This window comes from Paenibacillus sp. Y301 (assembly GCF_059445505.1).
Window position 1 is genome coordinate 115,344 of sequence record NZ_JCAIUL010000007.1, and the last position, 115,343, is coordinate 230,686.

The 115,343-nt window shown below is 41.9% G+C and carries 97 protein-coding genes and 2 pseudogenes (2 of these 99 cut by a window edge); 35 read left to right on the forward strand and 64 right to left on the reverse strand.

Going from position 1 to position 115,343, the window contains the following annotated elements; translation table 11 throughout:
• The 13 genes from AC1D69_RS13860 to AC1D69_RS13920 all read right to left on the reverse strand — a co-directional run.
• On the reverse strand, positions 1-296 hold the 5' portion of the coding sequence (locus AC1D69_RS13860) for a hypothetical protein (protein WP_495456750.1). The gene continues 88 nt to the left of window position 1, outside the view; 296 of the gene's 384 nt are visible here — the first part of the coding sequence; its start codon is at positions 294-296; its stop codon lies beyond the left edge, outside the window.
• On the reverse strand, positions 293-706 hold the full coding sequence (locus tag AC1D69_RS13865; RefSeq protein ID WP_495456751.1) for a hypothetical protein: 414 nt from the start codon (positions 704-706) through the stop codon (positions 293-295). The genes AC1D69_RS13860 and AC1D69_RS13865 overlap by 4 nt, the downstream gene beginning before the upstream one ends.
• Before the next feature lie 27 nt (positions 707-733).
• The gene (locus AC1D69_RS13870; RefSeq protein WP_495456752.1) at positions 734-1,042 is read right to left on the reverse strand and encodes a hypothetical protein; all 309 of its coding nucleotides are present in this window, start codon (positions 1,040-1,042) and stop codon (positions 734-736) included.
• Positions 1,029-1,628 (reverse strand): RNA polymerase sigma factor, encoded by a 600-nt coding sequence (locus AC1D69_RS13875; protein WP_495456753.1) that lies wholly within the window; start codon positions 1,626-1,628, stop codon positions 1,029-1,031. Before AC1D69_RS13875 ends, AC1D69_RS13870 begins: the two co-directional genes overlap by 14 nt.
• Before the next feature lie 153 nt (positions 1,629-1,781).
• The gene (spoIIR, locus tag AC1D69_RS13880; protein WP_495456754.1) at positions 1,782-2,501 is read right to left on the reverse strand and encodes a stage II sporulation protein R; all 720 of its coding nucleotides are present in this window, start codon (positions 2,499-2,501) and stop codon (positions 1,782-1,784) included.
• 164 nt (positions 2,502-2,665) lie between these two features.
• Positions 2,666-3,871 carry an FtsW/RodA/SpoVE family cell cycle protein gene (locus tag AC1D69_RS13885; protein WP_495456755.1) on the reverse strand — a complete coding sequence of 402 codons (1,206 nt, stop codon included), beginning with the start codon at positions 3,869-3,871 and terminating at the stop codon, positions 2,666-2,668.
• 94 nt (positions 3,872-3,965) lie between these two features.
• Entirely contained in the window at positions 3,966-4,853 is an 888-nt protein-coding gene (gene prmC, locus AC1D69_RS13890) for a peptide chain release factor N(5)-glutamine methyltransferase (protein ID WP_495456895.1), read from the reverse strand.
• Between the two features lie 25 nt (positions 4,854-4,878).
• Complete coding sequence (prfA, locus tag AC1D69_RS13895) at positions 4,879-5,946, reverse strand: peptide chain release factor 1 (protein WP_495456756.1); 1,068 nt, start codon at positions 5,944-5,946, stop codon at positions 4,879-4,881.
• A gap of 545 nt (positions 5,947-6,491) precedes the next feature.
• Positions 6,492-7,592 carry a redox-regulated ATPase YchF gene (gene ychF / locus AC1D69_RS13900; RefSeq protein WP_495456757.1) on the reverse strand — a complete coding sequence of 367 codons (1,101 nt, stop codon included), beginning with the start codon at positions 7,590-7,592 and terminating at the stop codon, positions 6,492-6,494.
• A 175-nt stretch (positions 7,593-7,767) separates the two neighbouring features.
• Positions 7,768-7,998, reverse strand: coding sequence for a hypothetical protein (locus AC1D69_RS13905; protein WP_495456758.1), 231 nt, complete (start codon positions 7,996-7,998; stop codon positions 7,768-7,770).
• Positions 7,999-8,222: 224 nt separating this feature from the next.
• Positions 8,223-8,693, reverse strand: a complete 471-nt coding sequence (locus AC1D69_RS13910) for a GNAT family N-acetyltransferase (protein ID WP_495456759.1) — start codon at positions 8,691-8,693, stop codon at positions 8,223-8,225.
• Between the two features lie 126 nt (positions 8,694-8,819).
• Positions 8,820-9,854, reverse strand: a complete 1,035-nt coding sequence (fni, locus tag AC1D69_RS13915; protein WP_495456896.1) for a type 2 isopentenyl-diphosphate Delta-isomerase — start codon at positions 9,852-9,854, stop codon at positions 8,820-8,822.
• Positions 9,855-10,128: 274 nt separating this feature from the next.
• On the reverse strand, positions 10,129-11,607 hold the full coding sequence (locus AC1D69_RS13920) for a phytoene desaturase family protein (protein ID WP_495456760.1): 1,479 nt from the start codon (positions 11,605-11,607) through the stop codon (positions 10,129-10,131).
• 116 nt (positions 11,608-11,723) lie between these two features.
• On the opposite strand from AC1D69_RS13920, the gene AC1D69_RS13925 reads away from it, so the two are divergent.
• On the forward strand, positions 11,724-12,128 hold the full coding sequence (locus AC1D69_RS13925; RefSeq protein ID WP_495456761.1) for a hypothetical protein: 405 nt from the start codon (positions 11,724-11,726) through the stop codon (positions 12,126-12,128).
• Here AC1D69_RS13925 and cls read toward each other — a convergent pair.
• Complete coding sequence (gene cls, locus AC1D69_RS13930; RefSeq protein ID WP_495456762.1) at positions 12,056-13,564, reverse strand: cardiolipin synthase; 1,509 nt, start codon at positions 13,562-13,564, stop codon at positions 12,056-12,058. The genes AC1D69_RS13925 and cls overlap by 73 nt on opposite strands.
• Positions 13,565-13,799: 235 nt before the next feature.
• Between cls and AC1D69_RS13935 the strand changes: the two genes are divergently transcribed.
• The 5 genes from AC1D69_RS13935 to AC1D69_RS13955 all read left to right on the forward strand — a co-directional run bounded on the left by AC1D69_RS13935 (position 13,800) and on the right by AC1D69_RS13955 (position 19,765).
• Positions 13,800-14,147, forward strand: coding sequence for a DMT family transporter (locus tag AC1D69_RS13935; protein ID WP_495456763.1), 348 nt, complete (start codon positions 13,800-13,802; stop codon positions 14,145-14,147).
• Entirely contained in the window at positions 14,147-14,461 is a 315-nt protein-coding gene (locus tag AC1D69_RS13940; protein WP_495456764.1) for a DMT family transporter, read from the forward strand. The genes AC1D69_RS13935 and AC1D69_RS13940 overlap by 1 nt, the downstream gene beginning before the upstream one ends.
• A gap of 121 nt (positions 14,462-14,582) precedes the next feature.
• The gene (locus AC1D69_RS13945) at positions 14,583-15,482 is read left to right on the forward strand and encodes a TetR/AcrR family transcriptional regulator (protein ID WP_495456765.1); all 900 of its coding nucleotides are present in this window, start codon (positions 14,583-14,585) and stop codon (positions 15,480-15,482) included.
• 58 nt (positions 15,483-15,540) lie between these two features.
• Positions 15,541-18,663, forward strand: a complete 3,123-nt coding sequence (locus AC1D69_RS13950) for an efflux RND transporter permease subunit (protein WP_495456766.1) — start codon at positions 15,541-15,543, stop codon at positions 18,661-18,663.
• A gap of 169 nt (positions 18,664-18,832) precedes the next feature.
• Positions 18,833-19,765, forward strand: a complete 933-nt coding sequence (locus tag AC1D69_RS13955; protein ID WP_495456767.1) for a 1-phosphofructokinase family hexose kinase — start codon at positions 18,833-18,835, stop codon at positions 19,763-19,765.
• An 89-nt stretch (positions 19,766-19,854) separates the two neighbouring features.
• Here the strand turns inward: AC1D69_RS13955 and AC1D69_RS13960 are convergent, their stop codons facing one another.
• Positions 19,855-20,538, reverse strand: coding sequence for a TorD/DmsD family molecular chaperone (locus AC1D69_RS13960; protein ID WP_495456768.1), 684 nt, complete (start codon positions 20,536-20,538; stop codon positions 19,855-19,857).
• A 430-nt stretch (positions 20,539-20,968) separates the two neighbouring features.
• On the opposite strand from AC1D69_RS13960, the gene AC1D69_RS13965 reads away from it, so the two are divergent.
• Positions 20,969-22,207: an MFS transporter gene (locus AC1D69_RS13965; protein WP_495456769.1), complete on the forward strand. Its 1,239-nt coding sequence runs from the start codon at positions 20,969-20,971 to the stop codon at positions 22,205-22,207.
• Positions 22,208-22,262: 55 nt separating this feature from the next.
• On the opposite strand, the gene AC1D69_RS13970 is transcribed toward AC1D69_RS13965, so the two are convergent.
• Both AC1D69_RS13970 and AC1D69_RS13975 read right to left on the reverse strand, forming a co-directional pair.
• Positions 22,263-23,933, reverse strand: coding sequence for a glutamine--tRNA ligase/YqeY domain fusion protein (locus AC1D69_RS13970; protein WP_495456770.1), 1,671 nt, complete (start codon positions 23,931-23,933; stop codon positions 22,263-22,265).
• Between the two features lie 160 nt (positions 23,934-24,093).
• Positions 24,094-24,744 (reverse strand): MOSC domain-containing protein, encoded by a 651-nt coding sequence (locus AC1D69_RS13975; protein ID WP_495456771.1) that lies wholly within the window; start codon positions 24,742-24,744, stop codon positions 24,094-24,096.
• 342 nt (positions 24,745-25,086) lie between these two features.
• Here AC1D69_RS13975 and AC1D69_RS13980 point away from each other — a divergent pair, with 342 nt between their 5' ends.
• Complete coding sequence (locus AC1D69_RS13980) at positions 25,087-26,391, forward strand: aminoacetone oxidase family FAD-binding enzyme (RefSeq protein ID WP_495456772.1); 1,305 nt, start codon at positions 25,087-25,089, stop codon at positions 26,389-26,391.
• Positions 26,391-27,746, forward strand: a complete 1,356-nt coding sequence (locus AC1D69_RS13985; RefSeq protein WP_495456773.1) for a BaiN/RdsA family NAD(P)/FAD-dependent oxidoreductase — start codon at positions 26,391-26,393, stop codon at positions 27,744-27,746. Before AC1D69_RS13980 ends, AC1D69_RS13985 begins: the two co-directional genes overlap by 1 nt.
• 89 nt (positions 27,747-27,835) lie before the next feature.
• Here the strand turns inward: AC1D69_RS13985 and AC1D69_RS13990 are convergent, their stop codons facing one another.
• Positions 27,836-28,093: a hypothetical protein gene (locus AC1D69_RS13990; RefSeq protein WP_495456774.1), complete on the reverse strand. Its 258-nt coding sequence runs from the start codon at positions 28,091-28,093 to the stop codon at positions 27,836-27,838.
• Positions 28,094-28,174: 81 nt separating this feature from the next.
• Here AC1D69_RS13990 and AC1D69_RS13995 point away from each other — a divergent pair, with 81 nt between their 5' ends.
• A complete protein-coding gene (locus AC1D69_RS13995; protein WP_495456775.1) occupies positions 28,175-31,852 on the forward strand; it encodes a cadherin-like beta sandwich domain-containing protein in 3,678 nt (1,225 codons plus the stop codon).
• A 264-nt stretch (positions 31,853-32,116) separates the two neighbouring features.
• Here the strand turns inward: AC1D69_RS13995 and AC1D69_RS14000 are convergent, their stop codons facing one another.
• From AC1D69_RS14000 to AC1D69_RS14060, 13 genes are all read right to left on the reverse strand, one after another.
• Positions 32,117-32,449 carry a hypothetical protein gene (locus AC1D69_RS14000; protein WP_495456776.1) on the reverse strand — a complete coding sequence of 111 codons (333 nt, stop codon included), beginning with the start codon at positions 32,447-32,449 and terminating at the stop codon, positions 32,117-32,119.
• Positions 32,450-32,498: 49 nt separating this feature from the next.
• Positions 32,499-32,996: a GNAT family N-acetyltransferase gene (locus AC1D69_RS14005; protein WP_495456777.1), complete on the reverse strand. Its 498-nt coding sequence runs from the start codon at positions 32,994-32,996 to the stop codon at positions 32,499-32,501.
• Positions 32,997-33,034: 38 nt separating this feature from the next.
• Positions 33,035-34,255, reverse strand: a complete 1,221-nt coding sequence (locus AC1D69_RS14010) for an MFS transporter (protein ID WP_495456778.1) — start codon at positions 34,253-34,255, stop codon at positions 33,035-33,037.
• Between the two features lie 41 nt (positions 34,256-34,296).
• Positions 34,297-36,363, reverse strand: coding sequence for a molybdopterin-containing oxidoreductase family protein (locus AC1D69_RS14015; RefSeq protein ID WP_495456779.1), 2,067 nt, complete (start codon positions 36,361-36,363; stop codon positions 34,297-34,299).
• A 376-nt stretch (positions 36,364-36,739) separates the two neighbouring features.
• Complete coding sequence (locus tag AC1D69_RS14020) at positions 36,740-37,576, reverse strand: formate/nitrite transporter family protein (protein ID WP_495456780.1); 837 nt, start codon at positions 37,574-37,576, stop codon at positions 36,740-36,742.
• A 258-nt stretch (positions 37,577-37,834) separates the two neighbouring features.
• Positions 37,835-39,196 carry an FAD-dependent oxidoreductase gene (locus AC1D69_RS14025; protein WP_495456781.1) on the reverse strand — a complete coding sequence of 454 codons (1,362 nt, stop codon included), beginning with the start codon at positions 39,194-39,196 and terminating at the stop codon, positions 37,835-37,837.
• 362 nt (positions 39,197-39,558) lie between these two features.
• Positions 39,559-40,779 (reverse strand): GNAT family N-acetyltransferase, encoded by a 1,221-nt coding sequence (locus tag AC1D69_RS14030; protein WP_495456782.1) that lies wholly within the window; start codon positions 40,777-40,779, stop codon positions 39,559-39,561.
• A gap of 371 nt (positions 40,780-41,150) precedes the next feature.
• Entirely contained in the window at positions 41,151-42,782 is a 1,632-nt protein-coding gene (locus AC1D69_RS14035) for a formate--tetrahydrofolate ligase (RefSeq protein WP_495456783.1), read from the reverse strand.
• A gap of 235 nt (positions 42,783-43,017) precedes the next feature.
• Entirely contained in the window at positions 43,018-43,494 is a 477-nt protein-coding gene (locus AC1D69_RS14040; protein ID WP_495456784.1) for a glutathione peroxidase, read from the reverse strand.
• A 139-nt stretch (positions 43,495-43,633) separates the two neighbouring features.
• Positions 43,634-44,425, reverse strand: coding sequence for a hypothetical protein (locus AC1D69_RS14045; RefSeq protein ID WP_495456785.1), 792 nt, complete (start codon positions 44,423-44,425; stop codon positions 43,634-43,636).
• 92 nt (positions 44,426-44,517) lie between these two features.
• Positions 44,518-45,405 carry an ABC transporter ATP-binding protein gene (locus AC1D69_RS14050; protein WP_495456786.1) on the reverse strand — a complete coding sequence of 296 codons (888 nt, stop codon included), beginning with the start codon at positions 45,403-45,405 and terminating at the stop codon, positions 44,518-44,520.
• A 158-nt stretch (positions 45,406-45,563) separates the two neighbouring features.
• Complete coding sequence (locus AC1D69_RS14055; protein ID WP_495456787.1) at positions 45,564-46,586, reverse strand: LLM class flavin-dependent oxidoreductase; 1,023 nt, start codon at positions 46,584-46,586, stop codon at positions 45,564-45,566.
• A gap of 254 nt (positions 46,587-46,840) precedes the next feature.
• Positions 46,841-47,185, reverse strand: coding sequence for a DUF3243 domain-containing protein (locus AC1D69_RS14060; protein WP_495456788.1), 345 nt, complete (start codon positions 47,183-47,185; stop codon positions 46,841-46,843).
• 221 nt (positions 47,186-47,406) lie between these two features.
• Between AC1D69_RS14060 and AC1D69_RS14065 the strand changes: the two genes are divergently transcribed.
• Positions 47,407-47,769 carry a response regulator gene (locus tag AC1D69_RS14065; RefSeq protein ID WP_495456789.1) on the forward strand — a complete coding sequence of 121 codons (363 nt, stop codon included), beginning with the start codon at positions 47,407-47,409 and terminating at the stop codon, positions 47,767-47,769.
• A 214-nt stretch (positions 47,770-47,983) separates the two neighbouring features.
• Here the strand turns inward: AC1D69_RS14065 and AC1D69_RS14070 are convergent, their stop codons facing one another.
• From AC1D69_RS14070 to AC1D69_RS14135, 14 genes and pseudogenes are all read right to left on the reverse strand, one after another.
• Positions 47,984-48,136 carry a hypothetical protein gene (locus tag AC1D69_RS14070; protein ID WP_495456790.1) on the reverse strand — a complete coding sequence of 51 codons (153 nt, stop codon included), beginning with the start codon at positions 48,134-48,136 and terminating at the stop codon, positions 47,984-47,986.
• A gap of 405 nt (positions 48,137-48,541) precedes the next feature.
• Entirely contained in the window at positions 48,542-50,206 is a 1,665-nt protein-coding gene (locus AC1D69_RS14075; RefSeq protein WP_495456791.1) for a DEAD/DEAH box helicase, read from the reverse strand.
• A gap of 527 nt (positions 50,207-50,733) precedes the next feature.
• Positions 50,734-52,404 (reverse strand): annotated as a pseudogene (locus AC1D69_RS14080) (ABC1 kinase family protein).
• On the reverse strand, positions 52,404-52,721 hold the full coding sequence (locus tag AC1D69_RS14085; RefSeq protein ID WP_495456792.1) for a phasin family protein: 318 nt from the start codon (positions 52,719-52,721) through the stop codon (positions 52,404-52,406). Before AC1D69_RS14085 ends, AC1D69_RS14080 begins: the two are co-directional and overlap by 1 nt.
• Before the next feature lie 81 nt (positions 52,722-52,802).
• A complete protein-coding gene (locus AC1D69_RS14090; RefSeq protein ID WP_495456793.1) occupies positions 52,803-53,435 on the reverse strand; it encodes a ThuA domain-containing protein in 633 nt (210 codons plus the stop codon).
• Between the two features lie 297 nt (positions 53,436-53,732).
• Positions 53,733-54,575 carry a uroporphyrinogen-III synthase gene (locus AC1D69_RS14095; protein ID WP_495456794.1) on the reverse strand — a complete coding sequence of 281 codons (843 nt, stop codon included), beginning with the start codon at positions 54,573-54,575 and terminating at the stop codon, positions 53,733-53,735.
• A 92-nt stretch (positions 54,576-54,667) separates the two neighbouring features.
• Positions 54,668-55,732, reverse strand: coding sequence for a GerAB/ArcD/ProY family transporter (locus tag AC1D69_RS14100; RefSeq protein WP_495456795.1), 1,065 nt, complete (start codon positions 55,730-55,732; stop codon positions 54,668-54,670).
• Between the two features lie 19 nt (positions 55,733-55,751).
• A complete protein-coding gene (locus AC1D69_RS14105) occupies positions 55,752-55,967 on the reverse strand; it encodes a hypothetical protein (RefSeq protein ID WP_495456796.1) in 216 nt (71 codons plus the stop codon).
• Entirely contained in the window at positions 55,960-57,141 is a 1,182-nt protein-coding gene (locus AC1D69_RS14110; RefSeq protein WP_495456797.1) for a Ger(x)C family spore germination protein, read from the reverse strand. Before AC1D69_RS14110 ends, AC1D69_RS14105 begins: the two co-directional genes overlap by 8 nt.
• A gap of 9 nt (positions 57,142-57,150) precedes the next feature.
• Entirely contained in the window at positions 57,151-58,677 is a 1,527-nt protein-coding gene (locus tag AC1D69_RS14115) for a spore germination protein (protein WP_495456897.1), read from the reverse strand.
• Positions 58,678-58,966: 289 nt separating this feature from the next.
• Positions 58,967-59,920 (reverse strand): DUF2167 domain-containing protein, encoded by a 954-nt coding sequence (locus tag AC1D69_RS14120; protein ID WP_495456798.1) that lies wholly within the window; start codon positions 59,918-59,920, stop codon positions 58,967-58,969.
• Between the two features lie 112 nt (positions 59,921-60,032).
• The gene (locus tag AC1D69_RS14125) at positions 60,033-61,481 is read right to left on the reverse strand and encodes a DHA2 family efflux MFS transporter permease subunit (RefSeq protein ID WP_495456799.1); all 1,449 of its coding nucleotides are present in this window, start codon (positions 61,479-61,481) and stop codon (positions 60,033-60,035) included.
• A 35-nt stretch (positions 61,482-61,516) separates the two neighbouring features.
• Positions 61,517-61,933 carry a MerR family transcriptional regulator gene (locus tag AC1D69_RS14130; RefSeq protein ID WP_495456800.1) on the reverse strand — a complete coding sequence of 139 codons (417 nt, stop codon included), beginning with the start codon at positions 61,931-61,933 and terminating at the stop codon, positions 61,517-61,519.
• Between the two features lie 222 nt (positions 61,934-62,155).
• On the reverse strand, positions 62,156-63,094 hold the full coding sequence (locus AC1D69_RS14135) for an aldo/keto reductase family protein (protein ID WP_495456801.1): 939 nt from the start codon (positions 63,092-63,094) through the stop codon (positions 62,156-62,158).
• A gap of 198 nt (positions 63,095-63,292) precedes the next feature.
• On the opposite strand from AC1D69_RS14135, the gene AC1D69_RS14140 reads away from it, so the two are divergent.
• Positions 63,293-64,828 (forward strand): FAD-dependent oxidoreductase, encoded by a 1,536-nt coding sequence (locus AC1D69_RS14140; protein ID WP_495456898.1) that lies wholly within the window; start codon positions 63,293-63,295, stop codon positions 64,826-64,828.
• 114 nt (positions 64,829-64,942) lie between these two features.
• On the opposite strand, the gene AC1D69_RS14145 is transcribed toward AC1D69_RS14140, so the two are convergent.
• Positions 64,943-65,878: a substrate-binding domain-containing protein gene (locus AC1D69_RS14145; protein ID WP_495456802.1), complete on the reverse strand. Its 936-nt coding sequence runs from the start codon at positions 65,876-65,878 to the stop codon at positions 64,943-64,945.
• 165 nt (positions 65,879-66,043) lie between these two features.
• Here AC1D69_RS14145 and modA point away from each other — a divergent pair, with 165 nt between their 5' ends.
• Together modA and modB are read left to right on the forward strand one after the other, a co-directional pair.
• A complete protein-coding gene (modA, locus tag AC1D69_RS14150) occupies positions 66,044-66,859 on the forward strand; it encodes a molybdate ABC transporter substrate-binding protein (protein WP_495456803.1) in 816 nt (271 codons plus the stop codon).
• Complete coding sequence (gene modB, locus AC1D69_RS14155) at positions 66,856-67,533, forward strand: molybdate ABC transporter permease subunit (protein ID WP_495456804.1); 678 nt, start codon at positions 66,856-66,858, stop codon at positions 67,531-67,533. The genes modA and modB overlap by 4 nt, the downstream gene beginning before the upstream one ends.
• 65 nt (positions 67,534-67,598) lie before the next feature.
• Here modB and AC1D69_RS14160 read toward each other — a convergent pair whose 3' ends face one another.
• The 7 genes from AC1D69_RS14160 to AC1D69_RS14190 all read right to left on the reverse strand — a co-directional run bounded on the left by AC1D69_RS14160 (position 67,599) and on the right by AC1D69_RS14190 (position 74,649).
• The gene (locus AC1D69_RS14160; RefSeq protein WP_495456805.1) at positions 67,599-69,317 is read right to left on the reverse strand and encodes an adenine deaminase C-terminal domain-containing protein; all 1,719 of its coding nucleotides are present in this window, start codon (positions 69,315-69,317) and stop codon (positions 67,599-67,601) included.
• 22 nt (positions 69,318-69,339) lie between these two features.
• Positions 69,340-70,398, reverse strand: a complete 1,059-nt coding sequence (locus tag AC1D69_RS14165; protein ID WP_495456806.1) for an ABC transporter ATP-binding protein — start codon at positions 70,396-70,398, stop codon at positions 69,340-69,342.
• 30 nt (positions 70,399-70,428) lie between these two features.
• Positions 70,429-71,214, reverse strand: coding sequence for an ABC transporter permease (locus AC1D69_RS14170; RefSeq protein WP_495456807.1), 786 nt, complete (start codon positions 71,212-71,214; stop codon positions 70,429-70,431).
• Positions 71,215-71,220: 6 nt separating this feature from the next.
• Positions 71,221-72,042 carry an ABC transporter permease gene (locus AC1D69_RS14175; RefSeq protein ID WP_495456808.1) on the reverse strand — a complete coding sequence of 274 codons (822 nt, stop codon included), beginning with the start codon at positions 72,040-72,042 and terminating at the stop codon, positions 71,221-71,223.
• Between the two features lie 27 nt (positions 72,043-72,069).
• Positions 72,070-72,999 carry a nucleoside hydrolase gene (locus AC1D69_RS14180; RefSeq protein ID WP_495456809.1) on the reverse strand — a complete coding sequence of 310 codons (930 nt, stop codon included), beginning with the start codon at positions 72,997-72,999 and terminating at the stop codon, positions 72,070-72,072.
• Between the two features lie 33 nt (positions 73,000-73,032).
• Positions 73,033-74,118 (reverse strand): ABC transporter substrate-binding protein, encoded by a 1,086-nt coding sequence (locus AC1D69_RS14185; protein ID WP_495456810.1) that lies wholly within the window; start codon positions 74,116-74,118, stop codon positions 73,033-73,035.
• A 189-nt stretch (positions 74,119-74,307) separates the two neighbouring features.
• The gene (locus AC1D69_RS14190) at positions 74,308-74,649 is read right to left on the reverse strand and encodes a DUF2294 domain-containing protein (protein ID WP_495456811.1); all 342 of its coding nucleotides are present in this window, start codon (positions 74,647-74,649) and stop codon (positions 74,308-74,310) included.
• 339 nt (positions 74,650-74,988) lie between these two features.
• On the opposite strand from AC1D69_RS14190, the gene AC1D69_RS14195 reads away from it, so the two are divergent.
• Complete coding sequence (locus tag AC1D69_RS14195) at positions 74,989-75,153, forward strand: hypothetical protein (protein ID WP_495456812.1); 165 nt, start codon at positions 74,989-74,991, stop codon at positions 75,151-75,153.
• Positions 75,154-75,274: 121 nt separating this feature from the next.
• Here the strand turns inward: AC1D69_RS14195 and AC1D69_RS14200 are convergent, their stop codons facing one another.
• Positions 75,275-77,494, reverse strand: coding sequence for an MMPL family transporter (locus AC1D69_RS14200; protein WP_495456813.1), 2,220 nt, complete (start codon positions 77,492-77,494; stop codon positions 75,275-75,277).
• A 169-nt stretch (positions 77,495-77,663) separates the two neighbouring features.
• Between AC1D69_RS14200 and AC1D69_RS14205 the strand changes: the two genes are divergently transcribed.
• Positions 77,664-78,293: a TetR/AcrR family transcriptional regulator gene (locus tag AC1D69_RS14205; protein WP_495456814.1), complete on the forward strand. Its 630-nt coding sequence runs from the start codon at positions 77,664-77,666 to the stop codon at positions 78,291-78,293.
• Positions 78,294-78,375: 82 nt separating this feature from the next.
• Here AC1D69_RS14205 and AC1D69_RS14210 read toward each other — a convergent pair whose 3' ends face one another.
• The 4 genes from AC1D69_RS14210 to cidR form a co-directional block, all read right to left on the reverse strand.
• Complete coding sequence (locus tag AC1D69_RS14210; RefSeq protein WP_495456815.1) at positions 78,376-80,253, reverse strand: ABC transporter ATP-binding protein; 1,878 nt, start codon at positions 80,251-80,253, stop codon at positions 78,376-78,378.
• A complete protein-coding gene (locus tag AC1D69_RS14215; protein WP_495456816.1) occupies positions 80,250-81,977 on the reverse strand; it encodes an ABC transporter ATP-binding protein in 1,728 nt (575 codons plus the stop codon). Before AC1D69_RS14215 ends, AC1D69_RS14210 begins: the two co-directional genes overlap by 4 nt.
• A 3-nt stretch (positions 81,978-81,980) precedes the next feature.
• Positions 81,981-82,445 carry a MarR family winged helix-turn-helix transcriptional regulator gene (locus AC1D69_RS14220; RefSeq protein WP_495456817.1) on the reverse strand — a complete coding sequence of 155 codons (465 nt, stop codon included), beginning with the start codon at positions 82,443-82,445 and terminating at the stop codon, positions 81,981-81,983.
• A 142-nt stretch (positions 82,446-82,587) separates the two neighbouring features.
• Complete coding sequence (gene cidR, locus AC1D69_RS14225; protein WP_495456818.1) at positions 82,588-83,487, reverse strand: cidABC operon transcriptional activator CidR; 900 nt, start codon at positions 83,485-83,487, stop codon at positions 82,588-82,590.
• 125 nt (positions 83,488-83,612) lie between these two features.
• Here cidR and AC1D69_RS14230 point away from each other — a divergent pair, with 125 nt between their 5' ends.
• On the forward strand, positions 83,613-83,984 hold the full coding sequence (locus AC1D69_RS14230; RefSeq protein ID WP_495456819.1) for a CidA/LrgA family holin-like protein: 372 nt from the start codon (positions 83,613-83,615) through the stop codon (positions 83,982-83,984).
• On the forward strand, positions 83,984-84,667 hold the full coding sequence (locus AC1D69_RS14235; protein WP_495456899.1) for a CidB/LrgB family autolysis modulator: 684 nt from the start codon (positions 83,984-83,986) through the stop codon (positions 84,665-84,667). The genes AC1D69_RS14230 and AC1D69_RS14235 overlap by 1 nt, the downstream gene beginning before the upstream one ends.
• Positions 84,668-84,743: 76 nt before the next feature.
• Here AC1D69_RS14235 and AC1D69_RS14240 read toward each other — a convergent pair whose 3' ends face one another.
• A complete protein-coding gene (locus AC1D69_RS14240) occupies positions 84,744-85,724 on the reverse strand; it encodes a Gfo/Idh/MocA family protein (protein WP_495456820.1) in 981 nt (326 codons plus the stop codon).
• A gap of 129 nt (positions 85,725-85,853) precedes the next feature.
• Positions 85,854-88,181 carry an ATP-dependent DNA helicase gene (locus AC1D69_RS14245; RefSeq protein WP_495456821.1) on the reverse strand — a complete coding sequence of 776 codons (2,328 nt, stop codon included), beginning with the start codon at positions 88,179-88,181 and terminating at the stop codon, positions 85,854-85,856.
• Between the two features lie 160 nt (positions 88,182-88,341).
• Here AC1D69_RS14245 and gdhA point away from each other — a divergent pair, with 160 nt between their 5' ends.
• From gdhA to AC1D69_RS14265, 4 genes are all read left to right on the forward strand, one after another.
• A complete protein-coding gene (gene gdhA, locus AC1D69_RS14250) occupies positions 88,342-89,721 on the forward strand; it encodes an NADP-specific glutamate dehydrogenase (protein ID WP_495456822.1) in 1,380 nt (459 codons plus the stop codon).
• Positions 89,722-89,943: 222 nt separating this feature from the next.
• A complete protein-coding gene (locus tag AC1D69_RS14255) occupies positions 89,944-91,809 on the forward strand; it encodes an LTA synthase family protein (RefSeq protein WP_495456823.1) in 1,866 nt (621 codons plus the stop codon).
• Positions 91,810-92,106: 297 nt separating this feature from the next.
• Positions 92,107-94,569, forward strand: coding sequence for a beta-mannosidase (locus AC1D69_RS14260; protein WP_495456824.1), 2,463 nt, complete (start codon positions 92,107-92,109; stop codon positions 94,567-94,569).
• Between the two features lie 39 nt (positions 94,570-94,608).
• Positions 94,609-95,610: a glycoside hydrolase family 113 gene (locus AC1D69_RS14265; RefSeq protein ID WP_495456825.1), complete on the forward strand. Its 1,002-nt coding sequence runs from the start codon at positions 94,609-94,611 to the stop codon at positions 95,608-95,610.
• A gap of 35 nt (positions 95,611-95,645) precedes the next feature.
• Here AC1D69_RS14265 and tnpB read toward each other — a convergent pair.
• Positions 95,646-96,805 (reverse strand): annotated as a pseudogene (tnpB, locus tag AC1D69_RS14270) (IS200/IS605 family element RNA-guided endonuclease TnpB).
• 144 nt (positions 96,806-96,949) lie between these two features.
• Between tnpB and AC1D69_RS14275 the strand changes: the two are divergent.
• From AC1D69_RS14275 to AC1D69_RS14315, 9 genes are all read left to right on the forward strand, one after another.
• Positions 96,950-98,149 (forward strand): AGE family epimerase/isomerase, encoded by a 1,200-nt coding sequence (locus tag AC1D69_RS14275; protein ID WP_495456826.1) that lies wholly within the window; start codon positions 96,950-96,952, stop codon positions 98,147-98,149.
• 56 nt (positions 98,150-98,205) lie between these two features.
• The gene (locus AC1D69_RS14280) at positions 98,206-99,378 is read left to right on the forward strand and encodes a glycoside hydrolase family 130 protein (RefSeq protein WP_495456827.1); all 1,173 of its coding nucleotides are present in this window, start codon (positions 98,206-98,208) and stop codon (positions 99,376-99,378) included.
• A gap of 206 nt (positions 99,379-99,584) precedes the next feature.
• The gene (locus AC1D69_RS14285; RefSeq protein ID WP_495456828.1) at positions 99,585-100,427 is read left to right on the forward strand and encodes a GNAT family N-acetyltransferase; all 843 of its coding nucleotides are present in this window, start codon (positions 99,585-99,587) and stop codon (positions 100,425-100,427) included.
• Positions 100,424-100,861 carry a GNAT family N-acetyltransferase gene (locus AC1D69_RS14290; protein WP_495456829.1) on the forward strand — a complete coding sequence of 146 codons (438 nt, stop codon included), beginning with the start codon at positions 100,424-100,426 and terminating at the stop codon, positions 100,859-100,861. Before AC1D69_RS14285 ends, AC1D69_RS14290 begins: the two co-directional genes overlap by 4 nt.
• Before the next feature lie 496 nt (positions 100,862-101,357).
• Entirely contained in the window at positions 101,358-101,918 is a 561-nt protein-coding gene (locus tag AC1D69_RS14295) for a pyridoxamine 5'-phosphate oxidase family protein (RefSeq protein WP_495456830.1), read from the forward strand.
• A gap of 66 nt (positions 101,919-101,984) precedes the next feature.
• A complete protein-coding gene (locus AC1D69_RS14300) occupies positions 101,985-102,245 on the forward strand; it encodes a DUF3953 domain-containing protein (protein WP_495456831.1) in 261 nt (86 codons plus the stop codon).
• A gap of 122 nt (positions 102,246-102,367) precedes the next feature.
• Positions 102,368-103,306, forward strand: coding sequence for an acetamidase/formamidase family protein (locus tag AC1D69_RS14305; protein ID WP_495456832.1), 939 nt, complete (start codon positions 102,368-102,370; stop codon positions 103,304-103,306).
• A 644-nt stretch (positions 103,307-103,950) separates the two neighbouring features.
• Entirely contained in the window at positions 103,951-104,784 is an 834-nt protein-coding gene (locus AC1D69_RS14310) for a YitT family protein (protein WP_495456833.1), read from the forward strand.
• A 344-nt stretch (positions 104,785-105,128) separates the two neighbouring features.
• Positions 105,129-105,479 carry a YmaF family protein gene (locus AC1D69_RS14315; protein WP_495456834.1) on the forward strand — a complete coding sequence of 117 codons (351 nt, stop codon included), beginning with the start codon at positions 105,129-105,131 and terminating at the stop codon, positions 105,477-105,479.
• Positions 105,480-105,631: 152 nt separating this feature from the next.
• Here AC1D69_RS14315 and AC1D69_RS14320 read toward each other — a convergent pair whose 3' ends face one another.
• The gene (locus AC1D69_RS14320) at positions 105,632-106,690 is read right to left on the reverse strand and encodes a LacI family DNA-binding transcriptional regulator (RefSeq protein ID WP_495456835.1); all 1,059 of its coding nucleotides are present in this window, start codon (positions 106,688-106,690) and stop codon (positions 105,632-105,634) included.
• Positions 106,691-106,910: 220 nt separating this feature from the next.
• Between AC1D69_RS14320 and AC1D69_RS14325 the strand changes: the two genes are divergently transcribed.
• From AC1D69_RS14325 to AC1D69_RS14335, 3 genes are read left to right on the forward strand one after another with little or no spacing between them, the layout of a single operon-like run.
• Positions 106,911-107,411, forward strand: a complete 501-nt coding sequence (locus AC1D69_RS14325) for a hypothetical protein (protein WP_495456836.1) — start codon at positions 106,911-106,913, stop codon at positions 107,409-107,411.
• Positions 107,412-107,422: 11 nt separating this feature from the next.
• Positions 107,423-109,204, forward strand: coding sequence for an ABC transporter ATP-binding protein (locus AC1D69_RS14330; protein WP_495456837.1), 1,782 nt, complete (start codon positions 107,423-107,425; stop codon positions 109,202-109,204).
• A gap of 40 nt (positions 109,205-109,244) precedes the next feature.
• Positions 109,245-111,053 carry an ABC transporter ATP-binding protein gene (locus AC1D69_RS14335; RefSeq protein WP_495456900.1) on the forward strand — a complete coding sequence of 603 codons (1,809 nt, stop codon included), beginning with the start codon at positions 109,245-109,247 and terminating at the stop codon, positions 111,051-111,053.
• A gap of 203 nt (positions 111,054-111,256) precedes the next feature.
• Here AC1D69_RS14335 and AC1D69_RS14340 read toward each other — a convergent pair whose 3' ends face one another.
• Positions 111,257-112,189 carry an alpha/beta hydrolase gene (locus tag AC1D69_RS14340; protein ID WP_495456838.1) on the reverse strand — a complete coding sequence of 311 codons (933 nt, stop codon included), beginning with the start codon at positions 112,187-112,189 and terminating at the stop codon, positions 111,257-111,259.
• Between the two features lie 223 nt (positions 112,190-112,412).
• Between AC1D69_RS14340 and fumC the strand changes: the two genes are divergently transcribed.
• A complete protein-coding gene (gene fumC, locus AC1D69_RS14345) occupies positions 112,413-113,804 on the forward strand; it encodes a class II fumarate hydratase (RefSeq protein ID WP_495456839.1) in 1,392 nt (463 codons plus the stop codon).
• 107 nt (positions 113,805-113,911) lie between these two features.
• Here fumC and cydC read toward each other — a convergent pair whose 3' ends face one another.
• Positions 113,912-115,343, reverse strand: partial view of a thiol reductant ABC exporter subunit CydC gene (cydC, locus tag AC1D69_RS14350; protein WP_495456840.1) — the 3' portion only. Its footprint extends 362 nt past the window's final position; only the last 1,432 of its 1,794 coding nucleotides appear in the window; its start codon lies beyond the right edge, outside the window; the stop codon is at positions 113,912-113,914.

Sequence of the window (115,343 nt, forward strand, 5' to 3'; positions counted from 1 at the left end):
ATTTCTGCCACCCCTGCCTCGTTCGTTGCGAACTCATTAATTAATGTGTCGTCGGGATCATACAACTTAATAGATAGATCGCCTTTTTTTACTTTTGATTGATAGTCGATGAGTATCGTCTCTCCGCTCTGTGCCTTGATCTGCTTCACTTCATTTCCCGTAAACAATTTATAAGAAGCTTGCATATTACTTCCCATGTTGGACCCAACCCACAATATACTTCTATCACAAGCAGTTAACATTAATATAAACGTGACTACTAGCGCCAAGATTCCTATCCTTGTTCTTATTCTCATATTCTCACTCCCGATTGATTAATGATTTGACCGCAGTATGGGCAATATTCAAAATCTCTTCCAATACTCCTATTACAATTCGCACACATCTTTTGGTGTTGTTTTCTTACAATAAAATAGAGAAGTAGACCAATTAGGTTAGGGATGTACATAACAGCAGTCATCCAGAGCCAGACGTTCATTTTTTTCCTAGATGCATCCTTGTATATAACGATAGCTAGAATAATATACATGGAAGGTAGAAGCACCATTAGGATGCATACCATAACATACCAGACTAGATCATCACTCGTAACTTCGTTCATATATTGAAACATCATGTACCCCATTCCAGCAAAACACGCTAGAAACAAAGATGTAAGAGCCCAAAATAATATTTTTTCAAAAGAAATTCGCGAATTCATACTCATACTCATTCTCCTCAACTCACCTTCGGCTTATAGGGATATTCCATCCTGTAAATAGGAGTTGCGATGCACAACCCATATGGCAACAGTACCCTGAGTCAAACAGTACATAATGAATAGACCTAACTTATATATCAAAGGGAACGGTCCTATGAGCAAGCAGATGAATATCCCGATCAATATAATGGAACAAGATAAGGCTGTCATCATCATTAACAGTTTATACGTGTCCCTTTTCTTAATCTTAAGAACCGTATTCTGCACAAGGTACGATGGCGCAACCATATCCTGATTAAAATATTCTTTCAGTAACGTCTCATCCATCTCACGATGTCTCATAATACCCGTACCCCTCCTTCATTAATTCACCTAACATTTTCTTCCCCTGATTTAGCCGTGATTTCACGGTACCCATTGGAATTCCCATTAATTCCGCAATACCCTCATAATTATAGTCTTCGTAGTAATACAGAATCAGCGGCGTTAGGTATCGCTTGGGTAACTGACGAAGACAATGCTCCAATTGACCGTAACGCTCATCACTTAACAAACGATCCTCCACCGGTGGATTTGTATCCTTAACCTGTAACATGTGTGAGGTAACATAAGATACCTCGGTTGATAAAAGACTATATACCTTCCTCCACTTCCGATAACGATCACGATACAAGTTGATGGTTACTTTAAAAAGCCAAGTTTTAAACGGTTTATCCGAATCATATTTCTCTAATTTACGAATAATACGTAACCACACCTCCTGAAATAGATCCTCAGCATCATATGGGTTCAATGTGAGATGTCTACAAAATCTGTATAGTTCATTTCTGTACACTTCAATCAAACAAGTTAGCGATTCTTGATGGCCGGAACGATATAACTCGACGAGCTGTTTATCACTAAGCATCCCTCTTCCGCCGCCCTTCATAGAACATTACGAATAAAGCCAGATGATTGTTCGAAAATTCACAAAATAAATGTTGATTGTTGTTAAAACCATCATAACTGTCGATATTCAACAACAAAAAAATCATTGTTGAGTAATCACAATGATTTTAGCTAATATATGTAACTAAATGATTTAGAATAATCCTTTTACCCAGTCCATTATTCCAGAAATCAAATCCCACAGGAAGAATCGTACTTCAGGTGTTTCATTGGAATCCGTAGAAACCTGCTGAATTGTTGATTCCTTTGTATCATCTGTTCCCGCTGCTTGGACCGTTGTTACTGCCTGCTGAGCTACCGCATCACCACTACCTGCATCTATGAAACATAACGGTGGAAATAATACACACCACCAATTCTGACCATTCCCATTGCCAAGCGTAACACGAAGGGCTTCATAATCACCTGCAGGATATACCGTACCGCCATATAATTTCGTTGGAAAAGGGACTACCTTAAGCTCCACATGATAGGAATAGCTGATTCCTCGATTAGTTAACTCTCTTCCCACCAATTGATTTAATTCATCCATATGATTACGAATGGTTTCTCTAGCTTGATCCAGATTCTGAGGATCTTCTAATTCACTTACCCATCCATTCATTTCTGATACAATGGCATCTCTAATCTCTCTTTTGACAAGTTGATCATCTATACTATCGGAATTCGCTAGAATACGTAATCGGATCGACTCCTCAGGAATAGGCCCACTCACAACAGATGCATCTGTACGCTGAGTATCCCAAGACATTACTAGCATGAATAATAAACTAAATATAATAGCTGCTTTCTTTACTACTACGCGTAACACGTCTGTTCTATCATCATTCCACTTCGTATTGTTCCATTTCATATGAATCACTCCTATAATATCGAATCATACTAGTAAGCATGTCCGTTATTAAGAGAGTCTAAACCTATCAATCTAGTAAAATATGAATTTATTAAATAGCCTCAGCACAAAAAAACCTCTTACCAACCATATAAAGGTTGATAAGAGGAGTCAATTATTTAAATTTATGCTTTCGGCTTGCTTGTATTGGCATAACCTGCAGGCTGAACTGCAAAATCTTCTTCAACATCCTGGCTATGAACTTTTACGCTCATAACGATCCCTATACTAGCCATATTAATAAGTAACGACGTTCCGCCGTAACTAATAAAGGGCAGTGTAATACCTGTTAAAGGCATAATTCCGATAAACGCACCGATGTTCTCAAAAATCTGATACAACATCATAGCAACCACACCCACAATCAGATAGGGGCCCGCGCGATCTCTACACTCTAAGGAGATTAGAATCATCCGATGGATCAATATAAAATAAAGTAAGAGTAATACCGAGGCACCAATAAACCCAAACTCCTCGGCAATCGCCACAAAGATGGAGTCAGAATACGTATAAGGTACACGTTCAGACTGGACTGAAGTTCCCTTCATAAACCCTTCTCCACTCATACCTCCAGAAGCTATAGCTAGCTTAGCGTTCTCGGTATGATAACTAGCTTTGGCGGTCGCCTTCTCAGGAATTAGCCAAGGGTCGAGTCTTTCGATCCAGTGATCTTTACCAATAGACTCTAGAGATGCTTTGATATTGTCATGGTAATGAATATACCCTTGGATTCCTCCAAAAAGCGATCCAATCATGATAGTCAGAGCAATCATGGCATGAGAAAATTTAACGTTCCCTATCCATAACAAACCAATCAAAATGATAACGTAACTGAACGAATTCCCAAGGTCATTCTGTGAAATAACTATTACAAAAGGAAGAATGGCGATCACACACACCGGAACAACGTCGCGCCAAAAGGATAACTGATTCTTATTCTTACGAACAAGAACATAGGTTAGAAAGAGAATTAGGCACAACTTAAATAGTTCCGCAGGTTGTAATTGTAGTCCTCCACCTAACTTCAACCACCCTTCTGCGCCGTTTGTGGATTCTCCTACAAAACTCACGACTCCTAGCAAAGCTATCCCAAATAAATAAATGTACAAGGCGTATTTCACCAATAGTCGATAGTCAATCAGAATTAATGCAAAGAAGGCTACAAAAGATACAACATAAAATTTCAACATCTTCATGTGATGTCCATCTAGGTATAATCCAGTGCTAACTCTCCCTTTGGTCACGCTGTATATAGTAAATATACTAATCACCATAAGAGCAACTAGGACTAGCACGATAACATAATCGACTTTTTTTAACTTTTGAAGCATGTGCCGCCCTCCAGTGCTGAGGCTTCCTGCCTCTTGTGCCCCATAGAACACTTAGCTCTATTGTATAGGAATTACCGTCCATAATTCAAATAAACTAATAGGAATAATCGATCCCCATAACATGGCGATCTATTCCCGCTAAATCAGGAACAATTATAACTTCATTCCAATGCCCTGCGCAACGCAACATTTCCGCTATGTCCTCGGCTTGACCCATGCCGAGTTCAAAAGCAATGATACGCGGCGGAGCTAGAAGCAGGTCTATCTGTTCAAGCATAACACGGTAAGGCAAGAGTCCATCCCGGCCACCATCTAGCGCTAATCGCGGCTCGAAGTCGCGCACCTCCGGTTGTAGACCGGCAATATCCTCAGCCGGTATATACGGTGGGTTGGACACAAGAATGTCCAACTTCATTCCAGCAAACGGCTCCAGCAGATTGCCTTCGTGGAAGTTAACGGCGGCCTTATGGTAGGCCGCATTATGCTTAGCGACATGAAGCGCCTCCGGCGAAATGTCGCTAGCGTATACGCGGAGGCCGGGAGCCTCCACCGCCAGCGTCACGGCAATGGCGCCGCTGCCAGTGCCAATGTCGGCTACCGCGAGCGGCTGAACTGAGGCGGAGCAGCCGCCAGGCCATAGCCGCTCGACCTGCTGCAGGACGGCCTCGACCAGCAGCTCGGTCTCTGGCCGTGGGATTAACACGGCCGGATTTACCGTAAAGAGCAGGCCGTAAAACTCCTGCTCTCCTATGATGTACTGCGCGGGTTCACCCGCCGCTTTGCGGGTGACCGCGTCTTCCCAAGCAGCAATCCTTGCTGCAGGGAAGGGTTCTGGCAACGCCATATAATAGGCGGTGCTAGTTAAGCCCAGCACATGCTCCAACAGCAGCTGGGCATTCCTTTGCGGCTCCATTACGCCGCAAAGCATTAAAAAAGAGGAAGCCTCCGCAAAGGCTTCCCGTATACTTTGCTTTGGTGTCATGACAAAAGCGTCGTTATTCAAAGCGTTATTCCCCTTTATCCATCAAATCTGTTTGCTCAGCAATACTTAAAGCAGAAATAATATCTTCCATATCACCGTTCATAATCTGCTCCAACTTGTGTACAGTCAGACCGATACGATGATCGGTTACGCGGCTCTGTGGAAAGTTATACGTACGAATGCGTTCACTTCGATCGCCTGTACCCACTTTACTTTTACGTTCACCAGCGTATTTAGCTTCTTCCTCTAAACGCGTCATATCTGAGATACGCGTACGAAGAACTTTAAGCGCTGAATCTTTATTCTTGTTCTGTGATTTACCATCTTGGCAAGTTGCCACAATACCTGTAGGAATATGAGTTACTCGCACAGCAGATTTCGTCGTATTAACGGATTGTCCACCAGCACCACTAGAACAGAACGTATCTACACGAATATCCTTGTCATGAATTTCAATCTCGAATTCTTCCGCTTCTGGCATAACCGCTACGGTTGATGTCGACGTATGAATCCGGCCACCCGATTCAGTGGTTGGGATGCGTTGCACACGGTGTGCACCACTTTCATATTTCATTTTGCTATAGGCACCACGACCATTAATGGAGAAGATTACTTCTTTAAATCCACCAAGGTCATTGCTATTGATGTCCATGATTTCTACTTTCCATCCCTGTGCATCGGCATAACGAGTGTACATACGATAAAGATCAGCGGCAAATAAAGCTGCTTCATCTCCACCTGCTGCCCCACGGATTTCAACAATAACGTTCTTGTCATCGTTAGGATCCTTCGGTAATAGAAGTAAACGAATCTTACTATCTAACTCTTCCTGACGAGATGTAAGTTCATCGATCTCCATCTTTACCATCTCGCGCATCTCATCATCTAGCTTCTCCGCTTGCATCACTTTAGCGGCGTTTAGTTCCTGTATAACTGTTCTATATTCAGTAAAAGCCTCGAAAGCAGGCTGCAAATCTGATTGTTCTTTAGAATACTCCCGTAACTTCGTGTTATCACTCGCAACGTTAGGGTCACAGAGTAGTTCACTCAGTTTTTCATAGCGGTCCGCCAAGGATTGTAATCTGTCCAACATTGGGGGTCACCTCTCCTATTCAAGATCATACCAATTCGTCGTATTTCGACTCTTTATTATATCATATTGAGGAATAATTATATATATGGGATCTTATTTTTTCAATATTATCCATATCCTTATCCACTCGTAAGAGTCTCAATTGGCATCTCTTATCATGATATGTTCAATCATCTTAGTACCTACAGTATGCCAAGCTTCATTTAATCTACACATACATATACCTAATTCGTTCCTATTAGAAATAATATAGGGTCATTCTATTCTAGCATTGGAGAGGGAACAAAGATGAAATTCATGACGTGATGACCCTCTTCGGTAGCAGTAAACAGTCCAGCAACACTCCATTTATCAAGCATAAACGGCTTCGCCGTCCTTTAGCGGCGATGAAACGTTTAGCGTTGAAATATAATCCTATTTATAAGCAGAAATACTTATAAATTCTTATATTTTTAAAAAGGGAATTTCCTGATCCCTATGAATAAAAATCACATGAATAAGCCTGCCGCGTTGGCAAGCTTATTCATGTGTCATGGAATTGGTAGCTAAACGTTGAAACGGAAATGCATAACGTCTCCGTCTTTCACGATATATTCTTTACCTTCTAAGCGCACTTGTCCACGTTCCTTAGCAACACCCATCGTGCCAGCTGCTACTAGGTCATCGTAAGACACGACTTCAGCACGAATAAATCCACGTTCGAAATCTGTATGAATAACACCTGCCGCCTGTGGTGCTTTCATTCCTTTACGAATCGTCCATGCACGAACTTCTTGTACACCCGCTGTGAAGTATGTGTATAAACCTAGAAGACTATATGCTGCTTTGATCAGACGGTTAAGACCCGACTCTTCAAGCCCTAGTTCTTCTAAGAACATCGCTTTATCTTCGCCTTCAAGTTCAGCAATCTCTGCTTCTACCTTAGCGCTGATCGGTACAACTGCGGAATTCTCTGCTGCAGCGAAATCCTTCACTTGTTGTACAAAAGGATTGCTATCTGCACCCGCAACACCATCTTCACTCACGTTAGCTGCATATAATACAGGCTTAAGTGTAAGCAGATGAAGATCACGAACAATCGCCTTATCATCTTCACTTAGTTCCAAGCTACGTGCAGGCATATCGTTATAAAGAGCTTCCTTAACACGTTCAAGAACTTCCACTTCTATCGCGATTTTCTTGTCACCATTCTTTAAGTTCTTACGTGAACGGTCAATACGTTTCTCTACACTTTCAATATCCGCCAAAATAAGCTCCAGATTAATCGTCTGGATATCACTTACTGGATTCACTTTCCCATCCACATGTGTCACGTTCTCATCTTCAAAACATCTCACAACGTGAACAATGGCATCTACTTCACGGATGTGTGCTAGAAATTTGTTACCTAGACCTTCACCCTTACTCGCACCACGAACAATTCCGGCAATGTCTATAAATTCAAATGCGGTAGGAACTGTTTTATCAGGGATAACCAATTCAGTCAATTTATCTAAACGCTCATCTGGTACCTCAACAACCCCTACGTTCGGATCGATGGTACAGAAAGGATAGTTCGCAGCTTCTGCTCCTGCTTGTGTAATTGCGTTAAACAACGTGGACTTACCAACGTTCGGTAATCCGACAATACCTGCTTTTAAAGCCATTTATATGACAACTCCCATTTTAGGTAATAGATTTTACTATTATATATTAGAACATATAAGCCAGCAAGGACTATACCTAATTACCCAGAGATTAGAATTTATTTTTTCAACTTCATAACTAACGCCCTCCTCGCTTGAATCCGCAAATTCCGCAGTGGAGGGCGTCGCTATTCTGTTATGTGTTTGTGCCGTCTTTCTTGGGAACCAGACGCTCATCCGTCCGACCTTCTGAATGATCTTCTAGGGCGAACTCTGTTAGCTGCCATTCCGTTTTACCAAGCACGATATCAGAAGGGAACTCTTCTCCTTTTTGCAGATACAGCTCCCGTCCCTCTTCGTTCTCGTATACCCCTTCCACTTCGACTGTTTCTTTCGATATTGGAAGCATATCTTTGTTCTCGCTCATGTATGGATGCCTCCTGACGTCTTCATTCCTATAATAACTCGGCTCTATTATTCTCCACAGATGCGCATATTATCCCAGATACACCCATAACCTTTTCCAAAAAAATTCTTCCTTACTTCGTTTCCAATTCGATTCGTAATACGTCTTATTACAACGTTATGGGGTGATGCACGCAAAAAAAACCACAAGGTATGTTTCACCTCATGGCTTCAGACGTCACCGTCTTATATTTTTTTGGACATACTTATATCCGTAATCTCATACCCCATCTTCTGATACAATCCGAACGCAGTCTTGTTATGACCGAATACATGGAGCGAGATTTTATTGATTTGAAGGCGTTTTGCTTCTTCTTCCAAGGCAGTCATCGTCTGTGTACCATAACCTTTTCCTTGGTATGTCTCATAGATCACAATATCATATATAAAAGCCGATCTCCCTAGGGGCCCATCGGAAATATGTATCCATAGATGTCCAACTTTGACCTCCAATAATGGATCGATAACAGCATATAAGTAAGAGTTCGGTGTATTCAACCCCTCAGGAAGAAACCGTTCAAATTCTTGACTAGATAACTTTTGTGCTTCACTTGGTGCCCAAGTTCCAGCTTTGACCTTATCTTCTGCATAATCGATGATACTTTGAGAATAAAATTCCCCGTAGTCCTGATCAGTCATACTTCTCAATATCGCCATTTGAAATAACCTGCCTAATCATAAATATTTTCTCGAATGATTCGAATGAACCCATTAGGCCATAGGATTTGTTTCCGTTTTCCGGTTCACCATAGCCCGTGCCGGTTGTACGATTATGACGCATATCTACTTCACTTGAACCAATCGACGCGTCGTTCGCAGCGCTTCTATATCCGCAGCACCAATGCCGAACATCGCTGTGCGCAGCTCCAGCTCTACCCTTGCGAGGGCGTCGTCCAACGCCTCCTCGGATTGAACGGCCGGCCCGAGCAAGCTGCGGCCGAACCCTGCAAGATCGGCGCCGAGCGCCATTGCTTTAGCGGCGTCTACGCCGCTATTCAGCCCGCCGCTGCCGATCAGACCTCCGTGCGGGGATATCTCCCGCACCTCGGTAATGCACTCCGCGGTGGGGATCCCCCACCCAGCGAAGGCCTCCGCTGCCGCGCGACGAACCTCGTCGCGGCTGCGGAATTTCTCGACTTGGCTCCAAGAGGTGCCCCCGGCACCTGCCACGTCGATGAAGGAGACACCCGCGTCATATAACCTCGACGCGGTCTCTCCATCAATACCCCAGCCCACTTCCTTGATGCCTACAGGGACATCAAGTTCACGACATACGGATTCAATTCGCGATAACAATCCGCTGAAGTTCGTATTTCCTTCCGGTTGGAACACTTCCTGAATACCGTTCAGATGTAATACCAACATGCTCGCACCCGCGATCTCAACGGCACGTAAGCAATCCTCCGATGTGAAGCCATAATTAAGCTGAATGGCCCCCAGATTAGCAATGATGGGGATGTTCGGCGCCTTATCTCTAACATAGAAGGTTGATGCCAGTTCGTCCCTCTCCACTGCTGCACGAACAGAACCCACCCCAAGCGCCCAACCACGTCGCTCTGCGGCCTCTGCCAACCGTGAATTAATAGCCCCCGTTGCCTCACTTCCACCCGTCATGGAGCTGATCAACAAAGGTGTCCGTACGGGTATACCTAAGAAACGAGTCTCGATACGAATATCATCAAAATTCGTCTCAGGTAACGCACAATGCCGGAATCGATAACGTTCAAAGCCAGCCGTTATACCAATACCTCCTACTTCTTCTTCTAAACAAAGCCGTACATGTTCTATTTTACGTTCACCTGTTGGTACTCCAGGCATAAGTGACTCTCTCAACACGCCAGCGGTATCCGTCGTCTGTGCCGATAAGTCCCCTATCGCACCACGGAATTCCGTTTCTTTCATTTATAGTTCCTCCTCAAAGTTTTGTTCCAACTGCTCCGTAAGCATTTACTTAAATTTTTGGAACAAAACTGTCTTCGTAAGCATCCGCTTAAGTTTTGGAACAAAACTCGAATCACAAGCTATCTCCCAGTTTTGCACCAAAACGATAACGAATGGTCTCCTAGATGTACATGACTAAACGTGATCATTATTATACCATATGGCCCGTGATATACTCGCCTACCAATCTTCCAGACAAAGTTACCATGGACGTTCCCCCTCCAGGATGCGTTGTACCACCCACATACCACAACCCTTCGATATCCTTGCTACGATTGCTAGGACGCAAGAAAGTCTGTCCGACCGAATTCGATGAAATACCATAGATTGATCCTTTATAAGCTAGCGTGTCACTTGCTATATCCTCGGGTGTGTAATATTTAAGAACGTCTCCCTTGTCTATCCCCGTTAGACCATGCTGACTCAATATGGACAATACCTGATTCCCATATATTCGTTTTTCCTTACCCCAGTCTAAATTAGCACTTAAAGATGGAGCATTAGCAAGAATAAACAAGTTACTTCCACCTTCTGGAGCCATCCCTTGCTCTGAATAACCTGAATAACAGACATATATCGTCGGATGTGCTGGAGTTAATTTTCGTTCAAATATATTTCGAAACTCTGGTTCATATTTATCAGGGTAAAATACCGTATGATGCAATAACTTCGAATATTGTTGAGCTACACCAGCTAAAGTAACAAATCCAGAAAGAGAAGGCTCGTACTTTGCAATTTTATCATTACGCATAGAGGGTCGATCTTTCTCATGAATTAGCATGCGATTCACACTAAGTACATCTCCATTAGCCACAATCGTCGGGGCCTCATAGAATCCGTTATGGGTCTCCACGCCAGTTGTTCTGCCATGAGTTACTCTTATTTGGATGACTTCCGTATTGGTCACGATCTTCACACCAAGTTCTCTAGCTAAACGGGCCATTCCCTCTACAAGTTGATAAGTTCCACCACGGACACCATATACACCATTCTTCGCCTCCACATGCCCTAACATTGCAAAAATCGATGGGGTTAGGTAGGGAGATGAACCGACATATGTCGCATACCTTCCAAACATAGCCAACGTATTGGGATGAGTGAAGTACCGCTTAAGCAAACTATGTAGTGTTGTAAATGGTCGTACTCGCATCAGACTCCGTAACATCACTGAACTCGCTTTATCCTTCCATGAAAGAAGAAGCTTGTTCATGAATTGATCCTCTGCATGCTGATATAATTCTCCTGCTTCTCTTATATATGATGCATACCTCAGAGCATCTGAAGGACAGTAAGTAGCTATCTGATCTTCCATCCTAGTGATATCACGAGATAAGTCGACCCTTGATCCATCTGCAAATACATTACGAATGCGAGGTTCTATTTCGTAGAATTCTACATAATCCTCCATCCGAACTCCTACCTGGTCAAATACATCACGAAACACATTTGGCATTGTAATGGTGGTAGGACCGCAATCGAACGTATATCCCTCTACTTGGAACTGTTGCAGTTTGCCACCAATGGTTGATTGGCGTTCTAATACCGTAACATCCCAGCCTTTCGCTGCCATTGTAATAGCACAAGAAAGACCACCGAACCCTGCCCCTATAATAACCACTTTCTGCTTCATCCAGACCATCTACCTTTCCATAGGTATCCTTTACCTGTCTCCAAAAACTCTCCATCCAGAACTAAAAAAATAAACCACATCCTGCTGGGATCTCCTATGAAAGTCCTTTGTATCATGTGAATGACGTTCAGTTCTGGAATGACCTTACATACGTTAAAGACGATGATCAAGTGATCCATGAGCAGGAGATTCTAAAAAGAATACTACAGATCGTAGAAGATTCAAGAAAATTCTTAGTCATTGACCTATTTCTTTTTAATCATTACACCCATGAAGGGGACACTTTTTCTCAAGTTGGCCGTACACTTGCTGATAAACTTATCACGCAGCAGGGAATACAACTGAACACCAAGCAGGATGCCGCTACGATGACGGATTGTCCCTCCGAACGCTGTTACCCAGAACCTAAAGAAACAAGAGCATCTGCCAATAGCAGACGCTCTTGTTTTTATAATAAAGGTGCTACTAACCTTGCTAACGATTCTAAGAGGCGTTCCCATAGCTTTCTTTTCTTAACTTGATCTGAACTCATCAGGCTAGTAGACAATAGATCCCGTTCGAAGTCTGCGACCATTCGATCCACGCTATCCGTATGAACAAGAAGCGCATTGACTTCAAAATTAAGGTTCAAGCTACGCATATCCATATTCGCAGTGCCTATCGTTGCTACTTCACCATCTACAATCAATAATTTCGAGTGAATAAATCCCTTTTCATACTCGTATATTTTCACACCTGCGCTAAGTAAAGATGGAAAATACGAATGTGACGCATAGAAAGGAAGCCATTTATCCGGTTTAGCTGGGAACAAAATACGCACGTCTAGTCCCGATAGTGCAGCCACTCGAATAGCCGTTAAAATATCATCATCAGGAATAAAATATGGCGTTGCGAGCCATACTGTTTTTTCCGCTGAAGTAATCATGGAGAAGAATATATTTCTCAGTACACGTCGATCATTGTCTGGACCACTCGCAATCATTTGAACAACACCATCGCCTGCACTACTAAGCGTAGGGGACAAATACTCTTGATCGAGGATTCGCTCTCCCGTCATATACAGCCAGTCCTGCAAGAAAATAATCTGTAACGTTCGAACAGCTTCACCTTTAACTAACATATGGGTATCCCGCCAGTAACCATACGTCTTACTACGACTCAGATACTCGTCACCAACATTCAGTCCACCCATAAACCCTATATCCCCATCAATAACTACAATTTTACGATGGTTACGGAAATTGACACGACTAGAGAAGAAATTCGTCTTAACACTACCAAAAGCAACCAGCTTTACACCTGCATCGCTCATTTCTTTTAGGAACACTTTGGGGATCTGCATACTCCCCACCGCATCGAACATAAATCTTACCTTAACACCAGATTTAGCCTTGTTGATTAGAATTTGTTGAATTCTTGTTCCAATCTCATCGGCTCTAAAGATGTAATACTCCATATGTATATGGTGATTAGCTTTCTCAAGTTCCGTAATCAGATTGGAGAAAGTCTGTTCTCCGTTTGTAAGAATCGTTGTTTCCGTTGAAAAAGAAATATGCGTACGTGCCAACCTCTGAGATAATTTCAACAATTGTTGTTGACGAGTTGAGAACTTAGAGAGATCTTGATGTACTCTTAACTCTTTTTTCTCTAATCTTTCGTATATTTTCAAGTCTAGGAGTGCTTTTTTATCGTATTTCCGTCGATTGAAATAGTTCTGTCCGAATAAGAAGTAAAAAATTAGCCCTACAACAGGAACTAATGCCAGCAACAATATCCAAGATATCGTTGTAGAAGGATTTCGATTCTCCATAAAAATAATGAAGATTAATGAAATAATCGTTAGGGTAGAAAATAAACTTACAATCGTTCCCGCTGTTTTCCCTACAACACCGAAACCAAAATAATAAAATGCAAACACGATGGCTGAAATCAATATTACCTGCAATCCCCGTCTCATATTTTCCCTCACTTTTAATCTGCTCTATACTTCCATAAGCATTGTATCATTGTTGTATAACAGTACTATTGTACATGATTTACTCTAATCCTCCCATTCAATTTCAAAATATGACTTCTAAAATGCTATACTGATTCTTTCAATCGTTTTAAATTAGTGTTAAAAAAAATGCCGTAACGCTGATCCAGTCATCGTATGGATCATCTTACAATTCAAAGGCTAAAGGAGTGTCATCATGAATAGACAATGGCTGTATGTATTCATTGGGGGAATCATTGAAGTCGTCTGGGTTTCAGGATTAAAGCATTCAAATAACATGTGGGAATGGATAGGAACTGCTCTTGCTATTATGTTCAGCTTCATTCTTATTATTATGGCATCGACAAAATTACCCGTAGGAACAGTCTACGCCGTCTTCACAGGATTAGGGACTGGAGGAACAGTCTTAGCAGAAATGATTCTATTTGACGAACTCTTCCGATTGTCGAAAGTACTGCTTATTCTGTTATTACTATCTGGGGTTATCGGTCTAAAGCTAATTACAGATAAAGATATAACTTCTTCGAAGGAGGCGAATATCTAATGGCTTGGATTGCAATTATTATAGCTGGATTATGTGAAGTACTAGGCGTTATAGGAATCAAGGGCGTCACAGAACGTAAAGGACTTAAGGCATATTTGCTAATGGCCATTTCCTTTATAGGCAGCTTCTCCATGTTATCCTATGCTATGGCCTCTCTTTCTATGGGAACGGCTTATGCCGTATGGACAGGTATCGGAACCGTGGGCAGCACCATCGTGGGTATGACTCTATACAAAGAACCCAAGGAATTCAAAAGAATTCTATTTATTTCGATGATTCTAATTGCTGCCATAGGATTGAAACTGATATCTTAATTCACCAATCGTGTGGGTATAAATCCCAGAGGTAAAGTTGTAACCCATTATAATTTATAATATAATCTGACTAACGAGTCACAATTAGAACTTGCAAGTTCTAGAAAGGAGTGAGTGTACATTGGCTGAGAAATCAGCGGACAAGAAAACCTACATTTTGAAGACTGCCTTACAACTATTCTCGACGCAAGGTATATCTTCAACCTCCATGCAAGAAATTGCGGAAGTATGTGAAATGTCTAAGGGAAGTCTATACCTACACTTCAAATCGAAAGACGAGTTGGAAGAGAGCATTTACTTATACTGTTTCCAACTCATTCGAGACAGTATTATACAGGTAGAACAGGATGGCCTTCTTTCTCCTAAAGAGCAACTACATAAACAAGTGGAAGTCCTCCTAAGTCATCTGATCGAGTTGCGTGAATTTGTGAAGAACCAGTTGATTGACGGTTCTGGTCCAAGTAAGAAACATCACTGTATGCAAGATGAGCAATTTAGAATGCTTCATTGGTTCAAAGTCAAACTTGAAACCATCTATGGTTCTGATGTAGAACCTTATACGGTCGACCTCATCTTATTCTTTGGTGGCATACTGGCATCCTATTTACGAATGTTGTTCATTCCTGGTCTTCCTATGAACATTCATAGAATGGCAAACCATATCGTTACTTTACTTGACGATATCACTCACAGCATGATCTCCAATCAATCTGCCCCCATGATTACTCCCGATGTATTAACACAATGGATCAATGAATTCAAAGACCAATCCATGATTCAACGGCATCCTCTTCAGATCTTCAAGGAAATGAAGGGTTACCTCAAGGCGAGTACACTGGATGAGAGTTCGTACAAAGACGCTCTGGAGTCTATACATATTCTAGAGAAAGAAATTGTGGATGTTCACCCTCGGAGGGCTATTCTATTGGGTATGATAAGTAATTTAAATCAAATACCTGAGCTAAAAGTGCTAAATGACGAGCTTAAGGAGATTATTTCATTATATTCCGTAACGACGTGAAATCTCATGTTTATTCAAAATTACTAAGAAGTATAGAGAGAGGAGCAGAACCATACTTATGAAAAGTATTATAAATTTCTCATTGAATAACAAATTTGCGATCTGGATTCTAACCATTATTGTTACTGCTGCGGGACTATTTGCTGGAGTCTCTATGAAGCAAGAAACGATTCCTAATATTAGTATTCCATTCCTTAACGTTATTGCCGTGTATCCAGGCGCAGCTCCTGAAGGTGTCGTTGAAGATATCACCCTTCCCCTTGAGCAACGTCTAAGCAATATAGATGGCGTCAAGATGGTCACTTCTACTTCCATGGAGAACGCAGCCTCTATTGCGATGGAGTTCGATTATGGTACGGACTTAGATCAAGCAACTGCCGCTGTCCGTGAGGCCCTAAATGAGGTCAATTTACCAGAAGACGCACAAAAACCTACGATTTCCAAATTCAGTTTAAACTCTTTTCCAGTTATTTCACTAAGTGCTTCAAACAATCAAGCTAAAGATTTAGAAGAACTAACCAAGGTTATTGAGAATCAGCTTAAACCTGAGTTAGAGAAGCTTGAAGGTGTAGCTTCCGTTAGTATATCTGGGCAATATGTTAAAGAAGTTCAATTGAAATTTAATGAGTCCAAAATGGCAGAATTGGGCCTAAGCCAAGATACGGTACAAGGTATCGTACAAGGTTCCTCCCTTCGTGTACCTCTGGGATTGTTTAATTTAGATAAATCCGAGAAAGCTGTTGTGGTGGATGGAAATATTATTTCACTGGATGATCTGAAGAGACTAGCTATTCCCGTTATTCCGAGTGCAACGAATGTAGCGCCAACTCCCCCTACAGGTGCTGGTGTCGAGATGCTACAACCGGGTACACCTATGGGTATTCCGACGATAAGACTTGGCGAGATTGCGGATATTCAAGTCATTGGTAAGGCAGAATCGATCTCACGTACTGATGGTGCTGAATCGATCGGTATTTCAATTGTAAAAGACAACGACGCGAATACAGTCGATGTCGTAAACGTTGTAAAGGATAAAATTAACGATCTAGAAAAAAGCTATACTGGTTTGGAACTAACGACTCTACTCGATCAGGGTCAACCTATCGAAGATTCCGTAAATACCATGCTAAGCAAAGCTGTCTTTGGTGCCTTGTTCGCAGTCATCATTATTCTGATCTTTCTTCGTAATATTCGTTCAACCATTATATCCATTATCTCGATCCCGCTTTCTCTGTTAGCAGCTGTTCTTATCCTGTGGCGGTTAGATATTACGCTAAATATGATGACTCTAGGTGCTATGACCGTTGCTATCGGTCGGGTTATTGATGACTCCATTGTCGTCATTGAGAATATTTACAGAAGACTAACTGACAGTGATGAGCTATTAAGTGGTCGTGAACTCGTCCGTGAAGCAACTCGGGAGATGTTCGTTCCGATCATGTCTTCTACGATCGTAACGATTGCCGTGTTCCTTCCTCTTGCTTTTGTAAGTGGTATGGTTGGTGAGCTATTCTTACCTTTCGCTCTGACGATGGTATTCGCTCTCCTTGCTTCACTCGTTATTGCCATTACGATTGTTCCTATGCTTGCACATACGCTATTCAAAAAAGGAATCAATAAAAAACGGCACACTAGCAAAGAGGAAATCGGTAAGCTATCTAAAGGATACCAACGTATTCTGAACTGGTGTCTATCCCATAAAGCCATTACTTTCGGATCAGCTGTTATCCTTCTTGTGGGAAGCCTATTGTTATATCCATTGATCGGCACTAGCTTCATGCCAGAACAAAAGGATAAGTTCACCTTGCTGACCTATACACCTGAACCAGGAGATCAATTAGAAGTTGTTGAGAAACGTGCCCTTGACGCTGAGAAATTCCTCCTTAAACAAAACGGGTTAGAGAAAATGCAGTATTCCATTGGTGGCGCTAACCCAATGGGTGGCGCAAGTTCGTCGAACTCAGGTCTCTTCTACATTGAATATAATACGGATACTGAAAACTTCGAAGATATCCAAAAACAACTTGTCGAAGATCTGCAGAAACAAATTCCTGAAGGTAAGTGGGCCTCTATGGACATGACTGGTGGATTGGGTGGAAGCGGATTAAGTGTTAGTGTCTTTGGTGACAGCCTAGAAGATATCAAACCTATATCTGATGAAATTCTTAAGCTTGTGAATGAAGATACGACAAACTTCGAAAAAGGGAAGACAAGTCTATCTACTTCCTATGATCAATACACCATTGTTGCTGATCAAGAGAAATTAAGTTCACTTGGTCTTACCGCTGGGCAGATTGCCATGAAGCTAAGTCCAGTTCGTGAACGTCCAGTTCTAACTGAAATTGAAGTCGATAACAAAACCTATAAAGTTTATATCGAAACGGACAGTTCCACCTATAAGAGTATTAATGAGATCGCAGATGAGAAAATCATGTCTCCTCTGGGTATGGAAGTTGCCATTAAAGATGTAGCTAAGGTGGAAAGGGGAACTTCTCCAAACTCCATTACACGCACTGACGGTAAGATGGTCGTATCCGTTACAGCTAACATCGTGGCCACGAATGTTGGTGAAGCTTCTACAGACTTAGAAGCTAAAATCAACAAGATCGAGAAGCCGGATGGAATTGAAATTAAATTCGGTGGTACGACAGAACAAATTAACGATACGTTTACGCAACTAGGTCTTGCAATGGCTGCTGCAATTGCTGTTGTATACTTTGTACTCGTGGTTACCTTTGGTGGAGGCCTTGCACCGTTTGCAATCCTCTTCTCATTACCATTCACAATCATTGGTGCCCTTGTCGGACTACTGCTTGCGAAAGAAACACTGAACGTATCCTCATTAATGGGTGCATTGATGCTAATCGGGATCGTTGTAACCAATGCAATTGTCCTTATTCACCGCGTTATTCATAATGAACAGGAAGGTTTATCTACACGTGATGCATTGCTTGAAGCAGGTGCAACTCGCCTTCGTCCAATTCTAATGACCGCACTTGCTACCATTGGTGCATTGCTTCCACTGGTGACTGGACTAGAGGACAGTGCTGGGATCATTTCACGCGGTCTCGGAATTACCGTGATTGGCGGTCTGATCAGCTCCACATTACTAACACTAGTTATCGTACCGGTTGTGTATGAGTTTCTAATGAAATTTAGAAAATCGAAATTACAGGACTAAGTCAGTTGATTTCACAACTCTAGCATTATAAAAGGACATATCCCCTTTCCTTATGGAATGGAGGATATGTCCTTTTGGGTATGTAAACAATTCAGTGTGCTTCTGCTTTGGCAATATGCGATAATTCATGACAATTAGACAATTCATTTATTAGAAGGAGCCTTAACCTATGATTACTACGGTAACTTTAAATACAGCGTTAGATATTACGTATACCATCCCTCAGTTCCAGGTCAATCAGTTACATCACATGAGTGCATACCTAACCTTTCCTGGAGGCAAAGGCGTGAATGTTGCTCGTGTATTGAAGACCTTAGGCGAATCCGTTATAGCAACTGGTTACGTGGCAGGATTCCAAGGAGGAGCCCTGCTTGCAGGTCTGAAGGAAGAAGCCATCCCATCCGATTTCATCATGCTTCAGAATGGAGAATCCAGACGGGCCATCACCATTCTTGATCCCTCTCAAGGTACAAGTACCGAACTTGTAGAGGAGGGTCCTACCACTACAGAGACCGAGATCCAGGAGCTTCGCCTCAAGGTGGAATCATTAGCTAAAGACTCCGATTGGATGTTATTCTGCGGTAGCTTGCCCCTAGGTTGTCCAGCTTGGATCTATGCAGAGCTTACCGAAATTGCTCATCATCAAGGCGCAAAGGTAGGGTTAGATACTCGTGGAGATGCTCTACGAGAAGGACTTCTTGGTAAACCTGATCTAGTTAAGCCTAATGAGCATGAATTAGCAGATCTTGCAGGGATCCGATCCGACGATGATGAGGCAACGCTTAAGGCAATATCATCTTTAGTGGACGACAATACCCAGCTTGTAGTCGTATCCCAAGGTGAGCGTGGGGCCCTCGCATGCCACACTGGTAACCTCTACCGAATTCGCATTCCTCAAGTTGCGGCTATTAATCCTGTGGGTAGTGGAGACTCTATGATGGCAGGGCTTATAACTGCACTTCATAGAGGGCATGACATCATAGATGCCCTTAGGCTAGGCGCGGCTTGCGGAACAGTCAACACGTTACACAAAGCTGCGGGAAAAGTAACCTTAACGGAAATAGACACCATTCTTAAAGAGATTCAAATCATCCCCATCTAACAAGTTACCTAAACAAAAAAAGCCAACTCCTGACAACTCTTAAAGGGAATCAGCTCAAGGGCTATTATGAAAATAATAATCATTACTTATTAATCAAGAGTAGCTCGCCATGAACGTAACATTTCAATATCGTAGGGGAGAAACTCTTTTAAAACACACCCTATAGCTCTATACATAGGCGTTCTTGATTGGGTATATAACTCATCAGCTAAGCTTGGAATCCATTGTGTTAAATGTTGCTCTAAGAACTGAATCTGAGAGTCAATGAGCGCCTGTTGGAAAGTACGTAACCGTCTGTCATCTAACATACGATCAGCCAGAACAGCCATATATTCAAGCTCAATGGAGATATGATCATCTTGTTCAAGCTGTAATTTATTAAAGACAATACCTGATTGTGCATACATATTACGAATATCCGTTGTACAATCAACGCTATTCTTATTTAACTTACATCGATAATCGCTCTCACAAAGCGAAGGAAGAACCGGCCGAACACTATCGAATAGACGATGATATTCTTCTTTTTCCATTTCACAAATCTCTGTGTATTGTTCAGGCGTGATACTCGACATATAGTTCTTAAGAACTCTTCCGCCTGCTGTTAATATAGCTTCCTCTCTTATAACCATGTGTTGACGCCACTGAGCAATCATCGATAGGCTTGGTGGATTTCCTAGAAAATCAATAAGTAACTGGTACACCAAGCCCCTTCCTTGCTTCCAACGTATACATTCTTCTGAATCTCTAACCATTTCGAGAGACGTTACCATACGTTTATCCTCCTTTTATGTCATGTTATTAAGAAGAACCAAATGATTGGTCCGTAAAGATAGCGCTTTCTTGTATACAAGATTACATTAAAAATTAAATAATTCATGTGATGTAATTCATAAAGATAAGCAAAATACAAAACAATTTGTGTTAAAAATAAAAGTGTTTATGATTCTAATGAAAGCGCTTATTATAATGATGAGTACTATTACTCCTCTGTTGTCCTATGGGGTTCTTCTCTGGTATATTGTCATAACGAGGTCCACCAAGATAGTAGTAATATTTCCCTATATTGAACATGCTATGCAGATAACATATATGGAAATTTGCTGGTTTGAATCCCTTTTCAACACATGATAAAGTGAAATAGTTAGCGTGATTAGCCACACAGTAATGATCATTGGCGATTTACATTCAAGTCAGAGAGGAGTGTCGATATTGCGTGAATCTTTAAAGATCAATTCTTCTTTAACATCTCTTAAATTATTTAATTTCCTCATATATGGCACCATGGTCATTTTCACAAGTTTTTTTCAACTATACCTACAAGATGCAGGTATGCAGAAGTTTGAGATCGGAACTCTGATGGCTATTGGACCCTTCATCTCCTTATTTGCCAATCCGTTTTGGAGACACTGGAGTGACCGTTTACTCAATATGCGACGTATTCTCATCATCATGATGAGTGGAGCGCTAATCTTCGTACAGTTCGTCTTTCATGCCGATACATATGCAATGGTCTATTTCGTAATGATATGTTTCTTTTTCTTTCAAGCACCTATCTTTTCTCAAAGTAACAGTCTTATTATTGGCTATATTCAAGATACACCCTACAAATTTGGCTCCTTTCGCTTATGGGGCTCTATTGGTTGGGGGATTACAGCCATTGCTGCCGGGCAAGTTCTTGATTGGACAGGTATATCCAATGTATCGACATTACTTACGACTCTTCTGATCTTAACCATAGGAGCGGTCGTCATTCTCCCTCCTCTGAAACGTTCTTCTGAAACACCCATTTTGTATTTCAGAGGGTTTTCCGGTATTCTGACCAATCGATACTTCCTTACCTTTATTCTCATGGGTCTTCTGGTATCTATTCCTAACGCAATGAATAACACATTTATGTCATTGTATATAACGGAACTTGGAGGATCTAGAAGAATGATTGGGCTAGCCGTATTCCTCTCATCTTTCTTAGAAGTAGTCGTGTTCTCCTTGTTTAGTCGGTACATGAAACGTAAAATTTCATGGATGATGGGCTGTCTCGCCCTAGTGAGTCTGCTATTCGGTTTTCGTTGGCTTCTGATGGCTAATGCTACACTTCCACTGGAAGTCGCGGCTATTCAGGTATTACACTGCATTACCTTTGGAGGATTCTTCTACGTTGGGACCCAGCTAACGTCATTATTGTTACCTCGTCCATATCGTGCAACAGGCCAAGCCGTATACACACTTACCTGGAGTGGCCTCTCTGGCGTCATTGGTGCATTTATTGGGGGCTGGCTCTTCCAAAGCTTTGGTGCAGATTTGATGTATAGCACAGGGATGTTATTTTCCTTAATAGGGGCTGCTGGGTTTGGATGGATGTGGTATCTCATTCTTAAGCAGGGTTATAAACTTCCGCTCCCAAAAAGTGAAAAGGAGCCTGAAGTATATCTGGATGAATAAAATAAGGAGGGTGTCCCAAAAGTCATGAAAATGGCTAGGGACACCCTCTTTGTATTTACAATTTAAATGAACTTTTAAGTGACACGATCCGGTTAAATACTGGATGCCCCGGTGTAGAATATTTGGAGTCTACATTAAAATACCCGTGACGGAAAAATTGGAACTTATCCTGTGGAGCTACATCTTTCATCCCCGGTTCTATATATCCATGCAAAATCTCCAAGGAATTCGGATTGATCTGATCAAGGAACGTCTTCTCTTCTGCTCCTTCAACCTCTCCATCAGACTCTTCAGGCATAATAAGAGGCTCATACAGTCGGAATTCAGCCGGAACGGCTTGGCTTGCATCAATCCAATGGATTGTACCCTTCACTTTACGACCGGTAAAACCACTACCACTCTTCGTCTCAGGATCATAAGTACAATGAATCTCCACAACGTGACCTTCTTCATCCTTGATAACATCATTACATTTAATGAAATAAGCATTCTTCAAACGCACTTCATTACCAGGGAATAGTCGGAAATATTTATTTGGAGGATTCTCCATGAAATCATCTTGCTCAATATATATTTCACGAGAGAATGGCACTTGGCGAGTACCCATCTCTGGATTCTCAATATTATTCTCGACATCAAACCATTCATTCTGGCCCTCTGGATAATTGGTAATGACCACTTTAAGTGGATTCAATACCGCCATCGTACGAAGAGCCTTCAACTTCAGATCTTCACGGATAAAGTGCTCCAGCATTTGTCGATCTACGACACCTTGGCTCTTAGAAATACCCGTCTCATAGATGAAGTTCCGAATAGACTCTGGTGTATAACCCAGTCGACGAAGACCCGAGATTGTTGGCATACGTGGATCATCCCATCCATCAACATGCTTCTCATCAACAAGCAACTTCAATTTTCTCTTACTTGTTAACGTCTGGTCAAGATTTAGACGACCGAACTCATATTGGTGAGGAACATTCGGCATTTCGCATTCCGCTACCACCCAATCATAGAAAGGACGTTGATCTTCAAATTCTAATGAACATAACGAATGTGTTATACCCTCAATTGCATCCTCTATTGGATGAGCAAAGGCATACATAGGGTAGATACACCATTTATCGCCCGTATTATGATGATGCGTGTGAGATATACGATAAATAACAGGATCACGTAAGTTAATATTAGGAGAAGCCATGTCAATCTTCGCACGCAATACTTTAGCTCCATCGCTATATTTACCAGCACGCATAGCTTCAAACATCTCCAGGTTCTCTTCCACGCTGCGTTCACGATATGGACTGTTACTGCCTGGTTCCTTCAAAGTACCTCGAGTCTCACGAATCTGATCCGCACTGAGATCATCGATATAGGCTTGACCTTTCTTAATTAACAATACTGCCCGGTTATACATTTCATCGAAATAATCCGAAGCGAAACGAAGTTCTTCCCATTCGAATCCGAGCCACTTCACATCTTCTTGAATGGACTTCACATACTCTGTATCTTCCTTAATCGGGTTGGTATCATCGAATCGTAGATTCGTCTTCCCGCCGAATTCATCTGCTAAAGTAAAGTTAATCCAGATGGCTCTAGCATGTCCGATATGTAAATAACCGTTAGGTTCTGGTGGAAAACGTGTCACGATTTCCTTTACTTTACCGGAATTCAGATCTTCCGTAATGACATTCTTAATAAAATTGGAGGGAGTGCTTGGGTTCTCCATTGCAATCAACCTTTCATTCTTGAGATATCTGTCTCATCTTTTATATTAATATCATGTGAATTAATTTCATAAATCTAACTGCATTATGAAACTGATTCATGTATGTTTACTTTATTACTTCATACAAATATACCTGTAAAATGCGGATAGTTCAATAACATCACATTTCTTCCAACCACCCTTGGAACCTTTCTCTAATGACAGTTGCCAGAACATCCAATTCTACCATGCGTTGCAACGTCTCTGAATTAATATCTTTATGACCCTTCGCGAGCATCTGTAATATTTCGACTACCCTTACTTGTGCAGGATGGGACTCAAGCTTGCGAATTGTTGAAGTCGAGTTCATATACCCTGTCTGTAACACTCTGAAATAAAATCCACTGAAACCCGTCTCCAGAACTTGAGCAGGAAGATCGGCTGCCCCATGCTTCTGTGAAAGTTTGAAACAAGGATATCTAGGCTGACTCACTTGTAGAATGGCCTCCCCTATTTGAAAGACATCCCCAATACACACTTCGGTTTCCAACATCCCTGTGACCGTTAGATTCTCTCCGAATGCTGCGTAATCTAAAGACTTTCCAAGATGGGACTCCCAATAAGGATAGTGTTCGAAGGGATATACGCAGACCGCTTTGTCACATCCTCCATGATTCACTAAATCGGCCTGTCCATCCCCGTCTATGTAATCTTTCCCTATAAAGACATTACCTTGTATAGGATGTTTATAAATACCTGTCTCTAGCTCTTTTCCTTTATAATCCACTGATATAGGCTTCCCTACATTAAGTGATTTCAACTGTTGCTCCACTCTAGGAACCCCCTCTTCCTCTGATAACAACCTATTTATTTATAACATACCCCCCTCTCCATCCGATAACAAGCTATTTATGTATAACATCCCCCCGACTCAAAGCTGTGACTACCTGTAGAAACTTATGTTGCGTTGCCTTCGGACAGGGACTCATCTCCCCTCACCTCCATTAGTCAAATTCACTACCGAATGAGGTTGGCGCGGTAGAGGGTTATTAGTGTAATGGGACGAAATCAGGAATTCTAACCAGATTTCAGCGATGCTTACACTTATGCTATAATTTAATAAAGAACTTCTGTACTTTTACGAAAAATTGGATAAAGGGTGTATTGATCAACCATGTATGAGAATCAGAATGCTATGCACCACAAGCTGTTTATTATCGGCGCAGGTGCTGCAGGACTAATGGCTGCTGTTACTGCGCAGGATCAGGGTATCGATACTGCCATTCTGGAGAGCAACGACCGGATTGGAAAGAAGATATTAATGACAGGTGATGGCCGCTGTAACATTACGAATGAATCCACTGCGACGGGTACGGATGAAGCGGTCGTTCTATCACGCAAGTATCACAGCAATCAGACTGGATTTCCAATTACGGTACTGCAGCAATTTGGCATCCGTCAAACCATCGATTACTTCTCTATGCTTGGGCTTCCGCTTACAAGATTGAAGGATGGATTCATGTATCCAATGTCTCTGCAAGCTGCATCAGTGCTGGATATTTTTGAACTTGCGCTGGAGGAACGGAATGTTCCGGTATACCTCAAGAACAAAGTGTTGGATGTTACTGTTTCGAAGAATCATCCGCGCTTCACAATAAAGTGCCAAACGGAGACAGAGGAGCAGGTTGTTTATACTAGTGAATACCTGTTTCTGTGTACCGGTGGACTTGCTGGTCCGAACGCGGACAAAAATAGTCCTGGTTATATGCTTGTCGAACGTCTGGGGCACACCTTGGTTGAGCCTGTGCCAGCTATTGTGCAATTGAAGCTGCACTATCCGCATATGAAGGCGCTGTCCAATATCAAGCTTCAGGGACAAGCCCATATCATTGTAAACGGTAAAGTCATCCGTAGCGAAAAGGGTGAAATTGCATTCACGGATTATGGCATAGCAGGCCCGCTCATTCTCCAGCTAAGCAGGAAGGCTGCGTATCATCTCGCAAGAGGGGACGCTGTGAGCGTATCGGTTGATTTAATGCCGGGCCGCACAGAGGAAGAGTTAGTTGAGTTTTTGGAAATGCACTGGGGGACCTTCGGACATCGGACGGTTACAGATTCTCTACTTGGCATCTTCCATAAGAAGTTGGTTCCTGTCTTGCTGAAGGAGGCTGGCATCGATCAGCAGCCTGACTTGCTTTGCCAGGATCTTTCGAAGAAAACCAAAACAATATTTTGTCGAGTATTGAAGCGTTGGGAATTTAAAGTAACCGATACCAAAGGCTTCGAGAACGCGCAAGTAACAGCCGGCGGCATTGATACGACGGAGCTAATCGAGGGGACGCTGGAATCCAAGCTAGTACCTGGGCTTTATTTGGCTGGCGAGGTGATGGATGTAGACGGGGATTTCGGCGGCTATAACCTACAATGGGCATGGAGTTCCGGTTATGCGGCCGCGATAGCGCTTGCTAAGAAAATGTAATGAATTCAATAGGAAAAGGGATGCATCGATCAACCATGTATGAGAATCAGAATTCTAAGCACCACGAGTTGTTAATTATCGGTGCAGGCGCTGCAGGTATGATGGCTGCTCTTACTGCACGGGACCAAGGTATTGATACCGCAATTATTGAAAGCAATGACCGGATGGGGAAGAAGATATTAACGACGGGTAATGGGCGTTGTAACATTACGAACGAATCTACTGCGACGGGTACGGATGAAGCGGTCGCTTTATCGCACAAGTATCACAGCAATCAGGCTGGATTTCCATTGCCTGTTCTACAGCAATTTGGTGTGCGCCAGACGATTGAATTTTTCTCATCGCTCGGGCTTCCTCTTATACCCTTAGAGGATGGTCGGATGTATCCCATGTCGTTGCAAGCCGCATCCGTGCCGGGTGTTTTTCGCCTTGCTCTGGAGGATCGGAATGTTCCGATATATTTCAAGAATAAAGTGTTGGATGTTATCGTTTCGACGGAACATCCGCGCTTCACAGTTAAATGCCAAACAGAGACAGAGGAGCAAGTCGTTTATACCAGTGAATACCTGTTTTTATGTGCGGGTGGGCTTACTGCTCCGAAAACGGGAACGGATGGTTCCGGCTATACGCTTGTCCAACGTCTGGGACACACGCTTATCGATCCTGTGCCGGGCATTGTGCAATTGAAGTTAGATTATCCTCACTTGAAGGAACTGTCCGGTATTAAATTCGAGGGACATGCCCATATTATCGTAAACAATGAAGTCATCCGCACTGAATATGGCGAAATTCTCTTTACGGACTATGGCATCTCTGGCCCGCCAATACTCCAGCTAAGCAGGAAGGCTGCGTATAATCTTGGTAGAGGAGAATCTGTGACATTATCGGTTGAATTAATGCCGGGCCGCACGGAGGAAGAGATAGTTGAGTTTCTAGAAACGCACTGGGGGATCTTCGGACACAGGACTGTTGCGGATTCCTTTATCGGAATCATAAACAAGAAACTGATTCCTGTCCTGCTGAAAGAGGCAGGAATTGATCAACAGCTTCACCTGCTTTGTCAGGATCTATCGTGGAAAACCAAGAAAATATTGTATAGAATCATGAAGTCTTGGGAATTTAAAGTGACCGATACCAATAGCTTCACGAATGCGCAAACAACAGCTGGTGGCATCGATACAACTGAGCTAGTCGAAGGAACGTTGGAATCTAAGTTAGTACCTGGGCTCTATTTGGCAGGTGAGGTGATGGATGTAGATGGAGATTGCGGTGGTTATAACTTGCAATGGGCCTGGAGCTCCGGCTATGTCGCCGCGATGGCGCTTGGTGATCGACGACGTGCAGGCACCACGTAAGTAGATAGATGGTTGCTGACTCCTGGCACGTTTCGGTGGAATACTTGCATGCTTTGAACACACACGGTGGAGAATTGTGTTTTGAACAGTCACGCCTCACCTCCATATGTTAAATCCACAACATGGAGCTTAAAGATAACTTCTACGTGCTTTTCATAGATGATTACCTTTTCCACATAGCTGCTGATGAGCTTCTTGATTTCAGGAAGATCACGGTTTGCGACTTGGGTTCCGAACTGAGAAAGCAGTTGTCGCAGAGATTCCTCTGTGATGGCTGCTTTTTCTGTTGTTGCCTCTGTTTGAAGTAAGCTGTACCTCTTCGCCTCCACAATTACATAAATTGGCATTTTGTCATATGACAAAACTAATGACAACACTCACTACTTGGCCGTCCTTGTCTATAGTATAGTAGTCCCGAAGGATTCTCTATGCGAAAGGACGAAAGAACATTGACAAGAATAAGTAGAAAATTAACGCTTATGGTTTTAATTATTCTTTTTACAACGGGTATAGTTCCGGGCAAGTTCGGCGCAGGCATGGGCGGCATATCGACCGTTGCAGCAGCTACAACTATCTCCAGTCAGGACGGGGTCGGATATAGCGGCTCCATTGCTGCGAATGAAGTGGTGGGGAACGCTTTTACGGGATACCAGGCTTGGCCTAGCGGAATTCCAAAGGGATCCAGTGCCTTTGTCGGCGGTGTCTATGATGGCACCAGTATATGGATGATACCTTACAATGCCAACGAAATACTCAAGGTTAATCCGTCCACCGGGGAAATGACAGGATATAGAAATTGGCCCACCGGCTTTACTAAGGGGAGCAATGCATTTGCTGGAGGCGTTTATGACGGAACGAACATATGGCTCATTCCATATAGTGCAAATCAGGTCATCAAAGTTAACGCGACTACTGGTGTAATGACAGGGTATAGCAGTTGGCCAGGTGGATCGAAAGGAAGCGATCAATTTGTTGGTGGTGCTTTTGACGGTACCAACATATGGCTTTCCCCCTATTCTGGCAGTCGCTTAATCAAGGTTGATTCAACGACTGGAGCAATGACCAGTTACAATAGTTGGCCTAGTGGGACAATCCTTGGCAGTTATCCGTTTTATGGTTCAATTTTTGATGGTACTAGTATTTGGCTCATTCCGAATAATGCCGATCGTATTATCAAGGTTGATCCGATAACAGGGAATATGACGGGATACAGCAATTGGCCGAGTAGCTTTACTAAAAGTGCAGGTGCATTTTCGGGAGGCGTCTTCGATGGAACTAATATATGGATGATACCTTTTAATGCAACTCACTTAGTTAAAATTGACACGATAACTGGAGATATGACTGGATATAATGGATGGCCTAGTGGCTTTACAAAAGGGAGCGGCAGCTTTGCAGGTGGCGTGTATGATGGTACTAGTATTTGGCTCATTCCGAACAATGCCGATCGACTAATCAAGGTTGACTCGGCAACAGGTGAAATGAAGGGATACAACAATTGGCCAAGTGGGTTTGCGAAACAAAATAGTGCGTTTCTTGGCGGCGTGTATGATGGGGAAAATGTTTGGATGATTCCGTTTATGGCTGACCGTCTTATGAAGTTTGGGTATAGTGCCGAATTGAGTGGACTTACGCTGAGTAGCGGTACATTATCACCAGCATTTAGCTCGGCAACAACAAGCTACACGGCAAGTGTTGGTAATGAAGTGACGAGCATAGATATAACGCCAACGACAGCGGATGCCTCGGCTACGGTGACTGTGAACGGAGCGGCCGGTACGAGCGGGCAAGCCCGAGCGCTCGCGCTGAACGTTGGGGACAATACGATTACGGTAATCGTTACATCAGGTGATGGCAATACGCGAACGTATACCGTCACGGTAACCCGGGCGGCGTCATCCAACGCCGATTTGAGCGGACTGACGCTCGATGCAGGAACGTTATCACCAGCATTCAGTGCGGCGACAACGAGCTACACGGTAAGCGTCGGCAATGAAGTTATGAGCGTCGACGTCACGCCGACGGCGGCGGATGCCACGGCAACGGTGACGGTGAACGGAGCGGCCGTCACGAGCGGGCACGCGAAGGCAACGGCATTGAACGTAGGGGACAACGCGCTCACGGTTCAGGTCACCGCGAAGGACGGCACCACGAATAAAAGCTACGCCGTCACGGTAACGCGGGCGACATATGGTAGTGCTGACTTGAGCGGACTGACGGTTAGCACCGGTACATTATCGCCAGCATTCAGCGCGTCGACAACGAGCTACACGGCGAGTGTCGCCAATGAAGTGACGAGTATAGATGTAACGCCAACGACAGCGGATGTCGATGCTACGATGACGGTGAACGGTTCGGCCTTCGCGAGCGGACAAGCGAAAGCAACGGCGCTGAGCGTTGGGGACAACGCGCTCACGGTTCAGGTCACCGCGAAAGACGGCACCACGAAGAAAAGCTACGCCGTCACGGTAACGCGGGCGACATACGCTAGCGCCAACTTGAGCGGACTGACGCTGAGTGCGGGCATACTATCGCCGACATTCAATGCGGCGACGACGAGCTACACGGCAAGCGTCGGTAGCGAAGTGGCGAGTCTCGACGTCACGCCGACGGTGGAGGACGCCGATGCCACGATGACGGTGAATGGTTCGGCCTTCGCGAGTGGGCAAGCGAAAGCAACGGCGCTGAACGTTGGGGACAATACGATCACGGTTCAGGTCACCGCGAAAGACGGCACCACGAAGAAAAGCTACGCGGTCACGGTAACACGGGCGAATAACGCCGATAACGGCAATAACGGCAATAATAGTGATAACAGCAACAGCGGCGGGACTCAAAGTACAATCAACACGGACACGTATACGGCAATCTTAATCAACGGCAAAGTGATGAACGCTGGAACGTTAACAACTTCACGAAGGAATGAGCAAACGGTCACTACCATAACCGTCGATTCGAGCAAGCTCGTTGAGATGCTGAAACTGGGTGGTGAACGCTCCGTTGTGACGATCCCATTCAACAACCCTGCCGATGTTTTGATAGGTGAGGTAAACGGCCTTATGATTAAAATGATGGAAGAAATCCATGCGGATCTGGAAATCAAGTCGGAAAAAGCCAGCTACAAGATTCCAGCTCAGCAAATCAATATCGATGCCATTTTGCGACAAGCTGGAACGTCTGTGGCGCTTAGAGACATTACAATTCAGGTGGAAATAGCCTCACCTACTACGGAGAACGTCAAGTTCGTTGAAGATTCGGCGAGAAATTCGAACATTACCCTTATCGTTCCGCCGCTTAATTTTACCGTGAGAGCCCTCTATGGCAGTCAACAGGTGGAAGTAGCGAAGTTTAACACTTTCATCGAACGTACGATTGCTCTACCGGATAACTTCGATCCGAGTCGAATTACGACAGGTGTAGTTATCGATGCGAATGGTACGATTCATCATATGCCTACAAAGGTTATTCAACAAGAGGGTAAATATTTCGCAATCATCAATAGCTTATCCAACAGTACTTATTCGGTAATATGGAGCCAAGTGGAATTTAGCGATGTCGCCCATCATTGGGGCAAACAAGCGATTAACGACATGGGCTCGCGGTTGGTCGTGCAAGGTACGGCAGAGGGTTTCTTCAGCCCTGACAAACCGATTACTCGTGCCGAATTTGCGGCAATTGTCGTACGCGGACTGGGATTAAAGCCAAAAAGCGACGCCACAGGCTTTGTGGATGTGAAAGCCTCGGATTGGTATAGCGACGCAGTTTGGACTGCGAAACAGTATCAATTAATCAGCGGATTTGAAGACAGCAGCTTCCGACCGATGGAGATGGTTACACGCGAGCAAGCAATGACGATAATCTCTAAGGCGATGACGCTTACCGGATTAAAGGATCGGCTTCCGGTTCAAGACGCGATCGTAACGCTTCGCCCATTCGCGGATGGTGGACAGGTAGCCTCGTGGGCGCAAAGCGACGTAGCGGCTTGCATCTTGGCGGGGATCATCACAGGTAGAAGCGATGCTACCATTACGGCGAAGGTAAGCGTCACAAGAGCGGAAGTTACGATCATGTTACAACAATTATTGAAGAAGTCTAACCTGATTTAAAGGGAGAATTAACGAATATAGAGAATTATTCAATTTGATTCTAATCACTTAAGCTACCTCCCTAAACATCCTAAAGTGATGCGGTGGCGAATTGTAGATTTGCTAAGCCACGGTTCGCCTCCATATGTAAGACAAAAAAGGTCGCTCATATCCTTTAACCGATAAGCGACCTTTTTTTGTTGTGGACTCATATTTTTCGAAAAAGTAGACCTCTTTAACCATACGACTTATTTTATATCATGACGGTATGACCCTTTAGTCATTCTATGATGATAAATTCCTCTCATACACGAGCCAAGACCACACTCTAATAAGAACCACGTATACTAAATATAGAATAAGTACCAACTTCATGATTTCAGGAATATTTAAAAAGAATGCAACAATCGTTAGGATCGCGGTAAAAATAAGAGATAACTTATTCGTTTTGGAGTTAATAGGTCCACTTATAAGTAATCCTGATAGCCCTTTAGCATTTGCCTCGTAACACTTGGTATGATGCGGCTCAATTCCCACTATACCTTTAAGTACCACGACTAGCTCGTCACGATCCTCAACAGGTTTAGCACAACGTTGACAGTGTACTTCTTTACTCATATCCAACCTCCCCTCCTAAAGTATTATATAGGCTTCACATGAGCACTCTTCAATTTAAAAAGTATCCCATCAAAACATCATCTATATATCGTCCATTAACAAAGAATTCATTAACAAGACGACCTTCGATAACAAATCCACATCTCTCGTAGAATCTTATAGCCGTGGGATTAGTAGAAAGAACGCGTAAGCTCAACTTCTCCTTGCCTTGTTCCGTTGCCCACGCCTTCATCGTCTCCATCAGTCTTGTTCCGATTCCCTCATGCTGATATTGTGGATGAACGGCAATATTGATCTCATACACATGGTGATTGGTTCTGATCATCGTGGGATATCGAAACCCAACATACCCACATATTTGTTCATCAATGAGAGCTACTAACTGCGAACCTGGTTGACAATGCCGTAGGAAATCTTCTCGAGAAGTCCAATTTAAAGGTTCAGGAGCACTATGATCATCCCATACAATCGCGTCTAAATCCATGATCTGTTGGGCATCTTTCATTTCAGATAGACGGATGGTAAGTGTTCGTTGATTTATCTTCATTTCCTGCACCCCTTTTTCAAGAATTCTGTGTTATATGGTTAGGCTACAGATGACTCCATCTCTGACTTGTCCTTGTTCTTCACTGCATGTACTATAAAGAACGCGATACCAATTACAGCTGTACCCGTTGCTAGCCACGCGACGGGTATGAGTCCACCTCCATCATATAAGAGACCCATGGTATAAGGCCCTATGACCCTTCCAACAGCTCCAACCCCACCACTCAGTCCAATGTAGAAAGGGGCAGCTCGTCCCGCATGATCTGAGATAAATGCCGGCATAGCAGGAGATATTAGCATCTCCCCTAACGTTGCTAACACCATAGCCAACACCATTCCAGTGTAATTATGTGTTATTAAGATCACCATGTAGGATAATAGATAGAATACAGCACTCATTGTCATTTGTGATGAAGATGATTTCGCTAGCCATCTTTTCAACAGACTGATCATCGGTTGAGCTGCAAATATTAGCACACCATTTAAAGTCCATAGGAATCCATACATTTTCTTCGGAATACCTTCAGAGATAATAAATGGGGATACCCCCGAATTCCATATCGAATTACCTAACAATATGAATAATGATCCTATACCCATGTATAGATAAATACGTGTGTTTCCAAGTAATCGCCATATACTTTCATTTGCGTTCGCTGTATTTCTTTTATCTAGATGTACTTCACCTTCTTCATGATCAAGACGGTTCAAGTACGTAAGAAAAAATACAGCAAATACAGCTGAAGTCAGACCATTCGCAATAAATGTTAGCTTGTACGAAATGTCGGCTAGAAATCCACTCAGAGCAGTCCCTAAGGCTACTCCAATATTGTTAGCTACGTAAATAATATTAAACAACTCTCCACGTTGGTCGGCAAATCGAAAGCCGATAAAGGCTTGAATAGCTGGTAGAGATAAAGCATTACAGAAACCGATAAACCCCATTAGTGCCATATAGAAATACCAGTATTGACTGGTCACTGGCAGTGCAAATAGTCCTAACGCATTCAGAACTAATGATCCTACAATAAGCTTCTTCACGCCTACTCGATGATACAGTGATCCTCCTAGCAATTGTCCTATAATTCCACCTAATGCCTGAATTAAAATAACAAGGCCAGCATCTGCCATATTATGTCCCAATTCATCGAATACAAACATCGTTGTTAAAGGCCACATCAGTGAACTTCCCGTGGAATTAACTAGACTTGCTATTAGAAACACTTTTACTTCTTTCGGGTAGCCTTGTAACATTTTCATATTTTGTTTTCTCCCAGATGATTATTCATTAATTCACTATTTCACTGCCGTTTCACTTCAACCGTTGTTGAGAAAAAGGTAGCTCCCTCTCCCATATCTGCTAGTCGATCTGGTGTTAACACGTTAGCACGTTGTCTCCGTCCATTCTTCTCCCACCATAATCCTTGACTAATCACAGTGCCTGGAAGCATTTTGTCTGTAATAGCAGCCTTCAATTCGTAACATCCACGGGCATTGAATACAACCACATCCTCTTGATCTTCAATCCCTCTTTCAGCAGCATCTTCTGGATGTATTTGCAATGTCGGAGCTTTTTCAATGTTCTGAAGTTTCTCCACATTGGCGAAAGTAGAATTAAGGAAGTTATGATTCGGTGGTGAGATAAACATCAATGGGTACCGGTCAGTCACTCCTGGACGTCGTTCTCCGTCATACCCTTCTTGAAGGGGTACGTAATCAGGAAGTGGGGGCAACCCCGCTTCTCTCATTGTGATTGAGTATAGCTCTATTTTACCTGATTCTGTAGGTAGATGTTCAAGGAAGGATCGTTGCTGCGTCATATCCAGCTTCACGAATTGATGCTCTTTCAGAGCTTCAAGTGTCACAGCGTTCAGATACGGGTTAGATGGATAGTGTAAAGCCTCGGTAATCATATCCTCTTCGGACTGGCTAAATGCCTTTTCATCCAGACCCATAGCCTGACCTAATAACGAGAATAGCTCCATATTGCTCTTACTCTCACCTTCGCTAGGAATAATCGGTTGTTGCAAATGAATATACTGGTGCCAGTATGAACTAAAGAGATCCGTACTTTCAAATGATGATGTCGCTGGTAACACAATATCTGCATACTTCGCCGTATCTGTAAGGAATAAGTCATGTACGACGGTGAATACATCCTCACGAGCGAATCCACGCTTCACTCGATCTGCATCAGGAGCGACAACCACAGGGTTACTACAATATACAAACAACGCCTTAATGGGGTTCTCCTCCCATTCCAGTGCCTCAGCAATACGATTCATATTGATAGTACGAGCCTTAGGATTAGGACGTAGATTAGGTCGCTGGAGCTTAGCACTGTTCATCTGTGCATACCCTCCATTAGATCTCGCTGCTCCTCCACCCTGTCTTAACCATTGTCCTGTCAGTGCAGGCAGGCATGAAATGCTCCGTACGTTCATCCCCCCATTATCGTGATGCTGAAGACCATTTCCAATATGAATGTAAGAAGTACCTGCTCGTCCATACATATCAGCAAGTCTCTCAATATCTTCGATAGATACACCTGTTATACGGGATACCCGTTCGGGGGTATACGATTGGACATGCACTCGAAGTTCCTCATGCCCGATGGTATATTGCTTCATAAATTCCTCATTCACAAGATCATCACGGAACTTGACATGCATCATCCCCATGGCTAATGCCGTATCCGTGCCCGGATAGAGAGGAATAAACCAATCCGCCCATTGTGCTGTTCGATTACGATGTACATCAATCACAATCACCTTAGCGCCTCGTTTGCGAGCTTGCTCAGCTAATACTACTTGATGCATATTGGTACTAATAATGTTACCACCCCAGACGATAATTACATCGGCATTCACCGTATCCTCTGGGCTCGTCCCTCCATTAAAACCCATCGTATATCTCCAACCTGCTGTTCCTGCAGAGTTACAGATGGACTGTTTCAATCGGCTTGCTCCAATGGCATTAAAGAAACGACGGTCCATTCCCTCTACACTTAGAATCCCCATGTTTCCATAGAAACTGTAAGGCAGGATCGACTCTGATCCATAATCACGAATGCACTGTTGCAAGCGGCTTGTAATCTCACTAACGGCTTCCTCCCAAGAGATACGCTCGAATTGGCCTTCACCCTTACTACCAGTCCGTCTCATTGGATGTAATATCCGTTCGGGATGATACACGCGTTCTGTCATGTTTCTTACTTTATTACAGATCGATCCCTTCGTGATCGGATGATCTGGGTTACCTGTAACCTTAATAATCTTGCCCTTCTCCTTATGCAGTAGCAGACCACATGTATCCGGACAATCGAGCGGACATACCGCTGGAAACACACCATTCTCTTGCTCGACCATTTCTGCTGAACTCCTTTAGCGTTTCTTCTCATATACGTCCATCTCATATTTCAATATAATCTATCATAAATCTACAACTTCATTTCCGCAAAGAATAACCTCTATATTTCATAAAAATGTAGATAATCTTGTTTCAACTCCTATTGAACAGGGTAAAAATAATTCACAACAGCATATGAACATGATTCATCATGCTATTATTCAAAGGCATGAACAATCACATCAAATTAGCCATGCTTAAAAGTTTCGTCCCCCGGACTTTTAACATGGCTAATTTGTTATGTGCTATTCATGAACGTAAAAAGGCCGATCCATCCTAATATGATAGGACAAGATCGACCATTGTCTTACTATATAACATGAGGGCAGTGGACACCTAAGCATGTTTCCGTGATACATTCGCTTTAGGGATATCATTCTTTAATGTGGTATTATAAGATGCATTTGGCTCACGTAGATAGGCTACCCAATAGGCCGCAGCGACAAAGATAACTCCCCCAACTAAATTACCCAGCCAGACCGGGATGAAATTCATTACGTATTCTCCCCACGAATAATAACCTGCAAAGATAGCTGCTGGAATAAGGAACATATTTGCCACAACGTGCTGAAATCCAATAGCTACGAAGGCCATGGTAGGGAACCAGATCCCTAATATTTTGCCACTTATATTATCTGCTCCATAAGATAACCATACTGCTAGAGCAACCAACCAGTTACAACCAATCCCAGAGACGAAGGCTTGTAGAAAAGTAACATCTAATTTGTGTCCCGCCATATCCACTACTTTCTCTAAGTACACACCCGTTTCTGTTAGTCCAACGATATGTCCGAAGAAGTAAGCGACGAATACAGCTCCTACGAAATTGCTCAATGTAATTAAAACAAGATTCTTTACTGTCTCCCATGTTGAGATCTTCTTCGCCATACGAGCGAGTGGCACCGCCATCATATTACCTGTTAACAGTTCACCACCAGCCAATAATACAAGAATAAGTCCTACAGGAAACACCGATGCTCCTATAAAATTAGTAATGGAACTCCATTCTTTCGGCGCTCCAGAAATAACTCGAATATCAAGTAGGAATCCCAGTGCAATAAACGCTCCACCTAAGAAACCAAGAACCAGCATCGTAGCAAGCCGATTATGAGCTTTTTTTGTCCCGTTCTCAACTGTCACTTCAGCAATTTGCTGAGGTTTATAATAGGCCATAATCCTTTCACCTCTATCCAATATAGTTAAAATCTAATCTATTTATTATAATTGTAACGCATACGTTTCAATTCTAAACGTAATAATTGTCACAATAAATGAACATAAGTGAAAGTTTTCACAAAATAGTTATAGATTCATGAGAGTGATTAGGATCACTTTCGTTTTTCCATACAATAACACCCCTTGGATCTGTAATCCAAGGGGTGTTATTTGCTCATATAAGAATTCTATCGCTAGTTCGATGAATCCGTCATTCTAGACCAACGCAGGTTCTTCCTTCGCTATAGCAGGCAATGCCTGTAGTCCAACTGTGTTCAAGAAATTCCATGGTTTATTATAATGAGGTTGGAAGAAGAAGTCGATGAATCCAAGCTGATCGACTGTCATCCGATTCTGAATACATACCGAGATCGTATTGATCGATTGGGTTAAATCCACCTTCGACATCAACTGGGCACCCACAATACGGCGTGAGTCTTTTTCAAATACAACCTTTATCGTTACACTTTCTGATGTTGGCATAAATTCAGGGCGGTAATGGTCAGTCATACTCACGGTCTCAACCTGTAGTCCTTCATCTGATGCGGCTAATTCAGTCAGCCCTGTAGCTGCGATATTATCTTCATATATTTTGATACCTGAAGTTCCCTGTGTTCCCATGTAAGGAATCGTCGGAGCCATTAAGTTACGAGCAACAAGCGTTCCCATACGTACAGCATTGGTTGCTAAGGGGATGTAAGCATGCTTTCCTGTCGGATTGTAGTGGATCGCACAACTATCACCTGCAGCATATACATCTTTCTTACTTGTCTGCATATAGTCATCCACGATAATCGCACCATTCGGTAACATATCCACTTGTCCTTTGAGAAGTTCCGTATTTGGACGGAAGCCGATACAGAGAATGACTAGATCCGTTTCATATTCACCTTGTGTTGTAATGACTTTGCTCACCCGACCATCTGTTCCTTCAAAAGCAGTTACGGTCTGATTCAATGCAAGCTTAATGCCCTTATTCTGAAGTGTATCCTGAATGGCATCTGTGAATTCAGGGTCTAAATATTTATTGAGTATTCGATCTACACCATCAATCAGCGTCACTTCTTTACCATTCATCTGAAAAGCTTCTACTAATTCCACGCCAATGTAACCTGCACCCACTACGGTTATGCGTTTTACTTGACTAGCCTTTTCAATAATGGTGTTGGAATGATTGTAATTCTTGGAGAGCAAGATATTATCTAACTCAATGCCTTCAAGTTTCGGAATGATTGGCCATGATCCTGTCGTCATAATTAATTTATCATACGTATCTTCAAATTCTTCACCGTTCACCAAGTTACGTACAGTAAGTCGTTTGCTATCTGTATCAATACCTGTAACTTCATGACGCATCTTGGTATTGACCCCTAATGCAGCTAATTCTTCTGGTGAAGAGTAGAACAGACCATGTGGGTCTTTCACGACACCCCCTACATACAATGCGATTCCACAAGATAAGAAGGATATATTATCATTACGTTCATAAACGGTAATTTCTGCTTCTGGATATAATTTAGCGGTATTTACGATTGTTGCTGTCCCAGCGTGAGTACATCCAATGACTACTATTTTCATGATTTGTTCCTCCTCCAAGTTGGGTGCTCTCTATTTCTAAGCGCTACATTGTGAATTTATTCACCTTATACCCTTTATTATAGTGTGATATTTTTCACATTGCAAGGGATGTTGTTAAAGTTTTCACAATGTTCACAATTGCTCCTCTCCTTTAAGCGTGCGGACTTATAGTATTTAAGGGGAATCGTTCGTGACCAACTACGAAAATAAGTGATGAATATCATATCCAAGATACGGCTGGTTACTTACTAAATCGGCTATTTTAGTGTGACATATTACAGGTATATATATTCAAGGTAAAAACACAAATAAACCGATTCTGACGAGTCGGCTTGTTTGTGTAACTATAATAAGGCATGATATTAAAAATAATCTGAAAAGTATGGATGTTCATTCCGTATTAATTTCTCAAGCAGAAGCACGCTTGCATCATCACATTGCATACGGCCGATTCTTGCAAGATACGTAGGACGTTTGTAACCCATAAACATCGTTGTCATCGTGGGGATATCGATAGTAACAGAAGGTTTGCCTCCACCTTCCTTCAAGTACCCCTTCCCCGCTTTATCCACCGTTAATGTAAAGGTGCCCTGATTCCATTCGAGCATTGGATCATGTAAGTTGAAGACCACCTGACAATCCGTTTCTTGAATTTGGAACGGGTACTGCTCGATGAAAAGACCGACATCCACAATCCGAGCCATATAATATGGAGCTATAGTTTCTTTAATATCCCCATCATCCAGTATGAACGCCAACGGCTCGTCCTTATAAATATCTCCCTTGACCAGTGTGATCATCGAAAAGTGAGCACTGATGAAATTCCACAATCCTGTGCGAGCCTCTTCATCTAAGTACACCATCTCTTTAATATGAAAGACTTCCTCCGCTATCCAATACAACAGATACCCCGTTGGCTTCTCGTTGCCATCATAATAAATAGCTACCGTCATATCATCCAAATCCCAGCGCAAATACTCTTCCCATGCCAGTTCATTCCGAAGCATTGCCCCATGATTTTGTAGAGCATACGCCTCATAAATCGTCTTGATATCCGGATGTTCCGTCGTAACCCGATCGACATTACCTGGAACCATCTTCAGCTTCGGAAGCTGCGTATCTTGGACTTCAAAAGAAATTTTATCCGAGATGATCTCCCACCCTTTACGCCGGTAATACGGAATCGAATAGGGATATAGGTAGGAAATCGATTGTTTACGATCACGCATATTGCTTAATGCATGTAGCATCAGCTTGTTCATTAAGCCCAAATTGGCATATTCGGGATAGGTCCCAACACCTGTCAGTCCCCCCATCTCATAAATTTGACCGAATAGGTTCACTTGGAAAGGGTAAACAGCAAGTTGGGAGATGAGTTTATCGCCATCAAACCAGCCTAATACATCGGCATACTTCAATATGGGTAACTTCGATTGTGCAATCTCTCTATTTTCCCAGCCAAATGTTTGCAACTCACGGTTGGTCACTTGAAAAACATAACGCAGCAAATCATTAAACTGCTCCCCGTGTATCGTTTCGACACTCTTTAATTTGAGTCTGTCTTGCAACTTACGGCGATTCATCGGTTATAACCCTCCATTTGTTTAACACAATACACATTAGTCTTAGTCTCTATTCCTACACTGTAAACTATACAAAGGAGACAGAATCTCCATGTCTTTCTACTCTACGCAAATAAGCCACTCCTTTGGTAGACGGTTTATACCCCTACAACAATCCAAATGAGGTGACCTCTTAAAAATTCTACCATGTTCTCAATAAGGGTTCAATCTCACCTATAGCTTACACTTTAAACACGATTTAATAACATAGTAACGTCAAGATACTTCTGTTAACTCCATAACTTTACAATGACCTTATTCCTTAGCAATTAAAAAAAGGCTTATATCTATAGGACTCCCCTAAAGTATAAGCCTTTCATCGGTATCTAATACTATATCAATCCTGTAATTGCGCCATGCTCATCCATAGACATATACTCAGCTGCAGGAGACTTCGGTAGTCCTGGCATCGTCATAATATTTCCTGTATGAACTACAACGAAGCCTGCTCCAGCAGACAAAGAGATATCTCTAACATGCATCGTAAATCCTTCTGGAGCACCCAGTAGACGGGGCTGGTCTGAGAAGGAATACGGGTTTTTGGCCATACATACGGGCAGAGCACCATATCCAAGTCGATCAATCTCTGCAAGCCCCCGTACAGCGGATGGAGAGAAGGTCACCTGAGCACCACGATAAATCCTTTGTACAACCTTCTCAATTTTCGATCGAATATCCAATTCATCCGCATAGAGTGGAGTAAAGTTCGAAGCCTCCCTATTCAACAGTTCAACCAAGGCCTCAGCAAACTTTATAGTACCCTCACTACCTTCGGCCCAAGCCTTCGATATTTCTACTCGTATTCCAAGCTCATGACAACGTTGCTGTACTAGCTCTATTTCCTCAGAGGCATCTCCTGCGAAATGATTAATCGCTACCAATACAGGAACACCAAAAGTATGAATGTTCTCGATATGTCTCTCCATATTCAATAGACCTAGCTGCAATGCATCCATATTAGGACGGTCGAGTTCCTGTTTCGATACACCCCCGTTATACTTGAGGGCTTTGATGGTAACAACAAGCACAGCCGCCGATGGTCTCAGTCCGGTTTGACGACACTTAATGTCAAAAAACTTCTCAGCGCCCAAGTCAGCTCCAAACCCAGCCTCGGTTACGACGATTTTCGCCATTTTCAATGACAATCTAGTCCCCACAACACTACTACATCCGTGTGCAATATTGGCAAAAGGTCCCCCATGGATCATGACAGGTGTACCTTCTAATGTCTGAACCAGATTAGGCTTTATAGCTTCCTTAAGAAGAATGACCATCGCTTCTACCGCTCCCAATTGAACGGCTGTCACAGCTTCTCCTTCTTCGTTATATCCAATCACCATTCGACCCAGTCTATTACGTAAGTCAGACAAGTTCTCACTTAGACATAGAACAGCCATGATCTCCGAAGCCGTCGTGATGAGAAAACCAGACTCCTGCACCTGACCATTGCCATCACCAATTCCCGTCACAATCTGACGCAAGCTTCGATCATTCATATCCATCGCGCGCTTCCAGTTCATTCGTTTCGGATTCAACCGAAGGCTGTTTCCATGAAATATATGATTATCGATCATCGCAGATAATAGATTATGGGCAGATGTTATCGCATGAATATCCCCTGTAAAATGAAGATTAATGTCATCGGCAGGGACAATCTGTGCCTTTCCACTTCCTGTTGCCCCACCCTTCATACCGAAACAAGGCCCCAATGAAGGTTCTCTAAGCGCAGCAATAGTGGGTTCACCTATAGCATTTAACCCTTGCGCAAGGCCAATCGTAGTCAACGTCTTCCCTTCACCTGCAGGCGTAGGATTCATAGCCGTCACAAGAACTAATTGACCGTCGGGGCGATCTTTTACCTCTTCCCATAACGTGGGATTAATTTTACTTTTATATTTACCGTACAATTCTAGATGCTCCTCACTAATTCCTATAGTGCGAGCAACTTCGATAATAGGCTTCATGTTCTCAGGTAACCCCCATTAATGATCTGTAGTCTTACTCTATCTTTCTTTAAAAATGGACAATCACTATTGTAACTGAAAGAAGCAGAGAAATATATGTTACTATTCTCAGACTAATCTTAGTATGAAGGAATCAGATTAATACTTTCATCCTTATATCTTAAAAAAAAGAAAGGCCTACCTTTGGAAGGTAGACTTTCATGTCATTCGTATCATATTACGTATGAAATATGAATTACAGCAACTCTTTCATCGCCTGTATCATCGTCTCAGGAGAAGTCTTAGGCTCGAAACGCTCAACAACTTGTCCATCACGATTAACCAAGAATTTAGTGAAATTCCATTGGATGGCACTATCCTCGCCAACACCGGGTTGTTGCTCTTTCAAATATTGAAATAATGGATGTGCTCCTTCACCATTCACTTCAACTTTTGCGAATATCGGGAAGGTTACACCATAGTTCACTTGGCAGAAGGATTCCGCCTCTTCACTACTACCTGGTTCTTGAGCACCGAATTGATTGCATGGGAATCCTAAGATTTCCAACCCTTGTTCACGATATTCCTTGTACAGTTTCTCGAGATCACCATACTGCGGCGTCAACCCACACTTGCTCGCAGTGTTGGCAATGATAAGCACCTTACCTTTATACTGGTCTAATGAAACGTCTTTGTCAGCCGGAGTGACTGCTGTAAACTCGTATACGGACATCCTAGTTCCCCTCGCCTTCTTGTCATGATAGATTATACGCCATTCAAATGGTAGTTGAATCTATCTACTTTCATCATATAAGAAATAGCCACAATATCCAAATCTGAGGAATATCATGGCTATGATGATCTATATGTAATTATGCCTTCGTTGTAGCCATAATCTCAGCCTTCTTGGCTTCTCGTTGTTCTCGGGTAAGTTTGGGACATACATAACAATAGACACATTCACCGATTCGATAAGCCTGACAACATGAAGGTCTCACCCAATAGGGTTCGGATGGGTTATATGGATTATCTATTTCCTTAAACTTGATATCAAAGGGATTTCGTTTACGATGAAATATCTCTGACGACATCTCTTTTATGTAAAGATAGTCATCCTCAATACGAAGCAGATCTGCTTCATCAGATACCATGGATATCATGTTCTGTTTGAAATTCCACAACGTTAGAGGTAACTGCGCCCATAACTGTCCTATCGGTGCCTTTCCCGCTTCTGCCATACTCTCCATCAATGGGCGTAGCTCACCCCCATAGAAGCGATCCAGCGTAGCATTACGAAACTCCTTATGCTGCTCATGATCAGGTGTATGTTCCGTTGCATCATTCAACTGAAAAGCGATATTGGCATAGCCATTTCTCTTAATGATATGAACCGTCAGATTAGCAAGAGATAAGTCTAAGTAACAATTACATACAGAGACCATATATTGTTGTGCAATAGATAGACCCCGAATCCAGTTTGCAAAAAACGTCGCTGCTGCATTCAAATCTTGCGCTTGGAGAAGTTCACCGAATACCTCCAGAAACATTTGAGCTTCCTCGGGGTCTGTAAGATCCATAGCGGACTTCGTTAGAACCGTCTCTTGAGGAGCGATTATCGTGACGTTCCCATATTGTTCAAGCAACTTATAATCGATCGGTAACACATTACCCCTCCTGTCCGAGATACATCCAGCCACAAAAGCAGCATTCAAGGATTCTATATATATTTATATTTATAATTTAATTATCGTTATATTTAATTTCCTGAAGCTTTACGAATGCTATTCGTACGTCGTTCATTCCTATGTGAATCTAATTCCTGTTGATTGAAGTCATATACTTCATGTTCTACAGCCGGTTGGCCTATTAATGCATAAGGAAGACACAGCGGAAGACCCGAGCGCGGATCTTTAACAATATCAGCTTCAATCCCAAATACTTCACGTAAAACCTCTACCGTCATGACCTCAACTGGAGATCCACAAGCTACTGCATTACCTTGTTTAATAGCAATCATATGATGAGCATAACGAGAAGCATGATTTAAATCATGCACTACCATGACGATAGTCCGTTTCGCTGTTCGATTCAAATGCTCTAATAGGTGCAGCACTTCTAACTGATGGGCCATATCCAGATAGGTCGTAGGCTCATCGAGAAATAGAATGTCTGTATCCTGAGCCAAAGCCATGGCAATCCATGCACGTTGACGTTGACCTCCAGATAGTTGATCAATCGGACGATCATGAAAGGCTGCCATCCCCGTAACCTCGATCGCCCACTGTACCATTTCCTTATCTTCTGCTTGAAGAGACCCGAATCCCTTCTGGTAAGGAAATCGGCCAAAAGAAACAAGTTCCGTGACAGTTAGCCCTTCCGGTGCCGTTGGATTCTGTGGGAGAATAGCCATTTGCTTGGCTACCTCTCGCGTTGACTGCTTATGAATGGATTTACCATCCAGTAGAACTTGCCCCCCTGTGGGTTGCATAATCCGAGCCATAGCTTTCAATATCGTTGATTTGCCGGAGCCATTAGCTCCAACAAGTGCTGTTATTTGTCCATCAGGAATTTGTATATTTAAATCTTCAACAATGGTTCGGTTATCATATGATAATTGTAATTGAGCCGTATTTAGTCGAAACAACTCTTCACCCTCTTCATAGACAAAGATATTTTAATGCTATAATTAATATGATATTGAGAATCATTATCATTGTCAAGTCTTATTATTAACGCATACAAGGATATTCCCGGAATACCTAGGAATATCCTCAATGTGGTGTTATTTATTCACTGTAAAAGTTAGTCTAATGATTGCGCTTGAGATAAGCCAAAAACCTCTGAAATGAGGCGAAAAGACTGGAGTTTATCCTCAAAATCATGAATTATACTGGCGATCATAATCTCTTGCGTATTATAATCTTCACAAATTTGTAAAATCTGCTGTTTCACTTGCGATGGATCTCCTACGACCACACGCTTCCGATTCTCTTCAATACGAAATCGATCATAGGGGGTATAGGTGTATTTCAGAGCCGTCTCTACAGAAGGTGTCCCCGTCGACTTCGTGCCCCTCTCCATCAGAACTAATGAAAGATCCATACTTGAAGCAAGCCTATTTGCTTCTTCCTCCGTATCTGCACAGACCGCAAAAATGGCAACCATCGATTGAGGTTCACTGAACACGTTAGATGGTTTAAAGTTCTTCTGATAATCTTTCATGTATTGACTACCACCTTGGCCATTGATGAATTGAGCGAAAACATACCCCGCTCCACGTTCGGCCGCAAGTACCGCACTATCACCGCTTGATCCAAGTAACCACATCTCAGGTACGGTATCAACCTGGGGTTTCGCGATCAGACCGGCATAACGATGGACTTCACTTAAGGAGTCATGAAGATAAGCAATTAAATCATCTAATTTATCAGGATATCGATCTATTGTTCGGTCGAGCCCTTCCTGAAGTGCTTGTGTCGCAAGGGGCATCCCACCCGGAGCACGCCCTAGTCCAAGGTCAATACGCCCTGGATATAGTCCCTCAAGCAGACGAAAGTTCTCTGCTACTTTATACGGACTATAATGCGGTAGCATAACGCCACCTGCACCTACACGTAACGTTGATGTCTTAGCCGCTAAATGTGAGATTAACACTTCTGGACTCGATCCCGCTAAGTTATCCTCGAAATGATGTTCGGACACCCACAATCTGTGAAATCCCAACTTCTCAGCTTCCTGAGCCATGATAGAAGTCTGAGCAAGTGCTTCTAGCGCTGTGCTTCCCTCTGAGATGGTAGATTGATCCAACATACTGAGCTTTATCATACCTCTTCAAGACCTTTCCTCAAAAATAATGAATATATTATAACATCGAGTTTCAAATTTACTCTATGCATTGTTTCACTGATAATTAGAGCGTGCCTACAATGGCTGCTCATAAGATATTCCTTTGACCGAGAAAAAACTTCTTTATTATATGAATGGTAATACGTTAATATATGATAATAAAAAGCCCTCTCTTTAATACCAAGAGAGGGCACGTTCCATGCATGTCCTATTTTTCATGATCTGTGGATACTTTACGAGGAGGCCTGAGCCAACTTCACTAATAAATGGGACAAATGATGTTGCTCTTCCGAAGTACCTACCTTCCAAAGTTCCTGCAAAAGTTTCTCTTCACGGTTACGTGGTTCTTGTGTGTCAGAAAGATATCCTGCCACTTTCTCAGCTGTCGAGGCTAATTCCTCATCACTAAGACCAATAGACTTCCCTAGTTTAATTCGGGTGCTTAAATAGTCCTTGAACGATTCAAAATCAGAGAGAATACCATCCATATGGCTATCACTAATTCGGTCTAATGCATTATCAACTTTGTTCATATCTAACTCGCCATCTTTATTTACCACGTGATTATGTTCAGACATATTGATCCTCCCTTGTTGATTTATGGGTCACCATTTATTTAGCCATGTCACAAATTCATGAAACAATCATTGTTATCATTTGCACCTTATTCGATCCGTATTCGACAGCTTTGCCAATCATCACCTTCACAAACATGCGAAAAATGTCGATATATAGTTAGTTAGCGTTCATTTCAGTGTACAACCATCATTTCATTTTGTTTATATACGGAGGAACTAGCATGGCAAATATTATAGTAGTTGACGATTCTCTATTTATGCGACAGATACTGAAGGAACTCATCACAGGAATGGGGCACGTTGTCATCGGAGAAGCAGAAGATGGATACGAGGCTGTTTTGAAATATTCTGAATTACGTCCTGATATGATCACTATGGATATCAACATGCCTAAGATGAGTGGAGTTACTGCCCTTAAGGAGATTCTAAAGATTGATCCAGCAGCTAAAGTCCTCATCTGTTCTGCTCTCGGTCAACAATCAATGATAACCGAATCTATTCGCGCAGGTGCCAAAGACTATGTTATAAAACCTATTCAAGATGAACGCGTTATGGAAGCTATTAAAAAAGTTCTTGAGAGTTAACATGGACTAGGAAATCTTGATTGAAGTGACAGGATATCTTTATGCTTCATGTACCAAATCCTGTCCTTCTCAGCTGGGTTTAGAGTTTAGAGTAGTGTTTTGTGCAGAGTTCAGAGTTCAGAGTTCAGAGTTCAGAGTTCAGAGTTCAGAGTTCAGAGTTCAGAGTTCAGAGTTCAGAGTTCAGAGTTCAGGATTTATTATCCCCACATCTTCCTCATTCTTTCCACATGCCTTTTCCACACTTTCTCATTCTCTTCCATACCATCCCCATAACTCTCCATACCTTCTCATTCTTCCCCATACTCTCCATACTCTCCATACTCTCCTCATACCTTCTCAATTGTCCGCATTCTTCACTACTATTCATTCTTATACCTTCTTACACCACTAATATGTTCTATCTGATATCACCTTCCAGTTGATCTATATAAACAAACTTCCATATATATTATAATAATTACACTTACTGGGACTTATTTACCAGGGCTGAATTCATCTACTGGTGGAATTCATCGAGGCTGAGTTCATTTAGCGGGAAAACTGTAGCTAGAATATTTCCTGAGCGTAGATTAGCCACATTAGCAGGAGAATTTACTGCTAATCGTCATCATGTCCTTCAAGTTCACCTTATAAATTGCTTCAAGTCACCTTCCACTTCATCAAGCTCGTCTTTCTTATCATCAAGTACTAATTTCGCGGCAGTATTGCACGAATGTTGCTGATAATAAAAAAAGAAGGGGATAAATCCCCCTCTCATTTACGTTACATGGTCTTATTTTTTGCGTGAATATCCCTTACCGCCGCCACGTGTGCTACCACCGCGTGCTTCGCCTCCGCGTCCGCTTCCACCACGGGCTCCGCCCCCGAATGTGCTACCACCGCGTGCTTCGCCTCCGCGTCCGCTTCCACCACGGGCTCCGCCCCCGAATGTGCTGCCACCGCGTGCTTCGCCTCCGCGTCCACTTCCACCACGGGCTTCGCCCCCGAATGTGCTACCACCGCGTGCTTCGCCTCCGCGTCCACTTCCACCACGGGCTTCGCCCCCGAATGTGCTACCACCGCGTGCTTCGCCTCCGCGTCCACTTCCACCACGGGCTTCGCCCCCGAATGTGCTGCCACCGCGTGCTTCGCCTCCGCGTCCATTACCACCACGTCCACTACCTCTGCGATTCCCGCCATCTTTGTTCTGCCATCCAGAGGTCTGTTTACGGCCCGAAGACTGCCCACGACTACTCAAGTCGCCTCCGTCACGACTTCCTCTAGATGCTTTGCCTGCAGCACTAGATAAGTTCATCTTCTTAAATTCACTTTTACCATCATGATTTTCATAACGTAATTTCTCAATCTTATGGCGGATTTCAAGCTCAATACGTTGAACTTCTGGTTTATCTTTAGGATCAGCTAATGTTATAGCAAGACCTTTGTCACCGGCACGACCTGTACGGCCAATACGGTGGATATAACTTTCTACATCATGTGGGATATCGTAGTTAAAGACGTGTGTGATCCCTTCAACATCCAACCCACGTGCCGCTACATCCGTAGCTACTAAAATGTGCAATTTAGCTTCACGGAATTTTTTCATTACGCCTTCTCTTTTAGCCTGAGAAAGATCGCCGTGGAGCTCGTCCGAATTATATCCAGCTTCTCGAAGGGCTTCGTTAAGCATCTTCGCACGACGTTTTGTTCGACAGAACACAAGAGCTAAATAGGGATTATATTCATTAATCATACTAAATAGCGCCGCTTGTTTATTACGATCAGAACACTCTATAACCACTTGACGAATATGTTCAAGTGGAACGAGCGAATTCTCGCCTTTAATAATGATATCTTCGGCATCTGTCGTATAAGCACCCGCGATTCTCTTGATCTCAGCCGGCATGGTTGCGGAGAATAACATCGTTTGACGACGATACGGAAGTGCTTGAATCAACGTCTCTACGTCGTTCAGGAACCCCATATGAAGCATTTGATCTGCTTCATCCAAGACCAACATCTTCACGCCACCAAGATCCAACGTGCCACGTTCTAGATGATCTAACAACCGACCTGGTGTTCCGATAATAAGATGACGTCCACCTTCAAGTTTGCGAAGTTGCTTCTCAACATCCTGTCCACCATAGACAGCAAGGATCTTGACCTCAGTATTCCGTGCTAACTTACGTGCTTCTTCCGTTATTTGTAGAGCTAACTCACGTGTTGGAGCTACAATTAATGCCTGAGGAAATTGTCTATTTGGATCAATCTTCATCATGATCGGTAGCAAGAATGCCAACGTCTTTCCTGTTCCAGTACGAGCTCGCGCGATAACATCTCGTCCTGCTAGAAGCAATGGAATGGCTTCGTGTTGTACTGGTGTTGGTTCTGTAATTCCTTGATTATAAATAACTTTATCTAAATCCATCGAAATGCCTAAGTCTTGAAATTTGGGCAAATCTTTCACCTCGTTCTATTTATTTTATAAGATGAATGTGTCAACCCAGTTCAAATAGGTTAACCATCCATCTCTAATTCATACAAACCGCCATACCAATCAAATAACGCAGTCCTTCGTGCCGTAAGTTACACCATAATAATACATCGATCCCTCATTATGAGTAGTATCCATTTCATTACTGTGTACTCCACTGCTCATTGTATTGGATGTCTGTTAATAGCTCATGATTAGGAATAATACAACTCGTTCCCATCCACATTGGCTCGGATACCTTAAGGGTTCCATCCAGGCCACCACATCATACGAAAATCTGCACAAAAATACATAACGTCTAAAACCGGATACCTACGTCTTATAGAATCTAATCCCCATTGTAACACGCCAGCACGTAAGTAGAAACGGCTTCACCATCCCTAGAGGGTAGTGAAGCCGTCTCTACTTGAGTTAAAGCCAAAAGATTCGCGAAAACTTAACATTTCCGGTTATTATGAATGCCCCAAGAGACTATCCATCCTTCTTATCTCTTAGAATCTTCCGGATTTAAATATCCCATACAGCAACCATAACACCATAAGTAACGCAACAATAAATCCAATACCAATCACAGGGAGCTGCCACAACACGGAGGATTGATTGTTCATAGCAGACCCGATAATAAGCCCTACCATAATAATGCTGAAGGCCAACAATACGATACTCATAGAGAGCCTATTACTGATCTGATCCATCTTACGCATTAGAGCTTGAAGCTCAGGTATGCTAATCTCGACCTTCAACTTTCCTTTACTGATGAGCGCTGACAGCTGACGAGCTTGTCCGGGAAACTCTAAGAACCCCTCAATCAAACCCGTCACTCCCCCAATAAACTTCTTCTGAAGGCGTCCCGTACTGTACCGTTCTTTCAATAATTTCTTACCAAAAGGTTCTGCCATATCTATGATACTTAAAGATGGATCCAACTTCTCCATTACACCTTCCATCGTCAGTAACGCTTTACCGAGAAGTGTTAGATCCGGTGGGATAATAATCTGATGATGTCTCGCAACTCCAAATAGATCATTCAGAGCCTTTCCCATACTGATCTCAGAGAACGGGATATCATAATACTCATCCCTTAATCGATCCAGATCAGCTCGTAGAGCCGAGATATCGCCGTTTTCAGGAAATAATCCTAATTTTAGAATGGCACGAACCATACCATCCGTATTTTTTCGCATTAGAGCAATAATTAGAGCAGATAATTGATCCTTCATATCTACACTTAGACGACCCACCATGCCAAAATCAATAAAAGCAATGCTTCCATCCTTTTGGACCAAAAGATTACCCGGGTGAGGGTCCCCATGAAAGAATCCTTAAATGAAAATCTGCTGAAGTATACCGTTTGTAACACGCTCCGCGATTTCCTTGAGATCATATCCTTTATCTAACAACTGCTCTCGGCGACTCAACATGATGCCGTCGATATATTCCATCGTAAGCACGCGTGAGGATGTAAACTCCCAATATATACTCGGGATATAGATATGTTTATCGTGCTGGAATTGTAACGCAATTTTCTCCGTGTTACGTGCTTCCTGGCTATAATCTAATTCTGCTAATATCGACTTGGATAATTCCGCTACGATGCGAGTTAGTTGATATTGCTTAGCCCATTCCCAGCGTTTCTCCGCCATAGCAGATAAACTACTAATAATATCTAAATCACGGCTGACCATCTTCACAACACCAGGGCGCTGAATTTTGATAGCTACGGTCTCGCCCGTTCTTAACTTTCCTCTATGAACTTGCCCTATGGATGCTGCTGCAATAGGTATATCTTCGAACCAAGATAATCCTTCTTCGATCGCTATATCTAACTCCTGCTCAAGGATACCCCGAGCGATCTCCGAAGAGAAAGCGGGCACTTGATCTTGAAGTTTCACTAACTCCTGAATAACGCCCTCTGGCAAAAGGTCAGAACGTGTACTCGCGATTTGACCCAGCTTGATAAACGTAGGGCCCAAATCTTCCAACACATGCCGAATTCGTTCACCAATCGTCTTCGTCTCCACGGATTCATGCGTAATCCAACGACGTGGGAGCGTAAGAACCTGGAACAGTTCAAGTTCTTCCACCATATACCCGAAGCCATGACGTATGAGCGCCATGGCAATTTCACGGTATCTTCCTGTATGACTAATACGCGCAGCCATTATTCAGCCTTCGGAGTTTCCAATTCCGCGATTCTGCTCTCTAATGTAGCGATACGCTGTTCAAGTTTAATCAGATCATCTCCAGTAGGGACATGAAGTTCTGTGAGAAGACGGTTCACCTGCTCATGTATAAGAGACTTCAACTGACTTTGTTCTTCCTCTCCCCGTTCGATAAGGCGAGTAACCAATGCCCTAGATTCGTTGGGTGCAAGTTCACCACGAGCCACGAGGTCATCCACAACTTTCTCCACTTTCTCTTTACTTACCATTGTGAGGCCCAACCCTAAAGAAACAGCCTTCTTAAATAAATCACTCATGTTTATTCCTCCATATCTAAGATATATATTAGAATCAGTAGCGTATGTGGAAATGGATTAACTTTATTTTATATAGAATTTTTAGCGAGACGTCCACTGTGCTGCTTGAAGAATCAACTGTCGTATTACAGGTTGTTTAAAGGACGGTTCATGATGTCCAGCCATAAAGACCGTTACACGTCCAAGGCCGTACGTATGTGTCCAGGCTGCAGGATGCCACTTGTCATCTAACTTATACTCCAGCAGAATCTGCTTCTCCGTTAATGAATCAAATTCAAATTGAAATGGTTCTTCTTCCATTTCAAAAGGTTCTACACCCGCCGTTATAGCATGTTCTTCGTCACTAGGACGGAAAGATAAAGGTTGATAGTTGGGGTGTCCAATAAGCTTACCCCCCATTAACTGTGCTAACTCATATCGGTCTCCAAGTGAAATGCCATTATGAATGATCAATAACCCACCGCCGTGGCTTACATATGACAACAACCCTGCCGTCTGCTGTGGCGAGATTTTCTCATCCCATAAATCGATATAGGAAATACAAAGATCGAACTGTTGAATGTTATTATCTAATAACATGTTTTTGTTCTCACTACACTGTACAGTCATAACATCATTCAATATATGGCTAATTTGTGCATCTACACCTTGTAAAGGGTGAAACTTCGGATGTGTATAATCTCCAAATAACAAACATTTTTTATTCGTATTCATTTATTTATTCCTCCTAATATTACCCGGGTAACGACCGTTAAGTGTAATCTACTCAACACATGTTCTCCCATTTAGTCCTAGCTTCGTAAAAGCTGCTATTAGATATTCTCCTCTTCGTGCCTATTTCACATACAATTCTTATCTCATGCCTCTAGCGATCCAGAGGTTATAAAACGGTAATATGTAATATAAATCCATTTTATATAGAATATCAAAATGGTACAAGCCTTTCGGCTGTACCATTGGAAGCTACATTGTGGTCATTTAAGTATAGCACTTCATCTTTAGAATTGTTTCTTATTCTTCATCAGTAACAGCCACTTCGCTCTCTGATTGAGAAGCAAAATACCGCCCTAACTCCACCATCATACTACCCATACGTTCTTCTTCCGGCATTATAATACGCTGAATTCCTTCTTCTTTCAGCGCTTGAGCTGTAACTTTACCTACAGCTACTGCCACGACCTTATTTTCCAATGCATTAATCAATGTAGTCACTTCATTATGTTCCCGGGCATACTCCATCAAGAAGCGGAACTGTGGTGCACTTGTAAAGGTAACCGCATCGATTCTAGCTTGTACGATATCCTGTATGAGTTGTTCCAAATGTTGTTCTTCAGGTTGCTCATGACGATAAGGAAGTATTTGTTTCGTTGTTGCTCCCTGCTCATCTAACCATTTCGTAAGTTTGGGTGCCGAGTCGCCATGGAGTTGTAAGATCACATTAGCACCTCTTATATCATATGACTCAAAGGAACGAATTAGTCCCTCACTACTCCCATCATCATCTCTAATAACAGGTGTCAATTGACGCTTTTTCAACGCATTCACTGTTTTGTATCCTCTGGCCGCAATGGATGAAGTGGACAGAATTTCTAGGAATTTGTCTTCTATGCCCATATTCTCAGCCATAGCAAATAGAGCTTCTAAACCCATACCTGTCGTTAAGATTACCCATTCTGGCGGATTCTCAATCCATGAAACTAATTCCTCACGAATCTTGTCATTATCTAGAAAAACGGTTCCTTGTGCCGGGCGATAAACGGGCGTCCCACCCATATTTTCTATTAACTTACCCATTTCAGCTACTTTACGAGAGGCAGCTAGAGCTACAACTTTACCAATCATCTTCTGAGACATCTTCTTATCCTCCCATCATCTTAGAGGTACAACCATTTATGTGAATAACAATCTATCCACTCATCAATTGTACCATCTTCCTCCTAAAATGTTTAATGTTTCAGGGAAGTTTTACGAGGACGAAGGAGTACAAAAATCCCAATAGGAATAATAATCTCAAATATAATCGCAATCCATGGCCATTGATGATTAAATTCTAACATTTGAACCGCATCATGAAAAAACCAGCCTGCACAAGAAAATGAGAGAACCCCAACCGGTGCTACCATCATTTTACCAGATATAGAAGGTGCCATAATCTTGAGTCCATAACAGATAACGTACAGACTAATCGCCATATTAATTAGAACGAGTGGATACCATACGCCAACCATGAGAAGATCGAATCGATCCAAGAAATCTGCGATCCTAATCTCACGGATCAGTTCATAACTGGGATACATCAACCTTTCTGCGACAGGAACTCCTATCACTAATATTAACATGAGTACAACTAGAACAATTAACAATGTACTTATGACTAGTGAGTTAAGGAGATCTCTATAGCGGTATGCTTTGCTAGGTATAATAAATGGCAACACAATAATCTGTCCTATAGACGATAATACAAGCCAAGTTCCCTCGGTTACCCCAGGCATGTTCAGATGGAGGATAGGCATCATATTAGATACATCTAGTGCCTTCAATAACATAATTAGCATGAACAACAGCGATATGATGAATAGTGGGCCCATCAACTCTGATAACGAAATTAATGTTCGAGCTCCACCCCTTGCTATATAGATCACCGTGGCAGTAATACAAAGTGTAATAATAACTAACGGCGTATTGGGTAACAAAATCACATTTGTATAGTCAATCATAATTCTAGTATCGCGCGCAAGAATGTAAAAGAAGAAGATAAGATAGAGAAACACTATTCCTCTTCCTAGAGCGGGAAACCTAGCGGTTAACGACTGGAATAAATCCTGATCTGGAAATCGCTTCGCACTACGTGATAACAAACATAGAACTCCCATAAATAGGATGGATGCTACCAAATAGGTGACATATGTATGTTGTTTCGCTGCTGAGAGCGAACGTACTTCATTGATCACAAAAGGTATCATATAGACGATCCCGAGAATGATGATTTGACGATGTGTAATTTTGGTCACATTGATTCCCTCTTCCTTGTTAAAACGGATTCCATTGCTTAATGATCCGCCCAAGCCACGCCGTTGGGCTTATGGTTTTATCGAATTTCAAATCGAATATAAATATACCTACACTTAGGACAAACAAAGAGCAGGCAACCCATCGATTAGATGGAGGGAGTGTACGAAGAACCTTCCAGTCCAACCATAGTATCAAGATAATAAAAACGATGAGTAACAGCGATAAATTAATCATGAACTATCTCCCCTTCTGGAAGCCCCATAGGTTCTAGAGCTTGACCAACGGTCTCAAGATGCATATCTACAGCGATTTCTGTTTTGACATGAGGATATATATCTTGCCACCGATTCTTCAATCGATCCCAATCTTTCGGTTTCTGGTGGTGAATAGCTCGGCCAAACCCTAAACTGTCTGCTTGATATTGTTCTTGTAGTATTGTTATGACTTTTGTTAAATCTTTCTGTACCTTCTCTTCCACTGATTCTTGAATTTTATACATACCCATGTCACTCGATGGAGTGAATTCAGATTCTGCCTCAACAATTGTTCCTTCCAACTTAATTTGAATTTTCATGGTTATTTCATCTCCATGAATGACGGGAACTAGCTTCACGTTACTCTGTCTAAATGAAAGGGTTAGTGTTCCTTCGCCCATGGGCGAAGGTATCGTTATTCCTAAGTTTTTATTTTGATTCATGCCAATAATGATGATTTTGGCCATTTCATCCTTTAAGGATCCAACCATGCGATCCCCTTTAAAAATAGCTAAGCCATTAAGTTTAACATTCTTTACAGCTTCACCTACCTTAGGAGGTACGGACAAGTCCACCTTAATCATCGGGAGTGTAAGGTCAACCCCTTCAGACAATAGGTCATTCAATAGGCGTTTAATGGTGATAGGCGTTCTGGTGTAACTAAGAACTAGCTCCCGAACCATCTCGGTTGGAAAGGATTCAAGCGGTGCATCCGTATCAAGTATTTTGTAAGCTGGCCCCTCTGTAACTGCTACTACCGATAAGAGTCGATTCTGAGGTGTCCTAGTAAACACATCCAGAATAGGTGCGATTCCCTCACGTGCTAAATCTTCTCCTATAATTAGAGAGCGGCGAGACGAAACATTAAACTCACGCGAAGTACTTCTTTGAGATTCAAGTGTTGACACGCGTAGGGTCTTCCCTATGTTAGATTCGATATACCACCTCTTACCCCCAGTAGTTCCTTTACCTCCAGGACCTCCAAGCTCACCAGGCAAAGCGATCTGTAAACTAGTGCGATACTGAGAGCCCTCCTTATCTACAGCAGTACCTATTACAAAGGCTAAATCATTGATTTCCTTGCGATCCCAACAACCAGATAAGAATACTGGACAGATTAACAACATCGCAGTTACTGAGAATATTTTCTTCATATCACCTTTTCACCAACCTTTTTCAGGTTTAGGAGTTCCGTTTATTTCTTTCTTCATTCGCTTATTATTATCTTCCGCTTTTCCATGGGGTCTATGGATCATTCGCCACCTAGGTGCACGGACGAATATATCCTTCTGATCGTTCTTATAGAATGGGCTAATTCCCGACAAATATGGGACTCCAAAGGAAGTTAACTGAGATAAGTGAACTAGTATCCACATCGAAGCAATCACTATACCGAATAGTCCAAACATACCTGCCATAATCATTAATGGGAATCGTAATAATCGAACGGTAATGGCTAGATTAAACCTAGGGATTGTAAAAGAGGCTATTCCCGTTAGAGATACGACAATAACCATAGGTGCAGACACAATTCCCGCTTCTACTGCCGCTTGTCCAATCACGAGTGCTCCGAGTATACTGACGGCTTGTCCGACAGTCTTGGGTAAGCGGATTCCCGCTTCACGTAAAGCTTCAAATGCGATTTCCATCATCAATGCTTCAACAAGTGCTGGAAAGGGAATAGCTTCACGAGCTGCCGATATACTTAGGATCAAGGTTGATGGCAACATATCCTGGTGATAGGTCGTCACAGCTATATACAAGCCAGGAAGAAATATAGCAATCAACACAAAGATGTATCGGAGCATTCGAACGAAATTACTAATAAAAAATCGTTCATAGTAATCCTCACTCGCTTGCATTAATTGCCATAAGGACACGGGGCCAACCAGAACAAAGGGTGTACCATCAACTATAATGGCAAAAGAGCCCTCTAATAATTGAGCAGCAACCGAATCAGGTCGTTCCGTATATTGCACCTGTGGAAAGGGTGAATACGGATGATCCTCTATCAGTTCTTCAATATACCCCGATTCTAGAATGCCATCGATCTTAATGTCCTTTAGACGTTTGGTAACATCTTTAATTTGTTTAGGATCCGCTAATCCATCGATATACGTTAGAACAACATCTGTTTTGCTCTCTTCCCCAATCACAAAACTAACCATCTTTAGCTTCGGTGTCTTGAGCTTGAAGCGTATAAGTGCCGTATTCACCCTTAAGGTTTCTGTGAAACCTTCTCTTGGGCCACGGATAACAGACTCCGTCTGTGGTTCTTCCACGCCACGTCTTACGCCGCCCTTCACATTGAAGAAATGTGCTTCATTGCTTCCTTCCATCAGCAATACTACACTGGAGTTAATTACCGCAGTAATGACTTCGCCCCATGTCGTACCCTTTGAAGCTTGTAACAGCGACACGCGAGTATTTTGAGGTGACTTAATAGGTTCGTCCTCACCTTCATTCTCAACGTAACCTATGATAAATGGATTCAACATTTCAGATTCTACTTCCTTAGAGTCTGCAATGCCTTCTATATAGAATATAAATGCTGCCTGCCCTTGGGTTGCTTGAATATTTCGGTACACCATATCTGAGCTATCCGAGAATATCTTTTTTGCCATCTCTATATTTCGGGATAAATCCTTCTGTAGGAGCTCCTCTTCAATAGGTGGAGATGGAAGACCCAAAGTACCATTGGAAGATGCCCCTGTGTCTGATATAAATTTCTGTGATCTTCCTGATTTCCTCACTCGTCGACACCTCGATTGATTGTTATATTTTCATAGGATTTATCAGTAGGTTGTTCCATATTTATGGAAATTATGTATGGATCATTAAATACATCACTATCGCTGTGGTCTCATTCTAAAAATCATAAAAAAAGAAACCTTTCTTTAGTAAAATGGAAGTTCGACCAGCCATTTTAAATCAAGAAGAGGTTTCTTTTTTACATTCAATATACGTTTCACATTTTATTTAAGATCTATCATTAGTATCTACAGGAACATTATCACCATGATTAGGAGTTATTGTTGTGTCTTTATTCTTACGTCCTCTACGTAGAAATTTAAATAATCCACCTATAGCAACAACCAATACAATCCCGAACTTCTTAACAAGTACAACAAGCATAGCAATTAAGCCAACTTTTTTGGCTACGACCAATCCAGCGCCACCCACAATTAATCCAGTAAGGCCCATTTCAGCTAGCTTATCGGTAGACTCGTCGAAGTCTGCATACCCTTCCCCTGCGTTTACTGAGAAGTTGGATACCACCATATTCTCAAAAGTCTTGCGGTCCTCCACCAAATGTTCAGGATCGGTTACAAGAATTGCAGAAACGTACCCTTCTCTCGTTAATAAGCGCACGTTGTAATTAATTAGTGTCTCATTGTTGATATCGTGAGCTAGGAGTGACCATTTCAAACTATGTAAGTTATCATCGTACGTCGGTGGAACATCCCAACCGTCTACGAATAAGTGGTTCTCTTCTGTTGTTTCTTTATTGGCTGCTTCCGTACCATCTTTATAGCTTTTTAGTAAAGCATCTGCATCGATATCATTTTTCTCATCATCTGAAATATGACCCACATCATCATAATCAAAAAATACAGACCAATTTTCATTCTCATCCATTGGATATACCGATCCAATCTCCTTGTTACTCGGTACTCCACCATAGGACAGTTCATTTGCTATTGTGTTGTCCTTATCTAGAAAAAGTAGCCCTGTCTGTAATTTGAGTTTGGCTATTGTGCTAAGATCAACTTCTTGTCCCGAACCCTCTACCCACTTTAATTCCTGGGTTTCAGCATCCGCATGCACAACACTCGATACCCCCATCATTGCATAGACTGCAATGATGAAAGCTAGTATCAAGCTGATCGCTCTGCGATCTATTCTAAACCTTCCAATTCTCTGAATCTTCACAGTATTTCTCCCCTTAGTTATTATTTACCAACAAGGTATAATTATCGGAGAGAACATCTTAAAAATGAATAGAAATGGATAAATTTATATTTCACACCTATAGACTAGGAGCCTATGTTGCCGTAGTCCGAGATAGTTGGGCTGGTTTCGATTTTTTGTCTTTCAGGAGAAATGTAACGGGTATAGCTAATGCAACAATAATGGTCGCAATCACAAATACATCGTCGACACTCCAGGTAAAGGCAAATTGTTGTTCCGCTTCTTTCGGGTTAATGACACCTGCTAAATGAACGACGGTACGACTAGCCAAGAGAGAACTAAATATACCAATCGCAAACGAACCCATCCCCTGCTTAATCCAGTTATTGATGGAGGAAGCATGCCCAGACTCCTGAGCAGGTACAGAACTCATACCGGCATTAGTAACTGGCATATTCGCAAAAGTTATACCAATATAACGGATAGCCATCCATACAGTAATAAACAGATGCGATGTCGTCACCGTAAGTCCACTTAAACTCCAAGTAGAGATGACCATTAGCGTTACACCTATTAGAATAAGCTTAACAGGACCAACTTTAGAATATAGACGACCCACAATGGGTGCAAAAAGAACCATCATCAGTGAACCTGGCAACATAATAAGGCCTGCTTGCATCGCTGTGGTATGCTGTATATTTTGCAGAAAGATCGGGATAAGAAATGTTCCAGAATAAAGTGAAATTGAAATGATCGCATTTAACACGAGACTATAAGAGAACTTCCGTATACGTAGAATCCGCAAATGAAGAAGGGGTTCCTTTACTTTAAGTTCCCATAAGATAAAGAATGCTAGTATCAATGCTCCCCCAATCAACAAGGATAACGTCTTAGCGGATAGCCACCCCCACGTATTTCCTTCACTAAATGCTACGAGTAGAGCTCCACTACTTGCTATAACAGTCACAAACCCAACACCATCGAAATGTTGCTTCTTGCTGAGTTTATAATATGGGATATAACGAAATGCTACGACCATAGCAATCAGGCCAATAGGTATATTCATAATAAATAAGGCGTGCCAGTTGTAATGTTGAACAAGGAAACCACCCAGTGTAGGTCCAAGTGCAGGCCCTAGCATAGCAGATACACTCCACATGCTTAGTGCGAAAGCTTGTCTTTCCTTCTCCACAACCTGATAAATAATCGTCATCGTTGCAGGCATGATCAGCCCACTAAATAACCCTTGGATGATTCGGAACGCTATTAAGCTCTGAATATTCCACGACAATACACAAAGGGCAGAGCAAATCGTAAACCCGATAATCGAGAAAATGTACAGACGCTTATAACTGAATTGATCCCCTAGAAATCCAAGCACAGGCGCGATTACCCCAGTCGCGAGCATAAATCCTGTAACCATCCACTGTACGGTATGTAACTCAGAAGTAAATTGAGTCATGAATGCAGGTAACGCGATATTAATCGTTGTCGTGCTTAATGAAGCTAAGAAATTACCAAAAAAAATTGCAAAAAGAACCGGCCAAAATGAGCTGGCGGTCGCGGCAGAATTATTTTTCATCATAGCCCTCCATCTTGTTATACATATGCTGTAGTTTATTTATCTATTGATTGTTGAATTTTCTCTTGAATATCTACTAATCCAGCCAAAATCTGATTCATATCATTCATCTTTCCATGAACTAAATCAATTTGTTGGCTAACCATTTCCTTCATTTTCTCCAGTTCTGATCTCCGTTCCACCTCATCGCTAGAGGATTGAGAGTTACTATGATGTTGCTTCATTCGATCGCGAATGTGTAAATAGTCTTGAATCTCTTGTAATGAGAACCCGAGCACCTTTTTGGCTAGAACGATATTATTCAAGTACTGCACATCTTCCTCGGTATATAACCGAATCCCACCATCTGAACGTTCTGGTGTTGGCATCAATCCAATTTCTTCGTAGTACCGTATGGATCTTTTAGTCAGACCTGTTTTTTTGGCAACATCGTCAATTTTTAACCAATCCATCTCTTCATCTTCACTCCCGAATGTCCCAACTGTTTTGAATAATTTAACGTATATTACTATACTCCTGGACTAACGTTAACGTCAACGTTAACTTTTTGGGTTATTTCATGAAATTTAATTTGTTTTCATTTGTAATTCATACCCTTAGATATCAAAAAGACAGCCACCGTGCACCTTCCATACACGTTGACTGCCTTCAATAAAAACCTTATATTCGCTTAATTAAGCTAGTATTTGCTCAATACGTTCCAATACCTCTGCGGATAATGTCATTCCCGAAGCTTTTACATTCTGCACGACTTGCTCTGGACGACTTGCCCCAACCAAGGCGCTCGAGACATTCTTCTGACGCAATATCCAAGCTAATGCTAATTGTCCAACTTTCACGTCAAGCTCATTCGCAACTTCCTCTAATTGTTGAACTTTAGCGATGCGTACATCACTTATCTTATCTTCATTCCATCCAAGTTTGGCAGCACGACTATTCTCTGGAATACGACCTGAAGAGTTATATTTACCTGTTAATAAACCTTGAGCTAGTGGGGAGTATACGACCTGACCAATACCCTTTTGCTCACCAAGTGGAATAATCTCCTTCTCAATCTCACGTTCAAACATATTGTATAGCGGCTGATTAACAACGATCCGGTCAAGTAAATACCGATCTGCTACAGCAAGTGCTGCTTCCATCTGTGCGGCAGTCCATTGACTTACTCCCACATAGAGCACTTTGCCTTGACGTACCAAATCATCTAACGCTCGCATTGTTTCTTCTATTGGTGTCTCCGCATGGAAGCGATGACAGTAATAAATATCAACATAATCCGTATCTAGTCTTTTCAGACTTGCATGACATTGTTCCATAATATGTTTACGGGATAGCCCTGAATCATTAGGTCCATCTCCCATGTTACCAAATACTTTCGTTGCTAACACATACGACTCACGAGGATATGCCTTAAGTGTGGGACCTAACAATTGCTCAGCTGCTCCACGTTCATATACATTGGCTGTATCAAAGAAATTAACCCCAGCGTCATAAGCCGTCTCAATCGCCTTAACTGCATTCTCTTGTTCCACATAGCCACCGTAAGTTAACCAACTACCCAAGCTGATTTCACTAACTTTAAGCCCACTACCACCAAGTCTCCGGTACTTCATCGTTTGTAATATCCTCCTTTAAGCGTATGATCTGGAAAATTCACTTTTACCATCTTATTGTAACATTTCCGCGTATCCCGTTCACATGTCTATAGCTTTAATTGATTTCTTTTTCAAAAAGAGTGGTAATTATTGAATAATGAGGAAGACTAATTCCAATGACTAATATTACTAGGAGGAACTATCGTGAACAACCCTATACATTCAACCCAACTACCCCAATATCCCGAATCCTTGTGGAGAGCTTCAACAGAACTTCCAACCTTTCCTCAACTAAAAGAAGATATTACGGTGGATGTAGGAATTGTAGGCGCAGGGATTACGGGTATCACTACAGCCTACTTGTTATCTAAGGAAGGATTCAAGGTAGCCTTGCTGGATGCTGGCCAAATACTACAAGGGACCACCGGACATACCACGGCTAAGGTTACGGCTCAGCATGGCATGATTTATGATGAACTAATACAGCATTTTGGAGTGGAACAAGCATCCAAGTATTATCATGCTAACAATGAAGCACTACAATTTATGGCACAAACCGTAAAAGAACTAGACATTTCCTGTGAATGGAAAGTAGAAGATGCTTATCTGTATGCAGAAGGGGAACAGGCAAAAGCTAAACTTCTAAAAGAATTTCAAGCCTATGAGAAACTCGCTATTCCAGGACAATGGATCGAACATGTTCCTATTCCTCTTGTCGTGAAGGGGGCCATCCAACTTCCAGGGCAGGCTCAATACCATCCCTTAGCTTATATGAAGCGTCTGGTGGAAGCTATTGTTGAAGCTGGTGGACTGATTTATGAGAATACAACCGTTAGTGAAAAGCTCGAAGGAGAACGCCCCTTCACACTCCGATCCCTCCATGGAGATCATAAAGTTACATGTCAGCATATCGTCTCAGCCTCCCATTTCCCATTTACGGATGCTGGAGGATTCTTCTTCTCACGTCTTCATGCAGAAAGATCCTATGTGATTGCTATGACATCAGAAACACCATTTGAAGGTGGGATGTATCTTAGCGTGGACGAGCCTACGCGTTCTCTAAGATCAGCTACATGGAATGGAGAACCTGTCGTGCTGGTTGGTGGCGACAGCCATAAGACGGGGCAGGGCATATGCACTTATCGACATTATGAGAATCTAGAAGAGTTCGGTGGCAACCTATTAGGAATGAAGAACATCCCTTTTCGCTGGTCTGCTCAGGACTTATTCACCCTCGACAAAGTGCCTTATATCGGTCAGATCACAGCGCAGCATGAAGGAATCTATGTAGCTACTGGATTTGCTAAATGGGGAATGACGAGTGGAACGTTATCGGCTAAACTGATTACCGATCAGATTCAAGGAAGAGAGAACCCTTATTCTGAACTTTTTACCCCTTCACGTCGTTTTCAAGCTGATCCAAGCATTAAGAATTTCATCGTTCAGAATGCTAATGTCGCTAAGGAGTTAATATCCGGCAAGCTAGAGATTGTCCATGCTAAAGCAGACGAGCTTCAGAAAGATGAAGGATCGGTCGTTACGCATTATGGAAAAAGAGCAGGTGCCTATCGTGATCCTGAAGGTAATCTGCATCTAGTCGATACTACATGTACCCACATGGGATGTGAAGTTGAGTGGAATAAAGGTGACCGCTCTTGGGATTGCCCTTGCCACGGATCTAGATTTGGTTATGATGGCCATGTTCTTGAAGGACCCGCTGAAGAACCGCTGAAGAAGCTCGATTTCGTATAAAAGAAAACTAAGTAGCAGCAGCGCCTTCCTAAATCAAAAGACAGGCACACGTTTCACAGTAAAAACCACTCTCATTCAATACATGAATGGAGTGGTTTATTTGCTGTATATAGCTTAGTTTTCTAGCATAATTTGACCCGTCTGTGATAGATCATATTCTGAGATAGCACTAAGTTCTCGCTTGTACTCTTCGGATTGTAGAATATCCATGATAGATCGGATCCAGTCTATGTTATCTGCGTTCTTTATCATGACTAGATCATATCTCTCATTCATTAATGGAATGAAATCAACATGATCAACCATAGAAGCAGCTTTCTCGACACCTACACCAACATCTGCTTCACCGGAAGCTACTCTGGTAGCCACAGCTAAATGATTGGATCGTTCGTCGTCATATCCTATGAGTTGATCAGCCGAGATGCCATGAATTCTTAATTGCTCATCTAGTAGCACCCTAGCTCCAGAACCCTTTTCTCGATTAATTAACTTTAGACCTGGTTGGGTTAAATCGGTCCAATGGTTAATATTCTTAGGATTATTAGATTGAACATACAGACCCGCTCTTCTGAACAGTAGATTAACTACCACATAAGATGAACCAGCAAGTATCCTTCTTATGTAAGGAAGATTATATTCTCCTGTATCTCCATCTAACAGATGCGTGCTGACAACGTCTGCTTCGCCTTTATACATCGCAATAAGACTCTCTAGACTACTTCCATGACTTCGCAGTGGGCGTATCCCCGTTGTCTTATCTTCGATATGCTTCGCTAATATATCAAGGCTAATATCTTGCCCCGTAATCACGATGGATCGTATACCCATCTTCATCGAGGAAGGGGCAGGCCGATCTATAGGATTGAACGTGTTGGACAACCCTTTTGCCCGTTGTTTATATGCTTCCAAATCTACTGCATCTATTCGCATTTGTTTGCCAACTCTATAGGAGAGGAGCTCTCCCTTTTTGATCAGGTCATATACCGTAAGCTTAGAAATCTTCAATATTTTCGAAATTTCCTCCGTTGTATAAGACACATCGTTTGTCATAGGATCCTCCTTCTTAGCACCGTTTCGCCGTATGAATCTATGCCTTTATTCTAACATATCCCCAATTCATTATGATAAATATGGTTTACTTTTCAGGAAAAACACAAGTATAATCATACTAGTTATAACTAGATATAATCAATCATAACTTATAGGAGTGGAAATATGACTAAAATGATGAAAAACAGCTTAATTCTATGTCTGATCCTGATGATGTCTATCCTGGTCGTTGCCTGTGGTTCTACAAAAGATACAAGCACCCAGAAAACGAAGACGTCTTCAGAACCGGTGGAACTCACGATTTCTGCTGCTGCGAGCTTAACGAACGCACTACAGGACATTCAAAAGAGTTATGAAACAAGCTACACTAACATTAAACTTAACTTTAACTTTGCTGGTTCTGGTGCACTACAACAGCAAATTGAGCAAGGAGCTCCGGCTGATCTATTTCTGTCTGCAGCTACTAAGAATCTACAAGCACTTGTAGATAAACAATTGATTCAAGAAAACGATCATATAAACCTATTAACGAACGAATTGGTGGTTATTGCTCCAGCTGATAGTAAAGCCCAAATCACCAATCTGAGTGACTTGTCTCAAACGGAAGTAACTAAGGTGGCAGTAGGCATCCCTGAAAGTGTACCCGCCGGTAATTATGCGAAAGAAGCATTAACGAAGGCTAACTTATGGGATACTCTACAATCGAAGATCGTTCAAGCCAAAGATGTGACTCAAGTTCTTCAGTACGTTGAGACTGGAAACGTTGATGCTGGCTTTGTTTATCAGACGGATGCCATATCATCAGACAAAGTTAAGGTTATTTTCCCTGTTGATCCGACCACCTACACCGCGATTGAGTACCCTATGGGAATCATAAGTGCAACGAAACACCGTGAGGAATCGGAAGCCTTTTATAACTATTTACAATCCGAAGAAGCCATAAATATATTTATCAAATACGGATTCTCCGTTCCTAAATGATTACGGTACAAATAGACTGGCATACGTTCTGGACCCCCATTCGATTGTCGTTACAGATCGCATTTCTGTCGAGTATTATAACGATTGTAGTCGGTGTGGCTGTTGCTTGGTGGATGTCCAAAAGGCAATTCAGGGGAAAAGTATGGCTTGAAACGTTGTTTTTGTTGCCATTAGTGCTTCCTCCAACGGTTGTTGGCTTTATATTACTTATTGCTTTGGGTAGAAAAAGTTGGCTTGGACAAGGTATTGAATGGTTATTTACTTCACCTATCATATTTACTTGGTGGGCTGCTGTTATCGCGGCTGTAGTTGTGTCATTTCCTCTCGTGTATCAAACGATGAAAGTAGGCCTTTCTTCTATAGATAATGATTTGGAAGACGTTAGTCGCTCCATGGGTGCGAACGAGTGGCAAGTATTCCGTTATATTACACTTCCTTTGGCTTCGAGGTCATTAGTGACCGCTTATATTCTAGGTTTCGCACGAGGCCTAGGTGAATTCGGGGCAACCCTTATGATTGCTGGCAATATTCCTGGCAAGACTCAGACGATCCCTACAGCCATTTATGTAGCGGTTGATTCTGGCAATATGAATATGGCGTGGGCATGGACACTGACCATGATTCTTATTTCTTTTCTATTGCTACTCTTAACGGGGCGAAGAAAACAAGATTAAGGTAATCAGAAAAGGCAATGCATTCTTTGTTAAGGAATGCATTGCCTTTTTTAACTTCGATTCTCTTATAATTTAGGGTCTACAAGTAAGGAAACTACCTTACCCTCGTTCACATTGATTAACCCATAATCGGTAATTTTAAGTGCTGGACTAACGGCTAAGGAATGCGTACTAATCGACATAATTGGATTGTAGTGCTTATATCCAAGTGCCTCCATTTCCGTACGTAGCTGCTTCACTTGCGCTGCCACCTTTATAAGGGGTTCTTCCGAAAGAATACCTCCAACCGGAAGATGAAGGAACGAACGGATCTCTCCATTCTCCACAACACAGAATCCGCCTTGATTACGGATCACTTCATTAGCTGCAATCATCATGTCCTCTCGATTACGCCCAATCACAAGTAAATTGTGATTATCGTGAGAGTAGGTCGTTGCGATCGCACCCCGTTTAATTGTATCTCCGCCAATAAGCCCATAAGCACGATTTCCGTTCTTACCGTAGCGTTCGAACGTTGCAATCAGTCCATACGGACTTTCCTCCCAGTTCAATTGCTCACTCATCACGGATATATTCGCATGATATTCTTCCGTAAAGGTTGATCCATCCTTAACCATCATTACACGACAAGGATATTCTCCATCAGTTTCAGCGATAGGGACTTGGAAGTCATTAGCTCCAAGCTCCGAGAGTTTAACGCTCTGATAGAAATGTTCTGGAAATGGATTAACTTGAGCATGTTCAACATATTCTTCATCCGTAGCAAAAACTTTCACCCCGTCTTTGTACACTTCATCAATCACCATTGTAGTCACATCAGATAGTAACAAGAAGTCAGCTTTCTTATTCGGTGCAATACTCCCACGATCATTCATCTTCATCCGTTTCGTAGGTGTTAAAGTCGCGGCATATATAGCATCCTCTGGTTTCATCCCCATAGCGATTGCCTTGCGAACAATATGATTGAGATGCCCGTACTCTACAAAGGAATCTGTCATCACATCATCCGTAACGAAACAGAAATGTTCAGATACATCATGATGAATAAGATAATCCATCACTTCTTCTGTCATTGACTTCTCTTGAATTTCAATAAACATTCCGGCTTTCATACGAGCCGTCATGCCTTCAATACTTTGATGTGTATGATCTGAATCAATCCCAGCATAAATGAGCTGATGTAGATCAAGATCCAACAGCTTAGGAGTATGTCCCTCAATCGTGAGATCCGGGTAATGTGTTCGTATATGTCTCAGGATCTGGTTCGTCTTACACTCAGGGTCACGAATGACATCTACATAATTCATAATCTCCCCTAGACAAGCCATCTTCCCCGTCTTCATCAACTCATCGATGTCTTCTATTTCAATCGATCCGCCGGTCGTTTCCATCGGAGTCGCGGGTACAGAGCTCGGAATGGCGTAGAACATATCCGCAACACAATTCGTGCTCGCTTCCATCATCGCATGTACGCCTTCGACACCGAATACATTAGCCATCTCATGAGGTTCAGGTACGACCGTCGTCACCCCATTCTGGATCAAGCCATATGAGAACGTCGCCGGGGTTATCATCGTGCTCTCGATATGCAAATGGATATCTACAAGCCCTGGGATCATAACCCGCCCGCGCCCTTCAATGATCTTAGCACCTCCAAATGTTTCGACACCCCGCTTACCAATGTATAGAAATTTACCTGATTGTACAGCTACATTCCCTTGTTCGAATCTCTTGTAATAACTATTAAATACTTGGACATCTACTATTAATATATCTGCATGCATGATCACTCACCGACTCTCTTTCCTATTCCACCAATACCATCTTGTCCTTGGGGAAAATGAGGTTTATTCGCTGGCTGTTGAGATAAGGCCGATCCATTTCCTTGTTCACAGTAAATTCTCCTAGTTCTGTCTCCACGACATACTGATAGCTCCGTCCAAGGTAAGTGCTCACCTTAATAAGACCTGGAACAGCATTCTCTCTGTCCGCTCCATCCACTTCGAAGAGCATCAAGTCATCGGGTCGGAAAGCTCCTTTAAGTGCATTGGGGTTACTCGTGCCTAAATGCTGAGATCCCACGTATGTGCGTCCTTTAAGCGTCAGATGAATTTCACCATTGTCATTACTTCTAGATTCAAAAGGAAGGAAGTTGTTAAATCCTATAAACTTCGCGACAAATTCAGTTGCCGGATATTTAAAAATCGTAGAGGGCATATCTAATTGTTCAATATTTCCCTTGTTCATGATTGCCACTTGATCTGAGATCGAGAAGCATTCCTCTTGATCATGGGATACATAGACCGTGGTAATGCCCAGTTCCTGTTGGATTCGTCGAATCTCAACTCTCATATCTACACGCAGATTAGCATCCAGATTACTAAGCGGTTCATCGAACAATAGTAAGTCCGGTTCAATCACCAAAGCTCTTGCAATCGCTACACGTTGTCTTTGTCCACCTGATAATTCCTGTGGGAAGCGTTTCTCAAATCCAATCATTCTAACGGTTTCCAGAATATGCATGGCACGTTTCTTAATCTCATCATCCTTCACTTTGCGTAATCGCAAACCAAAGGCTACGTTATCGTAGACGGAGAGGTGAGGAAACAGCGCATAGCTCTGAAATACGAATCCGAAGTTACGTTTGTTCACAGGAACTCGCGTGTAATCATTACCCCCGAATAAGAACTTCCCATCCTTAGCTTCCAGAAATCCTGCAATAAGACGTAGTGTTGTCGTTTTCCCGCAACCACTCGGTCCGAGCAGCGATAGCAGTTGCCCCTTTTCTAAGTCCAGGTTGAAGTCTTCCAAGATCAACTGACGGTCATAAGCAACCGATACACGGTCTAAAGTTAAAAGTGACATACAATACCTCCATATTCATGGTGACGTTACTTATTTCGTGAAATAAGCCAGTCCCATTATTTTTTCTATAACAAACATCAGCACGCCCGTAATGACCATCAATACCACGGATATCGCAGCAATGGTCGGGTCGAAGTAATTTTCCACATAAGTAAGCATTTGAATAGGTAACGTACTCACACCTGGTCCTGTCATAAATAGTGAGATATCTACATTGTTGAAGGACTCTAGAAAGGCAATAAGTACACCCGCAATAATTCCTGATTTAATGTTGGGTAGCACGACCTTGAAGAAGGTCTTCATTCTTCCTGCACCCAGACTCATAGCGGCTTCCTCAATTGAGAAATCAAAACTGGATAAGCTTGATGAGATCACTCGAATAACGAACGGTAACATAATTACCGTATGTCCTACCAACAGTCCGAGATAAATAGGCAAATGATACAATACAATCAAATATTTCAACATCGTAAACCCGAGTACAATTCCTGGAATCAATACGGGTGATAGAAATACTGCATTTAATAAACTTTTACCTCGAAAATCAAATCGACTTAAAGCATATGCTGCGGGTACTCCCAATAGTAATGACAGGACGTTACCAAGCAACGAGACAATCATGGATGTCGTGAATGTCTTAGGAAACATTTCTACGTCAAAAATATTCTTATACCACCGAAGTGAAAAAGAATCCGGTGGGAATTTCAATACTGTACCCGGTTCAAAGGAGGTGATCGATATGATCAGAAGCGGGCCCAGCAGAAAAACAAAGACCAACAGACTGAATACGCCAAGTCCTACATTCTTGTTCTGCATTTCCTTCTACCCCTTCGGATTTAATTTCTTGGCCACTTTATTCATAGAAGCCACAACCACAAAGGTAATCACGATCATAATGGTTGCTATTACTGAAGCTAAGTACCAATCATTCAACGTCATCGCATTCTGATATAGGAATGTCGCAATGACCCGTTGCTTACCTCCAAGAAGTGCTGGTGTAGTATAGGCAGTAAGGCTACCCACAAATACCAGAATACTACCGATAATTAGTCCCGGCATGGCCAAAGGAATCACCACTTTACGGAAAGCTGTGAGTCTAGATGCACCGAGGCTCTGAGCTGCCGTCAATAGATCACCGTCAATATTCTCTAGAACACCCACTAAGGAAATAATCATCATAGGTAGGAATAAATGCACGAGACCGATCATCATAGCTATGGGCGTATACATGATCGTTAATGGACTATCTATCAAGCCTGTCCAGACTAAGAAATTATTAAGAATCCCCTTCCGCCCAAGGATAATCATCCAGCTAAAGGAGCGAACTACGGGACTTGTGAGCAATGGAAAAATCGCGAGTGCAAGTAGAACCCCCTTCTTCCGAGGCGCTTTTTTCGAAATATAATACGCCACAGGAAATCCAAGAATAATACTCACAATCGTACATACAACACTCACTTCTAATGTGGTTAACATGATCTTGAGGAAGTAAGGATCTTTGAAGAATTGGGTATACCCTTCGATCGTAAAATTTCCTTGTTGAAAAAAAGTAGATCCGATGGTAAGTATAATCGGGACAATCATGAACACCATCAGAAAGAGTAGGCCCGGTAGCAGCAGCCAATATAAATAAGTTTTCTTCATGTATTTAGCTCCTGTTCCGATGAAACATTATCTGTTTAAGGTTTCTATAAACAATTGTAAGAATGCTTCACTATCTACTTCGATACATACGTTCATATTCGATGGCTTAAGCAGGCGTTCATTGAAGTCGCAGACCGTCTGACCATCACACAATTCGCTACGTGTCTCAATATCCACATAATAAGATTTCGTAGTTACGAGTCCACTATAAAGTGCAACTCCTACAGCTAGGGGATCATGAAGCAGGCTAGCACGAATCCCTTCATGACGTCTTGCATATCGATCCATATAATCATTTAGACTTACACTTACATAATCCTTGATCGAAGGATTCGTCAGTTGGGCTATATGATCATCGGTGAAAAGTACCTTACTTGTAACATCCAGACCAACCATGGTCAGCTTCTTGAATCCAGCTTGAAATACAATCCGAGCCGCTTCAGGATCTGCATACATGTTAAACTCCGCTACAGGAGTAATATTACCTCTCGCGTTGACTACTCCACCCATGAACACAACCTCATCTACGAGTTCTGGAAGCTCCGCGCATTTGCGCAGAGCCAAAGCCAGATTCGTAAGAGGTCCCGTCATGATCAATGTCATGGACCCAGGATTCTCTTTTACCGTACGAATGATAAAATCCGGTGCGAATCCTTCGGCAGGCTTATTCGAGGGTGTCATCTCTTTTAAAGCTCCACCCAATCCATCAATGCCATGCACATCATGCTCAAATCTGGGTTCTCGCATCAATGGACAGAACGCACCTTGCACAACTGGAATGTCCTGCGTACCAATCAACTCAAGTATTTTGCATGTATTGTTTGTTGCCTTCTGGAGAGAAACATTTCCGCTAACGGTCGTAATCCCTACGATATCAGCCATCCCACCCTTAACGGCAAGTAGGATTCCTAATGCATCATCTATACCTGTATCTACATCAAGAATTGTTTTACGCATTCTTTTATCGTCTCCCATTCGACAGATTCGGACTTATTGAGCTAATTCACGGTTCCAACGGTCTGTCCATGTCTTGATATTGTCATTCACAAACTTCATATCTAATTTCAATAGATGATTAACAATATCCGCACCATAAGTAACTCCTACTGCTTCTTCTGCAGTCAGAACTACTTCGGTATTTACTGGAGAATCAACTTTGTTCTTCGCTGACTTCTCTTGGACTTCTTTACTCAGATGCCAGTTAATAAATTCTTCAGCTAACTCTTTATTCTTGCTGCCTTTAACAATGTTTACTGTGTTCATAACCGCATAAGAACCTTCTTTAGGAGAGACGAATACAGCATCAGGAACCGCTGCTTTCAAATCCTTCATATACATTTCCATAATCGGTCCACCAGCAATCTCTTCCTGGGAGAACATATTGACGAACTCCGACGTTTGACCATAATATTTCACAACACCTGGGTTCAACGCTTTAAGTTTCGCAAATGCTGCATCTTCGTTAAATCCTTTGCTTCCTGCAACCATCGACGCTGCATTAACAAACATCGGACCTGCTGTAGTTGTAATATTCGGAGTGGTTACGTTATTTTTAAATTCATCACTCCATAGATCATTCCATGAAGTAACAGGTTGTTTGATTAATTTAGGATTGTACGCAATTCCAAGACGTCCAATGGTAAAGGCTGGGCCGTATTCTTCACCTAGTGGTGCTTTGGCAATATCATAAATTTGTCCCACATTAGGGATTTTACTACGATCTATTTGCTCAAAAAGATCTTCATTAATAGCTTGCTGCGCATAATAATCAGACAAATACACAACATCTACATTCCCGCTACCTTGGCGAATCTTATTCAATCGTTCTGCATTATTCCCAATTTCAGTCACAATCTTCACATGATGTTCTTTCTCAAAAGGGGCATACACTTCTTTATTAAAGAAGTCTTCCGAGAATCCCCAAGTAGAGATCACTAACTCTGTTGGTGCCGTTTTACCTTGACCGTTGTCCCCTTTGTTAGCTTCATTATTCGTATTTGCATTCCCGTTCCCGCAACCCGCCATCAAGAGGCCTGCCATTGTTAAGCTAAGAATGGATCCCATTACTTTTTTCATTTTCATTTCCCCCATATTCATTTTATTTAATTAGGCAATTTCTATTTTTTTAGCAAAAAAAGAAAAGCATTCTTGTTAGACAAGAACACTTTCCTTTGTAAACAAAGTGAAGTGACACCCGTATTTCTGTTCAATGGTCTTCTCCTTAGATAGATCCAAGGAAAAAATCCTACTTATAACAATCATTATCTACTCATGTAATATAACGTTAGTCACTGCCCATTGCGTTGTACCATCATAATCACGAAGTACAACTTCAATTGAAAGCCCAAGTTCCTCTTCTAACTTCTCACGAAGTCTCTTCTTATATAAGAGAGACATTCGGAAGTCGACTTCCAGCTTCAAGCCAGGAGCTTCGCCTTCCAATGCAGCCGATCTAGGAGACCGACGATGCTTCGCATAAAGAGTCACGTGATTCTCTTCAATAGATATTCTTAGTAACGTGGTTCCAAACCCAAACAGTTCCTTTGAAATCTCATTATAAATATGAGAAATCCTCTTCTTGCTCTCATTACTATCCAAAAGCGTCATTTCATCACCTTCAAGAGAACTTTTGTGTAGAGAAACATCGTTTCATTTCTCATTGAATAACGTCTCCTTAGATAAGTGTATTTATCTCAACAAAAATTATTATACATAAATTAAGCCACTCAAGCAAGGAAAAACCCATAATTTTATCGATTTTAAGAGCAGAACACGAACTATTAATTTAATTAAAATGTTAATATTCGGATTTATGTGATATCTATATCCTTTAATATGAATCATAATAATTACGCACCTCCCCACTACGTTCACGTATGATAACACCTGCATCGGGATACTCTAAAAAGTGTCAAAGCCTATAGATTTAGAAAAGGAGGGAATCAGTTGGATCATCAAACAGAAGATCAAGTACGGAACAAGATCAATAAAGACGGAGATTCTCTAGCAGAAATAAAAAAAATGGAGAATGGCGTAGATATTGAACCCGAAGCTGATGAGTGGGTCGCCAAACCTGTAGCCTATAGTGATACGGAGTCTAAGAAAGATTAATCTCCATCACAATGAACAATAAGACCACCACAAGCTTGGGAACTACCTCTTATATAAGAAGTAATTCTCGCTCGGGGTGGTCTTTTCTAACTTTTAGACTCATTAGATTCATATCTACTGTTTATTGATTGCTCCCTTCTTGGTACTTTATTTCCTTGTACTTCCCAGGCCAGAATGCGAATCGACCACACAATGTTGTAATTGCTGGTACTAGGAATGGACGTACAATGAACGTATCCATCAGAACACCAATAGCCGTCACAATCCCAAATTGAACTAACGCTTGTATAGGTAAGGATGCCAATACAGCAAATGTACCCGCTAGAATGATCCCTGCAGATGTAATGACTGAACTCGTCTCTCCTACCCCTTCTTTAATAGCTTGTTTCAGGGGCATCGTTTTACGCTTCTTCCAAATGCTAGATATCATGAAGATGTTATAGTCCTCTCCTAGAGCTACTAAGAATACAAAGGAATACAACGGGATAGCCCCTTGGATCGCATCCGAACCAAGACCATAATGTATAATAATCCATCCCAATCCTAACGCTGAGAAATAGGACAAGATGACTGTCGCTACCAAGTAAATGGTCGCTACAATCGAACGTAGATAAATCAGTAATAGTAACGTAATTAACACAATAACCACAGGTATGACAACACGTGTATCTCGATCCGTCGCTTCCTTTGTGTCGTACTGTGTAGCAGTCTGCCCACTGATCCACACTTTATCGGTAGGTGCACTAATACCTGCGTCTTTCAACGATTGTTCTGCTACCGTACGTAATTCTGGAATATGATTCATAGCTTCGATGGAATATGGATTCATAGACAATTCAAGATCGTATGCAACGATCATTGGATTCTGTTCACCTTGTACGGGTTCAGACACTTTAGACACGTAAGGTAAGGTAGCTAACTGCTCACCCAAGACTTCTTCCTTACCCTCTGTATCGACCATGACCTTCACAGGGGCTAACTCACCAGGTGAGAACTGTTTACCAATCCGGTCGAACCCTTCCCTTGAAGCCATATCTTTTGGAAAAGAAGACATAATGTCATAGGTTGTTTTCACTTGTGTTGAGAAAACAGCCAAACCTCCGAGAATAATGACCGTAATTATCACGATGGTCCAAGGTTTAGTGACGACTAAATGACCCAAACGGCTTTCTTTCGGCGCTTTAGGAGTGGGAGCAGGTTTTCCTTTCTTGCGTGCATGTTCAACTTCCATTTCGTGTGTCCGTGGAATGAATGGATAGAAAGAGACACGACCTAATATAGCCAGTATAGCAGGAACTAGCGTTAAGCTTGCGATCCCCATGACTAGAATAGAAACACCGAATGGTACCGCGAAACGATGGTAAGTACCATACTTAGCCAACAATAGAGTGAACAAAGCCAATACAACGGTAAAACCACTCATTGCTATAGCTCCTGAGGAATCTTTTATGGATTCAAATAAAGCCTTGCCTTTGTTTTTTTCACTTTTAAGTACATGACGAAAATGGGAAATAAGGAATAGACAGTAGTCTGTTCCGGCACCAAATAGTAGCACCGTCATAATAGATATGGCTTGACTATCTACAATAATCCACCCTTTATCCGCCATAAATCCAAGGATTGGACTAATGGCACCGTACGCAAATCCAACAGCAATCAATGGGATTAGCGCTAGAATAGGTGACCGGTAAATGAATAACAGAATTACTAGCACCAATACGACCGTTCCTAACAACAGCTTAAAGTCAGCATTCTTGAATAATCCTGTTGCATCAATTGAAATACCTACAGGACCCGTAACCCGAGCACTTAACTCACTTTTGTTATCTTGTTTCACTTCAAATGGATCGCTTCCTAAGACATCCTTCGCCTGTGCTTTAAGTTCCTCTACCCCATCCTTTAACTGATCACTATCCATACCTTTATTAAATAACACCGGCGTTACTAAGGTACTCTGATCTTCTGAAAGGAGAGTCTTTATCGCAACCGGAGGCATCTTGTCAAATGGTGGGACACTCTCTTGGTGCGGTACAGGGTTAGCTCCCCACTTGGCAAATAACTGTTGTATCCCTGAGATATCTTCATCTGTCATACCCCCATCACGATGCCATACCAGAAGGGCAGGAATCCCCGTATCGCTTGAAAATTCCCGATTTGCTATTTCTTCGGCTTGTACTGAAGCCACATCATGATTCAAGTTAGGCGAGTTATTAATCTCTTCACTACCTATACTTGGCCAGGCAACAGTAAGAACACCTACAACCATAATCCATACTAAAAGTGTAATCCATTTCGTTCGTTTACCGGCAACCCATCTGCCGAATCCAGCCTCTTGTTTCATTGAATAATCCTCCTTGAACCCTTTACTTAAAACTTAAAACACGTGTAATGAACAACGGGTCAGTGTATAATAATTAAGTATAGATATAATTATATATACCGGAAGGTTAATTATCAATTACTTTTAAAAAATAAATTAAAATTTTATCCATTTGGAGGATATAACATATATGAAACAACCATCAAACAAATCCAACACCAATCGTACACCAGGGCGTCCGAAACGTTCAGAAATAGATTTACCCATGGATCAAATGATATTACAAATCGCATCTAACCTATTCATGGAATACGGTTATGAAGCCATATCCTTACAACAAATCGCCAAGGCATGTGGTGTAACGAAAGCATCGATCTATTACCATTTCGAGAGCAAGGCACAGTTATTCACTGCCTCCGTAACCGCCATGACAGGTATGGCACGAATGCATACGAAGGTTATTATGGAACAAGAAGCTCCTCTACTGAATCGGTTGCGACAACTAGCTGAGACAAAATTGGCCAAGTCACATGGAGATTTCGAGACCATCATGCGTGAAGCAAGACCTTCACTCTCTCCTGAACAAGTACAGGCTATCATGTCCTCTGAAGAAGCTATTAACGACATACTCATTGCAAGCTTCCAACAAGCGATGGACCATGGCGAAATACGTATCGCGGATACCTTATTTCTTGCTCATACTTTCTACTCCCTACTTATGGTGGGTAACCGCCAAATTCATGCAGACTATAACCTTTCATCTGCCCATTTAGCTCATCAGATTATTGATTTATTCTGGCATGGTATTGCACCTGAGTGATTGGATCAGCAGATATCAAAAAAGAGTACGCCACTGGTATTATCCAGTGCGTACTCCTTTTGTATGAACATCTAACGTTCCATTACACGACATCATCCATCGATTGCGAAAATTGACTGTTGTACAGGTCTGCATAGAAGCCACCCTGATTCAATAACTCTTCATGGCTACCTTTCTCAATGACACTGCCTTGATTCATGACTAGAATTAGATCAGCGTCACGAATCGTAGATAATCGGTGTGCAATCACGAAGCTTGTTCTGCCTTTCATCAGCTCATTCATGGCTTTCTGAATGTGGATTTCTGTACGCGTATCTACGCTACTCGTCGCTTCATCTAGAATAAGAATTGACGGGTTGGCAAGAATGGCCCTCGCTATCGTTAGAAGTTGCTTCTGACCCTGAGAGATATTCGATGCTTCTTCATTCAGAATCGTGTTATACCCATCTGGAAGGGTACGAATGAAGTGATCGGCATGGGCTGCTTTGGAAGCCTTAACGATCTCCTCTTCCTTAGCTCCTTCGCGACCATACGCGATATTGTCACGAATGGTACCATTAAAGAGCCAAGTATCCTGAAGTACCATACCGAACTTACTGCGAAGATCGCCACGCTTCATATCCGCAATATTCACACCATCGATCTTAATTGCCCCACCATTCAATTCATAGAAGCGCATCAACAGATTGATGAGTGTCGTCTTACCCGCTCCTGTCGGTCCTACAATAGCAATAGTCTGACCTGGTGATACGTCAATATTCATATCTTCGATCAGAATGGCATCTTCTTTGTATCCAAACTTCACATGTTCGAATTGTACCGTACCCTGTGGGTATTGGATCGTCTTCGCATTCTGAAGTTCTGGCACTTCTTCTTCCTCATCTAAGAGTTCAAATACACGTTCAGCAGATGCTATTGTCGATTGAATAACGTTAGCTATGTTGGCCGTTTGGGCAATAGGTTGTGAGAACTGTCTCGTGTATTGAATAAAAGCTTGAACATCCCCGATGGTAATCTTCCCGTTTGTGACAAAGATCCCACCGACTACACACACCAATACATATCCTATATTACTAACGAAACTCATTAACGGCATAATCAATCCAGAAAGGAACTGGGCTTTCCAACCGGAGTGGTATAACTTCTCATTGATTTCGTCGAAATCCTTCATCGATTGCTCTTCGCGTCCAAACGCCTTCACAATCTTATGTCCTGTATACATTTCCTCGACATGTCCATTCAGATCACCAAGAGACTTCTGCTGTCCCTTGAAATACTTCTGTGATCGAGTAGCCACACCTTTAACCACAAGCACACTTAATGGCAAGGTGATAATCGTGATAAGTGTCAACCATGGACTAATCGTCAGCATCATGACAATGACCCCAATAATGGTAACCACCGAAGTAATAAGCTGGGTTAAACTTTGTTGCAATGTTGTGCTGATATTATCGACATCATTCGTAGCACGACTCAGAATTTCACCATGTGTCTTGGAATCGAAATACTTGAGCGGTAAGCGAGTTAACTTGCTATTAATCTGCGTCCGCATATCAAGCACAACTTTCTGAGCGACTCCTGCCATTAGATATTGCTGCATATAACTGAATAAGGCACTAATGATATAAAGTATACCTACAAACATTAGTATGTCCGTTATCGCACCGAAATCAATGTTTATATGTGGCACACCATCAACCATTTGAAACCCTTTGAATAGAATCGTTGTGGCTTCGCCTAGTTTCTTCGGGCTATATATACTGAAGACCGTACTCAATGTTGCCATTAACAATATGAATAGCAATGTGATCTTTCGGGGCTTTAAATATTGAACTAATCTTTTTAAAGATCCTTTGAAATTCTTGGCCTTCTCTCCTGGCATAACCATTCCTGGGCCACCTGGTCCGTGTCCTCTTCTAGGTCCTGGGCTAGGTCTATTCTGTTGTCTACTCTCACTCATGCGCTCTCCTCCTCTGACAACTGTGAGGATACAATCTCACGATACACATCACAGGTAGCCATCAACTCATGGTGTTTACCTATCCCAACGATACCGCCTTTATCCAACACGATAATTCGATCCGCATCCATCACCGTACTTACTCTCTGGGCTACTAAGAGCACAGTGGCATCCATAGTTACCTCTTTCAATGCTGCACGCAGCTTAGCATCTGTCTTAAAGTCGAGGGCTGAGAAGCTATCATCAAAAACGTAGACCTCAGGTTGCCGAACTAATGCTCGCGCGATAGAAAGTCTTTGTTTCTGTCCACCGGAGACATTACCGCCGCCTTGTGCAATATCGGATTCAAATCCGTCCTTCATATTGGTTATAAATTCAGTAGCCTGCGCTATTTCAGCCGCACGCTGTATTTCTTCATCACTAGCATCTTCCTTACCGTAACGAATATTATCCGCAATGGTACCCGTGAAGAGCACTGATTTCTGTGGAACGAAGCCAATCTTAGCTCGTAGTTGCTCCTGTGATAGCTCTCGAACATCTACACCATCGATCAACACTTTCCCACTTCCAACATCATAGAAACGCGGAATGAGACTCAATAAGGTCGATTTACCTGATCCCGTACCCCCTATAATGGCAGTCGTCTCGCCTGGACCGGCTTCGAAGGATATATGTGAGATTGCTGGCTGCTCTGCGCCAGGATAATGGAAGGTCACATCCTCAAATGAGAGGTAACCACGCTCACGGTTGGTTTGCTTAGGTTGGACTGGATCGTTAATTTCTGGCGCCATATCCAATACCTCATTAATACGAGTCGCCGAAGCTGAAGCTCTCGGAACGACTACAAACATAACTGAAACCATAATGAGTGAGAACATAATTTGCGCTGCATATTGAATAAATGCCATTAATGAGCCCACTTCCATATTACCTTCACTAATACGATTGCTACCGAACCAGACAATGGCAAGTGTGGAGAAGTTCATCACTAGCATCATGATTGGCATCATTGCAGCCATAATCTTATTCACTTTAATCGCTGTGTCCGTTAAATCTACATTGGCATCGTTAAAGCGCTTCGTCTCATAGTTCGTACGATTAAACGAGCGAATCACTCGCATTCCCGTAAGATTCTCACGTAAGACACGGTTCAATGTATCTAATTTCACCTGCATAGCTTTAAATAGTGGTAGCCCCTTTAGCGCTATAATGGCGATGGCTCCAACAAGTACAGGAATAACGACAACAATAACAAGCGATAATTTAGCATCTTGATTGACGGCCATAATAATACCACCAATACACATCAATGGCGCACTAATCATCATGCGAAGAAGCATAATGAGCACCTGTTGAACTTGGTTGATATCATTGGTTGTTCTTGTGATCAAAGAAGCTGTTCCAATCTTATCGAACTCCTGTAGGGAGAAGTTCTGTACATGATTGAACATCTTACTACGTAATCGTTGTCCGAATCCCACAGATATACGGGACGAGAAATAGCTTGCTCCAATGGAGCAAATGGCTCCAATGGCTGCAATCAGAAGCATGACACCACCAATTTTCCAGATATACGGTATATCACCGCCTCTGATCCCTTTATCAACAATATCAGCCATCAATGTAGGCAAATACAAATCAGATAAAGATTGTATAAAGACCAATGACAGCACGAATACGATCGGAAGTCGAAAAGGTCTTAAATTTCTAAATAATTTCATCATATGTTATTCATTCCTACTTTCTGTCTGACGTACATCCACCTGCTCATAGTAGTGATGAGCTTTAATGAGTAAGTCTACCAGTTGATTACTTTCATCTTCGCCTAAGAACTGTATTAATCCATTAAAAGAAGCTTCTGTTACCACCATCGCTTCTTGAATGACCTCTTTCCCTTCAGGGCTTAGCTTAATTAGAACCGCTCTTCGATCATTCTGATCCATCATTCGTTGGATGAACCCTTTTAACTCTAGTTCTTTAAGTAACTGCGTTACTGTCGGAGACGTAACATCTAGAATTTCACTAATTTCAGAAACCCTTAAACCATCTGGCTTCAGCTTTCCCCTCTTCTGTAAACAAAACATAAGCATCATTTCACTAGGTTTGACACCTTTAATTGCACGATGATTGAACCCGGCTTTGTTGAATTTCTTAATGGCTACGAACAATTTCTCAGCAGTTACATTTTCCATTACAATACGCTTTTCACCTCTTGGTTATTTCAAATATATTTAGTTAGGTTACCAATTAATTAGTATACCTATGTATTATAAATATCATTAAACTTATATGTCAAATGTTGCATACGGTTTCAAATAAGAACAAAGTATGTACCTACTTCGTACGACTATTCTCCATCAGTATTTTTTGTGTGAACTGAATCCACTCCTGTGTAGCGAACGACTGATAGCGTTCCTTACGCCATATCATACCCAGTTGCCACGGAATGGCTGGATGAATGAGCGGTACAACGTTAATCCGTGTCTGGTCAACTTCATGGCTGATGGTCTCGGGTAGCAGGGCTATCCCTAAATTAGCCGCAACCATACCACTGATTAAATCCCACTGCGAGCTTTCATAGACGACATGGGGTTGGAAACCTAACCGCACACACTCCGTAATAATACGATCATGTAATGCGAAATCTTCGCGAAACAGTACGAATAACTCATTCTCAAGTTCTGACAAAGAAACGCTGTCTCTCCCCGCGAACGCATGGGTAGGATGGACAAGCAACATTAAATTCTCTTGTACAAAAGAAAAGGAATGAAATAATTCATCATCTGTAGGTAACACGGTCACACCGATATCTAGAAGTCCACTCTCTACATCGAGTTCGACTTTCTTAGCACCATCTTCAAAGATCCGAATGCTTATATCAGGATACTTCTGATGAAACAATCCAATGACTTCAGGGAAGAAGCTAGAGCCAATCATGGGTGGTAAACCTATACGAATATGACCCTTTTTAAGATTCTGAAGATCATGTAATTCGGAGGAAAGATTCTGAAATGAATTCACAATGTGTTGGCCTTGTTCGAACATGATTTTACCTGCATCGGTTAATTCAATCTTTTTACTGGATCGGTCAAATAATATGATTCCCAATTCCTCTTCAATATTCTTGATCGTCTTACTTATCGTCGGTTGGGTTATATATAGTGATTCGGCTGCTTTGGTAAAGCTTCTGTAACGAGCCACTTCCATGAAGTATTGCAGATGACGTATATCCATTATTAATCGCTTCTCCTCTTTAGGTGTATCATAGATAAATTGAATGGTAATCATTCTTTATATTCATTTTACCTATGAAAGAAAGTGATGTAAAATTTTCATATAGAATGAAAGGGGATGAAAACATGATGAATTTGATAAAGGGAATCCTTCAAGTAGCGGCATTAATGGCATTCTCCATGGTAATGAATCCATTGGCTAGCTGGCTTCATATTCCAGTGCCTGGAAGCATCTTAGGCATTCTAGTCATCTTCATCTTATTGGAAGCCCACATTATCCGTATTGAATGGATTGATATCGGTGCGAAATGGTTACTTGCAGAGTTACTTCTCTTCTTCGTTCCCGCAGCTGTCGGAATCATGAAGTATATTCCTATGCTTCAAAGTGATGGTCTACGTATCGCCATTGTAGTCCTGATCAGTACGTTTATTGTCATGGCAAGCACAGGCCTAATGGCAACCATAATATCAAAGAAAAAGGAGAAACGAGCAGCATGATGATCGGAATGTTATACCTAGCGCTCACTCTTGGCATTTATTATTCAGCTAAAAAAATCTATTCCATATGGCCTAAAGTATATCTTTCCCCATTATTAATTACACCCTTGCTGATTATTATCTTATTGTTATCAGTAGGTGTTCCATATGAATCATACAATAATGGCGGCAAATATCTCAGTGACCTACTACAACCTGCAACCGTAGCATTTGCGGTTCCTTTATATAAGCAGTTCAAGGTATTAAAAAAGCACGCCGTCGAGATTATCGCAAGCGTACTGTTTGGTTCTGCCGTAGCTATGATCTCATCCGTATTTCTTGGGAAATGGATGCATTTGAGTGGTTCACTTGTGGCAAGTCTTATGCCACGATCCATCACAACACCTATTGCTATTAACGTATCTCAAGTCGTCGGTGGTGTTCCCAATATAACAGCGGTATTCGTCATTATTACAGGACTGTTCGGCACAATTATTGGACCTTCCGTATTGCGAATCTTCCGAATCGAGAATGAGGTAGCACGAGGTGTTCTTCTCGGTACCAGCGCCCACGGAATGGGTACTACGAAAGCCTTCGAGTTGAGTGCTCTAAGCGGTACCATTTCCAGTATCTCCATGATACTAGCCGCTCTCTTTACGCTTGGCATGGCACCTTATATGATGAACATTCTATTAATGCATTAATACTCTTCATACTGGTGTCTTGAAAATTTAGTCCTGTAGGATGCCCACTACAATGACGCACCGGATTGCCTTTACGTCATTCATATTGTATCGTTATTGGTTTACCCAGGGTTGCGGATTCTAATGCAGCACAGGTTATCACTTGCGTCTTGAAGGCATCCGCATAATCGGAGCGTATCCGGGAAGGATCGCCGGTACGTATCGCATGTATGAACGCTTCGCTCTCCAGTAAATAAGGGTTTGCAGGATCGGTATATTCTGTACTCACTTGTGGTGTCACAACCTTCAACCGGTTAGGATTCCAATCTAACATGCCTTCGCCTGTATAGAACGTAAGGCCTGTCCGATCTACGCCGCCTGGAAGGACACAGGTGTTAGAAATGTTAGCAATGACCCCGCTCTTTAACCTCATCGATACTGTACCCACATCGGGTACACTTACATAATCATGTTGCTCATGCATCACTCGATTCCCGTACATCGCGTATACTTCTTCCACTTCACCTAAACAGTATCGTAGAATATCGACAATATGTGTCGTTTGTTCAATGAACTGCCCACCAGATCCATTCTGTTGTCTCCACCAAGCAACGCCTGGCATGCTTCCCATCCATTGACCCACAGCCATACCTACTTGCTGCTCACCGAGTAGTTGTTTCATTTGATTTACGGTTTTTTTGTAACGAAAATGATATCCAACAGAAGTGATTAGGGATTTGGCATTAATTTGTCTCAATAATTCGCGAGGCAACTCCGTATCTGTCCCCAACGGTTTTTCCACTAGAAAGGGAATACCTCGATCAATCAAGAGTTTCTCGATTTCTCCATGCGCCATCGGAGGTACACAAATATAGACAGCATCAAGCTTCTCTGCTTCTAGCATGTCTACCACACGACCATACCCAGTGGCGCCGTAGCGCCTTGCCATCTGCTCTCCCTTTTCCAGACTACTCCCACATATGGCTTGAAGAGATACATCATCCATAGTTGCCATATGATCTGCATGGACTTGACTGAACCAACCTGTTCCAATAATCCCGATACGTAATGACTGCATTATGCCACCCCTTCCAATTCCGAATATGAAGATAACAATATTTTTAAACCATAAGATACTTTCTAGTATGCCTACGTCAATGCCTGAATTCAAGTTGCTTACGGATGTCATCTGCCTTCAGGAGCCCTTCTATCCCTTCCACTCTTCAGGTAATAAGCTTTGATATTGGCGTTGCATGAAACGATCATCTACTAGCATTAGAATGCCTGTGTCTTGTTCTGAGCGAATCAATCTGCCTCCCGCTTGCTGCACTTTATTCATACCTGGATATACATAGGAATAGTCGTATCCATTCTTACCGATCTCATTGAAGTAATCCTTGATTAAGTCTCTCTCCAGTCCTATCTGAGGCAGACCCACCCCCACAATAGCAACACCGTTCAATCGATCCCCCTGTAGATCAATCCCTTCCGAGAAAATCCCCCCTAACACAGCAAATCCGATGAATGTCTCTGTGTTGTCCGCTCGAAAAGAAGCTAAGAATGCCTCTCTTTCCTCCTCAGCCATGCCTATCCCCTGTACAATGGTCGTCAGGTCACCGTTATCCGTTATAAATGGCTCATAGATATCATGTAAATATTGATAGGATGGAAAAAAGATCAGATAATTTCCTTTCTTCTCCCGTACCATCTGACTCAATAAGAGCACTAATGCATCCTTCGTCTTCTCACGATCTCGGTATCTCGTGGATAAGGGCTCAATTCGAACATCTAATTGTTCGGGATGGAATGGAGAAGGTACCGTTACACTATAATCATCGTCTCCCGCTCCAAGCATATCTCGATAATAATGAAGAGGAGATAACGTTGCAGAGAAGAATATCGTTGAACGAAATCCTTTAACCGCTTGAGCAAGCAGAGCTGATGGATCCATACAGAACATTTTGATGATGACGCCAGTTCGAATAATTTCAGCATAGGTTACATACCGTTCATCATATAGCTTAGAAATTCGAATCATATTTTGTGCAGCAAAATAGGTATCTAAGAGCAACTGGCGCGACTCCAACTCATCTTGTCCAATTCTTTGAAGTTCCAGTTCTGCTTCTTGAACAAAGATCTCCAACCCTTCTAAAAGCTCATTCGGAGGTTCATTCCACAACTTCCGTTTAGCCTCTCCACATTCCTTTTTCAACCGAATAAAATTTTGATTCACCACACGAGATGCGTCATACAAGCGATCATTCTTCCCCTTATATCCTCTCTGAAGCTCTAGAAATGCCATTTTCCCTATCGAGGCTGAGAACATCTCCCTCCCTCGGTCTACTAAATTATGAGCTTCATCCACTAGCAATACAGTCTTTTTCTTCTGCTCTTCGAACAATCGCTTCAATGATACTCGCGGATCAAAAACATAATTGTAATCACAAATGATAACATCTACGGCATAGGCTACATCTAGTGAGAACTCAAAAGGGCATAATTGATGCTTGCGAGCGTAACGCTCAATCACCGGTCTATCCATTAACGTCTCATTCGACAGAATGTCCATGATCGCCCCGTTAAGACGGTCATAATATCCTTCTGCAAATGGGCAGTCCTCTTTACGACAAGAGACTTTATCTTGGAAACATATTTTGTCCTTTGCCGTCAACGTCACAGTCTGTATATAGAGTCCTCTCGATTGCATTAACCCAAATGCTTGTTCTGCAGCAGTTCGTGTTGTAGTTCTAGCCGTGAGGTAAAAAATTTGCCGAAGTAGCCCTTCTCCGATTGCCTTTACGGATGGAAACAACGCTGACAGTGTCTTCCCAATACCTGTAGGTGCTTTTGCAAATAACTTCTGCCCTTCTCTAATGGTCTGGTATACAGCCCCAGCTAACTTTCTCTGTCCCTCACGATAGGTGTCAAAAGGAAAAGGCAATGATCTAATGCTGTCATCTCTACGAAGGGCATTATCTATCCTTAAAGAAGCATAAGGACTATAGTTACTCAGCACCTCCATTAGCACAGACTCTAACTCAGAAAACGTATAGGTTCGTATGAACCTCTTCTCTTCACCTGTCATCACTTGAATATACGTTAATTGAATCTTCATTTGACCTAATCCTTGTTCTTTCGCTACCATATAGGCATATAGTTGTGCTTGCACCCAGTGAACTTCGTGACCTTCTTCCAAAAGATTTATATCCGAAGAAGTTGATTTGATCTCGTCAACCATTAAACCTTCCTCTAAGAGGAGTAGCCCATCACATCTTCCCTCAATAACAAAAAGGATATCATCGAATAGAATCTCTGCCTTGAGGGATACTTCTTTCAAATCACCATCTTTGTAGGCTTTCTGAATTTGTTGATGAATTCTAGTTCCTTCATGGAGCGCAGTCATCGTGCGGAATCCAGATTCGATATCTCCGCTACGATAGACATACTCAGCCAAAGGTCTAACTGATATTCTCACCTGTTTCTGCTCGTTGCCTGACGCTTCCAATAGGATCACCCGTTCCCATATGTATTTCATTCATCATAACATGAATAGGCCTTTGTGATTAGATGCTCTTATATCAATAATAAATGCTCGAAATGATCAACTTAACGTATTAATGTGTTGAAGTGATACAGAAAAAGTGTATAATTCTTAAAAACAGAGAAAAAGTTTCAATAGAGGAGAGATTTTAAATATGACATTTCTACATGTAAGTGAGCCTGATGAAGTGAACGCTAAACAATATGTAAACCGTGTCTTTGAAACTGTGCAAAAAAGAAATCCCAATGAAAGTGAATTTCATCAAGCAGTAAAAGAAATATTAGATTCTCTTGTTCCCTCGCTAGCTAAACAACCAAAATACATGAATGCCGGTATTCTGGAAAGACTAGTGGAACCTGAAAGACTAATTATGTTCCGAGTACCTTGGGTAGATGATCAAGGACAAGTCAGAGTTAACCGTGGATATCGTGTGCAATTTAACAGTGCCATTGGTCCTTATAAAGGTGGTCTTCGCTTCCATCCTTCCGTTAACTCAAGCATTATTAAATTCCTTGGATTCGAGCAGATTTTCAAAAACTCACTTACCGGATTACCGATTGGTGGAGGAAAAGGCGGATCAGACTTCGATCCTAAAGAAAAGTCAGATAACGAAGTCATGAGATTCACACAAAGCTTCATGACAGAACTTTATAAATATATCGGTCCTGATACCGATGTACCCGCTGGTGACATTGGTGTTGGCGCTAGAGAAATAGGTTACATGTTCGGACAATACAAAAGAATTCAAGGTGGTAATCAGGCTGGAGTTCTTACCGGTAAAGGAATTGGCTATGGCGGTAGCTTAGCACGTCCTGAAGCAACAGGTTATGGTACTGTTTATTTTGTAAATGAAATGCTACAAGCTCAATCACTTCAATTAGAAGGAACTACTGTGGTAGTCTCCGGTTCAGGAAACGTGGCCATCTACGCGATCCAGAAAGCAACTCAATTGGGTGCAAAAGTCGTTGCATGTAGTGACTCTAACGGATATATCTATGATCCTGAGGGAATCCATTACGAAACTGTACAAAGGCTTAAGGAAGTCGAAAGAAAACGAATCAGTGAATATGTGAAGGAACACCCTAATGCTAAGTATTATGAAGGTTGTCAGGGTATCTGGTCTATTCCTTGTGATATTGCACTCCCATGTGCTACACAGAATGAGATTGATGAAGAATCCGCTAAATTGCTCGTTAAGAATGGTGTAAAAGCTGTAGCAGAAGGTGCGAACATGCCATCTACCCTTGCAGCTATTGATGTATTTTTGGAGAATGGTATTCTATTCGGACCTGCTAAGGCCGCAAATGCGGGTGGTGTTGCCGTGTCTGCTCTTGAAATGTCACAGAATAGCATGAGATTATCTTGGACCTTTGAAGAAGTCGATGCCAAACTACATCAGATCATGATCAACATCTATAAGAGCAGTGCTGAAGCAGCTGAAACTTATGGATATCCTGGGAATCTTGTTGTTGGAGCTAATATTGCAGGATTCATCAAAGTGGCTGATGCTATGTTGGCTCAAGGTGTCATCTAAGCGTCTTATACACTTGGTGAGGAACTTATAACCAAATAACGCCCCAACCTTAATAAGGCATCCTACTTACCTTCTATTCGTATGTAGGATGCCTTATTTGTGTATTTCCGATGCAAGTTACTGAATATCAAATGAATCGACAACCCTAGTTTTGACATCTACTGACTCCGAGAGCATAATTATGATTGATTGTATTTTTTTCATTTAGAAAGGAAGTCACTCATGTCTTGGTCATCTGTAAGAAGGCTTCTACTAAAGCCTTTCGTTTTGTTCACCATTATTTTATTGCTAAAGGGATATTTAGCTTGGGCTGTGACCTTTGGAGACTTGTTACCTTGGAAAGTGCTAATTACCGAACTTCCCTTCATATGGCTATTATTTAGTCTCGTTGAATGGTTCGCTAGCAAACGTAAATTAACCTGGTATATGATTATTAACCTTCTTGTTACAGCCATATTCTTTGCAGTCATTATGTATTATAAATATTATGGTGTCATCGTGACCTATCATGCACTTGAACAAGTGAATCAAGTAACGGCTGTAAGTAACAGCGTCTTCTCACTTCTTGCTCCTTATTATTTATTTATTTTCACTGACATTATCCTGTTCTTCATTCTTTCCTTTCGTCACACGAAGTTTAAACAATGGAAACGTCATACCGCGCATAAAGGAAGCAAGCGAGTCATGTCGATATTATTTATTCTATCGGTAGTTCTGTGTCTCTTTAATATCCTTCCAAATCGTGCAAGTATGAATGAAATTACAAAGGCACAGGAGATGGGAATCCTTAGTTATGAGGCCTATACCATCTTCTCTAAAGATAAGACCGAACCCATTCCAATGGAGAACATTTCGCAGGATTTGATCAATTCATTGAAGAAAACAACTGCACCCATAAAACCTACCTTTTGGAAGTCTGCTCAAGGAAAGAACGTCATCATCATTCAATTGGAGTCATTTCAGAATTTCTTGATTAACTTGAAGATTGATGGTCATGAAATTACACCTAATATGAATAAATTGGCTAATGAGCATTTTTACTTCCCTAATTTCTATCAACAAGTTGGGCAGGGTAATACCTCTGATGCCGAATTTATGGTGAATACATCTTTTTATATCCCTGCAGTAGGTGCTGCTACACAGAATTATCCTGATAAGCAATTGCCGAGTCTTCCCAAACTGTTAAAAGAATACGGATATCAGAGCGCCACCTTCCACACGAACAATGTGGAATTCTGGAATCGCCGAGAATTATACGAAGCCCTTGGATTCGATAAATATTATGCTCAAGAATTTTTTGAGGACGAAGATGTTGTATTTTTCGGAGCTACAGATGAGGTCTTGTATCATAAGTCGGCAGCCAAGTTACAAGAGATGGACCAATCGCAAGATCCTTTCTATGCGCAAGTCATTTCTATGACAGCACATCATCCGTTCTCTATCCCAGAAAATAAATACAAAATGACATTACCCGAACGTTATGAAGGTACCTTCGTAGGAGATTACATTCGTGCTCAGAATTACGCTGATTATGCGCTTGGATTGTTCATCGATGACCTGAAAAAGAACGGTGTATGGGATAATAGCATCATTCTCACTTACGGAGATCATATGGGTCTACCTATGTATTCTCTAGAACGTGATGACGAGAAACTCATGGAGGAAATTTACGGACATGAATATAGTTACAAGGATATGCTTAATATTCCACTCGTCATAAGTGGAACTGGAATCACCTCACCTCGTATCCTTGAACAGATCGGTGGTCAAGTAGATCTTTTACCAACCATAGCTAACTTAGTAGGTGCCTCGTTAGATTCTCAGATTCATTTCGGGCAAGACATGTTGAACCAGAATTCTAACTTACTACCTGAAAGATACTATCTCCCTACTGGGTCTTTCCTGAGTGACACAGCCCTCTTCGTCCCAGGGAACGGATTTGAAGATGGAACTCATTATCCCCTCGGAGATTCCACTAAGCCTTCAGAAGGCGTAACAGAATCCGAATATGAGCGTGCTCTAGAGTTACTCCACCTCTCAGATAGTTATGTTACGCAATTACCCGATCGTAAAAAAGAACAACAATAAGCATCATCTTCCATCCATAGCAGGTGTCCTTAAGTCATAAGAAAATGGCTAAGGACACCCTTTTTTATTCCATCCCTCAGCATTTCACGTCTTTCCACCCCTAAAAAACATATAACTAAATAATAACGAATTTTTACGGTAACGTTTTCTTTTATGACAAAATTTTATTTACTTTTATTAAATATTCAATTATGTCTTGATATTTAACGGAAATAGGATTATAACAAAAGTAGCTAATTTAAATAACAAAACGAAAACAAAAATTAAATTTTCTCTGAAAAGAAAGGAATATGCCACATGAAAACTTTATCACTAACAGGAATTTGGCAACTTCAAGACAATCTCGGACTTTCAATGCAGGAGGTTCAGGTACCCGGGTCAGTATATACCGATCTACTTCAAGCCGGAATAATTGAGGATCCTTACTATCGTGACAATGAACAGAATGCTAAGGACGTTATGCGTCAAGAGTATCGCTACTCGCGTAGCTTTGACGTATCTGAAGATCTTTATCAAAACGATTGCTTAGAATTAGTATGTGAAGGACTAGATACACTTGCAACCGTTCACATGAATGGCCAGATTGTAGCCCATACAGATAATATGCACCGTACCTATAAACTTGACGTTAAACCCTTCATCCAACTTGGTATGAATGAAATCATTATCTATTTCCATAACACACTTGAATATATCGCACAGAAACAAGAGGCATCCCATATGTGGGGTGTAGAACACGCGGTTGATGGATTTCCTCACATTCGTAAAGCCCATTCCAGCTACGGATGGGATTGGGGTCCACAATTACCTGATGCCGGAATCTGGCGAGATATTTATATAAACGCGTATAACACAGGACGGATTCAAGATGTATATATGACTCAACATCACACGCAGGAGCAAGTCGAACTAGAAATTCGCCTTGAGCTTGCATCATGGAAAGCGCAACAGTTGAATGTTGAAGTATCCGTTACAACACCTGATGGCTCGATCATTCGTTCTAGAAATCAAGCTGAGCATGGTATCCAGAATTTGATGATGACCATCGACAACCCACAACTCTGGTGGCCTAATGGCTATGGCGATCAACCTCTCTATAACGTTGTCATTGGACTCTTTGATGGAGACATTCAAGTCGATCAACAAGATTACACCATAGGATTACGGACAATCCGCGTTAAACAAGAACCTGACACATGGGGCGAAACGTTCGAATTCGAGATCAATGGTGTCTCCATATTTGCTATGGGTGCCAATTATATTCCTGAAGATAACCTATTGCCTAGAACGTCCGTAGCTAAGACGGAAGGTCTTATTCGTGACTGTATTGAGGCGAATTTTAACTGTATTCGCGTTTGGGGTGGTGGCATTTATCCAGATCAATCTTTCTACGATCTGTGTGACTGCTACGGGCTCATTGTATGGCAAGACTTCATGTTCGCTTGCGCGGTATATGATTTGTCAGAGGAATTCGCAGCCAACATCAAACAAGAAGCGATCGATAATATTCAACGTCTACGTCATCACGCTTCTCTAGGAATGTGGTGTGGCAATAACGAGATTGAATCCGCCATTGTGGATTGGGGTTTCCCGAAGACCGATAAGATGAAAGAAGATTATATTAAACAATTCGAGGTACTCCTTGCAGACGTAGCTGCACAATACGATCCTAACACCTTCTATTGGGCTTCTTCACCCTCTTCCGGTGGTAGCTTTGATAATCCAAGCGATGAGAACAGAGGCGACGCCCATTACTGGGATGTATGGCATGGCCTGAAGCCATTTACTGACTATCGCTCGTTCCACTTCCGATTCTGTTCTGAATTCGGTTTTCAATCTTTCCCAAGCTTGAAGACGATTGAGAGTTTCACTGAACCTGAAGACAGAAATATCTTCTCCTATGTCATGGAACGACATCAGAAGAATGATGGTGCGAACGGCAAAATCATGTACTACTTAGCTCAGAATTTCAAATATCCTAAGGATTTCTCATCCCTTATTTATGCTTCCCAACTATTACAGGCAGAAGCGATGAAATACGGAGTAGAACATTGGAGACGTAATCGTGGTCGCTGTATGGGAGCCATCTACTGGCAACTGAATGACTGTTGGCCGGTGGCTTCTTGGTCGAGCATCGATTACTACGGTCGTTGGAAGGCACTTCATTATTTCGCCAAAAGATTCTTCTCACCTATACTTCTCTCCGCTTGCGAAAAAGGTAAGAAAGTATCCCTTCATGTATCCAATGAAACGATGAATTCCTTCCAAGGAACCCTGTCTTGGAGACTTCGTAGCACGACATCAGGATTAGACCAACAAGGGTCTCAACAGGTTGACGCACATTCACTCAGTTCTACATCTGTGGTTGAACTTGACTTCTCCTCACATCTAACGGAGGAAGAGATGCGCTCTGCTTATCTAGAATATCGCTTAGTGAATACGTCAGACGATGTTGTAAGTGAAAGTGTCCTTATTTTCACTGTCGCCAAACACTTCCACTTAAAACCGGTAACGATAGCTACCGAATGGACTGAGCAAGAATCGACATTTGAGCTTACATTAACATCTCCGCAACTTGCGAAGTACGTGGAATTAGAATTCGCTGAACTAGATGTCAAATGGAGTGACAATTATTTCGACTTATGTCCGGATCAGGTGAAGAAGGTAACTTTGCGTAAAGATCGATTGCCATCATCTGTAACCCTGGAGACACTTCAATCGACCCTCTACATTCGTAGTGCTGTAGATATGGCAGAGTAACACAAGAATTAGTTACAGCCCTAAGAAAGAGGGAGACATATGAATAGTCTAAATGAATTTGTCGGTGGAATGACATGGGGGTTCACTGGCATTCGAGGCACTTGGAATAATCCAAGTGCTGAACATTCCATGGAGGAAATGGCCCGTACGTTAGGTGTGAATTGGACCACGATCGCTTTCTCAGCCCTACAGAAAACCGCACATTCAACTGAAATTATGTATCAAGATGAACCAACCGTTACGGATGAAGAAGTAACATGGGCCATTCAAAAGGCACAATCCCTTGGCTTACGAGTCTGCTTAAAGCCCATTGTTAACTGTGCCGACGGGACTTGGAGAGCTCATATTAACTTTTTCGATGTTGATGTCCCATGTGAGCCGAAATGGTCTGATTGGTTCGCATCCTACACTCGATTTATTCTTCATTACGCAGCTATGGCTGAGAAATTAGGATGCGACATGTTCTGTGTGGGCTGTGAGATGGTCCAGACGGATCGACGTGAGACCGAGTGGCGTCAGCTTATTCAAGATGTTAGACAAGTGTATTCGGGGATTATCACGTATAACTGCGATAAGTATCAAGAGAATCAAGTGAAGTGGTGGGATGCTGTCGATGTGATCTCATCTAGTGGTTACTATCCGATTGACCGTTGGGAAGAACAGCTTGATCGTATCGAACCTGTTGTTCGGCAATACGACAAACCTTTCTTCTTCATGGAGACGGGATGTCCAAGTCGCACAGGATCTCCATATCTTCCGAATGATTGGGAGCTTCAAGGAGAACCAAATGAAGAGGCCCAAGCTGATTTCTATCGGACGATGTTTGAACACTGCAACAACCGAGATTGGGTGCAGGGATATATGTTATGGGATTGGCCTGCTCAGTTATATCCTCCAGAGAAAGCTTCTATTAATGATGATTACTGTCCTTACGCCAAAGCATCCGAGAGTATCATTCAACGTCAGTATGAATCTTTTTTGAACCTCCCACGACTAAAGTCGCTGGATTCCTACGCTAATACTCCGATCGGAGTAAGGTAAGTAGGCTATCCCCGTAGTCCCTACGGTTTTCTTTTTTATGCGGAAAGAAGTCTTTTCGCTTCTTGAAGAATATTGATGCTGGCATTGTGGTCTCGTTCCTGATGGGTTCCGCATTGCGGACAGTCCCATTCCCGAAGGATAGCTTCTTGGCTTCTTTGTACTGAAATCCGCAACATGAACACAATTGCGAAGACGGAAACCATGGACTCACCGCCACAATTTGTTTGCCATACCATTTCGCCTTGTATTCCAGTTGTCTACGGAACTCAGCCCAAGACACATCTGCGATACTTTTGGCTAACCGATGGTTCTTGATCATATTGGATACTTGTAAATCTTCTATAGCAATGAGGTCGTGGTTTTTGACCAATGCCGTTGAGTGTTGTTGCAAGAAGTCCATTCTGGCGTTACCAATTTGTTCGTGAATTCGGGCTACCTTGATTTTTTGCTTATACCAATTCGAAGAACCCATGGTTCTTCTGGACAACGTGCGTTGTTCTCTTTTTAATTTTTGTTCCCTGTTTCGCAGGAAGTGTAGATTATCGATTGGTTTCCCTTGACTTAACACTGAAAATTGTTTAATACCTAAGTCAATGCCGACTTCCTGATGGGTTTTGAGAAATGCTTGAATGTCTACTTCAGCTACAATGGACACAAAATACTTCCCTGATGGATTCCGTCTAATCGTAGCATTCAAAATGCGTCCATCCACTTCTCTGGACTTGGCAAAGCGAACCCATCCTAACTTAGGCAGTTTGAGTTGGTTTCCCTGGACAGCAATGTTCCCATTGGTCATTTTGGTTGTATAGGATTGGATCGGATTCTTTTTACTCTTAAAATGCGGTATTCGATTTTGCTTTTTATAGTAACGTGTATAGGCATCATGTAGATTTTCCACTGATTTTTGTAAAGAGATACTATCTACTTCTTTTAAGAAAGGATAGTGTTTCTTTAATTCTTTTAAATCTTTGATCGAAGTGTACTTATGAAAATAAGCGCCTTTCCAATTATTTTGAGGTAGCTGTCCATTTTGAACCATTAGTTCGCAGATATTCCAATAGGCATCTTTTTGCTGTTGCTTGCTTAAGAAAAAGTTAAACACAAAGCGAGTACATCCTAACGTTTTATGGATTAAGATGATTTGTTCCTTGGTTGGATAGATACGAAATTTAAAAGCTTTGTGATGGTTCATCATGTACACCCTCTTTGGTTAATATTACCTTAATTATAGAACATATGTACTGATTTAGAAAGACAAAACCATTTTAATTCATCTCATGACTGAAGTCACGAGTGTTCTCAAAATCTTTTATAAAATAAATATGTAGGCGGGATTCTTATGAATATGGCAAATCAAGTTACACCATGGATATCTGACATAGAGCGAGAATTACAAGAAAATATACTAGCTTTCTGGATGAAGAACACCTTAGATCATTCACAAGGAGGTTTCCTAGGCGAGATCAAAAAAGACCTCCAAGTTGTAGAAGGAGCTGAGAAAAGTCTTGTACTGAACACCCGTATTCTCTGGACCTTCTCTGCTGCATATCGAATCTATAAGAATAACGATTACTTGACTATGGCAGACCGTGCCTATGAATATATCATAACCAACTTCATAGATCAGGAACATGGTGGACTTTTCTGGATGCTCACAGCTGACGGTAAGCCTGCAGAAGATAAGAAACAGGTCTATGGTCAGGCCTTTGCCATCTATGCCTTATCCGAATATCATCGAGCTACTGGGCACGAAGAAGCCCTATCACAAGCTATCCTATTGTTCCATGTTCTTGAGAAGTATAGTTATGACCCTGTTCATAAGGGGTACATAGAAGCTCTTTCTCGCGACTGGCAAATCACAGATGACTTGAGCCTCAGTGATAAGGACCTGAATGAGAAGAAATCCATGAATACTCACCTACATGTGATGGAGGCTTATACTAATCTATTACGTGTATGGTCCTCTACTGTTCTATCTACGAAGCTTCAAGAATTAATAGAAGTGACATTAGATCATATCGTAGATCCTGTTACGAATCACTTCCTATTATTCTTTGATGAAGAATGGCATGTGAAGTCTGACCACATTTCTTATGGACATGACATTGAAGGCAGTTGGCTGTTGCTAGAAGCCGCAGAAGTCTTAGGTAATACAACAATACTAGAACGCACGAAATTAGTAGCGATTGCTATGGCAGAAGCTACTTACAATGAAGGTATCGACCCTGATGGTGGCATTCTGAATGAAGCCAATGCTACAGGACTCCTCGATACCGATAAAGACTGGTGGCCACAAGCTGAAGCTATGGTCGGCTTCTACAACGCTTATCAAATGACCGGTGACGTCAAGTTTGAACAAACTGCTCGTAAGTCTTGGGAATTCATTCAGACATTTATCGTTGACCATGAACATGGTGAATGGTTCTGGAGTGTCAACCGCGAGGGTCTACCTAACTTAGAGAACTCCAAGGTCAGTCCTTGGAAATGTCCTTACCATAATGGAAGAGCTTGTATGGAGATGTTGGAGCGATTGAAGTAATACTCAATAACTAAAGTAATGCTTCCGATGTGATAAAAATTTTAGGAGGAATACGCATGAATTCATTATTTAATACTCGTAAACAACAGCTAACAGAGCGTTATGAGGCGCTAGTCAATCGTAAGAATGAGAAGGTTCCTTATGGGAATGGGATATATGATCGGTATCAACATCCTGTCCTAACGGCAGAACAGACACCACTGATCTGGAAATATGATTTCAACCCCGAGACTAACCCTTACTTCATGGAACGTTTAGGTATTAACTGTGTGTTTAACGCAGGAGCTATCCATCTCAACAATAAGTTCTATCTTGTTGCACGTGTGGAAGGATTAGATCGTAAGTCATTCTTTGCTATTGCTGAAAGTGACAACGGTGTAGATGGCTTCCGCTTCTGGGATCACCCTGTTGTGCTACCTGAGACAGAAGATCCGGACATCAATGTCTATGATATGCGTCTCGTACAACATGAAGATGGTTGGATCTACGGTCTCTTCTGCACAGAACGTAAGGATCCAGTTGCACCAAGAGGAGACCTCTCTAGTGCTACTGCTCAGTGTGGAATTGTACGTACCAAGGATCTCATTTCTTGGGAGCGCCTAGCTGATCTTAAGACAGCTTCGGCTCAACAACGAAACGTCGTATTACATCCTGAGTTTGTTGAAGGTAAATATGCCTTCTACACTCGTCCGCAAGATGGATTTATTGACACAGGTTCAGGCGGTGGAATTGGCTTCGGATTATCCAGTACGATTGAGAATGCAGTCGTTGACCAAGAAATTATTATCGACGAAAGACATTATCATACGATTAAGGAAGTTAAGAATGGTCAAGGACCCGCTCCAATTAAGACAGATAAGGGCTGGTTGCATATTGCACACGGTGTAAGAAATACTGCAGCAGGCTTACGTTATGTACTCTATGTTTTCTTATCTGAATTAGATAACCCACAAGTCGTTACACACCGTCCAGGCGGACATTTCATTGCCCCTGAAGGCATCGAACGGATCGGTGACGTATCGAACGTAGTCTTCTCCAATGGTGTCATCGCTCTAGACAATGGGGAAGTATATATCTACTATGCGTCATCAGACACAAGACTCCATGTTGCTACAACAACTGTTGATCAATTGTTGGATTACGCTATGAATACGCCAGAAGATCCACTGCGCTCCTATGCTTGTGTTCAACAACGGATCGACTTAGTGAATCGGAATCTGAACTTATAATTTCTTCTTAATAAATATTATGAACTCTCAATGAAGAGGTGATTGCATATCCTGTATGACAGGATATGCAATCACCTTTTTGTTTTCCTAGGACTAGTAAGCGGAATGACATTAATCACAGTTTTATTTGAACCAAAGACCAATACTTATTTAAATCATCTAACAACGATAGGCGAACTATATAACTATTTGGGGAGAAGATATAGATGGAAGAACTATTTAAGAAGACTACGGATTTCAAGTACAGTTCACTGAAATATTTGAATCTTGAAGAGTTTCAAACCATTTTACCTGAAGATATTATTATTGATAAACCAGGGGTTTTTGCCCTATGTAGATTCATTGATCATCGTCACAATATCTTCTGGGCCGCTGATTCTGAACAGGCATTTATGAATACGTTATTAGACTTAATAACTAGGCTTAATCAATTGCATACGGATGGATTAGAGACAATATATATCGAGTTTATACATCCGGATTTCATTCCTGCAATGGAGGCTGTTGGATTTACTGTTGTTAGTGAGTTTATTGACTTTTGGAATAAGGATATATCAACATGTGTTACTAGCGCGAGCGTGGTGGGATCATCAATATCCATTAGGAAGATTGAGCCTCATGAATACAAACAGGCTAGTCTGATAACACAAGCATGCAAGGATGTTTCAAGGGGTTTTTACGGTGAAGAGTTGGAATTCATACAAGAATGGAATGAAGCGGACCATTCCTGCGTTCTTGTAGCAGAGCTACATAAGGAAGTTGTTGGCGTATGTTTATTAAATATTTACGGATTCGAAAGTGAGAATGGCCCAATCCTATGGCTAAGGCAATTAGCTGTAGATCCCAATTATCACAATAAGGGTATCGGTACCCTTTTATTTACGGAGGGCCTACGCTGGGGTGTAACTAACGGTGCGAAGCGAAGTTTCCTAGCAGTAGATAAAGAAAATAAGAACGCAATAAAAATTTACATTAAATCAGGCTACACGTATAACGATACCTTGGGACAGATCAATATGGCTTTCGTCCAGAAAGTAGGATTGCATTGATCACTATAAAACCCATTAGTTACGATGATCTTTCACAATTATGCCATCTATATGATGGTCTTGCGGATAGGAAGACAAATCCCACAAAGCTAATGGAAGTTTATCAGGCTATTAAGGATAATGATCATTATGTTATCCTCGGTGCATTTCATGATCATGTATTAGTGGGCTCACTTATGGGGATCATTTGTCACGATCTTGCAGGCGAATGTAAACCTTTTATGGTCATCGAGAATGTCATTGTCTCCCATCGTGTCAGAAGACAGGGAATTGGAAAAGATCTTATGCTTACCATTGAAAAGATCGCTAAAGATTGCGGGTGTTACTACATCATTTTTGTCTCAGGAGAGCAACGCAAGGAAGCACATCTATTCTATGAGAAGCTAGGATTTAAGGATGAGAATGTTCAAGGATATCGCAAACATTTTTATTGAGAATACCTTACATGATGTATTACCTATATAATGCACTCACTCTCCCCTTTTTGTCGCATGCCCAGCATTACTGAGCATGCGACTTTTATTTTACTACATCGTCCAATTGATCGCTTTCATAACTTCTCGCCAACATTCTAGTGATAAACAAAAATGAAATATAATACCAACTAAGTCGAATGATCGTTTATAATGTGATTACCATTGCAAAATCAAATATAACGATACTTATCGGAAAGAAGGTTATTTAACATGGATTTCAACCCTTCGTATGCTATCTTTTCCATTCTCCCCATCCTCATGTCCTTCATCTATTTATTACTTACTGGTCTCGGCATTTATTGTTTAATTTTGTTTATTAAGCTTGCTCGTCGAGGAATCAAAGCACTCGATATTTACATTAATGAGAAAAAGAATGGACCATTATAAATGAACTCACCTTATCTATTAGTTGAAATTCAGTGAGAATATACAGATAACAACGGAGGAGATCTCAATGGCTACTAATTATGAAAGCTTATTACCACAGCATGAAACGTTTATTAAAGAGCAGCATATGTTCTTCGTTGGAACAGCTGCGTCGGATGGCCATGTGAATATATCACCTAAGGGACATGATGTATTTAGAATATTATCCCCCAACAAAGTGGCTTATCTGGATCTGACTGGAAGTGGTAATGAGACGAGCGCCCACATCTCTGAAAATAATCGAATGACCTATATGTTTGTTTCTTTTCAAGGTAAACCCTTAATCCTACGACTTTATGGCAATGGAAGAGTTATATTACCAAGTTCAGATGAATGGAATGAATATGCGGGGCTTTTTACAACTTATGTTGGATATAGGCAAATCATCATCTCTGATATTGACCTTGTGAAGACTTCGTGCGGATATAGCGTTCCATTATACAACTATGAAGGTGATCGAGACGTACTCCTGAATTGGGCCACTAATAAAGGTGAGGACAAATTAGTCGAGTACAGACAAGAGAAGAATTCAACCAGTATGGACGGAATACTTACACCGATTGGCAAAGAATTTATTAATAAAGAATAATGGCCTAACTCGTAATCATATTCTAAAACTGAATTAACTATGGAGTCATAGGAAGGAAGACTTTATATGTCGAGGAAGTTAAATGTTTTTCGAATTATTTCGTTCTTATTCGCGATCATTACCATCATCTTCGCAAGTTATAATCTATTAAATCCAGATAGCACTAAATTAACACCACGCTCTACTCAACTTTTTCTAGGGTGTATGGTGTTCTTCTCGAGTCTGTCGAGCTTCAAAGAGAAACAAAAGCTACAGGGGATCATCAGCCTATTAGTCTCCTTATTTGTATTCACCGTTTTGACTTGGACACTTATACAGCACAACTAGGAAGAGCATCTTCATTAACTGAACTTTTCTACGAAAATAGCAACCATCCCGGATCACTTCTCGTAATAACGAATACACACTATATTCAGTGTGAATCCATTAAATATTCGGAGGGGATTTCCATGACCATTCATCAAATCAGCCTTTCACAAGAAACGCTTATTGGTTCTTTCAGTACAGAGGTTAAACCCATACTAACAATAGATTCAGGTGACACCATACGTTTCCAGACCCTAGATGCTGGCTGGGCGTTGGGACCGACCAATGCTGGGCGTGTGAAGCCCTTCCCAAGAAGGGACAATCCTCTAGATCAAGGTCATGCTTTGATTGGACCTATTGCTATACAGAATGCCAAACAAGGAATGACACTAGAAATACATATTAATGATATTATCCCAGGAACTTATGGCTGGACAGCAGCTGGTAAATATCCCAATTGGCAGAACTTGATGCTTCACTTAACTGATGAAAAAGAAATCATACTCGATTGGACACTTGATCCAATCACCATGGATGGATCTTGTGAGATCAACGGAAGTACATATACCGTTTCTTTACGCCCCTTTATGGGCGTCATGGGCATGCCTCCTGAAGTAGGCGGCGTACACTCGACTTGGCCTCCTCGTTTCTGTGGGGGAAACATTGACTGCAAGGAACTCGTGAAAGGCAGCATATTATACTTACCCATTCCCGTAGATGGTGGATATTTCACAGTCGGCGATGGACATGCAACACAGGGTGATGGCGAGGTTAGCTGTCAGGCCATCGAATGTCCTATGGACTTAGTGGATTTAACGTTACATTTAAGAGAGGATATGACGTTATCTACGCCTAGAGCCAACACCCCTTCTGGATGGCTTACTTTCGGGTTTGACGAGGATCTAAATGTAGCTACGATTCAAGCCTTAGATGCAATGTTAACTTTGATGGGCGAACTATATGGATTAGATCGTGTCGAATCCATTGCATTAGGTAGCACCGTCATAGACTTAAGAATCACACAAATCGTCAATGGCGTGAAAGGTGTCCATGCCTGTCTGCCTCACGGGGCGATTAGATAAGCGAGTAGAAAACGATAACGCATCATTTTATTAAATGACTTAAACCAGAAAGGAGATTACCTAATTGACCATTGTTTGGGGGAATATTTTTATATCACTCATTCCTATCGCCTTAGTAATATTATTCTTTTTTAGCCTATATAAATTTGCTCGACGAATGATGATACACACTCAGACAACCGAGGAAATCTTAAGGACGTTAGTACGGATAGAGAATAAGTTAGATTCGGACACTATAAGGATGAATCAGGATTGAACTATCTCGAGTGTTTTTTTGGGGACAATTATGTGATAACTGGAATTTTTCCTGTTATACGTGCGATATCCGAAAATTGTTGATGGAGCTTCGTTTATTTATAGAATTATGTATTTATTAGCCATAACGTGTCTTGCCTTAGATGGATATGACTTCATAGAAATTGCTGATCTTCCTAGAGAGACAATTACGACTTTAAAAACCTCTCATATACATGTCTATTTGTTAAATATGTGTGAAAATTTGTCTTATTTTGTATCCAACTGAGGATAGTATTTACTATTTACTATTTATTACTTTCAAAGATGTGCTAAAATTAAGCGCGTCTTTTATTTTGCCTATTTTTATTTATATATATTATACCAACTCATTATGAGGAGTCTTGAAATTGAAGAAAGCTTGGCACGTATTTGTAATTATTTTTGGTTCATTACTTATTTCTATGGGGTACAATTTGTTTCTAGTAGCCCACGGATTGTTGTCTGGAGGGGTAACTAGTCTTGCATTGATCCTGAATTACTTAACCAGTGTAAATATGCTTATATTTTACTTAGGTATCAATATTCCACTATTAATTGTAGGTTGGTTCATGCTAGGACGAAGATTTATTAGCTATAGTATTTTATCCGTCGTAGCTACCACTCTATTCCTACACTATATACCTGTGGTAACATCAGCAACCGACCCTTTACTAGCCGCTATATATGCAGGGGTGCTGACTGGAGCTGGTAGTGGCATCTGTCTGAAGGTCGGTGGCTCCTCTGGGGGATTTGATATTTTAGCAGCAATCATAAGTCGGTTTAAGGACGTGTCCATCGGTAATATACTAACGATATTAAATGCATTAATTGTATTTCTATTAGGGTATACTTCTAACGACTGGAATATCGCCTTAGCATCTGCATTAAGTTTATTTATTTCCGGTAGGGTCCTGAACTTCATACACACGGAGCACGAGAAGGTTACGGTATACATCATTACTAGCAAACCTACAGAGATCATTGCTGAGTTATTTAAAGTGCATAGAAGAGGGATTACCAAGCTATCCTATGAGGGTGCCTATTCTTCTGCTCAGGGTGTAATGTTAATGACTGTAGTAACTCGCTATGAACTTATTGAGGTTAAGGATGCTATTAAAAAAATAGATGATCATTCCTTTGTTAATGTCACTCAAACACTCGAAATTATGGGTAACTTTCATAAAAGATCACACGTAAGTTAAGTAATCTAGTATCTAACAAGCACCGGGGCATACTATGACCTCGGTGCTTTTTTCATTCGATTATCTACTTTAGAGCATGAACCTCCTTCTCACTAAACACCTCCTGCATAAGGTCGGAGAATCCATTCATATCAATATGATGTTCCTCAAATTCAGGGCAAGCGTTTCTGAAACCTTGAACTTTAACGACTTCCTTCACTTCACCCGATCTAAGCTACTCAATGCCTGCAAGGCGTGCACACTAAAAATGATCATTCATTTACATACCAGGATATTCGCCTAGCACATTTTTCTCAATAGCGAAATAAGATACCTTTGTTAACACTCAGAGGAGGCATATACCTATGAATAAAAAGCTTACAAGAAAAAGTAAAATAACAAGACCACAAACGCATGTGCATGAATTTGAAGGTAGCACTAAATTAGCAGAGGAAGGGGCGGATCGACACAATCATCGCTTCGCTGGTGTTACCGGTCAAGCGATCCGGGTAGGGAACAGTCATATTCATGAAATTGATCTCACACATACCGACTTCTTGAATCATTTTCATAATCTCAAAAAAATTAGAACCGGACGTGCAATTCCAGTTGGAAATGGAAAACACGTTCACTTCGTAACAGGATCAACTACACTTAATGACGGTCATGTACATCAATTCAATTTCGCTACATTAATTCAGCAACCTCTAGTTTAGACTTTAAAATAACCATACAAATAGAAACGGCAATGCCGTCCTTTCTCAAAGACGGCACTCGTTTCAGCGGAAATATAAAACAGCTCTGCCACATTCATGAGTGTCAGAGCCATTCTCTTTGTTCACATACATATATATTCTAACTACTTAACTTATTTCATCTTAATCCCAGCCGTTGAATCACGAAATACAACATCCCCTGATAGCATAATCTTCTCCAATGGTGTATCTTCTTTGATTAATCGCTCAAGTAACTTCTCTACCGCACGACGTCCCATGGCTTCTTTAGGTACATGAACAGTAGTCAGCGCAGGTAGTTCTCCGATATTACCCTCTAAATTATCAAACCCTGTAACGGATACGTCATTTGGAACATCCAACCCCACTTCAATCAAAGCTCTCATCGCAGTCTGGGCTATCAAATCATTCGCACACACAAGGACTGTTGGTATAGTAGCCTTCTTCTTCATCTGGAGCAACCAACTTCTTATTTCCCCTGTGAAATCTTCCGTCTCTAATTCATGGAGATTGTACATGGCATGTCCATCATTATGTACTTCAAGTCCATGCTCTTCCATAGCGGAGCGGAAACCGATAAATCTATCCCTGAAACTTCTAGAGAATCGCAAGTTACCTACAAATTGAAGTTGTCGATGCCCAGTACCAATTAAGTGATTCGTTAACCGAGCCATAATATCTACATTGTTTACAAAAATCGAATCTGAAGGAATTAACGGATCCTCATGATCTACTAGAACGATTGGAAGCCCGATACGATGAATCTCTAGTAATAGAGGAGTAGAAATCTGCCCCACGCCGATCAGACCCAGGATTCCGTCTGGATTCAATATATTAATAAAGCTATCGACACTCTGCTCCGATATGATGATCATTCCGAGTCCCTCTTCTTCCAACTGCAATGAGATCCCTTCCATAATCTTGCCCCAATAGAGTGATTCTCGATTCTGTGAACGAATATTCGGCATAAGCACGATGACAGATTGGTTGCTGTTAGAGTGTGTTGCCTTCCGATCAGGTTTCTTTACATAAGCATTTTTTTGAGAGAAATAACCTAATTGGGATGCAGCCTCTATAACTCGTTCTTTCGTCGATTCATTCACTCCACCCTTACCAGATAACGCTTTAGAGACAACAAATTTTGACACACCCAAATGTTCAGCAATTTGCTGCATTGTAATTTTTTTAGCCATAAAATGATTCCACCTCTTAGGAATTACTTATTAAATAAAAAATAATATTATGTTTTTGTTATTGTATAAGCATAACAAGTATAACAAATATACCTCATGGATTATATAAATTTGTTCATCCAATTCATGTATTGACAATAGTCTTTCACACGTATACATTTGTATACATAGATCAACGTATACAAATGTATACATCAATATAAGAATAGGAGTGTTGAATTTGCGACGTCGTATAACATCTCTCGAAGGATCCTCACAAGGTGAACATTCTCCATCCTCACGAACCAACAATAAACGTAGAGAAATCAGCAGTCTCGATCGTGCAGCTACAGATAGAATTCCCAACTCGGGTGACCGTGGACGATCACAAGGCCGTCACAAGATGGAGCATGATCATCATCAAGGTTCCAAGGCTCACGGAGATCGAAACCGCCCTTCCACGCTGGACGATAAAGAAGACTTATCAACTCCACGCCATGGACATTGGGATGACAAGAACATCCAAAGCGCGAAGACCTTTCGACGCGGACGCATCCTTATTTTTCTGAAACAACTACAAGTGAAGCGTTCAACCTTAATACAACAACTACAACAACCTGAATTCAAATCCATTGAGCAAGTCATCAGTGGTGAGTTAAAAGCCGTGGATGAAATCATTCAACAGTTCACACATTTATTTGAGCTACGCGAGATTGAATCCGATGATCCTACGAATCTGTGAGGTAGACCTTTATGTGGAAATTAAAATCGTATTTAAAGCCTTACTGGGTGTCCAGTTTATTAGCTCCTCTATGTATGGTCCTTGAGGTATGGATGGATCTATTACAGCCTGTCATGATGGCAAGCATTATTAATGATGGGATTATGACGGGTGACCTAACACATATCCAAAAGACAGGACTCACGATGCTTGGAGTAGCACTTATAGGTGCAATCGGCGGGATAGGATGTTCCGTGTTCTCAAGTATTGCGTCTCAGAACTTTGGCAGAGATCTACGGAACAATGTATTCGAGAAAGTTCAAGCCTTCTCCTTCCGCAATCTAGATCAGATCAAGCCAGGTTCACTTATTACTCGATTAACGAATGACGTCATGCAGATGCAGAATTTTGTACAACAGATCATGCGTGGTTTTATTCGCTCGCCGCTCCTATTGGTCGGAAGCTTTATTATGGCCGTAACCATTAGTCCCAAATTAACCCTTATTCTAGCTGTATCTGTCCCACTGCTATTTATCATGCTTGTCGTCCTGATCCGTAAATCATTCCCTCTATTCTCCAAAGTTCAGTCCAAGCTTGATACCGTTAATAGCGTACTTCAGGAGAATCTATCTGGAATTAGGGTCGTAAAGGCATTCGTTAGAGCAAATCATGAACGTAAGCGGTTCGGTAAAGCCAATGAAGACTATACGCATATTGCCATCAAAGCAGCAAGATTAATGGCTGTGAACATGCCCATCATGACACTTATTCTAAACGTCAGTGTAGTTGCGGTATTGTGGTATGGTGGAGGACTTACTCGGAATGGTTCTCTAGCAACAGGAGATTTAATTGCGTTCATTAACTATGTAACCCAATTACTTTTTGCCATGCTGATGTTTAGTAATCTACTTCCTTTTGTCTCCCGTGCCAAAGTGTCTGCTGAGCGTATTAATGAGGTGTTGGATACTGTGACAGACATGGCAGAAGTTACAGGAAAAGTAATCAACCCTACAGATTCTACATATACAATATCGAAAAAAGCATCCATTCAATCTGGACAGATTGAGTTTAGAAATGTGTCTTTCGCCTATGATACAGCTCAGGAAGAGCTAGTTCTTCAGAACATATCCTTCCGTGCAGAAGCAGGTCAGACACTAGCCATTCTTGGCGCAACTGGATCCGGTAAGTCGACATTAGTCAGTCTCATCCCTCGCTTATACGATGTGACTAGTGGTAGCATTCTGATTGATGGGACAGATGTAAAGGATATCCCTTTCAATGACCTAAGAGCTCAGATTGGTATGGCTTTACAGCAATCGATTCTATTCACAGGTACAATTCGAGACAATATTCGATTTGGTAAAGCAGATTCTGAACAAGATGAGATTGAAGCTGCGGCCAGAGCTGCAGAAGCACACGACTTTATTCTAAATATGCCTGATGGATATAATACCATTCTCGGTCAAAAGGGTGTAAACCTATCCGGTGGACAGAAGCAACGTATCTCTATAGCGAGAGCGTTACTCGTTCGTCCTACTATTTTAATCCTGGACGATAGTACAAGCGCCGTAGACTTAGGAACGGAATCCCGAATACAGAAAGCACTCAGAGAACTTATGAGCCATACGACTACCATTATCATTGCTCAGCGAATCTCCTCCGTCATCGATGCAGACCTCATTATAGTCCTTGATGATAATGGAACCATTGCTGCTGAAGGAACCCATGAAGATCTTATTCAGAATAGTTCCATTTACCAAGATATTTACCGATCTCAACGGAAGGAGGAACAAGAGCATGTCAGAACCAACTAATCGAAGCTCTAATCAATCCTTCAAACCAATGGGGGCTGGTATGGGAATGGGTATGGGAGGCAGAGGTCCTGGAGGCCCCGGGGGACCAGGTGGTATGCCAAAAGTACGTCCTAAGAATACTCTCGCTACAATCAAAAAACTTTGGAGCTACCTACGACGCCAACGGATGGGACTTATCATCGTCTACATTTCCACATTTCTAAGTTCGGTGATTTCCCTCATTGGTCCTTACTTGATCGGTAAAGCCATTGATAAGTACATCATGCCTAGAGACTACAATGGCCTGTTATGGCTATGTTTAATGATGTTAGGTATTTATATTTTGGGCAGTGTTGTTTCGTGGGTACAATCTTATGTAATGAGTGGGGTATCCCAGCGAACGGTGCTTGAACTTCGACATGATCTTTTTGAAAAGTATCAATCCCTTCCTCTAAAATTCTTTGATACTCATAATACAGGGGAACTCATGAGTCGAACGACCAATGATATTGAGAATGTATCTAATTCACTTAATCAGAGTGTGATTCAATTATTAACAAGTCTTATCACCCTCTCGGGTTCACTCGTCATCATGTTAAGCTTAAATTTGCCTTTAACGCTAGTCAGCTTAATTACGATACCCCTTGTCCTATTCGCGACTCGTAAGATATCTACACTGACAAGAAGATACTTTAAAGGTCAGCAGCAACATCTTGGAGAACTGAATGGATTTATTGAAGAAACTATCCAAGGACAAAAGGTTGTTAAGCTCTATCGACGTGAGGCTACTGAAATCAAGCGATTCAAAGAAATCAATCAACAATTAAACACCATAGGTACAAAAGCGCAAATCGTATCCGGTTTCGTTGGCCCTGTTATGAATGCTGTAAATAACTTAAACTTTGCGTTAATCGCGGCCGTTGGGGGCTGGATGGTATTTAAAGACTTAACTTCAGTAGGTATCATCGTCAGTTTCCTGAACTATTCCAAGCAGTTCGGACGTCCAATCACAGAGCTTGCGAATCAATATAATATGATCCAATCCGCTGTAGCTGGTGCGGAGCGCGTATTTGAAATTATGGAACTAGAGTCGGAGTATACAGAGGATCAAGGTGTGCCTCTCTCCCATAACATGCGTGGTGAAGTTCAATTTGAGCAGGTATCCTTCAGTTACCGACCAGATGCACCCATCCTCCAGCAGGTCTCCTTTGTAGCTAATCCTGGTGAGAAAATCGCACTTGTCGGGCCAACGGGAGCTGGGAAAACAACGATCGTCAATTTGTTGACCCGTTTCTATGATATTAATGAAGGTCGTATCACCATTGATGGTACAGACATTCGGCAATTAGATAAGAACAACCTTCGCACGGAAGTAGGTATGGTCCTTCAAGATGCCTATGTATTCTCTGGTAGCATTCGCGATAACATCCGCTTCGGACGCTTAGATGCTACGGATGAAGAGATTGTAGCAGCAGCGAAACTGGCGAATGCCGATGGATTTATATCAAGGCTTCCACATGGCTACGATATGATCTTACAAGCGGAAGGCAGCAACCTAAGTCACGGTCAACGCCAGCTCCTGACGATTGCCAGAGCGATTCTTGCTAACCCTTCAATCCTCATTCTGGATGAAGCAACAAGTAGCGTAGACACTCGTACAGAGATGCATATCCAGGAAGCCATGAAGAACTTGATGAAGGGGCGAACGAGCTTCGTGATCGCCCATCGATTAAGCACCATTCAAGATGCAGACAAGATATTAGTGATGAACGGTGGCCGAATCATTGAACAAGGTACCCATGAGCAACTTCTTGCGGCCAAAGGATTTTATTATGAACTCTATTCGAGTCAATTCAGGAAGGTAGTTTAAAATCTTAACTATCACAACCATTCCTCTCCACCACTTAGCACATGCTTAATATTTACTTAAAGTACAAAACAGTAATAGCCAATTCTTTTTTCAAAGAATTGGCTATTACTGTTTTTAGCTTTTAAATAACTCAACCTGAAAAGTAGCGCAGGGGACGGAATTGACCTGAAGAAGCGTAGCAGTCAAACCTACTAACCTACTTTTCAGACCACATACCGACTCACAAACGACGTCAACTTATTCCCATACCCCTCTTTATCCGCAAAATAGGCGTTACCATGCTGGGCATTAGGCACTGATAATAGTTCCTTCTCGCTCCCTGCTGCTTCATATAATCGATGTACCATATCGTATGGAACAAACTTGTCCTCATCGCCATGAATGAATAGAATCGGTAGTTTCGACCGACTCACTTGTGTTAACGCAGAAGCCTCTCCAAAGAAATATCCTGCCTTCATTCTGCATATCAGGCTCGTTATAGGAATTAACGGGAATGCGGGTAACTTATACATGGATTTCAATTGATACGTCAATATATCTTTTACGGAAGTATATGCACAGTCTGACACGATACACTTCACTTGATCAGGCAATGGTTCACCACTCGCCATAAGCACCGTAGCTCCACCCATGGATATCCCATGAAGAATGATCTGTGAATGAGTGCCCTCACTTTGGATAATATAATCAATCCATCTCAAGTAGTCCTTGCGATCATGCCAACCGAACCCGATGTAATTCCCTTCGCTCTGACCATGTCCCCTGTCATCAGGCATTAACACATGATATCCCAAGTCTTGATACAATTTTGCGAAGTTAGACATGTCTCTACCTTGTCCTGAATATCCATGGGCTAGAATAACAACCTTATTACTATCTATCTGTGCTGGGACAAAATAACCCGTTAACTGCAGTCCATCATCCGATTGAATCTGAACAGTCTTCATTGGTTGCTCATGCAACCAATCCGTTGCAGCTTCCCATGGATGGTTTGTTTTTTTGAGGTTAGGATCATCGTTCATGAAATCCTTTTTACTTCGTAGAATACTTACGTTGTATAAATAAAGGCTCGTTGCTATAAGAACTAATACAATCATAACTATGACAGTGGTCAGAACAATAACTGCAGTCTCCATGGGGTGAATAATCTCCTTTATCTATATCAAGAATGCTCCTATATCCTACAGCAAGCTCTTGCTTGATCATATTGTTTTCATATTAACTTAGATTTCACATTTTTGATATGATGTCCATTCTTGCGTACCTTCATCCGATTAAAAAACCATTTTTCAGTTTATCCCCAAATTATGATATATTTCCTAGTGTAGGATGATTATTATGGAGGAGGACGACGCGCAGATGGAGTACAGAATCGAGAAGGATACAATTGGGGAAATTCAAGTGCCTGCGGACAAGCTATGGGCGGCTCAGACCCAGCGTAGCTTTGAGAACTTTCAGATTGGTACTGAGAAAATGCCTCTGGATCTAATCCGGGTATTTGCTATTCTAAAGAAAAGCGCAGCACTAGCCAATGGCAAACTTGGTAAGATGGACTCAGTCAAAGTGGAGGCTATCGTTGCAGCTGCTGACGAAATTATCGAAGGTAAGCTCGATGAACACTTTCCGCTCGCCGTCTGGCAAACAGGCAGTGGTACGCAGTCCAACATGAACGTTAACGAAGTTATTGCAAACCGTGCGAATCAACTTTTGACTCAGCAAAATAGTTCCGTTCGCATTCATCCAAATGATGATGTGAACAAATCACAAAGTTCGAATGATACATTTCCAACCGCAATGCATATGGCTGCACTCATAGCCATCGAAGATCAGTTACTACCTTCTCTTGCACAACTCAAGGAAACATTCCGTCTCAAAGTGGAACAATTCCAAGACATTATCAAGATTGGAAGAACACATTTGCAAGATGCTACTCCTATGACCTTAGGTCAAGAGGTTAGTGGTTGGTATCGCATGCTTGAGAAAACAGAATCGATGATCCAACATAGTGTCGAGTATGTTCGTGAACTCGCCATTGGGGGTACCGCAGTCGGAACCGGTATTAATGCCCATCCGAAATTTGGAGACATGGTGGCTGAGGAGATCAGTACCCTAACGGGCAAAACCTTCACTTCAGCATTGAACAAATTCCATTCTCTCACGAGCCATGATGAACTCGTCTATGTTCACGGCGCACTGAAAGCGCTTGCCACTGATCTTATGAAGATTGCAAATGATGTGAGATGGTTAGCTAGTGGTCCAAGATGCGGTATTGGTGAATTGATAATTCCAGCAAATGAACCTGGAAGCTCCATCATGCCAGGTAAAGTAAACCCAACGCAAAGTGAAGCGTTAACGATGGTCGTATGCCAAGTCATGGGTAACGATGCTGCTATCGGTTTTGCTGCCAGCCAAGGGAACTTTGAACTAAATGTGTTCAAGCCTGTTATCATCTATAATTTCCTTCAATCAGCAGGACTATTGGCAGATGCTATGCGCTCCTTTAACGATAATTGCGCTGTAGGAATCGAGCCTAATCATGCCGTTATTCAACGTAATCTAGAACAATCCTTGATGCTAGTTACAGCTCTCAATCCTCATATTGGATACGAGAATGCAGCTGCTGTAGCTAAGCTAGCCCATAAAGAAGGTTTGACTCTCAAAGAGGCAGCCTTACGCAGTAATCTTTTAACGGAAGAACAGTTCGATGAGATTGTTCGTCCAGAACACATGATCCATCCGAAAGAAGACTAATCCACGTAAACGGATTCTAAACCTAGATTTAAGAAGAAGACCACCCGGCAGGAATGCTGGATGGTCTTCTTTTTTGTGCCATATTCATATAACATCATTCAGCGCCCTTAGGTGAAAAAAGCCTCCGGTCGATCGAGATGATACAGATTACGGTAACGTGGATAGTTCTTCATGAGCTCCGCATGGGAACCTCTCATTTCAATTTTTCCATTTTCCATAAAAATAATCTCATCCATATGCTCCGCACCAACGAGATGATGGGTCACCCATATGAGCGATTTACCTTCAAGCGTCTCAAAGATCGTCGAGAGCAGTTCATTCTCTGTCCGAGGGTCAAGTCCCACGGTTGGTTCATCCAGAATGACGACGGGTGTATCTTGCAACAGAACACGCGCTAAGGCAATCCGTTGCCGTTCACCACCAGAGAAACGTTGTCCTGTCTCATGCATGGCAGTCTTATATCCTTTAGGAAGCGATTCGATCAGACGATCCATTCTGACTTTTCGAGCGACTTCACTAATCTCATCATCGGAAGCGTCCAATTTCCCTAGCCGTATATTATTCGTAACGGATGTATCGAATAGATGCGGACTTTGGTTCAATACGGAAATGAGATTAGGAATATGTTCTCCAAATTGACTGGCATCTGTACCTTTTATAGTGGCACTACCCTGTTCAGGTGCAACCGCACCTTGGATTAATTTCAACAACGTTGATTTCCCTGCGCCACTTCGTCCCATGATAGCAACTTTCTTCCCTTGGGGAATATCTAACGTAATGTCTTGGAAGGACCATGTACCCTCAGCATCATAGCGATACGAGGCATGATCAATCTTGATATGTGCATCACGTCTAGCCTTATCTACAAGTTCATCACTAACGGTCTCCATCTTAGAGGATTCACCCGTTAGAGAACCATCCTTTTGAACTGTTCCTTTTACCTGTATACCTACATCTTCAATTTCACGTAGTCTAGCAAAAGAACCCTGATAACGCGGTATCTTCTCCACAGCTTCAGAAATAGGTAGGAAGGCATCCATCAGTGGAAAAACAACGAGTACAAACGCAGCAATCATCGTCGAAGCAATCGCCCCATCAGCATACTGCTGACCTGCCCAGTACAACATAATGACTACTGCTACCCCCACAGTCGCTTGACCAATGAGTTGTCTCCATCTCGCCCAAGTACTTAATTTACGATCAATCGCTGTGACTTCTTGTTCATCACTTTCATAGAGCTCAACAAACTGTGCTGGTCTACCACTGATCACCCAATCACTCATACCCAACACAGCATCTGTTAGCGTCTGATACAACCGACCACGTTTCTGTTGAGACTGCTTATTCTTCGTCTTCGTAAGCCACAAAGAGATCCACGGCAATACGAAGATAAGGATAAGAAGATACAAGGCCATGAACAGTGCAAATTGTACATCAAACTGTCCTAATGCCGTTATGGATATGGCATATAACAACAAGGCTACTAAGCTTGGGAAAATCGTACGTAAATACACATCCTGCAGCTTCTCAATATCTTCT

Bases quoted from the DNA above. Each gene is read 5' to 3' on its own strand.
- AC1D69_RS13865 (WP_495456751.1), bottom strand. From the start codon at position 706: ATGAGTATGAATTCGCGAATTTCTTTTGAAAAAATATTATTTTGGGCT.
- AC1D69_RS13870 (WP_495456752.1), bottom strand. From the start codon at position 1,042: ATGAGACATCGTGAGATGGATGAGACGTTACTGAAAGAATATTTTAAT.
- AC1D69_RS13875 (WP_495456753.1), bottom strand. From the start codon at position 1,628: ATGAAGGGCGGCGGAAGAGGGATGCTTAGTGATAAACAGCTCGTCGAG.
- spoIIR (WP_495456754.1), bottom strand. From the start codon at position 2,501: ATGAAATGGAACAATACGAAGTGGAATGATGATAGAACAGACGTGTTA.
- AC1D69_RS13885 (WP_495456755.1), bottom strand. From the start codon at position 3,871: ATGCTTCAAAAGTTAAAAAAAGTCGATTATGTTATCGTGCTAGTCCTA.
- prmC (WP_495456895.1), bottom strand. From the start codon at position 4,853: ATGACACCAAAGCAAAGTATACGGGAAGCCTTTGCGGAGGCTTCCTCT.
- prfA (WP_495456756.1), bottom strand. From the start codon at position 5,946: ATGTTGGACAGATTACAATCCTTGGCGGACCGCTATGAAAAACTGAGT.
- ychF (WP_495456757.1), bottom strand. From the start codon at position 7,592: ATGGCTTTAAAAGCAGGTATTGTCGGATTACCGAACGTTGGTAAGTCC.
- AC1D69_RS13905 (WP_495456758.1), bottom strand. From the start codon at position 7,998: ATGAGCGAGAACAAAGATATGCTTCCAATATCGAAAGAAACAGTCGAA.
- AC1D69_RS13910 (WP_495456759.1), bottom strand. From the start codon at position 8,693: ATGGCGATATTGAGAAGTATGACTGATCAGGACTACGGGGAATTTTAT.
- fni (WP_495456896.1), bottom strand. From the start codon at position 9,854: ATGCCTGGAGTACCAACAGGTGAACGTAAAATAGAACATGTACGGCTT.
- AC1D69_RS13920 (WP_495456760.1), bottom strand. From the start codon at position 11,607: ATGAAGCAGAAAGTGGTTATTATAGGGGCAGGGTTCGGTGGTCTTTCT.
- cls (WP_495456762.1), bottom strand. From the start codon at position 13,564: ATGAGACGGGGATTGCAGGTAATATTGATTTCAGCCATCGTGTTTGCA.
- AC1D69_RS13935 (WP_495456763.1), top strand. From the start codon at position 13,800: ATGAATAGACAATGGCTGTATGTATTCATTGGGGGAATCATTGAAGTC.
- AC1D69_RS13940 (WP_495456764.1), top strand. From the start codon at position 14,147: ATGGCTTGGATTGCAATTATTATAGCTGGATTATGTGAAGTACTAGGC.
- AC1D69_RS13950 (WP_495456766.1), top strand. From the start codon at position 15,541: ATGAAAAGTATTATAAATTTCTCATTGAATAACAAATTTGCGATCTGG.
- AC1D69_RS13955 (WP_495456767.1), top strand. From the start codon at position 18,833: ATGATTACTACGGTAACTTTAAATACAGCGTTAGATATTACGTATACC.
- AC1D69_RS13960 (WP_495456768.1), bottom strand. From the start codon at position 20,538: ATGGTAACGTCTCTCGAAATGGTTAGAGATTCAGAAGAATGTATACGT.
- AC1D69_RS13970 (WP_495456770.1), bottom strand. From the start codon at position 23,933: ATGGAGAACCCAAGCACTCCCTCCAATTTTATTAAGAATGTCATTACG.
- AC1D69_RS13980 (WP_495456772.1), top strand. From the start codon at position 25,087: ATGTATGAGAATCAGAATGCTATGCACCACAAGCTGTTTATTATCGGC.
- AC1D69_RS13985 (WP_495456773.1), top strand. From the start codon at position 26,391: ATGAATTCAATAGGAAAAGGGATGCATCGATCAACCATGTATGAGAAT.
- AC1D69_RS13990 (WP_495456774.1), bottom strand. From the start codon at position 28,093: ATGCCAATTTATGTAATTGTGGAGGCGAAGAGGTACAGCTTACTTCAA.
- AC1D69_RS13995 (WP_495456775.1), top strand. From the start codon at position 28,175: ATGCGAAAGGACGAAAGAACATTGACAAGAATAAGTAGAAAATTAACG.
- AC1D69_RS14000 (WP_495456776.1), bottom strand. From the start codon at position 32,449: ATGAGTAAAGAAGTACACTGTCAACGTTGTGCTAAACCTGTTGAGGAT.
- AC1D69_RS14005 (WP_495456777.1), bottom strand. From the start codon at position 32,996: ATGAAGATAAATCAACGAACACTTACCATCCGTCTATCTGAAATGAAA.
- AC1D69_RS14010 (WP_495456778.1), bottom strand. From the start codon at position 34,255: ATGAAAATGTTACAAGGCTACCCGAAAGAAGTAAAAGTGTTTCTAATA.
- AC1D69_RS14015 (WP_495456779.1), bottom strand. From the start codon at position 36,363: ATGGTCGAGCAAGAGAATGGTGTGTTTCCAGCGGTATGTCCGCTCGAT.
- AC1D69_RS14020 (WP_495456780.1), bottom strand. From the start codon at position 37,576: ATGGCCTATTATAAACCTCAGCAAATTGCTGAAGTGACAGTTGAGAAC.
- AC1D69_RS14025 (WP_495456781.1), bottom strand. From the start codon at position 39,196: ATGAAAATAGTAGTCATTGGATGTACTCACGCTGGGACAGCAACAATC.
- AC1D69_RS14030 (WP_495456782.1), bottom strand. From the start codon at position 40,779: ATGAATCGCCGTAAGTTGCAAGACAGACTCAAATTAAAGAGTGTCGAA.
- AC1D69_RS14035 (WP_495456783.1), bottom strand. From the start codon at position 42,782: ATGAAGCCTATTATCGAAGTTGCTCGCACTATAGGAATTAGTGAGGAG.
- AC1D69_RS14040 (WP_495456784.1), bottom strand. From the start codon at position 43,494: ATGTCCGTATACGAGTTTACAGCAGTCACTCCGGCTGACAAAGACGTT.
- AC1D69_RS14055 (WP_495456787.1), bottom strand. From the start codon at position 46,586: ATGATAAAGCTCAGTATGTTGGATCAATCTACCATCTCAGAGGGAAGC.
- AC1D69_RS14060 (WP_495456788.1), bottom strand. From the start codon at position 47,185: ATGTCTGAACATAATCACGTGGTAAATAAAGATGGCGAGTTAGATATG.
- AC1D69_RS14065 (WP_495456789.1), top strand. From the start codon at position 47,407: ATGGCAAATATTATAGTAGTTGACGATTCTCTATTTATGCGACAGATA.
- AC1D69_RS14070 (WP_495456790.1), bottom strand. From the start codon at position 48,136: ATGAATAGTAGTGAAGAATGCGGACAATTGAGAAGGTATGAGGAGAGT.
- AC1D69_RS14085 (WP_495456792.1), bottom strand. From the start codon at position 52,721: ATGAGTGATTTATTTAAGAAGGCTGTTTCTTTAGGGTTGGGCCTCACA.
- AC1D69_RS14090 (WP_495456793.1), bottom strand. From the start codon at position 53,435: ATGAATACGAATAAAAAATGTTTGTTATTTGGAGATTATACACATCCG.
- AC1D69_RS14095 (WP_495456794.1), bottom strand. From the start codon at position 54,575: ATGTCTCAGAAGATGATTGGTAAAGTTGTAGCTCTAGCTGCCTCTCGT.
- AC1D69_RS14105 (WP_495456796.1), bottom strand. From the start codon at position 55,967: ATGATTAATTTATCGCTGTTACTCATCGTTTTTATTATCTTGATACTA.
- AC1D69_RS14110 (WP_495456797.1), bottom strand. From the start codon at position 57,141: ATGAAGAAAATATTCTCAGTAACTGCGATGTTGTTAATCTGTCCAGTA.
- AC1D69_RS14125 (WP_495456799.1), bottom strand. From the start codon at position 61,481: ATGAAAAATAATTCTGCCGCGACCGCCAGCTCATTTTGGCCGGTTCTT.
- AC1D69_RS14130 (WP_495456800.1), bottom strand. From the start codon at position 61,933: ATGGATTGGTTAAAAATTGACGATGTTGCCAAAAAAACAGGTCTGACT.
- AC1D69_RS14135 (WP_495456801.1), bottom strand. From the start codon at position 63,094: ATGAAGTACCGGAGACTTGGTGGTAGTGGGCTTAAAGTTAGTGAAATC.
- AC1D69_RS14145 (WP_495456802.1), bottom strand. From the start codon at position 65,878: ATGACAAACGATGTGTCTTATACAACGGAGGAAATTTCGAAAATATTG.
- modA (WP_495456803.1), top strand. From the start codon at position 66,044: ATGACTAAAATGATGAAAAACAGCTTAATTCTATGTCTGATCCTGATG.
- modB (WP_495456804.1), top strand. From the start codon at position 66,856: ATGATTACGGTACAAATAGACTGGCATACGTTCTGGACCCCCATTCGA.
- AC1D69_RS14160 (WP_495456805.1), bottom strand. From the start codon at position 69,317: ATGCATGCAGATATATTAATAGTAGATGTCCAAGTATTTAATAGTTAT.
- AC1D69_RS14165 (WP_495456806.1), bottom strand. From the start codon at position 70,398: ATGTCACTTTTAACTTTAGACCGTGTATCGGTTGCTTATGACCGTCAG.
- AC1D69_RS14170 (WP_495456807.1), bottom strand. From the start codon at position 71,214: ATGCAGAACAAGAATGTAGGACTTGGCGTATTCAGTCTGTTGGTCTTT.
- AC1D69_RS14175 (WP_495456808.1), bottom strand. From the start codon at position 72,042: ATGAAGAAAACTTATTTATATTGGCTGCTGCTACCGGGCCTACTCTTT.
- AC1D69_RS14180 (WP_495456809.1), bottom strand. From the start codon at position 72,999: ATGCGTAAAACAATTCTTGATGTAGATACAGGTATAGATGATGCATTA.
- AC1D69_RS14185 (WP_495456810.1), bottom strand. From the start codon at position 74,118: ATGAAAAAAGTAATGGGATCCATTCTTAGCTTAACAATGGCAGGCCTC.
- AC1D69_RS14190 (WP_495456811.1), bottom strand. From the start codon at position 74,649: ATGACGCTTTTGGATAGTAATGAGAGCAAGAAGAGGATTTCTCATATT.
- AC1D69_RS14200 (WP_495456813.1), bottom strand. From the start codon at position 77,494: ATGAAACAAGAGGCTGGATTCGGCAGATGGGTTGCCGGTAAACGAACG.
- AC1D69_RS14205 (WP_495456814.1), top strand. From the start codon at position 77,664: ATGAAACAACCATCAAACAAATCCAACACCAATCGTACACCAGGGCGT.
- AC1D69_RS14210 (WP_495456815.1), bottom strand. From the start codon at position 80,253: ATGAGTGAGAGTAGACAACAGAATAGACCTAGCCCAGGACCTAGAAGA.
- AC1D69_RS14215 (WP_495456816.1), bottom strand. From the start codon at position 81,977: ATGATGAAATTATTTAGAAATTTAAGACCTTTTCGACTTCCGATCGTA.
- AC1D69_RS14220 (WP_495456817.1), bottom strand. From the start codon at position 82,445: ATGGAAAATGTAACTGCTGAGAAATTGTTCGTAGCCATTAAGAAATTC.
- cidR (WP_495456818.1), bottom strand. From the start codon at position 83,487: ATGGATATACGTCATCTGCAATACTTCATGGAAGTGGCTCGTTACAGA.
- AC1D69_RS14230 (WP_495456819.1), top strand. From the start codon at position 83,613: ATGATGAATTTGATAAAGGGAATCCTTCAAGTAGCGGCATTAATGGCA.
- AC1D69_RS14235 (WP_495456899.1), top strand. From the start codon at position 83,984: ATGATCGGAATGTTATACCTAGCGCTCACTCTTGGCATTTATTATTCA.
- AC1D69_RS14240 (WP_495456820.1), bottom strand. From the start codon at position 85,724: ATGCAGTCATTACGTATCGGGATTATTGGAACAGGTTGGTTCAGTCAA.
- AC1D69_RS14245 (WP_495456821.1), bottom strand. From the start codon at position 88,181: ATGAAATACATATGGGAACGGGTGATCCTATTGGAAGCGTCAGGCAAC.
- gdhA (WP_495456822.1), top strand. From the start codon at position 88,342: ATGACATTTCTACATGTAAGTGAGCCTGATGAAGTGAACGCTAAACAA.
- AC1D69_RS14255 (WP_495456823.1), top strand. From the start codon at position 89,944: ATGTCTTGGTCATCTGTAAGAAGGCTTCTACTAAAGCCTTTCGTTTTG.
- AC1D69_RS14260 (WP_495456824.1), top strand. From the start codon at position 92,107: ATGAAAACTTTATCACTAACAGGAATTTGGCAACTTCAAGACAATCTC.
- AC1D69_RS14265 (WP_495456825.1), top strand. From the start codon at position 94,609: ATGAATAGTCTAAATGAATTTGTCGGTGGAATGACATGGGGGTTCACT.
- AC1D69_RS14275 (WP_495456826.1), top strand. From the start codon at position 96,950: ATGAATATGGCAAATCAAGTTACACCATGGATATCTGACATAGAGCGA.
- AC1D69_RS14280 (WP_495456827.1), top strand. From the start codon at position 98,206: ATGAATTCATTATTTAATACTCGTAAACAACAGCTAACAGAGCGTTAT.
- AC1D69_RS14285 (WP_495456828.1), top strand. From the start codon at position 99,585: ATGGAAGAACTATTTAAGAAGACTACGGATTTCAAGTACAGTTCACTG.
- AC1D69_RS14295 (WP_495456830.1), top strand. From the start codon at position 101,358: ATGGCTACTAATTATGAAAGCTTATTACCACAGCATGAAACGTTTATT.
- AC1D69_RS14300 (WP_495456831.1), top strand. From the start codon at position 101,985: ATGTCGAGGAAGTTAAATGTTTTTCGAATTATTTCGTTCTTATTCGCG.
- AC1D69_RS14305 (WP_495456832.1), top strand. From the start codon at position 102,368: ATGACCATTCATCAAATCAGCCTTTCACAAGAAACGCTTATTGGTTCT.
- AC1D69_RS14315 (WP_495456834.1), top strand. From the start codon at position 105,129: ATGAATAAAAAGCTTACAAGAAAAAGTAAAATAACAAGACCACAAACG.
- AC1D69_RS14320 (WP_495456835.1), bottom strand. From the start codon at position 106,690: ATGGCTAAAAAAATTACAATGCAGCAAATTGCTGAACATTTGGGTGTG.
- AC1D69_RS14330 (WP_495456837.1), top strand. From the start codon at position 107,423: ATGTGGAAATTAAAATCGTATTTAAAGCCTTACTGGGTGTCCAGTTTA.
- AC1D69_RS14335 (WP_495456900.1), top strand. From the start codon at position 109,245: ATGGGAATGGGTATGGGAGGCAGAGGTCCTGGAGGCCCCGGGGGACCA.
- AC1D69_RS14340 (WP_495456838.1), bottom strand. From the start codon at position 112,189: ATGGAGACTGCAGTTATTGTTCTGACCACTGTCATAGTTATGATTGTA.
- fumC (WP_495456839.1), top strand. From the start codon at position 112,413: ATGGAGTACAGAATCGAGAAGGATACAATTGGGGAAATTCAAGTGCCT.